This window comes from Gilliamella sp. B3783 (assembly GCF_026536125.1).
GTDB lineage: Bacteria > Pseudomonadota > Gammaproteobacteria > Enterobacterales > Orbaceae > Gilliamella.
This window is the reverse complement of the sequence record NZ_JAFNOU010000001.1, coordinates 401966-487038: the sequence shown is the minus strand read 5'-3', so window position 1 is coordinate 487038 and position 85073 is coordinate 401966. Positions and strand designations below refer to the sequence as shown.

The 85073-nt window shown below is 35.4% G+C and carries 74 protein-coding genes and 1 riboswitch (1 of these 75 cut by a window edge); of the genes, 49 read left to right on the top strand and 25 right to left on the bottom strand.

The genetic code is table 11. From position 1 onward, the window contains the following. Positions 1-1112, top strand: a 1112-nt coding sequence (locus J3U59_RS02410) for a hypothetical protein (protein WP_267332470.1), incomplete at its 5' end; no start/stop codon positions are given. A gap of 697 nt (positions 1113-1809) precedes the next feature. On the opposite strand, the gene J3U59_RS02405 is transcribed toward J3U59_RS02410, so the two are convergent. The 6 genes from J3U59_RS02405 to J3U59_RS02380 all read right to left on the bottom strand — a co-directional run bounded on the left by J3U59_RS02405 (position 1810) and on the right by J3U59_RS02380 (position 7978). After that, positions 1810-2925, bottom strand: coding sequence for an ABC transporter permease (locus J3U59_RS02405; RefSeq protein WP_267332471.1), 1116 nt, complete (start codon positions 2923-2925; stop codon positions 1810-1812). Between the two features lie 19 nt (positions 2926-2944). Next, positions 2945-4063, bottom strand: coding sequence for an ABC transporter permease (locus J3U59_RS02400; protein WP_267332472.1), 1119 nt, complete (start codon positions 4061-4063; stop codon positions 2945-2947). Continuing rightward, positions 4060-5790, bottom strand: a complete 1731-nt coding sequence (locus J3U59_RS02395; protein ID WP_267332473.1) for an ATP-binding cassette domain-containing protein — start codon at positions 5788-5790, stop codon at positions 4060-4062. Before J3U59_RS02395 ends, J3U59_RS02400 begins: the two co-directional genes overlap by 4 nt. 10 nt (positions 5791-5800) lie before the next feature. After that, positions 5801-6790 carry a secretion protein HlyD gene (hlyD, locus tag J3U59_RS02390; protein ID WP_267332474.1) on the bottom strand — a complete coding sequence of 330 codons (990 nt, stop codon included), beginning with the start codon at positions 6788-6790 and terminating at the stop codon, positions 5801-5803. Positions 6791-6808: 18 nt separating this feature from the next. Then, positions 6809-7303: a MarR family transcriptional regulator gene (locus J3U59_RS02385; RefSeq protein WP_267332475.1), complete on the bottom strand. Its 495-nt coding sequence runs from the start codon at positions 7301-7303 to the stop codon at positions 6809-6811. A gap of 147 nt (positions 7304-7450) precedes the next feature. Continuing rightward, positions 7451-7978 carry a DUF4865 family protein gene (locus tag J3U59_RS02380; RefSeq protein WP_267332476.1) on the bottom strand — a complete coding sequence of 176 codons (528 nt, stop codon included), beginning with the start codon at positions 7976-7978 and terminating at the stop codon, positions 7451-7453. 107 nt (positions 7979-8085) lie between these two features. On the opposite strand from J3U59_RS02380, the gene J3U59_RS02375 reads away from it, so the two are divergent. Next, a complete protein-coding gene (locus J3U59_RS02375; protein WP_267332477.1) occupies positions 8086-8823 on the top strand; it encodes a LysR family transcriptional regulator in 738 nt (245 codons plus the stop codon). A gap of 17 nt (positions 8824-8840) precedes the next feature. On the opposite strand, the gene J3U59_RS02370 is transcribed toward J3U59_RS02375, so the two are convergent. Continuing rightward, positions 8841-9659 (bottom strand): helix-turn-helix transcriptional regulator, encoded by an 819-nt coding sequence (locus J3U59_RS02370; RefSeq protein ID WP_267332478.1) that lies wholly within the window; start codon positions 9657-9659, stop codon positions 8841-8843. A 303-nt stretch (positions 9660-9962) separates the two neighbouring features. Here J3U59_RS02370 and fsa point away from each other — a divergent pair, with 303 nt between their 5' ends. The 3 genes from fsa to J3U59_RS02355 all read left to right on the top strand — a co-directional run bounded on the left by fsa (position 9963) and on the right by J3U59_RS02355 (position 12194). Continuing rightward, complete coding sequence (gene fsa, locus J3U59_RS02365; RefSeq protein ID WP_267332479.1) at positions 9963-10625, top strand: fructose-6-phosphate aldolase; 663 nt, start codon at positions 9963-9965, stop codon at positions 10623-10625. Between the two features lie 151 nt (positions 10626-10776). Further along, positions 10777-11565, top strand: a complete 789-nt coding sequence (locus J3U59_RS02360) for a siderophore-interacting protein (RefSeq protein WP_267332480.1) — start codon at positions 10777-10779, stop codon at positions 11563-11565. A gap of 17 nt (positions 11566-11582) precedes the next feature. Next, a complete protein-coding gene (locus J3U59_RS02355) occupies positions 11583-12194 on the top strand; it encodes an ACP phosphodiesterase (protein ID WP_267332481.1) in 612 nt (203 codons plus the stop codon). 36 nt (positions 12195-12230) lie between these two features. On the opposite strand, the gene J3U59_RS02350 is transcribed toward J3U59_RS02355, so the two are convergent. Next, positions 12231-14312 (bottom strand): 3-hydroxybutyrate oligomer hydrolase family protein, encoded by a 2082-nt coding sequence (locus J3U59_RS02350; RefSeq protein ID WP_267332482.1) that lies wholly within the window; start codon positions 14310-14312, stop codon positions 12231-12233. A gap of 113 nt (positions 14313-14425) precedes the next feature. After that, positions 14426-15331 carry an HTH-type transcriptional activator IlvY gene (gene ilvY / locus J3U59_RS02345; RefSeq protein WP_267332483.1) on the bottom strand — a complete coding sequence of 302 codons (906 nt, stop codon included), beginning with the start codon at positions 15329-15331 and terminating at the stop codon, positions 14426-14428. 188 nt (positions 15332-15519) lie between these two features. Between ilvY and prfC the strand changes: the two genes are divergently transcribed. From prfC to J3U59_RS02285, 12 genes are all read left to right on the top strand, one after another. Beyond that, positions 15520-17112, top strand: a complete 1593-nt coding sequence (prfC, locus tag J3U59_RS02340) for a peptide chain release factor 3 (protein WP_267332484.1) — start codon at positions 15520-15522, stop codon at positions 17110-17112. Positions 17113-17702: 590 nt separating this feature from the next. Next, the gene (gene ptrA, locus J3U59_RS02335) at positions 17703-20576 is read left to right on the top strand and encodes a pitrilysin (RefSeq protein ID WP_267332485.1); all 2874 of its coding nucleotides are present in this window, start codon (positions 17703-17705) and stop codon (positions 20574-20576) included. Between the two features lie 100 nt (positions 20577-20676). Continuing rightward, a complete protein-coding gene (locus J3U59_RS02330; protein WP_267332486.1) occupies positions 20677-21549 on the top strand; it encodes a helix-turn-helix domain-containing protein in 873 nt (290 codons plus the stop codon). Between the two features lie 19 nt (positions 21550-21568). Further along, the gene (aroA, locus tag J3U59_RS02325; RefSeq protein WP_416379533.1) at positions 21569-22852 is read left to right on the top strand and encodes a 3-phosphoshikimate 1-carboxyvinyltransferase; all 1284 of its coding nucleotides are present in this window, start codon (positions 21569-21571) and stop codon (positions 22850-22852) included. A 1-nt stretch (position 22853) separates the two neighbouring features. Continuing rightward, positions 22854-23534 carry a (d)CMP kinase gene (gene cmk, locus J3U59_RS02320; protein ID WP_267332488.1) on the top strand — a complete coding sequence of 227 codons (681 nt, stop codon included), beginning with the start codon at positions 22854-22856 and terminating at the stop codon, positions 23532-23534. A gap of 110 nt (positions 23535-23644) precedes the next feature. Next, the gene (gene rpsA / locus J3U59_RS02315) at positions 23645-25327 is read left to right on the top strand and encodes a 30S ribosomal protein S1 (RefSeq protein WP_065634839.1); all 1683 of its coding nucleotides are present in this window, start codon (positions 23645-23647) and stop codon (positions 25325-25327) included. 99 nt (positions 25328-25426) lie between these two features. Continuing rightward, positions 25427-25717, top strand: coding sequence for an integration host factor subunit beta (gene ihfB, locus J3U59_RS02310; protein WP_065634838.1), 291 nt, complete (start codon positions 25427-25429; stop codon positions 25715-25717). A 364-nt stretch (positions 25718-26081) separates the two neighbouring features. Then, complete coding sequence (locus tag J3U59_RS02305) at positions 26082-28325, top strand: DNA internalization-related competence protein ComEC/Rec2 (protein WP_267332489.1); 2244 nt, start codon at positions 26082-26084, stop codon at positions 28323-28325. Positions 28326-28407: 82 nt separating this feature from the next. Further along, the gene (gene lpxK / locus J3U59_RS02300; protein ID WP_416379534.1) at positions 28408-29415 is read left to right on the top strand and encodes a tetraacyldisaccharide 4'-kinase; all 1008 of its coding nucleotides are present in this window, start codon (positions 28408-28410) and stop codon (positions 29413-29415) included. 3 nt (positions 29416-29418) lie between these two features. After that, positions 29419-29604 carry a Trm112 family protein gene (locus J3U59_RS02295; RefSeq protein WP_267332491.1) on the top strand — a complete coding sequence of 62 codons (186 nt, stop codon included), beginning with the start codon at positions 29419-29421 and terminating at the stop codon, positions 29602-29604. Between the two features lie 19 nt (positions 29605-29623). Continuing rightward, complete coding sequence (gene kdsB / locus J3U59_RS02290; protein ID WP_065634835.1) at positions 29624-30391, top strand: 3-deoxy-manno-octulosonate cytidylyltransferase; 768 nt, start codon at positions 29624-29626, stop codon at positions 30389-30391. Then, the gene (locus J3U59_RS02285) at positions 30391-31083 is read left to right on the top strand and encodes a DUF2461 domain-containing protein (protein ID WP_267332492.1); all 693 of its coding nucleotides are present in this window, start codon (positions 30391-30393) and stop codon (positions 31081-31083) included. Before kdsB ends, J3U59_RS02285 begins: the two co-directional genes overlap by 1 nt. An 88-nt stretch (positions 31084-31171) precedes the next feature. On the opposite strand, the gene J3U59_RS02280 is transcribed toward J3U59_RS02285, so the two are convergent. Both J3U59_RS02280 and J3U59_RS02275 read right to left on the bottom strand, forming a co-directional pair. Then, positions 31172-31834, bottom strand: a complete 663-nt coding sequence (locus tag J3U59_RS02280; protein WP_267332493.1) for a MarC family NAAT transporter — start codon at positions 31832-31834, stop codon at positions 31172-31174. Positions 31835-31937: 103 nt separating this feature from the next. After that, on the bottom strand, positions 31938-32456 hold the full coding sequence (locus J3U59_RS02275; RefSeq protein WP_267332494.1) for a single-stranded DNA-binding protein: 519 nt from the start codon (positions 32454-32456) through the stop codon (positions 31938-31940). A gap of 212 nt (positions 32457-32668) precedes the next feature. Here J3U59_RS02275 and corA point away from each other — a divergent pair, with 212 nt between their 5' ends. The 4 genes from corA to J3U59_RS02255 all read left to right on the top strand — a co-directional run bounded on the left by corA (position 32669) and on the right by J3U59_RS02255 (position 35817). Next, the gene (gene corA, locus J3U59_RS02270) at positions 32669-33610 is read left to right on the top strand and encodes a magnesium/cobalt transporter CorA (protein WP_065634831.1); all 942 of its coding nucleotides are present in this window, start codon (positions 32669-32671) and stop codon (positions 33608-33610) included. Positions 33611-34166: 556 nt separating this feature from the next. Next, positions 34167-35138 carry a glucokinase gene (locus J3U59_RS02265; protein WP_267332495.1) on the top strand — a complete coding sequence of 324 codons (972 nt, stop codon included), beginning with the start codon at positions 34167-34169 and terminating at the stop codon, positions 35136-35138. Positions 35139-35149: 11 nt separating this feature from the next. Continuing rightward, positions 35150-35398, top strand: a complete 249-nt coding sequence (locus J3U59_RS02260) for a YcgL domain-containing protein (RefSeq protein ID WP_081297552.1) — start codon at positions 35150-35152, stop codon at positions 35396-35398. Next, the gene (locus tag J3U59_RS02255) at positions 35395-35817 is read left to right on the top strand and encodes a YcgN family cysteine cluster protein (protein ID WP_267332496.1); all 423 of its coding nucleotides are present in this window, start codon (positions 35395-35397) and stop codon (positions 35815-35817) included. The genes J3U59_RS02260 and J3U59_RS02255 overlap by 4 nt, the downstream gene beginning before the upstream one ends. A gap of 30 nt (positions 35818-35847) precedes the next feature. On the opposite strand, the gene J3U59_RS02250 is transcribed toward J3U59_RS02255, so the two are convergent. Continuing rightward, complete coding sequence (locus J3U59_RS02250; RefSeq protein WP_267332497.1) at positions 35848-36405, bottom strand: YggT family protein; 558 nt, start codon at positions 36403-36405, stop codon at positions 35848-35850. 36 nt (positions 36406-36441) lie between these two features. After that, positions 36442-37143 carry a YggS family pyridoxal phosphate-dependent enzyme gene (locus J3U59_RS02245; RefSeq protein WP_267332498.1) on the bottom strand — a complete coding sequence of 234 codons (702 nt, stop codon included), beginning with the start codon at positions 37141-37143 and terminating at the stop codon, positions 36442-36444. A gap of 35 nt (positions 37144-37178) precedes the next feature. On the opposite strand from J3U59_RS02245, the gene J3U59_RS02240 reads away from it, so the two are divergent. From J3U59_RS02240 to J3U59_RS02220, 5 genes are all read left to right on the top strand, one after another. Continuing rightward, a complete protein-coding gene (locus J3U59_RS02240) occupies positions 37179-38120 on the top strand; it encodes a type IV pilus twitching motility protein PilT (protein ID WP_267332499.1) in 942 nt (313 codons plus the stop codon). A gap of 442 nt (positions 38121-38562) precedes the next feature. Beyond that, the gene (locus tag J3U59_RS02235) at positions 38563-39972 is read left to right on the top strand and encodes a hypothetical protein (protein WP_267332500.1); all 1410 of its coding nucleotides are present in this window, start codon (positions 38563-38565) and stop codon (positions 39970-39972) included. Positions 39973-40187: 215 nt separating this feature from the next. Then, complete coding sequence (gene proC / locus J3U59_RS02230; RefSeq protein WP_267332501.1) at positions 40188-40997, top strand: pyrroline-5-carboxylate reductase; 810 nt, start codon at positions 40188-40190, stop codon at positions 40995-40997. Positions 40998-41305: 308 nt separating this feature from the next. Then, positions 41306-41515, top strand: coding sequence for a cold shock domain-containing protein (locus tag J3U59_RS02225; protein WP_267332502.1), 210 nt, complete (start codon positions 41306-41308; stop codon positions 41513-41515). A gap of 128 nt (positions 41516-41643) precedes the next feature. Then, positions 41644-41925, top strand: coding sequence for a DUF5339 domain-containing protein (locus tag J3U59_RS02220; RefSeq protein WP_267332503.1), 282 nt, complete (start codon positions 41644-41646; stop codon positions 41923-41925). 15 nt (positions 41926-41940) lie between these two features. Here J3U59_RS02220 and J3U59_RS02215 read toward each other — a convergent pair whose 3' ends face one another. The 3 genes from J3U59_RS02215 to J3U59_RS02205 form a co-directional block, all read right to left on the bottom strand. Further along, positions 41941-42426 carry a thermonuclease family protein gene (locus tag J3U59_RS02215; protein WP_267332504.1) on the bottom strand — a complete coding sequence of 162 codons (486 nt, stop codon included), beginning with the start codon at positions 42424-42426 and terminating at the stop codon, positions 41941-41943. Positions 42427-42666: 240 nt separating this feature from the next. Then, positions 42667-43188, bottom strand: a complete 522-nt coding sequence (fabA, locus tag J3U59_RS02210; RefSeq protein WP_065634819.1) for a bifunctional 3-hydroxydecanoyl-ACP dehydratase/trans-2-decenoyl-ACP isomerase — start codon at positions 43186-43188, stop codon at positions 42667-42669. Positions 43189-43334: 146 nt separating this feature from the next. Then, entirely contained in the window at positions 43335-44912 is a 1578-nt protein-coding gene (locus J3U59_RS02205; protein ID WP_416379535.1) for an AAA family ATPase, read from the bottom strand. Between the two features lie 385 nt (positions 44913-45297). Here J3U59_RS02205 and J3U59_RS02200 point away from each other — a divergent pair, with 385 nt between their 5' ends. Then, a complete protein-coding gene (locus tag J3U59_RS02200) occupies positions 45298-47070 on the top strand; it encodes a DUF3413 domain-containing protein (protein WP_267332506.1) in 1773 nt (590 codons plus the stop codon). A gap of 20 nt (positions 47071-47090) precedes the next feature. Here the strand turns inward: J3U59_RS02200 and lipA are convergent, their stop codons facing one another. Next, on the bottom strand, positions 47091-48050 hold the full coding sequence (gene lipA / locus J3U59_RS02195) for a lipoyl synthase (RefSeq protein WP_267332507.1): 960 nt from the start codon (positions 48048-48050) through the stop codon (positions 47091-47093). Between the two features lie 13 nt (positions 48051-48063). Beyond that, entirely contained in the window at positions 48064-48681 is a 618-nt protein-coding gene (gene lipB / locus J3U59_RS02190) for a lipoyl(octanoyl) transferase LipB (protein ID WP_267332508.1), read from the bottom strand. 376 nt (positions 48682-49057) lie between these two features. On the opposite strand from lipB, the gene aceE reads away from it, so the two are divergent. The 6 genes from aceE to J3U59_RS02160 all read left to right on the top strand — a co-directional run bounded on the left by aceE (position 49058) and on the right by J3U59_RS02160 (position 55897). Continuing rightward, the gene (aceE, locus tag J3U59_RS02185; RefSeq protein WP_267332509.1) at positions 49058-51724 is read left to right on the top strand and encodes a pyruvate dehydrogenase (acetyl-transferring), homodimeric type; all 2667 of its coding nucleotides are present in this window, start codon (positions 49058-49060) and stop codon (positions 51722-51724) included. A 12-nt stretch (positions 51725-51736) separates the two neighbouring features. Next, positions 51737-53326: a pyruvate dehydrogenase complex dihydrolipoyllysine-residue acetyltransferase gene (gene aceF, locus J3U59_RS02180; protein WP_416379527.1), complete on the top strand. Its 1590-nt coding sequence runs from the start codon at positions 51737-51739 to the stop codon at positions 53324-53326. Positions 53327-53342: 16 nt separating this feature from the next. After that, the gene (gene lpdA, locus J3U59_RS02175; protein ID WP_267332510.1) at positions 53343-54767 is read left to right on the top strand and encodes a dihydrolipoyl dehydrogenase; all 1425 of its coding nucleotides are present in this window, start codon (positions 53343-53345) and stop codon (positions 54765-54767) included. 187 nt (positions 54768-54954) lie between these two features. Beyond that, complete coding sequence (locus J3U59_RS02170; protein WP_267332511.1) at positions 54955-55170, top strand: ribonuclease domain-containing protein; 216 nt, start codon at positions 54955-54957, stop codon at positions 55168-55170. A gap of 95 nt (positions 55171-55265) precedes the next feature. Next, positions 55266-55643, top strand: coding sequence for a barstar family protein (locus tag J3U59_RS02165; protein ID WP_323849514.1), 378 nt, complete (start codon positions 55266-55268; stop codon positions 55641-55643). Between the two features lie 119 nt (positions 55644-55762). Further along, positions 55763-55897 (top strand): hypothetical protein, encoded by a 135-nt coding sequence (locus tag J3U59_RS02160; protein WP_267332512.1) that lies wholly within the window; start codon positions 55763-55765, stop codon positions 55895-55897. A 14-nt stretch (positions 55898-55911) separates the two neighbouring features. Here the strand turns inward: J3U59_RS02160 and manA are convergent, their stop codons facing one another. Together manA and J3U59_RS02150 are read right to left on the bottom strand one after the other, a co-directional pair. After that, positions 55912-57099 (bottom strand): mannose-6-phosphate isomerase, class I, encoded by a 1188-nt coding sequence (manA, locus tag J3U59_RS02155; protein WP_267332513.1) that lies wholly within the window; start codon positions 57097-57099, stop codon positions 55912-55914. A gap of 138 nt (positions 57100-57237) precedes the next feature. After that, positions 57238-58422, bottom strand: a complete 1185-nt coding sequence (locus J3U59_RS02150; RefSeq protein WP_267332514.1) for a carbohydrate porin — start codon at positions 58420-58422, stop codon at positions 57238-57240. Between the two features lie 337 nt (positions 58423-58759). On the opposite strand from J3U59_RS02150, the gene prfA reads away from it, so the two are divergent. From prfA to J3U59_RS02125, 5 genes are all read left to right on the top strand, one after another. Then, positions 58760-59845, top strand: coding sequence for a peptide chain release factor 1 (prfA, locus tag J3U59_RS02145; RefSeq protein ID WP_267332515.1), 1086 nt, complete (start codon positions 58760-58762; stop codon positions 59843-59845). Continuing rightward, positions 59842-60678, top strand: a complete 837-nt coding sequence (gene prmC / locus J3U59_RS02140) for a peptide chain release factor N(5)-glutamine methyltransferase (protein WP_065798068.1) — start codon at positions 59842-59844, stop codon at positions 60676-60678. Before prfA ends, prmC begins: the two co-directional genes overlap by 4 nt. Before the next feature lie 13 nt (positions 60679-60691). Next, the gene (kdsA, locus tag J3U59_RS02135) at positions 60692-61549 is read left to right on the top strand and encodes a 3-deoxy-8-phosphooctulonate synthase (RefSeq protein WP_267332516.1); all 858 of its coding nucleotides are present in this window, start codon (positions 60692-60694) and stop codon (positions 61547-61549) included. Between the two features lie 458 nt (positions 61550-62007). Continuing rightward, positions 62008-63423, top strand: a complete 1416-nt coding sequence (locus J3U59_RS02130; RefSeq protein ID WP_267332517.1) for an OprD family outer membrane porin — start codon at positions 62008-62010, stop codon at positions 63421-63423. Between the two features lie 9 nt (positions 63424-63432). After that, the gene (locus tag J3U59_RS02125) at positions 63433-66108 is read left to right on the top strand and encodes a beta-N-acetylhexosaminidase (protein ID WP_267332518.1); all 2676 of its coding nucleotides are present in this window, start codon (positions 63433-63435) and stop codon (positions 66106-66108) included. Positions 66109-66177: 69 nt separating this feature from the next. Here J3U59_RS02125 and rraB read toward each other — a convergent pair whose 3' ends face one another. Beyond that, positions 66178-66573, bottom strand: coding sequence for a ribonuclease E inhibitor RraB (gene rraB, locus J3U59_RS02120; protein ID WP_267332519.1), 396 nt, complete (start codon positions 66571-66573; stop codon positions 66178-66180). A 70-nt stretch (positions 66574-66643) separates the two neighbouring features. On the opposite strand from rraB, the gene rnm reads away from it, so the two are divergent. The 5 genes from rnm (at position 66644) to J3U59_RS02095 (ending at position 71231) form a co-directional block, all read left to right on the top strand. Next, positions 66644-67477, top strand: a complete 834-nt coding sequence (gene rnm, locus J3U59_RS02115) for an RNase RNM (RefSeq protein WP_267332520.1) — start codon at positions 66644-66646, stop codon at positions 67475-67477. 108 nt (positions 67478-67585) lie between these two features. Then, positions 67586-68206, top strand: a complete 621-nt coding sequence (locus J3U59_RS02110) for an L-threonylcarbamoyladenylate synthase (protein ID WP_267332521.1) — start codon at positions 67586-67588, stop codon at positions 68204-68206. 81 nt (positions 68207-68287) lie between these two features. Next, complete coding sequence (gene rluB / locus J3U59_RS02105; RefSeq protein ID WP_267332522.1) at positions 68288-69295, top strand: 23S rRNA pseudouridine(2605) synthase RluB; 1008 nt, start codon at positions 68288-68290, stop codon at positions 69293-69295. A gap of 176 nt (positions 69296-69471) precedes the next feature. Further along, a complete protein-coding gene (locus tag J3U59_RS02100; RefSeq protein WP_267332523.1) occupies positions 69472-69726 on the top strand; it encodes a hypothetical protein in 255 nt (84 codons plus the stop codon). 464 nt (positions 69727-70190) lie between these two features. Continuing rightward, positions 70191-71231, top strand: a complete 1041-nt coding sequence (locus J3U59_RS02095) for a hypothetical protein (RefSeq protein ID WP_267332524.1) — start codon at positions 70191-70193, stop codon at positions 71229-71231. A 100-nt stretch (positions 71232-71331) separates the two neighbouring features. Here J3U59_RS02095 and J3U59_RS02090 read toward each other — a convergent pair whose 3' ends face one another. Together J3U59_RS02090 and argS are read right to left on the bottom strand one after the other, a co-directional pair. Then, positions 71332-72348: an amidohydrolase family protein gene (locus tag J3U59_RS02090; protein WP_267332525.1), complete on the bottom strand. Its 1017-nt coding sequence runs from the start codon at positions 72346-72348 to the stop codon at positions 71332-71334. Positions 72349-72898: 550 nt separating this feature from the next. Continuing rightward, entirely contained in the window at positions 72899-74632 is a 1734-nt protein-coding gene (gene argS / locus J3U59_RS02085; RefSeq protein WP_267332526.1) for an arginine--tRNA ligase, read from the bottom strand. Positions 74633-75118: 486 nt separating this feature from the next. Here argS and J3U59_RS02080 point away from each other — a divergent pair, with 486 nt between their 5' ends. From J3U59_RS02080 to dinB, 6 genes are all read left to right on the top strand, one after another. Further along, the gene (locus tag J3U59_RS02080; RefSeq protein ID WP_267332527.1) at positions 75119-75466 is read left to right on the top strand and encodes a hypothetical protein; all 348 of its coding nucleotides are present in this window, start codon (positions 75119-75121) and stop codon (positions 75464-75466) included. 43 nt (positions 75467-75509) lie between these two features. Next, positions 75510-75618, top strand: a riboswitch (TPP riboswitch). Between the two features lie 39 nt (positions 75619-75657). Beyond that, positions 75658-76656 carry a thiamine ABC transporter substrate binding subunit gene (gene thiB, locus J3U59_RS02075; RefSeq protein ID WP_267332528.1) on the top strand — a complete coding sequence of 333 codons (999 nt, stop codon included), beginning with the start codon at positions 75658-75660 and terminating at the stop codon, positions 76654-76656. A gap of 17 nt (positions 76657-76673) precedes the next feature. Further along, positions 76674-78239 carry a thiamine/thiamine pyrophosphate ABC transporter permease gene (thiP, locus tag J3U59_RS02070; RefSeq protein WP_267332529.1) on the top strand — a complete coding sequence of 522 codons (1566 nt, stop codon included), beginning with the start codon at positions 76674-76676 and terminating at the stop codon, positions 78237-78239. Then, on the top strand, positions 78226-78930 hold the full coding sequence (gene thiQ / locus J3U59_RS02065; protein ID WP_267332530.1) for a thiamine ABC transporter ATP-binding protein ThiQ: 705 nt from the start codon (positions 78226-78228) through the stop codon (positions 78928-78930). The genes thiP and thiQ overlap by 14 nt, the downstream gene beginning before the upstream one ends. Before the next feature lie 170 nt (positions 78931-79100). Further along, the gene (gene cptA / locus J3U59_RS02060) at positions 79101-80807 is read left to right on the top strand and encodes a phosphoethanolamine transferase CptA (protein ID WP_267332531.1); all 1707 of its coding nucleotides are present in this window, start codon (positions 79101-79103) and stop codon (positions 80805-80807) included. Positions 80808-80888: 81 nt separating this feature from the next. Then, on the top strand, positions 80889-81944 hold the full coding sequence (gene dinB, locus J3U59_RS02055; protein ID WP_267332532.1) for a DNA polymerase IV: 1056 nt from the start codon (positions 80889-80891) through the stop codon (positions 81942-81944). Between the two features lie 124 nt (positions 81945-82068). Here the strand turns inward: dinB and J3U59_RS02050 are convergent, their stop codons facing one another. After that, complete coding sequence (locus J3U59_RS02050) at positions 82069-83505, bottom strand: 6-phospho-beta-glucosidase (protein ID WP_267332533.1); 1437 nt, start codon at positions 83503-83505, stop codon at positions 82069-82071. 13 nt (positions 83506-83518) lie between these two features. Beyond that, on the bottom strand, positions 83519-85073 hold the 3' portion of the coding sequence (locus J3U59_RS02045; protein WP_267332534.1) for a glucose PTS transporter subunit IIA. Its footprint extends 320 nt past the window's final position; the window shows 1555 of its 1875 coding nt (coding positions 321-1875); the start codon falls outside the window, past its right edge; the stop codon is at positions 83519-83521.

Below are 85073 nucleotides of genomic sequence, written 5' to 3'. Positions count from 1 at the left end.
AAACCTATTTACCTTTTAGTAATTATCCATCAATGCCGTTAGCTAATGTGATAGTGGCAAATAATTATTGGCGTGATGCAGATGGAGATAAACTTTTTACCATAACGGGTTCTATGAGAGTGAAATGGGAAACGTACGATGGTGAAGATGTGACCGATTATGTGAAATCGAATCCGAATAGTGAGTTAGATGCGTGTAAATCTCCCTATAAATTAACCCTTAGTGCCGATGATGGTGCTTTAGCAACCCGTTATGGTATACCGGATATAGGTCAATTTACGGGGGCAAGCCACAGTTATTATATTTTATCTAAACGCGAAGTATGTTATCTCAAACCTAACGCAACAATTGTGCTACCCGCTAAGCAATGGTTAACTAATAATCAAAAGGGCGATTTTAACTTTGATTCAGATTCAGATAATTGGTGGAATATACCAGACAGCACAAAACCTGATCCTCTTAATGGCGGTGGTTATACTTCAGATTATGTGCCTAATTTGGGTTTTAAAGCGGTGCCATCAGTATCGTCAAATAAGTTTCCTTCTACTGGCTTTCCTGGTGCACAGTTTCAGCTAATATTAACTGGTGCGCAAACAGATTATAACTATTCTGTTCCTAACAATCCTGGTGGAAAAGTCTCGATTGATAAATTAGGCAACGTATTACTTAATGATAAGCCTTCTGGACCTGTCACTGTTCGGGCAACGTTAAAAAACAATCCATTGTTGACGTATGATTATACTTTTGATCCACGAGGTATTTGGGTTGTACCTTATGAATTTGCATATAATTGGCAGAATGCGTCTAATTTTTGTAGTTTGATAACTCGTAAAGAATTAACTAATTCCCCTCGTAGTGCTGCGCCAATGAATTGGATTTATCAATACAGTGCTTATACAAGGTCTATTGGCGAAAGTATTTTGGGTGAATGGGGACATTTAGATAAAAATACCTATCCAAAATCACACTGGCTAGATCAGCTGTTTTGGACAGCAGACTATTGGGGAACATTATCGGGTGGTAACAGTGCGCACTTTCGAATAGGTTTGTACTATGGTGATGTTGGTGTGGGTGTCGATACCAATATGCATTATGTTTTATGTAAAGAATGATTTAACTACGTGCTTATTTAATGACTATCCAATTGATTTAAATAGTATAAATTAGATAAGGATTTCATGTTGCAAAAGGATTTATGATCAATATTTGTCACAAGTTGGATTATCAACAGAATTTAAATAAGGCATTTTTATTTAAAGAAGGTGCTTTTTTAAGCACATATAATCCAACTGTATTTGTCATTAACCAGCAATTAGGTTACTGTTTTAAAATTGTTTTATTTCAATTTAAAACATATCTTAATAAGTCGATTTTTGTGTGTAGCTTTTTCCGTAACTAAGCTAAGCGAACATTTGCCATAAGTGATTTCAACCGAGTTTGGCGTACAACTTGAGTGCGAGTATGGAGTGGATGGTTATAGCGATGAATACACGCGACGTTGCCATAACATTAACGAAGTAAATGTTGTGGCAAAAGCCCGCAACGAGTCGTTGTAAACGAACGAGGCGCGGGCGTCGGAGCCGCAAGCATACAATTAGATTAAAATTTAAGCAATACATCTATTTAACTCAGTAAGCAGCAGGTAAGTTATTCACGCGGTTGGTCGCCAAATCTTTTTTCTTCAGACGCTGATTTGGTTTTATAGAGCGTTAAAAATAATAAATAACAAGCTTGTCGTAGTATAAGTGGCATAAAAATAGGTCAATAATCATCATAGACATTATTCGAATCTTCGAATGTTATGAGATGTTACACATACTTTTTAAATAGAAAGTAAGCACTACCACCTAATAATATTGTGATGGCATACAGTTTCCATAAACTATGCCAGATAATAGCAAAACTGACATTTTTTAGATAAATCTGCTTTGTTAGTTCGACAAAATGGCGCACCGGATTAATTTCTGTTAGATATTGTAAAAAAATTGGCATGTTTTCGACCGGCGCAATAAATCCTGATAATAATATTGCCGGCATCATAAAGGTAATAATACCAATAAATGCTTGTTGTTGAGTTGAACAAAGTGCAGAAATAAATAAGCCAAATCCAACTAACGATAATCCATAACTAAACATACATAAATAAAAATAAATGAGTGATCCTTGAAAGGTAATGCCATAAAGAAAAATGCTGGCAATCAGTATCAGACTGCCTTGTAACATGGCGACAATAATTGCTGGTATTGCTTTACCAGTAAAAATTTGCCAAGTCATTAAAGGTGAAATGCGTAACTGGTCAAGGGTACCTTGTTCGCGTTCACGTGCTACCGAAAGTGAGGTGACAATCATAACGCCGATAGTCGTAATTAACGCAATTAAGGACGGTAAGATAAAATGTTTATAGTCTAAATTACCGTTGTAACGATGACGGACAATCAATTGACTACTATTTTGCCCTAGTTGTTCTTGCTGATATTGCATAATAATTTGTTGAATATAGCTAGCAGCAATTTGCGCACTGTTAGACTTGCGACCATCTAAAATAATTTGGATTTGTGTGGATTGCCCACTAAGTAATTTTTGCGAGAAATCACTTGGAAATTGCACCGCAACTAAGGCTTTTTGATAATTAATTGTATCACTAATGGCCTGCTGTGAATCGAGTACTAATATTTTAGAAAAAGAACTCGAATGTGCAAATCGATTAATTAACTCTGAACTCGGTTCATCTATTGTTGGTCTATACACGGCTATTGTTGCATTGGTGACATCAAGCGTAGCAGCAAAAGGAAAGATAAAAATTTGCAGTAAAACTGGCATGACTAAAATAAGACGGGTTTGTTTATCTTGCCAAAGTAGGGCGAGCTCTTTTTTTATTAGAGTCAAAGTTCGATATAGGGTTATTGTGTTAATCAATTTTATCATAGTATTTGTTCCGGTTATCTTAATCTAATTGCATACGGGTTTTTTTTAATATCACCACAAATAAAAGACAGATGCAGATGATTAAAAAAAACGCATTAATTAGCATTACCGATACAATATCGCCGGCTAAAAACAGCGTTTGTAAAATATTGACGTAGTAACGAGCTGGGATGATATAAGTAACGAGTTGGATAATGGCCGGCATACTATTGATTTCAAATACGAATCCCGAAAGCATAACGGCTGGTAAAAATGCCGCGTTTAATGCAATCATAGCTGCATTAAACTGGTTGCGGGCTAATGTTGATATCAATAAACCCAGTTGTAAAATAACCAGTAAAAATAAACTACTCACAATTAATAATAGTGTAATCGAACCGCGAAAAGGCACTTGCATGATGCCCACCGTCACAATTACACAAATAATTAACGCGAGTAGACCAATTAGATAATAGGGAATAAGCTTTGATAATAAAAACTCTAACTTAGTCATTGGCGTTGATAATAACGCTTCCATCGTGCCACGTTCCCATTCACGAGCAATCACCAAAGCAGTTAGAATTGAACCTATCACTGTCATAATGATCGTGATAGCGCCAGGCAAAATAAAGTTTTTGCTTATCGCCGCTGAGTTAAACCAAACGTGCGAGGTTATTTCAATACCTTGACGATGGTCAATCAATCGTTGTTGATTTTGCTTTTGTTGCCAAATTTGCCATATGCTCGTTAAATAACCTTGTACAAAATTAGCAGTATTGGGTTCACTGCCATCGGTGATAAGTTGAATAGTTCCTTGGTGATTTTGTACTGCTTGCGCAAAATTAACGGGTATGACAACTATCCCTCGAATTTGTCCGGCGCTTAATTTTGTTGATAATTCATAGCGGTTATTTGAAAACACAGGATCAATAAAAGGGGAACCATTCAATTCTTGTACAAAATCATGAGCCGGCTGACTTTGTTGTTCGACTAATACACCAATACGAATTTTGTTGGAATCTAAACTAATACCATAACCAAATAGGAACAATAATAACAAGGGAATAATAATGGTGATTATCCAGCTACTTGGATCACGAAGGATTTGCTTAATCTCTTTGTTACACAGTGTCAATGTACGGCTGAATGAAAACATCATAATGTTTTTCCTGATTTAGCATCAACGACCAGTTTAATAAAAGTTTGCTCCATAGTTGCATTGTCGGCGACGGATTGCTTTAATTGATTTGGTGAACCTAAAGCAATTACTTTGCCACCATTAATTAAAGCGATACGATCACAATATTCAGCCTCATCCATAAAGTGCGTTGTCACCATAACCGTTACACCTTTTTCAACCAGACTATTAATATGAACCCAAAATTCACGACGCGTTATCGGATCGACACCTGATGTCGGTTCATCTAAAAAGACAATTTCGGGTTTATGCATCAAAGCACAAGCTAAAGCTAAGCGTTGTTTGAATCCTAGTGGCAATGATTCAGGTTTTTTAGCTAACATTGGCTCTAAATCGAATGCGGTTATCATCTCGTTCATGCGTTGTTTTTGTTCATCTGCCATCAAGCCATAAATCCCCGAAAAAAAGCGCAGATTTTGATACACACTCAATTTATCATATAGCGAAAAGCGTTGCGCCATATAGCCAATTCGTTCACGTACTTGGATCGCACTTTTTTTCAGATCTAACCCCAAGACTAAGGCTTTTCCGCGACTAACAGGCAATAAGCCGCACATCATTTTAAACGTTGTTGATTTACCTGCGCCATTTGGACCTAATAAACCAAAAATTTCGCCGCGTTTAATGGTAAAATTTACCTGATCTGTGGCAATAAAGCTGCCAAAAGTTTTTGTCAAATCTTTGGCTTCGATAACAATATCATCGAGTGATCCCGATATTTTCGGCATAATTTTAGTCAATATCGATTCTTTATGAGTAATACCGCCAAGTAAATCGATAAATGCATCTTCAAAACGCCCACAAGTCGGTTTACTGGTAATATCGGGGATAGGCAGATGCTTTAATATTTGCTCAATAGATTGATCTGATTTTATAATCAAGCGAATATTATCGCCTTCAATCACACCGTCACTTACTGCGGGTAATTTTAAAACTGATTGTAATAACGTTCGATTTGATGTAGATGAAGAAAGCAAGTAAACTCGATTGGCAACGCGCTGGGTTAGCCGTTGCGGTTGTCCTTGAAAAAGTAATTCACCTTTATTAAGCAATAAAATGGATTTACATTGTTCAGCTTCGTCAAGGTAAGATGTACTCCAGATGATAAGCATCCCTTCATTGGCTAACTGATGCACCATTTGCCATAGTTCCTTGCGTGAAATCGGATCAACGCCAACACCCGGTTCATCAAGTAACAAAATTTGTGGATCGCCCAATAAAGTACAAGCTAGACCAAGTTTCTGCTTCATCCCGCCGGATAACTTACCGGCTAGTCGTTCAGTAAAGCGCGCCAAATCGGTAAATTTAAGCAGTTTATCGAAAATTTGCTGACGATCTTCGCTTTTGATATCACGTAGATCAGCAAATAAATTAAGATTTTCTAACACGGTCAAATCTTCATAAAGACCAAACTTTTGGGGCATATAGCCTACAATTGTCCGTAGTTGATCGCGGTTTTCTATCGGGTTTAATCCTGCAACAGTAATTTTGCCTTCACTTGGCGTAAGCAACCCTGCTAACATTCGTAACAAGGTAGTTTTGCCGGCGCCATCCGGACCCACCAAACCAGTCACCCCATGTGCGGAAAGGGTTATCGATAACGGCTTTATAGCAATTGTTACCGGTTGATTGTTTTGCACAAACTGTTTGGTGACCTTGTCGAGTACAATTTGCTGATGATTTTGCATAATGTCACCATTATTGTGAAAATTTAATGGTTACCGGCATACCTTGACGTAACATCTCATCTGCTTGCCCTTCACCGGTTTGGTTAATTTGAATTCGCAAACGGTAAACTAAATCAGTGCGTAATACGGGGGTTTCAACCGTTTTCGGGGTAAATTCTGCCGTAGGAGACACAAAGCCAATTTGGCCGATATAGGGTCTGTCCGGCTGAGAATCGGTATATACATAAACGGTTCGACCCGGTACGGCTTGACTTAAATTGACTTCATCGATATAAGCCCGTACCCAAACTGGCCTATCTAACGAAATCGCATAAATCGGTGTGCCTGCACTCAACATCGTACCGGGTTCAACTGCGCGAGTTAAAATGGTGCCGTCAGTAGGAGCATAAAGTTCGGTATCCGATAAATTAAGTTCAGCTTGTTCAAGCTGAGCTTTTGCCACTGCAACGGTTGCTTGTGCTGATTCAATTTCCTCTTTGCGATAACCGTTAGTGAGTTGATCTAGCTTTTGTTTTGCTGTCTGTAAATTGGCTTTGGCTTGATTTCGCAAGGTTAAGCTGTTATCCAGTTGATCTTTAGATATCGAGGCGGATTTAATCAATGTTGCCATGCGTTGATAATTGCTTTCGGCATAATCATAACTCGCTTGATACTGTAAGACTTGTGCAGCAGCTTGCGCGACTTCTTCTTTACGATAGCCGGTGGTGACTAAATCCAATTGCGCTTGCTGCATCATTAAATTGGCTTTCGCCTGATCTAAAGCAATTTGATAAGGTTTAGCATCAAGTTTAGCTAATAGATCACCTTGTTTGATATGATCGCCTTCTTCATGATTCAACTGCATTAAGCGACCTGAAACACGAAAACTACTATTCACAGTGCGAATATCGACATTACCATATAAAACCAGTGAAGCCGGGCTTTTATAAATAAACCAAACGATACAACTTATTGCCAAAATGAATAATAATATTAGAGGTATGAGCTGTTTTTTCTTCATAAATATTCTCGCTTATCGTTATTCAGTAAGGTGCTTTAAAAGTTTAGTTAAGATTGAACGTAACTGCTGCCGTTCTTCCTGCGAAATAATTTGCCAGGCAGCAACCACTTTCTGTTCGATAGGGGGTAACTCTTTTTTAAAAAATTTAGTCCCCTTATTTGTCAAAATCAGACAGTGGGAACGACGATCGTTCGCATCATCTTGACGTTCAATCAGACCATTTGCGACCAAGGTTTCGACACTACGGCTAACTTGGACACGCGAAAAATTGGTTAACTGACTGACTTGTGACGGCTTCACGCCGTCAGGTTGATGCCAATAAATCACCAGTAAAATAGCAAATAATTTGTCATCAAGCTGATACTGTTGATAAGTTTGGTTAAGATTTTCTAACAGTGTTTCGGTACTAAACTGCAATAAACGAGTCAAAAAAATCTCATCATAGTTGAATGAAAGTCCACGAGATTTAAATTTATCAATCAGTTTTTCAACGGTTGTAATAGGGATCGCCATAAAAAAGCCTTATTAAATTGGTTTCAATTGAAACTATATCAAATGAAACTAATTTTAACAATAACAATTTATAGCATTCATTAACAGGCTGTTATTTAAATGTTTTCCAATGGTAACGGCACTATTTTGCTGTTGGCTTTTAGTTGATTATTGACCGAGTGAAAGATGTAATACCTGATAGAGATTGTGATTAACTAATGTCGGTTTTTCATGAAAAAAAGTGAAAATACAATACATCCATTTATCAGGATTATAGATTACTATCTGTCCTGTTTGATTTTGATGTGTAGGGTGTTTGAAGTCGAACCCTTTTAATTGTGGCTGAGTCGCAATGACAAAGTTTTCTTCTAACATGTATTTACTTTGTACAAAACGATCACTGAGATTGATTTGCGCAACTACGCCTATATGAATATTTTGCCAACCAAATGAAGTTAGAATATTGTCATAATAACCGTCAAATATGAACGTTGTCATGCCTTCTGTACGGCGCCAAATATAGAGTGGGCAATAGCTATTGGCAATATTATCGTTATCTTTTTCTGAAATTAAGTAAGCTTTAAATAATAAATCTTTAAAACCATCCGTTTTGTGGCCATTAGTCATAATTCGTTGTTTGATTATTTTCATATCATAATCAGCCGGTAAATTTATTTTATATTGCATTGCTTGCATAATTTGTCTCCTTTCAATGTTTGATTTAGTTTAGAAAAGGAATTGAGATTTGAATAATCCTCATTTATGATTGGGGTATCAAAAAAAGTGATAGGTACTGTTTTTAAATGAATTTTAAAGGATTATTGATTTTTAAAACGGTTTATGAGGTGAATAGTCTTAATAAAGCCGCTAAAATTTTGGGTTATACTCAATCAAACTTGACGGCTCATTTAAAAAAGATAGAGCATGAGTTAGGTGCAAGCTTATTTATTCGTCGATTTGATGGTGTCATACCTACAGAAGAGGGGCAACAGTTTTATCATTTCGCTATTCAAACACTCGATAGATTTGCACAGCTTAAGACATCATTTAAATTTCGCCATCCTACGCTATTAATTTCTGAACTTCTTTTCCAATTTATTGTGATTGAACAACAAAAATATGCAATTGGCTCAACAGAGATTGTTATAAAAAGAACCAGTGAGATGAACCATGTTATTAATGAGCAATTTTTTGATAATGTCATTACGTTTAAAAAATTTAATCATGCTGATTATTGTTTAGTGGCTACAAAATATTTACCTGTTACTTTTTTAAAAAGCCATTCAAATATCACTCATCAACAACTGCCTATTTTGATTAATAATGATGTTGATTGTCCGCTAAGAGCTAAGACTTTAGCTCTATACCAACAGACGAGTAATATTATTACCGTTGATTCTTTAAGCCAATTGTTGAACCTTGTCGAAAAAGGGCAGGGAATTGCATTATTGCCGTTATTTTTGCAAAAAGATAATTTTGAAAAATTTAATGATGAACAGTATTTGATTGCATTTTATTGTTATCAACACCAATCGATTTAGTTTTTAAACCTTATTTATTATTTTTGTGATAATTTGCTGTGGTATTGACGGCGGTATTCGGTTGGTGTGCGTTCGGTTTTTTTTCTAAAAATTCGGCAAAAGTAGTTACTATCTTGAAAGCCCGATGCTTGTGCGACTTCTTTGACATTTAAATCATAATTTTTCAATAGTGATTTGGCATATTCTATACGTACATGATTTAAATATTCATTTAAGCCAATTTTGCCTTCGCGTTGAAATAGATGAGATAAATAGTTAGGCGAGATATAAAACATATTGGCTAAAAAGTCGCGGGTGATATCGTCACAAAAATGGGTATCGATATATTGTCGGATCGCTTGAAAAATGCTTGCCGTTTTCGATGCAGTTTCGACATTGACATTGAGCAGATCTAAGGTATTACTCAGTAGACTTTGTATCAAAAAATACGCGGTTTGATTATTTTCTGCTGGTTGATTATGCCAAGTTAGTTCGGCGAGTGCTTGAATAATAAAAGCGCCGACTCGTGGACCGCGCCTTAACGTATTGATTTGACCATAAGAGGTAAATTGGTTGCCATTCCAATGCCGTAAACTGAGGTTAATTTGTTGTTTGGCAAATAAAATGGTTAAAGTGGTGACAGGCTCTTCTAGAATGGGGTTATTCCAACTATGGACCACAGTATATAAGAGATCATGGGCTGATAGCGTTTTGTGAATAATATTGCCGGCATTATCAGTCAATTGAATTTGTTGTGTACCTTCCAGCACAATCTCTATCTTCGGAAAATCAAGCTGGAATGCTTGCAGTGTTGGTGCATTGCTATTATCGGCAAAGAAGATATGATTAATCTTCATTTGTCCGTTAACCAGCTTAGTTAGTGTGTTGTTGATGGATATTTTCATGCTATTTAAGTGAGTATGATATCAAGAAATACACGCTGTTTTATAGAGTATATTCCGTGAATGATGAAAGCAAAGAATAATAAAATATCTTTATAATTAAATGTATTAATTATGTGATCAAGATCTCATTTTTATATTTAGCGTACAAAAATCCAGTAAATAGCAAAATCGTCTTCTAGGCTAACAAAACAATATTTTTTACTATGCTAGTGTCTTATCACTTAGATAATTAACCTATATACCAAGGGGCATAGTATGGAATTATATTTAGATACAGCGGATATTTCAGCAATTAAACGCCTTGCTGCAATATTGCCAATTAAAGGTGTCACGACTAATCCAAGTATTGTGGCAAAATCAGAAAAGCCGATTTTTGAATTGTTAGCCGAGTTACAAGATCTGTTAGGTTCGGATAAAGTGCTTTTTGCTCAAGTATTGTCGAACCAGGCTAAAGAGATGATAAAAGAAGCTGAGCAACTAAGAAAAGCCGTGCCAACTATTGTAACTAAAATACCTGTTAATGCCGAAGGTTTAATTGCCATAAAGGAATTGAGCAAACAAGGAATACCAACTTTAGGCACGGCGGTATATGGAGCGGGACAAGGTTTTTTAGGCGCGCTTGCTGGGGCAAAATATATTGCGCCTTATGTTAATCGTATTGATGCGCAAGGCGGCAATAGTAAAGAGACAATTCAAGAGTTACAGACATTATTAGATTTACATTGTCCTGAATCTATGGTGTTAGCGGCCAGTTTTAGAACACCACGACAAGCCTTGGATTGTTTATTAGCAGGATGTCAATCAATTACGTTACCTGTGGATGTGGCTGAACAATTTATTTCTGATCCAGCTGTGGATGCAGCAATAGTAAAGTTTGAGCAAGATTGGTGCCGTGCTTTTGGTTCCCTAACTTACTAAGTCAAACTGTCAATACTATTGCGTGCATTGCTTGTAAAGCTAAGGTTTAATTGCGGTATTGAACGCAAAACGGTTAAATAAAAAGTTGGCTATATTTTGGTTATTTTATTGTATGATAATGCTAATAACATGGAATGAAAGGATCTTAAATATGACAGAACAACATAAAAGAGTGATTGTTAATGCAATATTGACAGTGGTTAAAATTGAAAAAATATCCCATAGTTTTATTCGATTACACTTTACTTGTAGTAAGCCACTCACGATTGATAAGTCTTGGGTTTGTCCACATATTAAATTACTCTTTACTGATCCTGAATCTGGTCAGATTCCTTTTCCACAGTTAGATGAAAATAATAAAATTATTGTTAATGAACGAACTCGCCAATTGGCTCGAACTTATAGTGTGCGTTATTTTGATGAAGCAACACAACAATTGGCAATTGATTTTGCTATTCACCCAGAAGGTTTGGCAACGTTATGGGCACAGCGGGCAACTGTTGGTGATCAAGTTGGTGTAGTTGGGGTTGTATCTAAATTAAACGTTGATGATCAGCAGTTAGTTTTTATGGGCGATATCGCTGCCGTGCCTACTATTAGTTACGCTATTGAGCACTTGCCTGATTATCAAAAAGTCAATGCCTTTATTGAAGTTAATCATCCAACCGATGTATTACCCTTACCCGTTCGTGACAACCAACAAATTCATTGGTTAGTCCGTGACAAAGGACAACCAAGTCAACTGATTGATAGCATACTGGCGACAGATTTTACGGATAATCCACCACTCCTTTTTTGGGGGGGAATGGAGGCATCGCTAGCACAGCAGCTGCGTCGAGCGCTAAAAGACAAATATAGTAATTTACCAGCCGACGCATTCCAAATTACCAGCTATTGGCGTGAAGGATTAGCTGAAGGGCAATTTAAACACCGTGAATAATTAATTATTCTTATTGTATGAATATTCTTGCACATTTACATTTGGCAACATTGGCAAACAGTTCCTTGATTGGGAATAGTGTTGCCGATTTTGTGAAAGGTGATCCCTATTTAGCTTATCCACAAACTATTGCAGATGGCATTATGCTTCACCGAAGAATCGATAGCCTAATCGATTCTTTACCCGAAGTGAAGCAAGCTAAACAGTTATTTAGAAAAACTCACCAGCGAGTGGCGCCTATTGCATTAGATATTGTTTGGGATCATTTTTTGTCTAAATACTGGTCAGAGTATGGTATAAAATCTTATGCTGCCGTAGCTGAATTTAACCAGTTGACTAAAGAGCAAATTGCCCCTTTTATTACTGATTATCCACCCGATTATCAATATTTTATGCAGTCAATGTGGCAAGGTAAATGGCTTGAAAATTATGCTGATATCGAATTTATTGAAAAAGTACTTAAAGGTATGGCCGCGCGAAGACCTAGACTCAGTTTATTAAAAGAGACAATTGTTGATATTAAGCTACATTATTCAGCGCTTGAATCACTTTTTTTTAAGTTATATCCCCAAATGGTAAAATTTGTTAGTTCCAATCATTTTCAAGAAAACAGGCGATTATCGAAATAAGTTTAGTTAATCAACTTACCCGATAATCTTTAGTTATTAATTTGGAATAGTAAGTTTACCGTTTTCTTTCTTAATAACATTGTTACGATTTGGTGATTGTGAAATCGGCACTAAGTTTTTAATGGTAGCATCAAGGGTAATGTCATTATTACTTGCTCGTGGTTTTGTATGAACAACTTGGCTTTCAGGCAGGGTTGCTTTATTCGTTAGATTTGCCCATAACCACTCCATTGCATCTTCACCATAATAATCTATAGGAAGTAAAATGTTTTCAAATGGCGGTTTACCATCTAAATAGCTAGTGTTTTCAACTTCTATGTAACGTAATTGTGAATTTTTACCTTCAACTTGGCTATTTAATGCGACATAAGCTCGTGATGTGTAATCCGGTAATTGTTTGACATTATTACGGCCATGTACAATATAGGTTTTAATTCCATTTAAATTAGCCGAAGCAATGATCTGACCCATACCATATTGAACGCGCGGATCGTTTATTTTTTTATATAAACATATAGCCCCTTTACTATTATAATCAATGTTTTCTTTGCTTTCAGAGCTAGAATAGAAATCCCTTCTAGGTGAAATCACATCTTCATTATTGACCAATGCTAATGCAGTTGAATCATTACCAATCCATACAGGTAAATGTCCATCAGATAATCCCCAAAGTTGCTCAAAGGCGACTTCCTTTAATGGTGCAACTTTACCGGTATAGTAAATGGGATTTTGTTGTGTGCTAGCAACTGAATAGTTGCACATTCTTTCGGTGATGTCGTAGTGTCCGTAAGCGCTAATGTATTGATAAGGTAAACTGACCGTTTCTTTAAAATAAAAATAGGGTAATTGGATATCCATTTCAGGCGTCCACCCATATTTATGCAGCTTTTCAAGCGCTTCTTCAGGTGTGCCTTCTTTTAATAGTTTTGCTTGTTTTAAGTCATTACAGCGGTTTTGTGAAAAAACATATTTATCGGCAAAAGGAATATACTTATCTTTATTGTTTTCGATAATTGCTGGCACAGCACAAGGGATATAAAGTGAAGCGTATGCGCTGTATTCTGCTATCGATTGATATTGAATTTTAACAGGTGTATTTTTACCGAATTGTACGCTAGCGGCTATTTTTTTGGAATAAGGTACAATTTGTGGGTTAACTGCAACGATTCCTTTTATAATGTTATTTTTGTCAAGCTCGCCCGCTTTGAGTGCTGCGCCGCCACCATCACTCGCTCCATAGACTAATACTAATGTATTGTCTTTGTTGTATTTGATTGTTTTATCCGGTGAATATAATGTGTTGATTTGATAAAATGCAAATTCAATGGATTGTAAAACAAATTCCCCCCAACGCTGCTCTGAATTCTGTCTTGAATGCAGTTGTTTTATGGCGTAGCGGTTGGGATAAGCTTTAACATACCTTTCTCGATTGTTAATATCTGGTTTAAAAAGAAGATTATCTGTTTGTGTTTTGCCATCAATGGCAAATCCACGCTGGTTAGTGATATCATAAATACCGTTGCCTAATCCTTTATCATTGTAAACAACTGCACAGTTGTGACGTAATCCCCATAATCCTCTAATTTGTACATCGTGGGCATTAAATAATCCATCGGAATCGGTGGCAGGCACCGCAACAATACAAGGTTTGTTTTTATCAAAATCCAAGGGGATTTGTAATAATAAACCGACAGTTTCTTCTTTATTTTTAAGGGTAGCTAAAACCTCAGTACCTGCCACTTTGCCATCAAATAATGGGGTTAAGGTTTTACGCTGATAACCAAAAAGAGTGCCTTCTCCCGTTTTAGTATCAATAAATCGGTTAAGTTTTAATTGCCTTAGTTCTTGAGTTGTTGGTTGCGTAGGGTTAGCCTGCTTAAGATTGATTTTAGTTGTTGATAGCGGTGTAAAGCCTAAACCCGCTGTGGCTAAGTCATCGCTATCACCATCATAATAGTTTGTACTTTCGATGGTTAACCATTGAGGTTTTACAATAGTATTATTCTCTTCACGGTTAATATTTAAACGTGTATTACCTTTGGCCTGTACTGTAAAAGCAATCGTAGTTGTAGTAAGCAGAATTAATGATGTTAATATTTTTATAGTTCTTGTGTTCATGAAAATATTTCCTTTTTTAACAACCAAGCTTGTCGTCAAATTATTTTTTATGTTGCTTGCAGTATTAATAATGTAACTATTTTCTAGGTAAATGATTATACACGATATTTTGTTTATTGGGATTGGTTTGGTAAATTAAGATTGCATAATCCCCAAAACGCCGCGATAATTTTTTCTGATAAACGTCTTTTTTGAACACAGATCCCAACGTCAAACGGTTCCATTAAATTGGTTGACCATTCAGTAATTCTTTCCCGAATTCTTTCAGGGCTATTTTCCATAACAACTTTAGGTAATAAGGCTACACCGCAACCTAGTGCAACCATAGAAACAATTGCCTCGTGACCTGCAACTGTTGCATAAATTTTGGGGCTCATGATTTTTTGCTGTTTAAACCACAAATCAATGCGGTGCCGGCTTGGGCCATGTTCCGGCAAAATAAAGGGTATATTATGCCAATCCGGTTTTTTTTGGTGTAATTTATCACTAAATGAGCTATTGAGCTTGGGTATGAGTAACACCATCTCTATTTCACCAAATTTTAAAAATTCGACTCCTGAAGGTAATTGTTTTGGTTTGCCTGCAATGGCTAAATCGACTTGATTGGACTGGATTTTTTCAACCGCATCTGCCGCATCGCCGGTTGAGAGTTTAATTTCTACAAGAGGATAATTAATTCGAAAGCGGTCAAGTATTTCAGGTAAATGGCTGTAAGCGGCTGTTACTGAACAAAATAGGGTTAATTCGCCAACTAATTGTTGATTGGATTGATCTAATTCTTGGCGCACTTGCTGATGCAAACTGATTACTTGCTGGGCAAAACGTTTTACCTTTTCCCCTTCTTGCGTTATTTGTACTTGGCGATTATCACGAATAAAAAGGGCATGACCAAAATGTTCTTCTAAGCGTTGTATTTGTCTGGATAACGTCGAAGGGCTTACATGCATAGCATCGGCGGTCATACCAAAATGGCATGTTTCGCATAAATGTAAGAACAATTTTAAATCACGAATATTCATAACAAAATCCAATTTATACTGAAAGCTAGGTTTTTTTGCAAACTTGCAAAACAGCACCTAATCAATACTAGTTTATGCAAACATTATGCATAGATAAACCAATAACGCAAATAACTGCAATGGTAAAAATTAACAAGTTCTGTTAAAATGCCCGATTATTTTTGTGCAGGATAATTATCGTTAATTTTATGACAGAACAAGCTTATTTAGATGAAGTAAATGCGCGTCGCACTTTTGCTATTATTTCACATCCCGATGCTGGTAAAACAACCATTACAGAAAAAGTGTTGCTATTTGGTCATGCCATTCAAACAGCTGGAACGGTAAAAGGTCGAGGTGTGAATGCCCAGTACGCTAAATCCGACTGGATGGAGATGGAAAAGCAGCGTGGTATTTCGATTACAACTTCTGTCATGCAGTTTCCTTATAATCAATGTCTAGTCAATTTACTTGATACCCCAGGGCATGAAGACTTCTCAGAAGATACTTATCGAACTTTAACGGCCGTTGATAGTTGTTTAATGGTGATTGATGCAGCAAAAGGGGTTGAAGATCGTACGCGTAAATTAATGGAAGTAACGCGTTTACGTAATACGCCGATTTTGACTTTTATGAATAAGTTAGATCGTGATATTCGTGATCCTTTAGAATTACTCGATGAAGTTGAGAACGAGCTCAATATTATGTGTGCACCGATTACTTGGCCTATTGGTTGTGGCAAGTTATTTAAAGGTGTGTACCATTTAGCCAAAGATGAAACTTATCTATATCAAACAGGTCAAGGACATACCATTCAAGAAGTCCGTGTTATTAAAGGGTTAACTAATCCTGAATTGGATAAAACTGTTGGCGATGATTTAGCCGCTCAGCTTCGTGAAGAGCTTGAATTAGTGCAAGGCGCATCGAATGAGTTCGATTTACAAGCATTTTTATCCGGTGATTTAACCCCCGTCTTTTTTGGTACTGCATTAGGTAATTTTGGTGTTGATCATATGTTAGATGGCTTAACGGCTTGGGCTCCGCCACCGCAAGCTCGTCAAACGGATAAGCGAAAAGTCGAATCTAGCGAAGAAAAATTTAGTGGTTTTGTCTTTAAGATTCAAGCCAATATGGATCCAAAACACCGAGACCGCGTGGCATTTATGCGCATTGTGTCGGGTAAATATGAAAAAGGTATGAAATTGCGTCATGTTCGTCTTGCTAAAGATGTCAATATTTCTGATGCATTAACCTTTATGGCCGGTGATCGTGAACATGTAGAAGAGGCTTATGCGGGTGATATTATCGGATTACATAATCATGGTACTATTCAAATTGGTGACACCTTTACCCAAGGTGAAGATCTTAAGTTTACCGGTATTCCTAACTTTGCCCCGGAACTATTTCGCCGAATTCGTTTAAAAGATCCGCTAAAACAAAAGCAATTATTAAAAGGATTAGTGCAATTGTCTGAAGAGGGTGCTGTGCAGGTATTTCGACCATTAGCCAACAATGACTTAATTGTCGGGGCAGTTGGTGTACTTCAGTTTGATGTGGTCGTTGCTCGATTAAAATCTGAATATAATGTTGAAGCCATTTATGAACCGGTAAATGTGACCACCGCACGCTGGGTAGAATGTAGTGACGCGAAGAAATTCGAAGAGTTTAAACGCAAATGTGAGCAAAATTTAGCGTTAGATGGGGGGGATAATTTATCCTATATTGCGCCAAGTATGGTTAACTTAAATCTAACTCAAGAACGTTATCCAGATGTCGAATTTAGAAAAACACGGGAACATTAATTGTTATTATTTCTCCATTGTTGTTTAAAAAAATAAAGAGCTGGGTTTTCCCAGCTTTTTTATATTGTAGAGAAATTGAAACAATATAAAATAAAAGCGACTGTCAGTTCTAGTATTGGTACTTTGATGACTCAATTTATTGCAATAACATGGCTGACCAGTTGACTGTCAACATTTACGACAAGATTTAAAGTGCCTGATTTTTAGATAAATAGTCGACCAAGAAAATCAAGATCGATTACGTTGTAATTGACTCGTTTTTCTATCTCAATCCAATATTGTTATTGAACGCAACTTTTGACTTAGTTGATGACTTACATTTAACCAAACCTTTTTTAATCTAGTCATGTCGTCAAAAATGTGGTGAGTAAATTGCCCTAATAGATTAGTGATACATTGTGCTTTCATATTATGAATTACTAGATTATCTTTTAGTTAAGATAGATAATAGAAAACTTACACCTCAATTTTTAATCAGATAAATTTATAGGATTAAATTTTTGAAAAAATTACTAGAAACTGCTGTCAGTTTTCTTTTTTAGTAATTTATTAAATTCATCATAGAATATGACATTTTAGGCGGAGAATATATGCATAAGATAAAAATAACGCTCTTAATTGTGCTAGCTTTTTTTTACTTCAATTCCTCTTTTGCGATTGAAAACAAACTTTCACATCCCGTTTTATTAGAAAAGGTTCAACAAAGTGATCGCGATAATCGCCAATACGAAGTCATCGAACTAGCCAATAAAATGCGTGTATTATTAGTATCCGATCCTAAAGCTGTGAAATCATTAGCCTCGCTCGCCTTACCTGTTGGCTCTTTACAAGATCCTGCCGATCAACAAGGTTTAGCTCACTATACCGAACATATGGTCTTGATGGGGTCTAAAAAGTATCCTGAACCCGCTAGTTTTTCTCAATTCTTAAATCGCCATGCGGGTAGTTATAATGCGAGTACTGCTTCATATAGAACTGCATTTTATTTTGAGGTGGAAAATGGCGCATTTAATCATGCGTTAGATTATTTAGCTCAAGCGATTGCTAATCCTGTTTTAGATCCAAAATTTGCAGATAAAGAGCGAAATGCCGTTAATGCTGAACTGACAATGGCCAGATCGAATGATGGTTTTCGTATTGGACAAGTTGATTCTGAAACAATTAATCAAAAGCACCCTGCGTCACAATTTTCAGGGGGAAATTTAGAAACGCTAAGTGATAAATCAACGAGTAAATTACACGATGCGTTAGTTAATTTTCATAATAATTATTACTCAGCTAACATTATGGTCGGGGTTGTTTATAGCAATCAATCTATTAATAAATTGGCAAAACTTGCTGAAACTACTTTTGGTCAAATTCCTAATAAAAATATTCAAGCCCCAAAAGTTGATCAAACCGCTATGCCAAGTGACGTATTAGCTAAACAAATTACTATGTTACCCGCTCAGCCTAAAAAATTGATGCTTTTACAATTTCCAATTGAAAATAATTTAGTTAAATTTGCCGATAAAAGTGATGAATATATTGCTTATTTAATTAGCAATCGTAGTCAAAACACATTGTCAGAACAATTACAAAAGCAAGGATTGATTGAAAACATTAGTGCATCAAGCGATCCTATTCGTTATGGTAATAGTGGTGTTTTGAGCATTAATGTAAGTTTGACTGATGACGGCCTTGCTCAAAAAGATAAAGTGATAGCAGCTATTTTCAATTACTTACAATTAATACAAAAAGATGGGGTAAAGGATACTTATTACGAAGAACTTAAAAAAGTATTAGCACTTGAATTTAAATACCAAGATATTGAACGAGATATGTCTTATGTTGAATGGCTATCAGATCAGATGTTGCTTTATCCAATCCAAAATATTTTAAACGCTGACTTTATTGCATCGCATTTTGATAAAGATGCGATAGTAAACCGTTTAAAGAGCCTAACGCCAGATAATGCTAGAATTTGGACCATTGCACCAAATCAACCTACCGATAAAGTTGCCTATTTTGTTGAAGCACCTTATAAAATTGATGCTATAACTAGTGAACAAAAATCAAATTGGTCGAATTTAGCAAAAAGCTTTTCGTTTACTTTACCTGAACTCAATCCTTATATTCCAGATGATTTTACGATTGTTAACCCAAATAGCAATCAATCTGAGCCTTTAGAATTTAATAAGCGCGGTAATCATATCCATTTTGTTAGCCAATATTTTGGTCAAGAACCTAAAGCCGCAATTGTCGTTTCATTACGTAATGATCAAGCTTTTAGTGATGCTAAATCTCAAGTTGCGTTTGATTTGCTCGATTATCTTGTTAGTCGTAATCTAGCACAACTTCAATTCCAAGCTAATGTGGCTGGTATTGAATTGTCGACTAGCCGTGATAATGGTTTGATGGTGACAGCTGATGGTTTTAATCAGCACCTTCCCGAAATGGTATTAGCGGTACTTAATCGGTATCAGCAAATAATTGTTGATGAACAAAGTTTAGCCTTAGCTAAATCGTGGTATATCCAAAAATTAGATGCAATTGAGCATGCGAATAGTTATCAGTTAGCCGCCAATCCTGTCAATGCATTGTCTGTATTACCTCACTATTATGAACGTAATTTAAGAAGACAAATCACAGCAGATATCAGTGTTAACGATATTGTAGCTTATCGTGATGCGCTAATGACGCATTCAGTTCCTTATATGCTAAGTTTAGGTAATTTATCGAATCAACGCTCGTTAGATCTTTATCATAAAATTCAAGAAAAATTTGTGTCTAACGCTCAATTTACACCAATTGATAACCTTAAAATAAATGCACCATTAACAGCACGCATTACTCAAACGGCGAAAGCAACTGATAATGCTTTAATGATGAGCTATATTCCGACTAATTATGATCGAAATTCGAGCCGCATCTTGAGTTATACGCTTTCGAAGATTATATCGCCTTGGTTTTTCGATCAATTACGATCTAATGAACAGTTAGGTTATGCCGTTTTTGCTGTATCAATGTCAGTAGGCGATTCTTCAGGTATTAGCTTTATTATACAAAGTAATCAATACGACCCAGCCTATTTGCTAGGACGTTATCAGCATTTTTATCCAATTATGCTGCAAAAATTACAAGCATTATCCAAAAATGATATAGAGCAATATAAAAAGGCGGTGCTTGAGGAATTGACAATGCCACCTCAAACGTTAAATGAAGAATTAGAACGCTATCTGGCTGATTATCGTTTATCGAATTTTTCGTTTGATTCACGCGATAAGAAAATAGCCGAAGTGAAAAAAATTGATAAGCAAGACTTAATTGATTTTTATAATAACGCTATTGTTAAACAAAAAGGTTTGGTGTTTGCTTCGCAAGTATTAGGGCAAGCGTCACAAGCTTCGAAAAAACCAGAAGCGATTACTGAATATACTGAATTTGCAGATGCATCAAACTTACAAGATGTTTTGCTAAAATAGTTGACTAAAATGTGGATGTTACCTTAAACATTTTTAGCGAAAATTGGCATTGTTATCACCTTGTGATACACTGCCAAGATTCGAAAATTTTGAGTCAATTATGATTAGTGAAGCAATTGATTATTTGGCAATAGGGCAGCGATTACGCGCTTATCGTATTGCCGCCTCACTTAAAGCCGAAGATGTAGCTGAGAGTTTAAGAATTTCAAGAGCTGCAGTTTATCGCTTAGAAAAAGGTGAAATCGTTAAAATTGAAACATTAGAGCGATTAGCACTATTGTTAGACACTTCTTTAGCGAGCCTACTTGGTATTGATACGGAATATTATTCAAGTGGCGAAGGGTTTTTTGAACGTATGCGTCAGTTGGAAGAACAATCAACCCATATTTATTCACACTTTGATCCCTTCTCTTTTTTGCTAACTTCACCACACTATTTATCGCATTTGGCCATGATGCTTGAGGAGTCTGGTGAAGCGATTGATTCAGATAAATATGCGGTGAGTTTATCAATTTTGAAACATCGTAAAACGCAATTTTATCAGTCTGTTCCTAAAGTGATTAATTTAATTAGTTTACGCAATGTTGAGCGTTTTTTGCATATTGGTTTAGTCGGTAATTTAACCATTTCGCCGGGGAAAAAATCGGAAAGAATGTTATTAGCACGTCAAGAAGTTTATCATTTAATTGAACTTTTAGAACACCAATCTTATGCGCCAACAATTGCTATTACTGAGCAGGCTATTCCGTCAATAGCTTTTCAAATCTTTTATCAAGATCAAAATCCGATCTCTTTAGCGATGAGTCCATTTCGTTTGGGGGAATTACCCAATGTGACAACGGGTATTGCTTCAATTACTTCATCATTTGATGCAATCAAGCGATATCGTTCTTTATTTGATAAATTATGGCAAAATAGTGCTAAAGATAAGCAAGCTATAGATTTGTTAAAAGCGACGCTAGAAAAATTTTAAAAAATATTTATAGAGAGTGATTATGTTATCTATAACATTACAACCGATAAAAAAAATTAATGGGACAATCAATTTACCTGGGTCAAAAAGTGTCTCTAATCGAGCATTACTATTATCCGCACTGAGTAAAGGTAATACTCGTTTGACCAATTTGCTTGATAGTGATGATGTCCGTTACATGCTTGATGCTTTAAAGGCTTTAGGTATTAAATATCAACTATCTGATGATCGTACTATTTGTGATATTCAGGGCATCGGTCGTCACTTGCAAGTGACTTACCCTTTGGAATTGTTTCTGGGAAATGCTGGCACAGCGATGCGTCCATTAACAGCGGCATTATGTTTGGGTAACAATAATATTATATTAACAGGCGAACCTCGTATGAAAGAGCGCCCAATAGGGCATTTAGTGGATGCTTTACGTCAAGGTGGTGCTAAAATTGACTATCTTGAAAACGAAGGTTACCCGCCACTGCATATTCATGGTGGTTTTAGCGGGGGTAATATCAACGTTGATGGAACGGTTTCAAGTCAGTTTTTAACCGCTTTATTAATGACTGCACCGCTAGCGGATAAAGATACCGAAATTACCATTATTGGTGATTTAGTTTCGAAACCTTATATTGATATTACAATCAAAATGATGGCAATTTTTGGTGTCACAGTTACCAATCATGATTATCAAAAATTTACCATTAAAGCCAAACAATGTTATCAATCTCCTGGCAATTATTTAGTCGAAGGTGATGCTTCGTCCGCTTCTTATTTTTTAGCCGCAGCGGCAATTAAAGGCGGTACAGTGCGTGTTACCGGTATAGGTAAAAAAAGTTTACAAGGCGACACCCAATTTGCACATGTACTTGAAAAAATGGGTGCTAAAGTGATTTGGGCAGATGATTATATTGAATGTACTCGGGGGGAATTAAACGGTATTGATATGGACATGAACCATATTCCCGATGCAGCAATGACTATTGCCACGACTGCTTTATTTGCCAAAGGATCGACGACAATTCGTAATATTTACAATTGGCGAGTGAAAGAAACCGATCGCTTATATGCGATGGCAACTGAACTGCGGAAGGTTGGAGCTACGGTTGAAGAGGGACCTGATTATATTACTATCGTTCCGCCTGCAAAATTAACGCATGCTAAAATCGAAACCTATAACGATCATCGCATTGCAATGTGTTTTTCGTTAGTTGCACTATCCGATACGCCGGTGACCATATTAGATCCTAAATGCACTATGAAAACTTTTCCAGACTACTTTGAACAATTTGAACGATTAAGCGAATATTAATATGATTAAAACTGTTCCCGTCATTGCCATTGATGGACCTAGTGGCGTAGGTAAAGGCACATTATGCCAAGCATTAGCTAATCATTTTAATTGGCACCTTTTAGATTCGGGGGCTATTTATCGAGTATTGGCATTTTCAGCCTTGCAACAAAACATCGCACTTGATGATGAAAGTCAGCTTGTTAAATTGGCGTTAAATCTGCCTTTAACCTTCGATTCTACGGGGGCTGAAGTAAAAGTTTTATTACAGAATAACGATGTCACTAACGCTATCCGTACTGAACAAACAGGCGGAGCCGCATCAAAAGTCGCTTCGTTAAGTCAAGTGAGAGTTGCATTATTACAACGACAACGAGATTTTAAACAGGCTCCGGGCTTGATTGCTGATGGTCGCGATATGGGAACTGTCGTATTCCCAGATGCACCAGTCAAAATCTTTCTCGATGCCAGTGCGCAATCTCGAGCAGAAAGAAGAATGAAACAGTTGCAAGATAAGCAAAATCATGCTAAATTCGCCGAAATTTTGCAGGAAATAACAGCGCGTGATGAGCGTGATCGCAATCGAGCCGTTGCGCCGTTAAAACCTGCTGTTGATGCACTTATAATTGATACCACATCACTTTCTATTCAAGATGTTTTTAATCAATCTATTAAGTATATAAACCAAAAACTCGGGCAATAAATTTATTTATTGCTTGAACCAAGCTCCACAAAAGGATAGGTGGAGTTCCGTAAACAACCCCACAAGACATGATGTAATGTGGACGTTAATATTAATTTAAGTATATAAATATGACTGAATCTTTTGCTCAACTCTTTGAAGAGTCTTTAAATCAACTAGACACTCGTTCTGGTAATATGATCCGTGGTACTGTCGTTGCAATCGACAAAGATGTCGTTTTAGTTGATGCTGGTTTAAAATCTGAATCAGCAATTCCAGTAGAGCAGTTTAAAAATGCCCAAGGCGAATTAGAAGTTCAAGTCGGTGACGTTGTTGACGTTGTGCTTGACTCAATTGAAGATGGCTTTGGTGAAACAATCTTATCTCGTGAAAAAGCTAAACGTCATGAAGCGTGGCTGACACTAGAAAAAGCAGTTGAAGATGCTGCAACAGTTTTAGGTGTTATCAATGGTAAAGTTAAAGGTGGCTTTACGGTTGATCTTAATGGCGTGCGTGCGTTCCTTCCTGGTTCACTTGTTGACGTTCGCCCATTACGCGATACTTCACATATTGAAAATCGCGAAATTGAATTAAAAGTTATTAAATTAGATCAAAAACGTAACAACGTTGTTGTTTCACGTCGTGCCGTTATCGAATCTGAAAATAGCGCAGAAAGAGAACAACTTCTTGAAAATCTACAAGAAGGTTCAGAAGTTAAAGGTATCATTAAAAATCTTACTGATTACGGTGCATTCGTTGATCTTGGTGGGGTTGATGGTTTACTTCACATCACTGATATGGCTTGGAAACGTGTTAAACATCCAAGTGAAGTGGTTGAAGTGGGTCAAGAATTACTTGTTAAAGTGCTTAAATTCGATAAAGATCGTTCACGTGTTTCTCTTGGCTTAAAACAATTAGGCGAAGATCCATGGGTTTCAATCGCTAAACGTTACCCAGAAGGAACAAAAGTAACAGGTAAAGTAACTAACTTAACTGATTACGGTTGTTTTGTTGAAATTGAAACAGGTGTTGAAGGTTTAGTACACGTTTCTGAAATGGATTGGACAAACAAAAACATTCACCCATCTAAAGTGGTTAGCTTAGGTGATGTGGTTGAAGTTGTTGTTCTTGAAATTGATGAAGAACGTCGTCGTATCTCTTTAGGTCTTAAACAATGTAAACCAAACCCATGGTTACAATTTGCTGAATCACACAATAAAGGTGATAAAGTTAGCGGTAAGATCAAATCAATCACTGACTTTGGTATCTTCATTGGTTTAGATGGCGGTATTGATGGTTTAGTTCATCTTTCAGATATCTCTTGGAATATGCCTGGCGAAGAAGCGGTTAAAGCTTATAAGAAAGGTGACGATATCGAAGCGGTTGTGTTACAAGTTGACGCAGAGCGCGAACGTATTTCTTTAGGTATTAAACAATTAGAAGATGATCCTTTCAATAATTTTGCTGCAAACTATAAAAAAGGCACTATTGTTAAAGGTAAAGTAACTGCTGTCGATGCTAAAGGTGCAACTATCGAAATTGCTGATGGTATTGAAGGTTACTTAAAAGCTCAAGATATTGCTCGTGAACGTATTGAAGATGCAACTACTGCACTGAAAGTTGGTGACGAAGTTGAAGCTAAGATTGTTAATATCGATCGTAAGTCTCGTGCGATTTCATTATCAGTACGCGCTAAAGATGAAGCTGATGAAAAAGAAGCACTTGCTGCTGTAAATAATACTGCAACTCAAGAAGAAGCATCATTTACTAATGCAATGGCTGAAGCTTTCAAAGCTGCTTCAAAAACTGAGTAAAAATTGTTTATGTAAAGAGTAAAGAGGGCTTGCCCTCTTTTTCTTTTGTGGTATAAAATAAATCAGTTATTTACCACACAAAATAAATTAGGAGTGACCATGAACAGATCAGATTTAGCCGAAAAGATAGTTAACTGGCGGACACACCTTCCTGTACAACTAGTTGATGATGCTGTAAGAGATATTATCGAACAGATCGCTTTAGCTATGGAAAGTAATGATCGTGTTGAAATTCGAGGTTTTGGTAGTTTTAGTTTGAACTATCGCGCCCCACGTAAAGCGAGAAATCCTAGAACAGGTGGTAATGTTGAAGTTAAACATAAATATATCCCTCATTTCAAACCGGGTAAAGAATTACGTGAACGAGTTAATAATGCTGCCAAAGCATAAGTTTGCATAATATTACAAAAAAACCTTTGACTAAAATCAAAGGTTTTTTTATTTATAACAATTCGGGTATTTATCAATCAATGCTTGCAGCACCATTCTAGATTACCGACACCTCCTCTTTAGCTGTGATTCGTATTAACGTAAAAAATAAGTTTAGCTGAAAATCAGTTTAGTTTTGTAAAAGTTTTTCAACTAATTAATAAAATGGAAGCAATCTCTAGAAATTAGTAAATGGAATATTTTGAGAAAACAGTTATGTGATAGTTTGATAGCCAATCAAAATTAACCCTATCCAAAATCAATGCGGCAACTTTTTTCACTGGATCTATTAGCAATAATTTTTTCTTTAGGTTGTTTGCCACTTATGTTTTTACCTTCATTACCTTCTTATGAACAGTGGTATATGCTGACTATTGTTCTTATTACTTTTATTTTGATTGTTCCATCAACGTTTTATCGCTTTACAATAATGATTGCGGTATTAATCCTTAGCTTTTTATGGTCTACTGCTTATAGTCATCAATATTTATCAAATGTTGAACCTTATATCGATAAGACCTTGGTTGTGCAAGCTAAAGTCGAAACAATTGATGTTCAAGCCGACAATATAACAGAACCGTATTACATAAAATTTGCCCTAATCAATTCTGACCAGCATTATTTGTCTTTTAATCCGACTATTTCAGTCTATTGGGATCAGCCAATTATTCCTAAGGCCGGTCAAATTTGGCAACTTACGTTGAAAACCAAAGTTAGCCAAGGTTATTTGAATGAAGGAGGTTTTGATAGTCAACGCTTTGCAATTGCCAATAGGCGCCTGTTATCAGCAAAATTAAAACAAGCTAAATTACTTGATGATAAGCGTAATGTTAGACAAGTTATAGCAGATTACGCTTTACCCTATATTAATCTATGTGTTTACCGAGGAATCCTGATTGCGCTTGCTTTTGGCGAACGCACACAAATAAGTGGTGAAGATCGCCTAATAATGATGCAAACCGGTATAGCTCATTTAATGGCAATATCCGGTATGCATATTCTTTTAGTTTTTTATTTTTGCTGCTTTATTGTTAAAACAAGTCTGTTTTTAGTTCCAAATCGTTATATACATTATTTTGTACCAATCATAGTTGGTTGGCTAAGTGCATTATTTTATGCTTGGTTAACAGGATTTAATCCGCCAACACTGCGTGCGATATTCGCACTATCAATATGGATATACTTACGCTATCAAAGTTATCATTTAAGTGCTTGGCAAAAAATAAACCGAATTATTGCAATATTACTTTTATTTGATCCGTTGATGATTTTATCAGAAAGTTTTTGGTTATCTTGCTACGCGGTTATCAGTTTACTCTTTCTATCCCAATGGATGCCTTTACCAAACCGTTTTAAACAAAAAAAACGTTGGTATTTAATACGGTTATTGCATCTACAATTTGGCTTAACGTTATTATTATTACCTATACAATTTTTTATTTTTCACGGGATAAGTACTGTTGCATTATTCACGAATTTAATAGCAATTCCACTTATCACACTATGTACCTTTCCTGCTATTTTATTGGCACTATTATTTAGTTTGGTACATTGTTTTTATTTATCCTTGTGGTTTTGCTTTGTTGCAGATAGTTCTCTTAAAGGATTATTTTTATGTTTAAAAGCAATGAATGTATTGTGGTTGACATTACCGGCTAATTTTTATCTACTAAGTTTAATTGGTTGGTTGATGATTATTGTTATTCATACTGAACTTTGGCGTCATTTTTTCGTGACTATATTGTCTATTTTATGCTTAATGATTTCACCTTTTTTTGTCGTTCTTGATTATGTTTGGCGAGTAGACATGTTAGATGTTGGTCATGGACTGGCTATTGTGATTCATAATGGAAAGTCAGCTATTTTGTATGATACGGGTGCTAAATGGGATAAAAATTCAGTAGCAGAGCAGGTCATTATACCGTTTTTATTGCAGCATAATTTAACAGTTGAAGGCATTATCATTAGTCACCAACATAATGATCATATTGGTGGGCTGAATATTTTAAAGCGTACCTATCCAAATGCGTGGTTGATGAGTTCATCATCATCATTGAATAATGATTATTTATGTTTAGCGGGAAATCACATTAGTTGGAACCAGCTTTCATTTAATATTTTATGGCCTAAAAAGCTGGTTAATTATGCGCAAAATAAAGACTCATGTGTGATACAAATAACGGATGGTCGATTCTCGGTATTGTTAACAGGGGATTTAGAACGAACGCAAGAGTATCAGTTAATTGAACAATATGGAGTTAAATTATCTTCAACATTTTTACAAGTTCCCCATCATGGTAGTATGAGCTCATCAAGCTATGCCTTTATAAATCGGGTAAAACCGAAAAGTGCATTGGTGTCGACTTCGCGCTATAATGCTTGGAACTTACCCGCAGATAAGATTACTTTACGTTATCATGAACTTAACTTAGATTATCATGTTACTGCAAGGACAGGTCAAATTAGTCTATTTTTTAATAAATTAACGTGGAATATCAAAACAATGCGGGAACAAGTTCGTCCTAGGTGGTATCATGATTGGCTTGGGTGTTTACCTATTTATGAGTAAAATAATAGCCAATATCGCAATATTTATATTACGTCAAATATAGCAGTAATGGTAACAAAACATAATCAAGTGATAATAAATGATGATTGAAAAATTATGGTATGGTAAAAATAGATTATATTGGTTACTTATTCCTTTTTCTTTGTTGTATGGTTTGATTGTTTTTATTCGTCGCCAGTTATATCGATTCGGTCTTTTAAAATCATGGCATTCACCTGTTCCGATTGTTGTTGTTGGCAATTTATCCGTCGGCGGTAATGGTAAAACCCCTTTCACGATTGGTTTGATTCAAGCTTTACAAGCTAAAGGGTTCCATGTTGGTGTCGTTTCACGGGGATATGGCGGTAACGCTGATTCTTATCCCTTAATTTTAGATAACAATACAACAACAGCCCAAGCGGGTGATGAACCGGTTCTGATTTATCAACGCACTCAGGCGCCTGTTGCGGTAGCACCGAAACGAGTTGATGCGGTCAAAGCTTTATTAAAACACTATCAGTTAGATGTTATTTTGACTGATGATGGCTTACAACATTATGCGCTAGCTCGTAACATAGAAGTTGTTGTAGTCGATGGTAAACGTCAATTTGGCAATGGGTGGTGGATTCCTGCTGGTCCAATGCGAGAGCGACAAAACCGTTTAAGATCAGTCGATGTGATCATCATTAATGGTGATAGCGATAGTCTGTTACCCGAGAAATATCCCAATAAAACTTATACTATGCAATTGGCTCCCAACTGTGCCATTAATTTGCTTACTCAGGAAAAAAAGCCATTATCTTCGTTACAAAATATCTGTGCTATTGCTGGAATTAGCAATCCTAAACGTTTTTTTGATATGTTAACAATGATGAATGCGGATTTAATTAAAACGGTATCCTTTGCTGATCATCAACAATTTACTTTGCCATTGTTAGCAGATATTGCAACTGATCAACAAATCATTTTAATGACAGAAAAAGATGCAGTAAAATGTCAGCAATTTGCATTACCAAATTGGTGGTATCTACCTGTAGATGCCATTATACCTATGCCAGCAATTAACCATATCTGTTCATTATTAGCGGATATAACATCACATAGAGAATAAAATATGAAAGCGCTTCTTCTTAATGCTATTGCATGCCCTAAATGTCACGGCAAATTGCAATATGATAAAGAACATAATCAGCTGATTTGTCAAACTGATAAATTAGTTTTTCCTGTAAAGGATGGTATTCCCGTATTACTTGAAACCGAGGCGATGGCACTGACTCAAGTAAAATTTAATCAAGAATAGAACATTACAAGGATTAGTTATGAATTTTTCTGTTATTATTCCTGCAAGATATGCATCAAGCCGTTTACCTGCAAAACCTTTAGCAGATATACACGGTAAACCGATGATCGTACGAGTGATGGAACAAGCAAAAAAGTCATCGGCAAATCGAGTCATTGTTGCAACCGATCATCAGCAAGTTTTCGAGGTGGTAAAAAAGCATGGTGGAGAAGTGATTCTAACCAGTGATAAACATAACTCGGGGACTGAGCGTCTGGCCGAAGTCATTAATACCTTTCAATTTGCCGATGATGAAGTGATTGTTAATGTTCAAGGTGATGAGCCACTGATTCCCCCTATTATTATTGATCAAGTCGCTGAAAATTTAGTCAAATATAAAACAGGTATGGCTACTTTAGCTGTACCTATTGAGTCGGTTGAAGAAGCGTTTAATACTGGCGCTGTTAAAGTTGTGATGGATAAAGATGGTTATGCGCTCTATTTTTCTCGAGCGACTATTCCTTGGGAGCGAGATCGCTTCGCGAAAGCTAGCAATTTATTCAATCAATCCAGTATTGGTGATTTTTACCTTCGCCACATTGGTATTTATGCTTATCGAGCAGGTTTTATTCGTCAGTATATCAACTGGGCACCTTCTTCACTTGAGCAAATTGAAATGCTTGAACAGCTTAGAGTTCTTTGGTATGGTGAAAAAATTCATGTTGCAGTCGCTAAAGAGTCACCCGCCATTGGTGTTGATACGCAACAAGATTTAGAAAAAGTCAGAGAGTTATTTAAGGAGCAATAATGGCCATATTTAACGGCTTTTCTCAAGCGGGGCTAAATTTTTTACAAGATGCTTGGATTAATAATAGTAAAACCTGGTTTGATGAACATCGTTCTATTTATGATAACGATTTAGTTAAACCATTTAAGTTATTGGTTGAACAATTAACCCCAGAAATGTTAAAAATCGATGAGTGGTTTGAAACCAAGCCAGCGATAGGTAAAACCATATCACGCATTCATCGTGATACTCGATTTTCCAAAGATAAGACATTATATCGAAGTCGATTGTGGCTAACATTTAAACGACCAAACAAGGACTGGAAAGAAGCGCCAGCTTATTTTTTTGAAATTAGTCCGGATAGTTATCAATATGGTTTAGGTTATTATTGTGCATCAAAACAAACTATGGATATTTTTCGAGAAGAGATTGCTAATGATACTGCTAAGTTTTTAGAGATGATTCGTTGCGTCAAAAAACCTTTTGAATTGGTTGGTGAAAGTTATAAACGACCGCTGGTTAAAGATCAAGATGAAAAGATAGCAACATGGTATAACCGTAAAAGCTTAGCTGTTATGGTAACCAATAATCATATAGCTGATGTATTAGATAGTGATCTGCCAAATAAATTGATAAAAGGATTTAAAAAAATCGTCCCTCTATATGATTATTTAATGCGGGTTGAAATGATCAAAAATATACCTAAACTTTAATTGATGTCAGAACAGTAGGGCATCAACGTGCCCTATGTCTCATTATTCGTCAGTGCTTGGGTTAACTATCTGTATATTATTTAATCAGTTAAATGTTGGGGAAATTTAATACCAGCTCTTTTACGCCGTTAATGATAAATTGGGTACCGACACAAACTAATAAAAATCCCATAATTCTAGAAGTTGCTTCAATACCACTTTTCCCCATAAATCGCATGATACTGCCAGCACTACGCATACAAAACCATAAAATAATACACAATAATAATGGCACCATTATTGAAGTGGTATAAACAACCCAAGTCGATACGTTGTAACCACCACCTTTAACCGTTGAAGCCATACTAATAATCATCGCAATCGTACCCGGACCAGCAGTACTGGGCATTGCTAATGGGACAAACGCGATATTATTTGACGTTTCTCGTTTTTTTGCATCGGCTTCTAACGTTTTATGAGATGGTTGCTGGGGGAATAGCATTCTAAAACCGATAATACCGACTATCATTCCACCCGCAATACGTAATCCAGGAATTGATATACCAAAAGTATTCATCACTAATTGCCCACCATAAAACGAGACAACCATGATAATAAACACGTAAATACAAGTCATTTTAGACTGATAGTTACGCTCTTCATTGGTCATATCACCGGATAAACCTAATAGTAATACAACAGTCGTTAATGGATTAGTTAATGGTATGAAAAGAATTAGACCAAAGCCAATAGTTTGTATAAGTTCCAGCATATCAATTTCAAGACTTAATAAAAAACATTAAGATAAGTATAATTGAAATTGATAAGATATGATACATGGGCGTAATAAAACGCCCAAAAAATCATTTGGTTGATTAGAAAGGAATATCGTCATCAAAATCCATTGGTGGTTCAGGGGCTTTAGGTTGTGGTGCTGGCGCACTTTGAGCTGCTTGTCGGGTCGACGCTGGCGCTGACGAAAAATTATTTGCGCTTTGTCCCCAATTTTGTGAGCCATCATCAAAGCCTTCGTTACTCGCGCCACGCGATCCCAAAATTTGTAAGGTACCCCCCATAGTATTGATAACTACCTCAGTGGTATACCGATCTGTTCCCGATTGATCTTGCCATTTTCGAGTTTGCAATTGTCCTTCAAGATAAACTTGCGTTCCTTTTCTAATGTATTCGCCAGCAATTTCAGCTAATTTACCAAACACGACAACTCGATGCCATTCAGTGCGATCACGGTTTTCACCGGTTTGTTTATCCTTCCATGATTCTGATGTTGCAACACTAAAATTAGCGACAGCATTACCATTTGGCATGTAACGGACTTCAGGATCTTGTCCTAAATTACCAACTAAAATGACTTTGTTTATTCCTCGATTTGCCATTATAAACTCCTAAAAATTGCATAAAGATTTAATTTAGATATTGTAGCATGAGACAGAAGTAACATCACCGTATTTAATTCAATTATGCGAGCTATTATCCATTTTTAAACATTGAGAAAGATTTGTCTCACCATAGGAATTTCTTATTATAACAGGTATAATGCCACACATTTGTTGTGTAGTGTTCTAAACATATTTTTACTGGAGGCCTTATGATTAATGCGTTTGGACTAAAAAACAAACAGTTAGTGAAAATTAATGAAGGCGATATAAATAATGCGACTTGGGTTGATTTAATTGAGCCAGAAGAAGCCGATCGTGATTTTGTTTTAACCCATTTAGGACAAAACTTAGCAACGAGTATAGAGTTAGATGATATTGAGGCGTCAGCCCGTTTTTTTGAAGATAACGAAGGATTACATGTGCACTCGTTCTTTTTTTATGAAGATGCAGAAGATCGAGCAGGTAATTCTACTGTTGCATTTACAGTCCATAATGGACGTCTTTTTACCTTAAGAGAACGTGATCTTCCTGCGTTTCGTTTATATCGAATGCGGTCACGATATCAGAGCATGATAGACGGTAACCCTTGGGAAGTATTACTCGATCTATTTGAAGTTAAAGTTGAGCAGTTAGCCGATCAGATTGAAAATATCTATAGTGAATTAGAGGAGTTGAGTCTAATTATTATGGATCGCTCTTCACAAGAACATTATGATGAAGCGATTACCTCTTTAGCTGAGTTAGAAGATACCGCATGGAAGGTAAGACTTTGCTTAATGGATAGCCAAAGAGCGGTGAACTACTTAGTTCGACGAGCAAAAATGCCAGTTGATCAGTTAGAACAAGCACGTGAAGTTATTCGTGATATTGAGTCGCTTGTTCCACATAATGAATCCTTGTTCCAAAAAGTAAACTTTTTAATGCAAGCTGCAACTAGCTTTATTAATATAGAACAAAGCCGGATTATCAAGATTTTCTCAGTTGTATCTGTTGTATTTTTACCGCCAACGGTAGTTGCTTCGGCTTACGGAATGAACTTTGAAAACATGCCTGAATTAAAATGGGAATATGGTTATCCATTCTCATTAATATTAATGTTACTTGCTGGCGTTGCACCTTATATCTATTTTAAATTAAAAAAATGGTTATAGATAAAGCATATTGGATATAGTTGGTAATTATTAACTATATTGATTTATTCTCGAATTATCGCCTTGATGTTAATCAAGGAGAACTAGTTATGCATATACTGATAGTAGAAAGTGTTCATTTTGATGCTTATTATCTATCATTACTGTTCAAACTGTTGGTATGCTTTGACTAAGTTTATGAGTAAAGATTATCAATTAATTTGAAATCAAATAGAGTAAAGGATCACAATTAGTTTATTAGTACTACTTGATAAATAGTATGACCAGTGTTAAACAAGAACGGTCATTTGTACAATGGCTACATTTGAATAACGCCGAATAAAGCGAAATTCAAACAGTTCTTGCTTACTTTTTTAGGCGTACAATAAAATTGCATCGGTAAGAAGCAGCGCATCTTAAAATAACGTTATGTTTCACGCCAAAAATCATTGTTAGCGGTGAGATTTTTAACTTATTTGACTTGCCTTGTAACGAGTAGCTCAAAAATGTTTTAAATACCGATGATTTTGTACGCAGCAATAGGATTTAAACACAATTTGTAATAGAAGGGAATAACATGAGTCAATATGCTTTAGTCACTGATATTGGTGGAACCAATGCCCGTTTTGCGTTGTACGATTTAACCACTAACAAATTATCTGCTATCACAAAAATTCTGATTTCAAAAGATGATGATCTATTAGTTTTGATTAAAAACTATCTTGCTAATCAATCAATCAGTGTCGATATGGCCTGTATTGCAATTGCTTGCCCTATTGATGATACAGATATGGTGAATATGACCAATAATAATTTGTCGTTTTCACGTTCAGCGTTGATTAAAGCATTAAACTTAAAACAACTTGAAGTAATTAATGATTTTACGGCTGTATCGACTTCTATTCCACAATTAACCGATAAAGATTTAGTAAAAATCGGCGGGGATGACGCCGATTTAAATTACCCAATTGCGATTTATGGTGCTGGAACTGGTCTTGGTGTGTCGCATTTAATAAAAGTTAATCAACATTGGATCAGCTTGTCTGGAGAAGGTGGGCATACTGAATTACCAATGACCAATGAGAAAGAAGATCGTCTTTTAGCTGAGTTACGCAAAAAGTTTGGACGCGTATCGTCTGAGCGTTTTTTATCTGGAAATGGTATTGTAAATATATACCAAGCATTATTAAACATTAATAATCAACCTATAGAAGAGATTACGCCAGATGTAATTGTCAAAAAAGCGTTGTCCAATAGTTGTCCACTTTGTTTAGAAACGCTAACCTATTTTTGTACTTTTATGGGACGATTTGGTGGCAATTTAGCATTAACACTGAACACACAAGGTGGCGTTTACATTGCTGGTGGCATCGTACCACGTTTTATCGAGTTTTTTAAATCTTCACCTTTTCGGCATGCTTTTGAAAACAAAGGACGAATGTCGTACTTGGTTAAAAAAATCCCTGTTTATGTCATTACTCATGAAGATCCCGGTCTATTAGGTGCAGGTGTTTATTTACAAAATAGTCTTAATAAAATGAAGGAGTAGGTTCATCAGTTATGATGTGGTGTTATATTTATCGAAGTCCAAAAAAAGAAAATTGTTATTTATATCTGGAAAAGGAGAATGATTTTTCTACTATTCCTGAAAAAGTAATGTCAATTTTTGGTTCACCTGTATTGGTGATGAAAGTATTATTAGACGGTAAACGCCGTTTTGTTGTTGGTACTTCGGATGAAATAGAAGAAAAAATAAAAGCAGATGGTTTTTTCTTACAAATGTTAAAAGAAGATGATTTTAAAGTATGACAGAGCGATTTTGGGAATCTAAAACGTTAGATCAATTAACTGATGCACAATGGGAACAGTTGTGTGACGGCTGTGGTCAGTGCTGTCTTAATAAGTTGATGGATGAGGACACCGAAGAAATCTTGTACACCAATGTTGCTTGTAACTTGCTTGATTCTAATACGTGTCGTTGTAAGCATTATCACAATCGTTTCAAATATGAGCCTGATTGTATTAAGTTAACGCGTGAAAATCTTCTTACGATTGAATGGTTACCGTTAACTTGTTCTTATCGTTACTTTTTACAAACAGGGCAGCTACCCGAATGGCATCCACTCATTACCGGTGATAAAAAGCTTATGCATAAGCTGAAAATATCAGTTAGAAAACGTATTGTGTATGAAAAAGATGTAATTTGTTGGGAAGATCATATTCTATAAAAGGGAGTATACTCCCTTTTTTAAAAGCTTTTATAATATTAGCCAAATACTCCCGACCATATCGATGGCAAATAAATTCAAGAACATTAGAATAAAAATAAAAATCATAAATGAAATATCAATCATGCCAATAGGGGGAACAATGCGTCGAATGGGTGCGATAAAGGGTTCAGTCAACTCTGCCAGTAGTTCATCAGCGACCGATTGTCCACGGCTAACCCAACTTAGGATAGCTCTAAATAACAGTAACCAAAATAATAAATGACCAAAGGCGTGTATCATAGCAGCAACGGCATATGCTAAATACTCAGGGCTCCAAACTGGCGCATTAATCATGGCAAAATGTAAAATAAAAATAATTTTAACTAGCGCGACCAGATAGAAAATTAACCAGGTTGCACTATCAACTCTTCCTATTGACGGAATTACTTTACGTAATGGTCCAATAATGGGTTGAGAAATGCGAACTATAAATTGAGTAAATGGATTATGAAAATTAACTCTTACACTCTGCATCCATAGACGTAAAATGATCACATACAGACAAACAGTTAAAACAGCTCTTCCCAAGAAGATCAGTGATATCATTTAACACTCCTAAAAATTTTATAAGTTTGCAATATATCATAAATACTGCCTTGCGCCAAAGATCGCCGAGCCAATTCTAACCATAGTACTGCCTGCAACGATTGCTGCTTGCATATCAGCAGACATGCCCATAGATAATGTATCAAGAAATGGATAATCTATTTGTAGTGATTTTAAAAGTTGTTGCATCTGCTTAAATACATCTAATTGCTTGTTAAAATCATTCTCGATTTCAGGGATAGCCATCAAACCACGTAAATTCAAATTGGGTAATGCTATAACTTGCTTAACTAAGTCAGCGACTTGATTGGGTGCAATACCAGACTTGCTCGCTTCTTGACTTATATTTACTTGAATTAATACATTAAGTTTTTTCATATTGGCTGGCCTTTGCTCATTTAATCGCTGAGCGATTTTAAAACGATCAATTGTGTGCATCCAATCAAAATTTTCTGCCACTAATTTTGTTTTGTTTGATTGTAATGGGCCAATAAAATGCCAAATTAAAGGGGCATTGGGCATATTTTGTTTAAAAAATTGAATTTTTTCGACGCCTTCTTGAACATAGTTTTCGCCAAAGGCAAACTGACCTGCGCTAATAGCTTGTTCGATTAATGTCACAGGTTTTGTTTTACTGACGGCAATTAGTTCAATGCTATTGGGATCTCTTTCGCATTCTAACGCAATATTTTTAATTTTGTTTTTAATGGTGAGTATATTGTCATGTACTGTATTCATGTGAATCCCGAATCAAAGTTAGTTGGAATAATTGAATGTTAAATTCATTTTTGGCTCTTAGTGTAACGCAAAATGCCTCTGATTTGCACCTTTCAAGTGGTGAAGCTGCCTGTATTCGAATCAATGGGCAATTACAATTTTTATCAGAACACAGGTTATTACCAATAAGTTTAGAGACTGAACTATTATCATTATTAACTGGCGATCAAAAACAACAATTATATCAAAATAAACAAATTGACTTCGCTTATCAGGTAAAGGACTTAGGCAGATTTAGAGTGAATATTTTTTATCAATATCGGGGAATCTCAGCCGTTTTTCGTATAATTAAACAACACATTCCGACCCTTGCCGAGATAAAGGCGCCTGAAATTTTTAAACAACTTATCAATTATGAAAGTGGCATTATTTTAATTACCGGTTCAACAGGGAGTGGTAAGTCAACCACACTAGCATCTTTAATTAATCACATTAATTTTAATCAATCAAAGCACATATTAACCTTAGAAGATCCGATTGAATTTATTTATCATAATCAAAAATCATTAATCCAACAAAGAGAGTTAACAAATTTGGATCAGACTGTTGATAGCCTTTTAAGGCAAGATCCTGACATAATATTGCTTGGGGAATTACGTAACAAAAAAGCTATCCAAACCGCATTAACAGTAGCTGAAACAGGACATTTAGTTTTTGCTACGTTGCATACAAATTCTGCTATTGAGACTATTAATCGTATTATTGATGTATTTGAAGACAGTTCACGAGATTTTATTCGTACTCAATTATCACATAGTTTAAAGGCAATAATAAGTCAGAAACTAGTCACCACCGAAAATGGACGTAAAGCTTTATTTGAAGTACTGATTAACAACCCTGCTGTCAGTAATTTAATCAAAGAAGGCAAAGTTAAACACATTTATTCTTTAATGCAAACTGGACAACAATATGGCATGCAAGTAGCGCCTACATATTAGCTATTATAATACGGTTAAATTCCATAAAATGATTTTGAGTAAACCACCTTATGAGTTTTTAGAGGATGATTTTTACTCTAAAATATAAATAACTCGGTGTTTTCCTATAGGTATCTTTATTCTTAACTAATCTTTACAAAAAATCCATTAAAAAACTATCTAACTATTTTTTAAACAGCTATAATTTTTCACCTATAGAAATAGGCTTATAAAATAAGCAAACAATCATAAAAAACAAAATAAAACAATATATTACTTGACGGGCGGAACACAATGCTGTATCATTTTAGACACCAGACACCAGACACCAGACTGGCAAACCAATGTATTAAATTCATCAACTAACTCCATTCGACTATTTTTATATCTATTTTCGTTTATATTCTCGAAATTATCTACGAAGTTTTTTTCAAAGAAACAATTAGTATTGGCGTCGTCGTTGTTGTCGTACTCATTAGCACCACAGGCATTATCGGCTATTGCTGCCAATGCAATTCAAGGCACTGCTCCTTATTTAACATTCGATGGCGGAGCAACCCATGCGAACTCAGTTATTCCCTTATTATCAATAACATTACCAGGAAACAAAATTGTTAATGCATTAAATGATAGCTCTAGCATGGAAACACCAATCGTGTTAGATAAACTTTCTGCCACTTTTGCAGATATCAATACGTTAGTACCTTATGGGGATTATCCTGAGACATTGACAGATAAAGTTATTGATGATAACGATTATTGGAAGGATGATGATGGAGATATGTTCAATCGTGCCAATTCTAGTAAATTAAAAATTAAATGGAAAAATTTATATGGTCAAGATATTACTAATTATGTCAAGGACAACTTTGATAAAGCATTAGATGGGTGTGATGCACCTTATCAGTTGACTTTAGAAGTTGAAGATGTAAGCATTAAGACAAAATATGGTATTCCCTCTGAAAGTGATAGATTTATAGGAGACAGGCATACTTTCTACCTTTATCCTAAAATAGATAAACCACAATTTTGTTACTCTATTCCTGATTTAGAGTTTGATTTTTATTCAAATAATATGCCTTATGATGGGGCTATTTCATCTTTTAACGATTCGAATGGTGATTGGAATAAGTATAGAGGATTTTATACTTACAATCCTGCAAATCCTGGGGCAAACTTTCCAACAACAGGCTCTAATAATTTGTTTTTTTATTTGAGCATTGCAGGGATGAAAGCACAAGATATTGTAAATGCTAATGGTCGTACAATTTCGGCAGGAGGGGTAACATTAACGTTAAGTGCTGAAAATACGTTACCTACTGGATTAGTAAAAATCAACTTAACAGGTCCTAAAGAGAGTGCACCTAGTTCTTTTTGGCCTTCAACTTTTTATTTTCGCGATATGAACAATGATCCATTTTATAGCTTTAGGTTAGAGCGTTGGTATGTGGCTAAAAAAGGTGGAGCAGGAGGTTATCAGAATGCAGTAACGTTTTGTAATAATTTTAATGGTGGTGGATATCGTATAGGAAAAGTGCACGATTTTACAAATTCAAGAAATAGTAACGTCAATTGGCTAAATGGTATATCTGAATCATTTTATCTTAGAAAAATTAGTTATAAAACAGATGGTTATTGGATGGGAGGACTTTTTAGTGAATGGGGCCGTGTGACTCAAATTTACTATAAAGATAGTGATTGGGAATATTTTCGTGTTGGTGACCCTGCTTGGGGAGATTCGAGAGCAATTTATTGGACTTCAGATGATCAGTCACATTGGGGATATAATTATGTTGTAGAGGCTAATACTGGTGGTGTTGGTGATAGAGATCATTTAGATCAGGACTATAGAGTTGCTTGTGTTGCACCCTAGTTTATTCCATCCTTTAAAACGTATTCATAACTATTTAAACAAAAATATTTAGTATTTTGTTTAAATAGTTGATTGAATTCTTCAGCTATAAAGTATTTAATTAACCATCGAAGTTTATGCCTATTTTTTATATATGTTATATTACTAAAAAGGTTTTTATACAAAAAATGTTCTATACTTGTGAGCTAGTATAGATACTAAAAGGTGATTAATAAATGGAACAAAAAATTGGATTTATCGGTTTAGGAAATATGGGGAATGCCATTTTACAAGGGATTTTATTAAGTAATATTGTTCCTGGATCTCAGCTTTATGTTTATGACCATCATCCAGAAAAAGGGCAACTCCTTAATCAAGAATATGCTGTTAATAATCTTAATTCTGAGCGTGAAGTTGCGCGTGAATCAGATATTGTTATTATTGCGGTTAAACCTAATGTCATTGTAGATGTATTGAACGATATTCAAAAAGAGTTAAAAAAGAATACAATTGTTATCTCAATTGCAGCCGGTGTAACTATTAAAACTATTGCTAAAAGCGTTGGTTATGAGCAAAAAATTATTCGAGTGATGCCAAATACGCCGGCACTAGTAAATGCGGCAATGTGCTCAATTACCCCTAACACTGAAGTGACAGACGATGAGTTAGCAATCGTGCAGTCGTTATTGAATTGTATTGGTGAAACCGAAGTTGTGCCTGAATATTTAATTGATGCGGTTGTTGGCGCTAGTGGATCTTCACCTGCATTTGTATTTATGTTTATTGAAGCGATTGCTGATGGCGCTGTTAAAGGTGGTTTGTCGAGAAAACAAGCTTATAAATTTGCAGCACAGACGGTGTTAGGATCGGCAAAACTGTTACTTAAAACCGGTAAACACCCAGGTGAATTAAAAGATATGGTTTGCTCGCCTGCTGGAACAACTATCGAAGGCGTACAAGTTCTTGAAGAAAAAGGATTTCGAGCGGCAGTAATCGATGCCGTAGAAGCAACAATCAAAAAATCGAAAGATCTGTCCGAAAAATAAATTGTTAAGTGTGACATATTACTCTAATAGAAATTCATTTTGTATTCCTTCCTGTTAGAGTAATGAAATGTTAAAAGTAAAACATTTCTTGCATTCAATCGGAATTTATGCGTTAATAGTTACCAGCATATAACATGCAGATTTATTTTGTAACATTTAGATATTCGCAGTTTGTAGTTTACTTTATATCAGGGATTCGTATTAGTTTTCTTCAGTCTCCTCTTCTTAGTGTTAATAAGTAGTCTAGGTTTTATGTTTTAAAGATGGCCGTCATCGGCTAAGATTAATTTATTTATAGGAAGATTGTTATGTCTAAGAAAACTGGTCAAGTTAAATGGTTTAATGAAAGTAAAGGTTTTGGTTTTATTTCGCCTGCAGATGGCAGCAAAGATGTATTTGTACACTTTTCAGCGATTTCTGGTGATGGCTTTAAAACGCTAGCTGAAGGTCAACAAGTAGAATTTTCTATCCAAGATAGTCCTCGTGGTCCAGCTGCTGCTGACGTTATTCTAATTTAAATACCTCCCATCATATCCTATCTTATCAGCAACTATTTGCTGGTAAGATTACAAGCAAAATAATTCTACATATACACTTTTAAAAAAAATCTTATAACATATCAATAGTAAAATAATATGAGGAAAAAATGAAAAAATTACTACTTACAATCTCATTACTGGGAATATCTGCTTTTGCCATGGCAGACCTATCAGCGTCTTGTAAAACTTATTTTGATAAAGTGGATAATTTAATCAAAGCCATTCCAGATAATGCAGCGACTAAACAACAAACGGATATGTTGAAACAAAATCTAGAATTGGGTAAAAAGCAAGTTATTGCAATGTCTCAAGCTGATCAAGAAAATGCTTGTAAGAAAGGATTAGAGGCATTAAAACAAGCAGAAGCAGCATTATCTTCTAAAAAATAATGCGCTAAAGTTGATTTATCGTTTATTACGATGTCGAAAATCCCAAGGGGCTATAGGATTTTTATCTTTCCAAAGCCCTTTTTTGTTTTGTTTGGCTTGCGTTTCTAATCTTACCATTTCTTGATTATTTGCTATCCCTTTATAACGGTAAGCCCAAGCATAGCCACTTTCAACCATCTTAGCATTGATATTTATCTTATTGGAAAATACAGTACCTAACGTTCGTTGATAGATATCTTTTTTACTCTCTTTTATAAAAACAGCTTTACCCGCAACAAGTGACGCTAAATATTTTCTCGACACATTGCCATAAGCTTGTTTTTTTTCGGGCGCATCGATATCTAACAATCTAACTCTAATTTTTTGTTTAGTGTTGGTTAATACATCAATTGTATCGCCATCAATCACTTTGACTACTTTGCCTGCAAAATCAGCATAAACAAAAGAACTGAATAAAAAAGAAAAAACAATAATAATAAAAAAACGTTTTAACAAAATCATATTTAAAAACTTAAAAAATAAACTTATTATGGCGATGACCAACAAATGATGAACTAGTTTATATTGTTATAAGGAATGTCATTTGATCATAGGCACAATAGATAACTAGGTTGAGCTGCAATGACAAATAGCAAAAACATGTTGTTATTAATGATACTCAATCAACCACTGTTGTCTAATAAATCGTTATTTTAGCCTTACAACTAGTGCGTTATAAGGCTAAGTAACCTTTATTATGAATTAAAATTCGCTGGTATCTTTAAATAATCCAACTTTTAAATCAGTTGCTTCATAAATTAATTTACCATCAACATAAACTTCGCCATCTCCAATTCCCATAATTAATTTACGGTTAATGACGCGTTTAAAATGAATTTTATAAGTCACTTTTTTATTTTTTGGCAGGATCTGACCTTTTAATTTTAATTCGCCAACACCCAGTGCGCGTCCTTTACCTTTACCACCAATCCAACCAAGATAAAAGCCGACTAATTGCCATAATGCATCTAAGCCTAAACAACCAGGCATCACAGGATCGTTTTTAAAGTGACATTTAAAGAACCATAAATCAGGATTGATATCGAATTCTGCTTCAACATAACCTTTACTATAGTTACCGCCATCTTCATTCATTTCAATCACACGATCCATCATTAACATTAGATCAGAAGGTAAAGGAGGACCATCATGACCAAATAATTCACTATTGCCTGATTTAATCAAATCTGCTTTATCATACGAAGACTTACGTTCAAATGTCATAAAAAAACCTTTTATTTGTTGTTATTACTTCATGGTCAAAATAACGGTATTATTCATATCCATGTTATAAAAATAGATAGTGTTTAAACAGTATCAGTTTAACTCATTAATTAATGAGATTTTGCTTTAAAGTGTATTGGTTATTATTATTTTTTGCAATATTTTTGCCATCTACTCAACCAACTGTCGTGTTTTTTATCTTGCACTAACAGTGACTGCATGCGTGCCTGAATCAATTTGTATAAGCTAATACCATGCTCATCTTTATAGGGAATACCCGTTAGTAAATACAAGGCATCGGCAATATGCTCAACTGCCCAAATTGAAAATTTATTTTCTATCACTGCATTAATCACTTCATCGCTTAAACTCAAATGGCGTTGGTTACTGGCGGGAATAATGACTCCTTGTTGGCCAGTTAAGCCTTGATGCTGACAAACGGCAAAAAAACCTTCTATTTTTTCATTTACCCCACCAATTGACTGTACATGACCAAACTGATCAACCGAACCGGTAACAGCTAATTGTTGATCGATAGGTTGATTGGATAATGCACTAATGAGTGCACAAAATCCAGCCAATGAAGCACTATCACCATCGATTTCACTATAAGATTGTTCAAACACTAAAGATGTTGAAAAAGGTAATTGATGATTTATCGCAAATTCTGACATCATAAATGCTTGCATTATCATCATTCCTTTAGAATGAATGTTGCCTGCAAGGTCAGTTTTACGTTCAATATCAATCAATTCACCATCACCAAAATGAATAATGCAGCTTAAACGAGAGGGTTCTCCTATGGCTCTTGGATAACCCGGATATTCAATGACAGATAACCCATTTATTTGCCCAACAACCTGATCTTTGGTATTAATCATTATCTGGTTGGTAAATATTTCATCATAAAACCGCTCAGTTAAATAACTTTCGCGCCAAAGTTTTTGCTTGATTGACTTGATTATAGCTGACTCATCAATGACACTATTTTCCATATAATGGGCTGCATTAACTAATAGGGTGTAAACCCAATCAACTGCCATAGGAAGATAAAATTGATCACCGGTATAACGTGTTGCTTCTTTATATAACTTAGTGAATGCTGATTTATCAATATGTGGTAAGTTTTGATTCTCAGCTATAAATTCTAAGTAACTAAACCACTGTTCTATCTGTAAAGAGGCGTTAACGGCTAATTCGTTTTCAAACTCACTATATATTGAAGTGGAGTAAAACTCGGGATCGAGATCTTGTAATTCGGTTAAGCTTAATCTATCACCGACTAAAATAATGCGTAAATCAAGAGGCATTTTTGGAATAGCAATAGGCAATGGGTGTAATTCATCGGCAGAAAACCATTCAAACTCTTGTTTTATCACCATCTGTTTTAATTTAAACCACATAGATGGTTGGGCAAGTAACGAGCGGAGTCCTAAAATCAAAAAACCACCATTGGCTTGATGAACTAAACCTGCTTGTAATTTGATAGGATCATTTTCCGGTTGTCGAACGCAGCCTAATAGCATTTCACTATCGAAAGATAGGGCTGTTAAACACGTATCTTGAACAGCAAAGTTATCTTGTTTACTTTTGGCTTTTGTTAGCGTGATTTTGTTATCATTGATATAGTAACTAAAGCCTAAAATAGAGGTTGAAATACTAGGTTTAATTGCTTGTTTAAATAGACGAAAAAACAGTTCGCTTTCTGTTCCTTTTAGGAGCATAAACCGAGGGGTATAAGCTTGCTTTTGCTTTGGGCACAATAGTGAAAAGGCATCGGCAATTCGTGGTTGCCATGTTAATAAATTATTTACCTCTTTAGTGGCTAAATCAGTAGGTATCTTTTTATTATTAACGATGATTTCGATTTGTTTTAAATCTGGTTGAAGCTGTTGTGCTTCGAGTTGTTTGATTGCCAAAATGAGTATCTTTTTTGTTAGCCAAATAAATCTATAAATTATAGCAAGTATCGATTGTAACGCCAACAAATTACCGAGATCTTTATGCTAACAAATAAAAAATTTACAGAAAGATTTTTCAAAATCAGGTAAACTATCCCGTAAATTAATAGTTACTAATCATTGTTATCATCATTGCCAACAATTAAATATGCTCAAACTTAAAAATAATCATTTTAAAGATGAACAAGTTTCACAAATTGTGAGCTGGGGACACTGGTTTACATTATTTAATATTTTTGTCGTAATTATTCTTGGTAGTCAATACTTGATGATTGCGGATTGGCCTCGCACATTTATGGGAAGATTTTATGCTATTATTAGTGCGATTGGGCATTTTAGTTTTTTGACTTTTATTGCTTACTTGATTTTACTTTTTCCATTAAGCTTTTTTATTTATTCATCAAGGTGGCAACGCATCATTGCAACAATTACAGCTACCTTAGGTATTACCTTACTTTTAATTGATATTGACGTTTTTTCGCATTTTCGAATGCATCTTAATTTATCGATTTGGCAATTGCTAACTACGCAAAAGGCTTCTTTTTTAAGTACTGCATTTATTCTTATTCCGTTTATCCTCTTTATTGAGATTTTATTTGCAATCTGGAGCTGGAAAAAGTTACGTAGCCTTACTAAACGTAAACGATTTGCAAAGCCAGTTGTCCTTATATTTATTCTTTGCTTTATTTCTTCCCATCTTATTCATATTTGGGCTGATGCTAATTTTTATCGACCAATAACCATGCAGCGTTCAAGCTTGCCGCTGTCTTATCCGCTTACCGCGAGGCATTTTCTTGAGCGTTATGGTTTTATTGAGCAAAATGATTATCGTAATCGGGTTATTCAAGAAGGTAATCCATTCGCACTTGCAATTGAGTATCCACTTGGGCGTATCACATTTGATACCGAACAACAGATGAAAAATGTGGTAATGATTGCTATAGATGGATGGAATTATGATTTGCTTGATGACACTATGCCTGCGTTAAATAAATTTGCGCATAACAGCCTCTTTTTTACTAATCATTATGGTGCAAGCAATCAGTCATATTTAAATGATTTTTCACTGTTTTATGGGTTAGATCCCAATTATTACAACAGTATTTTAGCCAGTCACAAAACTTCGGCTTTAATTGATGCAGTAATAAAACAACATTATAATTTAGGTTTATTTTCGGCCGATGGTTTTGCCGAACCTCTTTATCGTTATGCATTACTCTCTAATTTTACCTTACCTGAACCTAAAAAACAGACTAATCGACAAGTCACTGATAACTGGATGGCATGGCATGACAAACAAAACGAATTGGACAACCATGCACCTTTATTTTCTGTCATTCAATATTCACTGGGTTCTAAAAATAAAAACGTACCGATAACTGAATTAAAAACTGAGGCAAAAAAATTAGATCAGTATTTAGAATCGATAATTAGTTACTTAAAATTATCAAATTCATTTGATAATACGATTATTGTTATCACCGGATCGAATGACATTAAGATTAATGAAAATTTGAAAATTGCATTACGTGATAATACAAAGAGTTTTAGTCGGGAATCACTAAAAGTACCATTAATCATTTCTTGGCCAAATAAAGAGGCCAAACAAATAAGTGATGTAACTACGCAAACTGATATTTTAAGTACATTAATGCAAGAAGCATTCAATGTTACCACACCACCTCAACAATATAGTCAAGGTAAAAACTTATTTGATCAAAAATCTAGACAATGGATCATTGCTGGCAATGAAAGCGAAATAGCTGCGCTTTATAGTGATAAAACCGTTGTTCTTGATGAATTTGGGCGCTCAAAAATTTATGATTTAAACGATAAATTAGAAAAAGATCAGAAGATAAGCTTACCAATATTCTTACAAATTGTAACCGAGAATCGCCGGTTTATGGTTTTTGATGATTAAGAGTAAAAAAAGGGTGAAGATTACTTCACCTCTTTCCCCATTGCTTGTAAATCGGCATGATAAGATGAACGAACGAATGGACCACACGCCGCATGGGTAAATCCCATATTTAATGCGATTTGTTTTAACTCATCAAATTCTTCCGGTGGCACATAACGCTCAACCGGTAGATGATATTTGCTTGGTTGTAGATATTGACCTAACGTTAGCATAGTTACGCCATGGGTACGAAGGTCTTTTAATACTTGAATCAGTTCTTCATTAGTTTCACCAAGTCCTACCATTAAACCAGATTTTGTGGGTATTTCAGGATGTCTTTCTTTAAAAGCGGCTAATAATTTTAGTGAACCTTGATAACTGGCACCAGGACGAATTTTTTTATAAAGGCGTGGAATATTTTCTAAATTATGATTAAACACATCTGGTGGATTTTCACTTAACACCTTAACCGCTTCATCAATGCAACCACGAAAATCTGGGGTCAAAGTTTCAACTTTAATATTAGGGCTTAATGCTCTAATTTCTTTGGTACACGAAGCAAAATGGCTCGCGCCGCCATCTTTAAGATCATCACGATCTACCGAGGTAATTACTACATAACGCAGTCTCATTTCTTGTATAGTTTTAGCTAATTTTATGGGTTCTTCACGATCTGGCGGTAAAGGTCGTCCGTGTGCAACGTCGCAAAATGGGCAACGACGAGTACAAATATCGCCTAAAATCATAAAAGTCGCCGTTCCATGATTAAAGCACTCAGCTAAGTTAGGACAAGAAGCCTCTTCACAAACTGAATGTAAACCGTGTTTGCGCATGGTATTTTTAATATGCGAAATGTTATCAGAATGAACTGGTAATTTGATTTTCATCCATTCCGGTTTTTTTAGTGGCGCAGCGTCTTGTATTGTAATAGTTGGGATTAATCGTGTTTTATCAGCATCACGATATTTTGAGCTTCTGATTATTGTTTCATTATTTTGCATAATTTATATCTTATTAGTTTGTTAACTGCTTGATGAAATTATTGGTTAACAATTGTTTTATTTTTTTACGATCAATTGGCGAGACATATTCTTTTAATTGTGTCATTTGTAATCCGGCATAACCACAAGGATTGATATTTTTAAACGGTCCAAGGTCCATATCAATATTTAATGCAAGCCCATGTAATGTGCAACCTCTTTTAATATGTAACCCGAGTGAACAGATTTTCTTGTTATTGATATACACGCCCGGCGCATCGGCTTTAGCGTAAGCTATAATACCATAGTGTTGCAAAGTATCGATGACACTCTTTTCCAAATAACTGACAATATCACGAATGCCGATCTTACGTCGTTTCAAATCAAATAATATATACATAATCTGCTGACCAGGTGCGTGATAGGTAATTTGTCCGCCGCGATCAGTTTGTACAATCGGAATATCTGTTTTGCATAACAAATGTTCTGGCTTACCAACTTTTCCTTGTGTAAAAACAGGGTAGTGCTCAACTAACCAAATTTCATCCAATGTTTGTTCATTGCGATTAAGCGTAAATTCATGCATGGCTTGATAAGTTTGCAGGTAGGGCTGTATATCTAAATCCTGAATAATAATATCTTCTGCTTTCATCTTCACTGTAGCGTTTATCTGCCATTTTTATCAAAATCTTACATCTATATATCAGATTTTACTATAACTTGACAATACATAGCTAATCACGGTATAACCAATCCCATTAATTCAGATAAATTAATTTTTATTAAATTTGATTTATATCAATTGATTATGGGTTTATTTAAATTAATAATTGAAATGGTTGATTAATTTGATAGGAATTAACATTCTTTTCTAAACTATGGTTTGCTTTACTTTTTCTTTGAAAATGGCAGACTTATACTAAATAAGCTCCGTAATGCAGAGTAGAAGGTTATAAGTTAGTTATGGCTTAAGTTATAGCTAAGGATAGCAAAAGCTGCATTTTTTTTAACAAAAAAGAGGTTTTTATATGTCGGACATGCAAGTGAATGATATCGATCCTATTGAAACACAAGATTGGCTAAAAAGTCTTGATTCAATTATTCGTGAAGAAGGCATCGAACGTGCACAATATATTATTGAACAAATAGTCAATAAAGCCAAAGATGGTGGTGTTCCTTTACTTTTTGGTTCTTCAACCAGTAATTATATCAATACCATCCCTGTAGAAGAGGAGCCAGCATATCCGGGGGATTGGGAAATTGAAAGACGCATTCGTTCAATTGTTCGTTGGAATGCTATTATGATGGTACTTAGAGCATCTAAAAAGGATTTAGAGCTTGGCGGTCATATGGCATCATTTCAGTCTGCTGCTACATTTTATGAAGTTTGTTTTAACCACTTTTTCCGTGCCAGAAATGAGAAAGATGGTGGTGACTTAATTTATTTCCAAGGTCATATCTCACCGGGAATTTATTCACGTGCATTTATTGAAGGTCGTTTGACTGAAGAACAATTAGATAATTTCCGTCAAGAAGTTCATGGTAAAGGTCTATCATCTTATCCTCATCCAAAATTAATGCCTGAATTCTGGCAATTCCCAACTGTTTCTATGGGATTAGGTCCGGTTAGTGCGATTTTCCAAGCTCGATTCTTAAAATACCTAAACCATCGTGGGCTTAAAGATACCTCAGAACAAACTGTCTATGCATTTTTAGGTGATGGTGAAATGGATGAGCCAGAATCAAAAGGGGCAATCACAGTTGCAACCCGTGAAAAACTAGACAATTTAGTTTTTGTTATCAACTGTAATTTACAACGCTTAGATGGCCCTGTTACTGGTAATGGTAAAATTATCAATGAACTCGAAGGTGTATTTGCTGGTGCGGGTTGGAATGTTATTAAAGTGCTTTGGGGTGATCGTTGGGATAAATTATTACAAAAAGATAAATCAGGTAAATTAATCCGTCTAATGAACGAAACACTTGATGGTGATTACCAAACATTAAAATCTAAAGATGGTGCTTATGTTCGTGAACACTTCTTTGGTAAATACCCTGAAACCGCAGCCTTAGTTAAAGATATGTCTGATGAAGAGATCTTTAGATTAAATCGAGGTGGTCAAGATCCATCTAAAATGTTTGCTGCATTTATGCGAGCAAAACAGACTAAAGATCGACCAACTGTAATTTTAGCTCATACTATTAAAGGTTATGGTATGGGTGAAGCGGCTGAAGCGAAAAATATTGCTCACCAAGTTAAAAAAATGAATATGGATGGTGTTCGTCATGTTCGTGATTTCTTTAATATTCCTGTGACTGACGATGCACTTGAAAAATTACCTTATATTAAATTTGAAGAACATACACCTGAATACAAATATATCCATGAACGTCGTAATGCGCTGCATGGCTATGTTCCGTCAAGATTAACTAAGTTCTCTGGAACAGTTTCTATTCCACCATTAAGTGAGTTTGCGCCATTACTTGAAGCACAAACTAAAGAAATTTCAACAACAATTGCGTTTGTTCGTGCTCTTAACATCATGCTTAAGGACAAAGAGTTAGCACCACGTTTAGTGCCAATTCTCGCTGATGAAGCACGTACTTTTGGTATGGAAGGCTTATTCCGTCAAATTGGTATCTATAATCCACATGGACAACAATATACCCCACAAGATAGAGAACAAGTCGCTTACTATCGTGAAGATGAAAAAGGTCAGATTTTACAAGAAGGAATCAATGAATGTGGTGCGACAGCTTCTTGGATTGCTGCTGCAACTTCATATAGTACTAATGATTTCCCAATGATTCCATTCTATATTTATTACTCAATGTTTGGTTTCCAACGCATTGGTGATTTAATGTGGGCAGCTGGCGATCAACAAGCTCGCGGATTTATGATCGGTGGTACATCTGGACGCACAACCCTAAATGGGGAAGGCTTACAACACCAAGATGGTCATAGCCATATTCAAGCTTTAACTATCCCGAATTGTATCTCTTATGATCCTGCATATGCTTATGAAGTCGCTGTTATAATGCAAGATGGCTTACGTCGTATGTATGGCGAACAAGAAAATGTTTACTACTACATCACAACTCTTAACGAAAATTATGCGCAACCAGCGATGCCAGAAGGTGCAGAAGAGGGGATCCGTCGAGGTATTTATAAACTTGATACCGTTGCAGGTCAAGCAGGTAAACCAACTGTTCAGTTATTAGGTTCAGGCTCTATATTACGCCATGTTCGTGATGCTGCTGCTATCCTAGCGAAAGATTATGGGGTTAACTCAGAAGTTTACAGTGTAACATCTTTTACCGAGCTTGCTCGTGATGGACAAGATTGTGAACGTTACAATATGTTACATCCAAGTGAAACACCAAAAGTGCCTTATGTTGCACAGGTGATGAATAATAATCCAGCGGTTGTGTCAACTGACTATATGAAACTGTTTGCTGAACAAATCCGCGGTTTTGTTCCTGCCGAAAGCTACCGAGTATTAGGTACTGATGGCTTTGGTCGCAGTGATAGTCGAGAAAACTTGCGCCATCATTTTGAGGTAGATGCATCTTATGTTGTTGTTGCTGCATTGGGTGAACTTGCTAAACGTGGTGATATTCAAGCTAGTGTGGTTGAAGAAGCCATCAAAAAATTTGAAATCAACCCAGATAAACTCAACCCACGTATTGCATAAGAGGTAAAAAGAATGAGTATAGAAATAAAATTACCCGACATTGGTGGTGATGAAGTTGAAGTAACCGAAATTTTGGTCAAAGTCGGTGATAAAGTTGCTGTTGACGATAATATTATGACTGTTGAAGGTGATAAAGCGTCAATGGAAATTCCTGCACCACAAGCAGGCGTTGTAAAATCTATCATTGTGAAAGTTGGTGACAAAGTAAAAACTGGCGTTGCAATTATGGAATTTGATGAAGATGGTGCAAGTGCACCAGCTACCAAAGAAGAGCCAAAATCAGCGCCAGCTGCACCTGCTGCTCCAGCCGCAAGTCAAATTGTTGATGTCAATGTACCTGATATTGGTGGTGATGAAGTTGAAGTCACTGAAATTTCGGTTAAAGTTGGTGATAGCGTAGCAATCGACGATAACATCATTACTGTTGAAGGCGATAAAGCATCAATGGAAGTGCCTGCAACCGTTGCTGGTGTTGTTAAAAACATTGTTGTTAAAGTTGGCGATAAAGTTAAAACTGGTTCTAAAATAATGGAATTTGAAACGGCAGCATCGACTGCACCAGCGAAAGCTGAAAGTTCAGCGCCAGTATCAACACCAGCTCAAGTAGCTCCGGCGCCTGCAACAGTAGCTGAGCCGGCTAAGGCATCAGCTCCAGCAACCACGGGCAATGATTTTGTTGAAAATGATGCTTATGCACATGCAACACCATCGGTTCGTCGTTTAGCTCGCGAATTTGGCGTTAATCTTGCTAAAGTGACACCAACAGGTCCTAAACATCGTATTTTACGTGAAGATATTCAAGCTTATGTTAAAAATGCGGTTAAACAAGTTGAAAGTGGCAATGCAGGTGGTGCATTACCTGGCTTACTACCATGGCCAAAAGTTGATTTCAGTAAATTTGGTGAAGTAGAATCATTACCATTAACTAAGATTCAAAAAGTATCAGGTGCTAATTTACATCGCAACTGGGTCATGATTCCGCATGTTACTGAATTTGATGAAACAGATATTACTGATCTAGAAGCATTTCGTAAGCAACAAAATGCTGAAGCTGATAAGAAAAAACTTGATCTTAAGATCACACCACTTGTATTTATTATGAAGGCGGTAGCAAGTGCGTTAACGGCTTACCCACGCTTTAACAGTTCATTATCTGAAGATGCACAAACCTTAATCATTAAAAAATACATTAATATTGGGGTAGCGGTTGATACGCCAAATGGTTTAGTAGTGCCGGTATTTAAAGATGTGAATAAAAAAGGTATTGTTGAACTTTCACGTGAACTGGCTGAAATTTCTAAAAAAGCGCGTGACGGTAAATTAACAGGTTCAGACATGCAAGGTGGTTGTTTTACTATTTCTAGCCTAGGTGGAATTGGTACCACTTCATTTACTCCAATTGTAAATGCGCCTGAAGTCGGAATTTTAGGGGTATCACGCTCTACTATGAAACCTGTTTGGAATGGTAAAGAGTTTATACCACGCTTAATGTTACCATTGTCATTATCATTTGATCACCGTGTGATTGATGGTGCTGACGGTGCACGCTTCTTAAGCCATATTGTTAACGTATTATCCGACTTACGTCGTTTAGTGATGTAGTGGAGGAAAATAGATTATGAGTCAAGAAGTTAAAACACAACTTGTAGTTTTAGGTGCAGGGCCAGCGGGATATTCCGCTGCGTTCCGCGCAGCCGATCTTGGTTTAGATGTCACCTTAGTTGAACGTTACTCAACGCTAGGTGGGGTGTGTCTGAACGTCGGTTGTATTCCTTCCAAAGCATTACTGCATGTTGCTAAAGTAATGGATGAAGCCAAATCATTAACTGAGCATGGTATTCATTTTGGTACCCCAAAACTTGAATTAGATAAAGTACGCGGTTGGAAAGAGAAAGTTATTAATCAGCTCACTAATGGATTAGCGGGTATGGCTAAAATGCGTAAAGTGAACGTAATTCAAGGTGAAGCGCAATTTACTGGCAGTCATACTATGGATGTGACATCGTCAAAAGGCATTACCAAAATTACCTTTGATAATGCGATTATTGCTGCTGGTTCTCGTCCAATTACATTACCATTCATTCCTCATGAAGATCCGCGTATTTGGGATTCAACCGATGCATTAGCATTAACCACCATTCCTAAAAAATTATTATTAATGGGTGGGGGAATTATTGGACTTGAAATGGGTACTGTTTATCATGCCCTAGGTTCAGAAGTGGATGTAGTTGAAATGTTTGACCAAGTGATTCCTGCGGCTGATAAGGATGTGGTTAAAGTCTTCACTAAACAAATCCAGAAGAAGTTTACCCTAAGACTGGAAACTAAAGTCACTACCGTTGAAGCAAAACATGATGCCATTTATGTCACCATGGAGAAAAAAGACGGAACGACCGAAACGCATACCTATGATGCTGTGTTAGTCGCAATTGGACGTACACCAAATGGTAAACTAATTGGCGCTGAAAAAGCTGGCGTAAATGTTACCGATCGTGGCTTTATCGAAGTTGACAAACAAATGCGCACTAATGTACCGCATATTTATGCGATAGGTGACGTAGTGGGTCAACCAATGCTTGCGCATAAAGGTGTGCATGAAGGGCATGTTGCTGCTGAAGTAATTGCCGGTAAAAAACACTTCTTCGATCCAAAAACTATTCCTTCAATTGCATACACTGAACCTGAAGTAGCTTGGGTTGGTTTAACTGAAAAAGAAGCAAAAGCTAAAGGTATTGATTACGAAGTAGCAATCTTCCCATGGTCAGCATCAGGACGCGCGATTGCTTCTGATTGTTCAGAGGGTATGACAAAACTGATCTTTAATAAAGCTGATAATCGCTTACTTGGTGGAGCAGTTGTCGGTGTGAATGGTGGAGAGTTGCTAGGTGAAATCACTTTAGCTGTTGAAATGGGATGTGATGCAGAAGATATTGCATTAACTATTCATGCTCATCCGACATTACATGAATCGATCGGTTTAGCGTCCGAAATTTATGAAGGATCGGTAACTGATCTACCGAATGTAAAAGCGAAGAAAAAATAGTTAAAACAGATTTTTTAACTGTATATAAAATGCCATTAGCATTAAAAATGCTAATGGCATTTTTATTTTTGAACAATCTATTGTTGGAAAAAATTCAATAAATTAGTCCAACTTTAGCTGATTCGTGGGCAAATAAAAACTTCGGACAGAGAGTATTTAAAACATATAATTTATATTTGGTATGATATTGTCAAATCCGCTGCAAGCAAATCAAATTATAGCACCCGATTCTAGTAGAGCATTCAAAAATAGTGATAATCAATTACCTGTAGTTGATAGTAAGGGTAACCCAATTACTTATAGAGAATTTGATGTCAATAATAAAATAGTAGGTCAAGCTAGAGATGCTGAGTGTTTCATTAGAGGAAGTAATGGCTCGGTTTATTATACAAACAATCATTAACAAACATTCATTAAATTGACTAAATAGAGAACAACTAATATGAATAACCAAACTATTTGTATTGCTAAAGGACAAGAAGAACAATTTATTAAAAAATACAATTCAAAAATTATTATTTTGCTAAACTGGATGGTTCAAATATTTATACACTTAATGACTATATGAATGCAATAATTGTAGCTTTCCAGTTCCCAAAAAATATGTTTATAAACACTAATAGTATTGATGCATACAATGACTGGATGAGAGATCTAACATGGATAGATCAATATGATGGATATATATTAATTATTGAAAAATTTGAACAAATGATGAGTTCTTATCCAAAAGAAAAAGGTATTATAATGGATGAGTTTCGGGAGACTATTTATCCTTTTTGGGAAGATGAAGTTTTACATACTGTTGTTGATGGAAAAGCAAAAGGTTTTTTTGTATTACTTGTGATTAATATTTTTATTAGTTTTATACAGTGATTTCCAGTTCTACGTTTTATATCGCAGAATTGAACTAACAATTTATCAACAATACGATCAATCTTACAAACTCGACAATTAACTTACCTTTTTTAGTTGTAATAGTGACGAATTGTCTTATGGTAAATCCGAGTTCATTTAGCCAATTTTTGTCTGGAGTTGGGCTAGGTGCCTCAGCGGTATACCAAAACATTAAAAAAGGCTCAATCACCAAATTAGCAATGGATAAAGATAAATTGATTATCTGTAATTAGGGCAAATTTTTATACTAATTAGAAACTGTAGCTAAAATCCCTTCTCCTGTATAACAATACGCTTTAGCTTGATAAGCAATAAAAGCGGATTCTCCTTTGCTAAGGACTACTGATTCAAATTCTGTTGTCAAGCAAATCTTTCCTTCAAGGCATAATACTATTTGTGCGCTAGTTACCTTTTGTTCTTGTTGTTGATCATTACTGTATATAATTTCGAAATTAAAATCGTCAACTGGAACCGGAAAAGAGGTTCTATTAGCTTTGATTATTGGTTTTATTAGTAAATTATTTAAACTTAAGCTATCAAAACTTGTATTGTTTACTAACTGCTGTATATCAATGTGTTTGTGCGTTAAGCCTGCTCTAAGCACATTATCTGAGTTTGCCATTACTTCAAGTCCTGTTCCTTTGATATAAGCATGAGGCGTTTGCGCATCTAAAAACATAGCTTGCCCGGGTTGTAGTTCAATAACATTTAAAATTAATGGCATAAATATACCGATATCATTTGGATATTCTTGAGCAAGCATCTTGATTGTTGAAAAAGGCTCAATTTCTATATCGTTTATGCTATTTAGTAATTGATTAATTAATTGTAATTTTTCTTTTTCCGAAAGATTCAATAACGCTGTAAAAAACAGTTTCAATTGCTGAGGTGTACGATTATTTTTCAATTTTACGATTTCATTTTCAAGTATCGAAACGTTAATTTTTGCAAACAGCATAAGTATTTCATCGATAGGTCGAAATGATCGCATCGCTTTAAAGGGGGTTAAGGCGTAAATTAATTCTGGTTTATGATTAGGATCTTTATAATTTCGCTTTGGATCATTAAGGGCAATGCCTAATTGATTTTCTTTTTCAAAACCACATTTAGCCGCGGTTTTTGTTGGATGAACCTGTATTGATAAGGCTTTATTCGCGGAAAGTATTTTAAAAAGATAAGGTAAACCAGCAAATTTTTTGTATGTATCTTCACCTAAAATAGCTTGCGGGTTATCATTGATCAATTTATCAAGTTTGACTTTGTGATTGTCAATTTCAATGGCTGTTGAACAGCCGATTGGATGCGCTCCCATCCAAATTTCCGCCATTGGTTTTTGACTGGGATTACTGATCCCCAAAATTTTTGTTATTTGATCCATACTACCCCAATCAAAGTGTTTAATTGGGTTTTCGAGTTTCCATATTGTTTGTTTCATCGTTTTTACCATTAACAATAAAAAATTGGTGTTGAAATCACTAAGTAATTGTAGGTAACTATACCCTTGATAAAAAAACTTGCAAACTAATAAATATAAGCCAGCAAATTAAATAACTAAACTGGCTTTTATTACTAATTAATAGAAATATTTAAACCTTACACGTGCACCATAGCGATCATCGGTATTATCACCATGAGATTTACTTCTATCCAATAGTGAATAATAGGTACCTAAATAAATATTAAAATTGTCCATATCTAATACGTTATTAATTAAGTAAGAAGCATTAACTGTATGGATTTTATATTTTCCTTTATTATTGATATGACCGTCTTTGATACGATTTTCTAGGTTAAATTTTTTAATATCATTATTGGCAAAAATGTACCCAAATCCAATTTGTTCCCAAACTAGGTTGGTACCTATAGTCATATCTTTTTCATCTTTGGCATTCATATATGCAAAGCTAGTATTGATTTTAAGTCCTTTATTCGATGCGTTCCAGTCACCTTCGCTATTCCATGAGAATGTTGCGCCATAGCCTGTTCGTTTAGATTGATCTCGAAATTTTTCATCATTGTCATAGTAACCATAAGCATTTTTAACAACATTGGTTTCGGCTGCAATTGCTGTTGATATACTATCATTTTTCCAAGATAAAACAGGGCGAACATACGCAACATTTTTCTTTTTGTCGATGTTATAGCCATGATAAGTCGACTTATTAAACATCTTCTCACCATTGTTAATTAATCCATTTAATTCGAAATTAAAATTAGTTAAAAAGGGTTTATTTAATTGAATACTCCCGCCATTTTTGCTCCTACCTCGACCTTCTTTCATCATATAAATATATCCAAAACCGTCTTCATAAAGATCATTGGCGGTATTGCCTGAATATTCGATAAACGTATCTTGACCCAGTGGAAACATGTCATAAGCTTCGTAACGACCAATTTTAATATTCCACTCCTTTTTTTGCCCAAAGTAAAAAGCTGCATCATCAAGGTTCATATCACCACTTAAATCAGCAAGAGGTTGTACTGTAAAACCAGCATAATTAGAATGGTTGATTTCTCGATAACCATCTAAACCAATCAAAATTCGCCCATTGATATCCCAGCGATCTTTGTCGGCAGGTTGATTTTTTTTATCAGCGGTTTGTTTTAATGAACTTAGTTGTTGTTTGCTGCTTGCTGCATCGGTATTGAATTCAACATCACCATATAATTTTAATTGCCCTTGTTGTGTATCCCATTGAATTGCAGCATTGGCAATAGAACTTAATCCCAATAAACTTAATACAAAAAATTTTTTCATGATTGCGACTCCTTAAATAGTTTAAAATTAGTTTATGTATACGATAACATCCAATTTTTATATGATTTATTTGTTATTATTTTTTATATTATGCAAAATAAATGATAACGTTTACATTTGTATGTTATGAGGTGATTCAATTTTTTAAAACTTGAAAAAGCGATTTATGTGACATGTGCAACATTTTTAGTAGATTGATTTTTTATGGATTAATTTTTGCCGATTTTTATCAAGGTTATTTAACTAAGCAGACAACAAGCTGAAACTGTATTTTGCATACAATAAAGTATATAATGCCCAGCAAATTTAATTATTTATCGTTAAAATTATACTTTTTATGAAATCTTCTATTATCAGCAAGTTAGAAACCCTGCAAGAGCGCTATGAAGAAGTTCAAGCATTATTATCTGATGCTTCGGTTATTGCCGATCAAAATCGTTTTCGTACGCTTTCTAAAGAATACTCTCAATTATCTGGCGTGGTTAAATGTTTTACGAGTTGGAAGCAAACACAAGAAAACATTGAAACCGCTAAAATGATGTTGTCAGATCCTGAAATGAGTGAAATGGCTCAAGAAGAACTCGATGAAGCATTAGGTCAAGTTGAAGAACAAGAAAGACAATTACAAGTTCTATTATTACCTAAAGACCCTAATGATGATTACAACTGCTTTGTTGAAGTTAGAGCAGGGACTGGAGGTGATGAAGCGGCCATTTTTGCTGGGGATTTGGCAAGAATGTATACTCGCTATGCTGAATCAAAAAATTGGCGAGTTGAAATCATGAGCTCAAATGATGGTGAACATGGCGGTTATAAAGAAGTGATTATGCTGGTTAGTGGTGATGGTGTATACGGTAACTTGAAATTTGAATCAGGAGGCCATCGTGTTCAACGTGTACCAGAAACCGAATCGCAAGGTCGAATTCATACTTCAGCGTGTACAGTTGCAGTATTACCTGAAATTCCCGAAGCGGAAATGCCAGAAATTAACCCAGCAGACTTAAAAATTGATACTTATCGTTCCTCAGGGGCGGGTGGTCAGCACGTTAATACCACTGATTCAGCTATTCGTATTACCCATATTCCAACCGGTATTGTCGTTGAGTGTCAAGATGAGCGTTCACAACATAAAAATAAAGCTAAGGCGATGTCTGTATTAGCTGCACGTATTCAAGATGCAGAAACGCGAAAACGACAACAAGAAGAAGCTTCAACCAGACGTAATTTATTAGGTTCAGGTGATCGTTCAGATAGAATTAGAACGTACAATTACCCACAGGGTCGAGTTACTGATCACCGTATTAACCTGACTATTTATCGCCTAGATGAAGTGATGGAAGGTAAATTAGAAATGTTAATTGATCCAATCGTTCAAGAGTATCAAGCAGATCAACTCGCGGCATTATCGGAACAGGATGAATGACTTATTTAGAATGGCTAAAATCAGCATCACAAACGCTCACTGAAAGTGAGAGCCCTAAACGTGATGCTGAAATTTTATTGAGCTTTGTTACGCATAAAACACGCACATTTTTGATGGCTTTTAGTGAAACATTACTTAATGATGATGAGCTAATTGCCTTAGATGGATATCTTAAAAGACGTCAAGCTGGCGAACCGATTGCCTATATCACGGGTGAAAAGGAATTTTGGTCTTTAAAGTTTCATGTCTCAAATGCCACATTGATTCCAAGACCCGACACTGAAAAATTAGTTGAATTAGGTTTGGAATATTTATCTAAAATACCTTGCGAAGTCCTAGACTTGGGAACAGGGACAGGTGCTATTGCTATTGCAATGGCAACAGAGCGCCCAGATTGTTTATTTACCGCAGTAGAAAAAAATAAAGATGCATTAATTTTAGCTCAAGAAAATGCTAATCAAATTGGGGTTAATAACGTTTATTTTTTACAAGGTGATTGGTATAAGCCGATTAAGAATCGTAAATTTTCAATGATTACCAGTAATCCGCCATACATCGAACCAACCGATATACATCTATCGCATGGTGATGTGCGATATGAACCAAGAACAGCACTGGTTTCGGAAGATGAGGGGCTGGCAGATATTAAATTAATTGTACAGGGTGCAACTAAACACCTTCATCAATATGGTTGGTTGCTAATTGAACACGGCTGGAAACAAGGTTTGGCCGTTCAAACAATTTTCAAACAACATGGATTTCAATTAGTCGAAACCGTCGCTGACTATAGTGGTAATGATAGGGTTACGCTTGGTCGATGGTTTAAACCTTAACTAGGAATATTTTATGAAGCAACAAAAAAGAGTTAAAGTTGGCGATATTACTGTCGCTAATGATTTACCATTTGTGTTATTTGGTGGTATGAATGTTCTTGAATCACGTGATTTAGCCATGAAAATCTGTGAACATTATGTTACCGTGACAAATAAATTGAATATCCCTTATATTTTCAAAGCCTCTTTTGATAAGGCAAATCGTTCTTCAGTACACTCTTATCGTGGACCAGGTTTGGAAGAAGGCTTGAAAATTTTTGAAGAACTAAAAAAGCAATTTGGTATAAAAGTGATTACCGATGTGCATACCGAAGCGCAATGCCAGCCAGTTGCAGATGTAGTTGATGTAATTCAGTTGCCTGCATTTTTAGCAAGACAAACAGATCTGGTTGTTGCAATGGCTAAAACTGGTGCGGTGATAAATGTTAAAAAACCACAATTTGTAAGCCCAGGCCAAATGGGAAATATTGTCGAAAAGTTTGAAGAAGCCGGTAACGATCAAATTATTCTTTGTGATCGTGGTAGCTGTTTTGGTTATGATAATTTAGTCGTTGATATGCTGGGTTTTAATATTATGAAAAAAGCCAGTCATGGTTCACCTGTTATTTTTGATGTCACCCATGCTTTACAATGTCGAGATCCAATGGGCGCAGCGTCTGGCGGTCGACGGGGGCAAGTGACTGAGCTTGCTCGTTCAGGTATGGCTGTAGGTATTGCTGGGTTATTTTTAGAATCTCATCCAGATCCTAGTCATGCAAAATGTGATGGTCCATCAGCGTTACCATTAGCAAAACTAGAACCATTCTTAAAACAGATGAAAGCAATTGATGAGTTAGTAAAAAGTTTTGACGAAATCGATACGGAAAACTAGTACTAATAAAGTCTGTTATTAACGGCAAATCAAATAAAGAGAAATGTGAATCGTTTCTCTTTTTTTTGTTCGATACTTTCTAAATATTGCTCATATTGATAATAATTCAATATATTCAATTTATTACTTTACCTATCACATTACTGTTTATTTTTTAAAGATCGCTTAAATAATTATTTTTTTATCTGAAAAAAGTCGGCTTTTATTTAATAAAAATAGTATTAATTTCTATTTTTTGGTGATTTTGATCACGATTTAAGATCATTTAATTTGCGAACTAAAATATGTTTATGCATTATAAAAATACTTATTTATCTGTTATCTGATGTAAATCGCTTGCCAAAATAGGCGTTAATTGTCATTTACATGAAAATAAGTTAGTGATTTAACTTTGCAAAAAATTTTTAAAGTGAGGCTGTGACTTGTTGTATAAATAAAATAATTTTAGGGAAACAAACATGAATCTAAATACGCTTGCTGTTGTACCATCCCGTTTTCATTTTCTAACAAAATATATTTTATTCTTCTCTTTTTTTTATAGTATTAATCCTGTATATGCCGTTTATGAAAATAATTTTGTTGATGATTCATCGCTCACGGGAAATGTATTTTTCTGGAATCGTGATCGAGAAAGAAAAAATATTGAAGAACATAAATATGAAAAAAACCTCAGGCACTCATCATTTAACACAAATTTAGATTTCAAATCGGGTTATATGGCTGATCGCGTTGCAATTGAGTTAGGTGGTTATGGTGCTTGGGAAGTCAGTAACGGTGGCAATGGACACCCTAATGAAATCGGTTTTAGTGGTGCCAATACTCGATGGGATGAGGATTGGAAGAAAGATGTCAGTGGGCTGAGTTTTTATAAAGCGCTAGTAAATTTTAAACTCGACGACAAATTTTGGCTTAGAGCAGGGTATATTCAACCTTCCGGTCAAACATTACTGGCGCCACACTTAAGTTTATTACCCGGTACTTATCGAGGTGTGGAGTTTGGTAGTTTGCTTGATTTCGATGATGCCGGCGCTTTATCCATGTCTTATATGTGGACCGATAAATACAAAGCGCCTTGGTATAAACGACTTTATGAATTTAAACAATGGGGCAAAGGAAAAAAAATTGATTACCTCCATTCTGCTGGTTTGAAATATGACTTTAAAAATGATTTAGTGTTAGAAACCGCCTTTGGTCAAGCGCAAAATTATATGAACCAATTTTTTGGTAAAGCCTCATATAAAACCGATATTTTCAATAATCCACTTACCATGAGTTATCAATTTTATGGGGCTAAAGATCAGTCTCATAAAGGAAAAAATGTTTATGATGGTTTGGCGTGGTTGCAAGCAGCTACTTTAGGTTATCAAATGGGACCGGTTGGTCTACGACTTGAAGGTGTGGTTGTTAAAGCTGAAGGCGAACAGGGCTACTTTCTACAGCGCATGACGCCGGATTATGCTTCTTCAAATGGTCGATTAGATGTGTGGTGGAATTCACGTTCTGACTTTAATGCCAATGGTGAGAAGGCGATATTTACTGAAGTCACTTATGATTTAGGCGATCTATCAAATTACTTAAACGGTTGGAAAGCAGGTATGTCTTATGCTTATGGTTGGGATGCAAAACCGAGCACAAACAAACAGTTTAACCAAAAGAAACGTTTAATTGAGTCAGCTTATAATTTTGATTTAGGTTATACCGTACAAAATGGTTGGATAAAAGATACGTCTTTACAACTTCATTATACCAAATACAACAATCACACCAATATCCCAAGCTGGGAGGGCGGATATGGCAATATCTTCCAAGATGAACACGATATCAAATTTATTGTTACTGTTCCTTTCACCATTTTCAATGCTAAACAAAAATAGGTAATTGTCATGATAAAATTTAAATCAGCTATTATAGCTACATCGATAGCATCATTATTCAGTATGGGCACTGCACAATCAGTGAATGCTTCACAAAAAATTGTGGATACCATGAGTTCACAATTACGCCTAAATTATCATATAGTTGATAATAATGCTATAAATCATGGTGTAGATTGTGCTGCATTGGGGGCAGATTGGGCATCTTGTAGCAAAGTGACGTTAACGCTTAAAAACACGGGGCCTGCGATAACTGACAAAGATTGGGCAATCTATTTTCATAATATTCGGATGATTTTAGCCGTCAATAATGATCAATTTAAAATCACCCATGTGACAGGTGATTTGCACAAGCTTGAACCGACTAACAAATTCAAAGGCATTCCCGAGAAAGCTATTGTGAACATCCCCATCATTGGTGAATATTGGCAAATTAGTGAAAGTGATGTGATGCCTAGATGGTATGTTACCTCGTCAAATGCTGAACCTAAAGTGATTGTTAATACGGATACTGATTCTGATAATCTATCGGCATTTGTTGAACCTTTAGGCGAACAATGGAAAATATCTCCCAATGATCATAATATTTTAATGACGCCTGAACATCGTTATCATCATAACAATGATATACAACTTATTAATGCCGAGTTGTTAAGAGGACAGATTTTGCCGACACCATCGAAACTTACTGTTGGTAAGGAAATGGTCATCCTCAATGAAAATGGTGTTAATTTAGTCCTTAATGGCTTAGCAAAAGAGAGCGAATCGGTATTAAATGAACATTTTAAAGTATTGAATATCCCTGTTAGCGGTAAAGGCTTTAACATTAAAGCCTCAATTGATAAAAGTGCATTTGAGAAAGGGGTAAAAGGGAGTTATAAGTTAGATATCACTCCTGAAGGGGCAACCATTTTAGCTTTTGATCAAAGTGGCATTTTTTATGGTGTAGAATCGATATTATCTGTATTACATGCCAATAATCCTCAAATTATTCCTGTACTTTCAGCTGAGGATGCCCCGCGATTCGAATATCGTGGAATGATGTTAGATACCGGTCGAAATTTCAAAAGTAAAGAAGCGGTATTTCAGTTACTTGATACGATGTCAAAATATAAAATGAATAAATTTCATTTCCATTTGAGTGATGATGAGGGGTGGCGAATTGAAATTCCAGGTTTACCTGAACTGACCAATTTTGGTAGTAAACGTTGTCATGATTTGAGTGAGAAAAAATGCTTATTACCACAACTCGGATCAGGTCCAAATAGCAATAATAGCGGCAGTGGATACTTTACTCGAGATGATTATATTGAAATCGTAAAATACGCCAATGCTCGTTTTATTGAAGTCATCCCAGAAATCGATATGCCTGCTCATGCTAGAGCCGCTATTAGGTCGATGGAAGTGAGATATCAACGCCTAATGGAACAAGGACAAGAACAACAAGCGAATGAATATCGATTGGTTGATCCAAGCGATACATCCAATACAACAACGGTACAATTTTATAATCGACAAAGTTATCTCAATCCATGTTTGGAGTCTTCGAAAAAATTTGTTAATAAAGTCATTAGTGAAATCGCTAAAATGCATGTTGAAGCTAACCAGCCCATTACAACTTGGCATTTTGGTGGTGATGAAGCAAAAAACATTCATTTCGGTAATGGCTACCAAGATATCCATGCCACTCAAAAAGAGGCTGGTAAAGGTTTAATCGATCAAAGTGTTGAAGATCATCCATGGGCAAAATCACAAGCCTGCCAAACCTTTGTCAATACTGGTATAGTTGAGAATTTTGAACATTTACCAAGTTATTTTGCCGTCGAAGTAAGTAAAATCATTAAAGACAATGGGATTAATCGCATGCAAGTTTGGCAAGATGGTGTAAAATTTGCTACTGATGCCAACGCTTTTGCCACCGATGAAGTGATTGTCAATTTCTGGGATAACTTGTATTGGGGCGGGTATGATTCAGTGAATGAATTTGCCAATAAGGGCTATAAAGTTATTGTATCTAATCCTGATTATGTCTATTTAGATATGCCTTACGAAGTTAATCCAAAAGAAAGCGGGTATTATTGGGCTGCTCGGTTTAATGACGAACGCAAAATCTTCAGTTTTGCGCCAGATAACTTGCCACAAAATGCTGAAACTTCTTTTGATCGTAACGGTGATGCCTTTGCAGCTAAGGGTACAATGGATTGGCCAGGTGCATATGGTTTATCAGCACAAATTTGGACTGAAAATATTCGCACAGATGAGAAAATGGCTTATATGACCTATCCTCGATTACTCAGTGTTGCCGAACGCGCATGGCATAAAGCCGATTGGGAAACAAATTATCAAAAAGATCGCCAATTCAAAATAGGTGAAACCCATTATGTTGATCAGCAAAAACTTTTTAATGATTGGAACCAATTTGCCAATTTATTAGGGCAACGAGAATTAGCTAAATTGGATGCAACTTTAGTTGATTATCGTCTACCTGTCCCTGGAGCAAAAATTGAAAATGGTAAATTGATAGCAAATATTGTTTTCCCTGGTTTAAGTATTGAATATTCAATTGATAAAGGGCAGCAGTGGCAGCGTTATCAAGGTCCAGTTTCGCTGAATCATCACGACAAAATTTTGGTGCGTAGTGTTTCGCCAAATCAGAAAAGAAAGAGTCGTATCGAAGAATTATAATACGTTAAGCAATAAATATTCTTATCCGTTAAATATGCGGATAAGAATGCCGTTTATTATTTTTTATGATTAGTGGAGGGTTTCAGCAGATTCGTCTTCAATAAAATCATCATCACTACCATCTTCATAATAAGTACCCCATCCGTCGTAATTGACGTTAAATTGATTGGCCAGCGTGATTATTTCAGCAATTTGTGCGTTGATAAGTTCGGCATTAAGAGGGCTTTCTGCAATAATATCAAAGCCAATAACTAAATTACCCGCATCATCTACATCTTCATCGGGATCGGTTGCTTCATAGCCTAATTTGTAAGCTTCTACTGCAACCTTTTCTAAATTATCAAAATTTTGTGATGAAATATGATGTTCAATCAAATAAAGTGCATGAGGATCGCTACCATCATCTAAAAGTTCCTCAATAATAGCTAATGTATCTTGCTGAGCAAGCATAATTTGATCTTTCATAATATACCTTTTAGTGGTCATACAAATTGTGTGGTATATTACACGTTTAAAAATAATTATCGAGAAAAAAATGATCGTTGACTTACATTCGCACACTACTGCATCGGATGGAATTTTAAAGCCAACAGATTTAGTCAAAAGGGCCGTTGAAAATCAACTTCAAATGTTGGCTATTACCGATCATGATACAGTAAAAGGATTGCCAGAAGCCATATACACTATTGAAAAAGACAAATTACCTATAAAATTAATTTGTGGCGTTGAAATATCAACAGCCTGGAAAAATAATGAAATACACATTGTTGGCTTAAATATTGATATTGAAGATCCCCAATTAACTGCTTTGTTATTACGGCAAGAGCAAGGTCGCATAGATAGAGCAAAGGCTATTAGTAATAAATTAGCAAAAGTAAGTATTGAAAATGCTTATGAACAAGCTCAAGAATATGCTAAAGGTGATATTGTCTCACGTGCTCATTTTGCACGTTTTTTAGTGGCTAAAGGGTATGTAAAAGATGTGAATCGAGCCTTCAAAAAATATTTAGGCAAAAGTGGTTATGCTTACGTACCTTCGCAATGTTGCACGATTGAACACGCGGTAAATGCGATACATAATGCGGGAGGGCAAGCAGTACTTGCACATCCCAGTCGTTATGATTTAACGTTAACTAAGTTAAAACTTTTGCTTAGTGATTTTAAACAATTTGGCGGTGATGCAATGGAAGTTTCGCAAAGTCGACAAACACCAACTGATCTACAATTATTAGCTAAACTCGCAAATGAATTTGGATTACTGGCATCACAAGGATCGGATTTTCATGATTTGGTTAATTATCTTGATTTAGGTAAAACAGCACCACTACCAAGCAGTGTTACACCAATCTGGCATAATTGGGTGTTATAAATGAAGATTGATATTAAGATACGTCAGATTGATATTGTTGAAAATTATTAATTGTGATCATTTAAACTAAAATGATATGTTAAATATAAAATTGGATTGAACAACATTATGAGCCAAACTTTTTATATTCATCCTGATAATCCACAAACTCGATTATTAGAGCAAGTGGTAAAAATATTGAATGATGGTGGCGTAATAGCTTTTCCGACTGATTCTGGCTATTCACTTGGTTGTTTGTTAGATAATAAATATGGCGTAGATCGTATTTGTCAAATCCGTCAGTTAGATAAACATCACAATTTTACGCTAATGTGCCGTGATCTTTCAGAACTTTCATCCTATGCTTTTGTGGATAATACCACTTTTCGGCTCTTAAAAAATAATACACCAGGTCGGTATGTTTTTATTTTGTCCGCGAGTAAAGAAGTTCCACGACGATTAATGAATGAAAAACGTAAAACGATTGGATTACGTATTCCTGATAACAAAATAGATCTGACTTTATTGGAATTATTAGGTCAACCTTTGATGACAACTACATTAATTTTACCCAATGATACTCAGGCCCAATCCGATCCCGATGAGATAGAAGATAAAATTGGCCATCAACTTGATGCAATTGTACATGGTGGCTATATTAGCGAACAACCAACAACCGTTATAGACTTGACCCATGACTACCCTGATATTATTCGTCAAGGTAGTGGTGATACTACACCATTTGAATAGCCGTTTTTTTATACGTTATTTTAATATTGATAATGTTTTGAATAGATAAATGATACCTGAGAAGGTAACAGTGAGGACAATATGAAACATAGCACAACAGCAGTTTCAAAATATGAAAACACAGCAGATACAAGAAAAATAAAAAGCAATAAATCAACAGACAAACCGGTAAAGCTGCAAAAATCATTTTCGACAAAGCGGGCACCGTCTGTACACGATAACAGCGAAAAATTACAGAAAGTCTTAGCCAACTTGGGTAATGGTTCTCGCCGTGAAATTGAAGCAATGATCGCCGCAGGTCAAATTAGTGTTGATGGTAAAATTGCAACATTAGGTGATCGCGTTGATATTAATACTAATCCTAAAATTCGTATTAACGGTCATCTAGTACAACTTCGGAGTAAAGAAAAAGAAATCTGTCGTGTACTTGCCTACTATAAACCAGAAGGTGAGATTTGTTCCCGTAACGATCCTCAAGGTCGAGCAACCGTGTTTGAACGTTTGCCTCGTTTGAAAAATGCTAGATGGGTGAATATCGGTCGGCTTGATATTAATACTTCGGGATTGCTACTATTTACTACAGATGGTGAACTTGCCAATCGGTTAATGCATCCCAGACATGAAATTGAGCGAGAATATGCGGTTCGGGTTTTTGGTAATGTGACCGATCAACAAATTAGTCAACTGCGCAAAGGTATACAACTTGAAGATGGTCCTGCATCATTTAAATCGATCAAAGCGCAAGGTGGTGATGGTCTTAATCAATGGTTCAATGTGGTCATTACCGAAGGCCGTAATCGAGAAGTTCGTAGAATGTGGGAAGCCATAGATGTACAAGTAAGTCGATTGTTGCGTATTCGTTATGGTAACATCACGCTACCTAAAGGTTTATCACGTGGTACATGGATGGAGTTAAGCCTTGATTCAGTCAATTATTTACGGGAAATTGTTGGTTTACCTGCCGAAATTAAAAGTTTTACTGTAAATTCTACTTCGGGTAAGTCTAATGTTCGGCCTAAGCGAGTCAAACTGAATAACTTATCTCGATCATCGCGCCAAGCGACAGCAAAAAAGCCGACTCGTAAATAGAATCTGTCCTCCTAATGAATTCGATATTATTGGGAGGATACTTTCAACAACGCTATCTCATCTTTTCAAAATTAAATTTAATTTAGATTTTTGCTCATGACTATAGCAAAAAAAGTTAATAAATCGCCAAAAATTTTTTATAAACTTTGTTACGCTGATTAATACTGAGTTAATTAGTGATAAAAAAAACAAACGATTGTCATCTGCAATGGACTGATAATTTAACTAAAATTTTTGAAAGGAAATATGATGCGGTTAACTATAGCAATTTTTTAATTTTTCTTTTAACAGCCTGTTATACTCGTACTGGTGACGATGCATATAAAGAAGGAAAATATTTAGAAAGTATTAGTTTATTAGCCACCGGTATTGAAGAGAAAGGTGAACGTAAATTTGATAAAGATAGTGCTAAAAAAAACTACATTCTTTAGTTAGTAATATTACAGCACATTATGAAACAAGTTTAGCTAATACCGCAACCACAGATTATCAGACTTGCATTGATATCTATCAAAGCTTGCTCAGAATCATGTTAAACGATTGTTTCTTTAGTCAAACAGTAACTTCCTTTGATGATAAATACACTATTGAGCAGTTAGAACAAACCATTGCTAAATAATATTATGAATATGGTAAATCAATTACCGGTACCGACAGCCAAAGTTATGTAATGAAACTAAAGAAACATTAGAAATGAGATCGGATTTAGCTAATAAAATAATAGATCAGGCGCTATCGCAACGAGTAACAATTAAATCCCTACAAATATGAATTGAGGCAGGGATTTTAAATTCAAAATAAATGGATATTTTTTTTAGTTTTAACTATATAATTTTTTATGTAACTAATTAGAATAATGTAAATTATTTTCAATGATTAAAGATAGGTTTAACAAATGGAAGTAAAAATTATGAGGAATTTAATTGTTGTTTTGTTAATGTTTTGGTTAGCGAGTTGTAGCCATACACGCACTTATGAAGAAGCATATAATGAAGGATACTATCTTCAAAGTATTAATATATTAGCACTCAATATTGAACAAAAAGGTATAGCTAAATTCAAGCAAGAAGATGCTGAGCATTTGCGCAATTTGGTTAATCGCGTGATGGTTAAATATGAAGCAGACTTAGCTGATAGCGCGGCTAACGATTACGAAGATAAAATTTCCACTTATAATAAATTAATGGAAATGCATGATCGCTTAAGTAATCAATTTTATAGTAATGAATTAACGTTTTTTTTTAATGCATATAGTCGTTTGGACATAAATGAAAATTTATTTAAATGCTATGTTATCAAGGCTAATTCAATAGTAGCGACAGATATTGAAGGATATAAGGCTAAAGTCGATTTATATCATAATGCGCTTGAATTAAAACCTTCCAGAGATATCCAAAAATTATATGATATTAATAATAATAAATACACTATGTTAGTGATAGAAAATCTTTATCAAAAAGCTAAAGAGTATGCTGATCATCTTAATTATGAAGATGCAAGAAAAACATTAGAACAAGCCAAAAAGCTTTATTATTCCGTAAAAATAAAAAAATATAAAGATATCGATAAATTAATAGATGATTATTGGGATAAAGAGCAAGCCTTGTTTGAGCAACAACTAATTCGTGAAAAACAAGAAAAAGAACAAAAGAGAATAGCAAATAGATATAAAACAAAGGTATACTGTGCAGATACACAATGTGAAAATGCTGTAAATTATGCGACACATTATAGTTCAGATATTGTATTTGTTCGTAATGAAAGTGAAGCCGATGCTAAAGTGTCCTTTCAAAAGCAAACTGATGGTACATTAAATGTATATTGTGATACAGATAGATGTAAAGAGAAGGTAAAAAGAGAAGTTAGAAATAATAATGTTAATTTTGTCAGATATGAAAATGAAGCTGATGTCACTATAAAAGATAAAAAATATTAAGTTTGATTAATCGATAGTTGTAGCTATATAACGATCCCACAATAGATTAAAAACTGTGGGATTTTTTATTGGTCAAATTTTATTGTGTTTCATTCAATTATTATTCAAGTCCTAATACCATTCGTCCGTTTTTGGTAGCGACATTTACCACATTGTCTAAATCGGTATACCGGCATCCTGTAACGAGTAGTTTAAGCTCTTCCCACATGTTGCCTGTTGAAAATGGTAACATATAATCACTGACATTATCGGTACCAATCGCAACAGGAATACCTGCAGCGGCAAGTTCATCAACAGGAGTAAGAGAATTACGAGTAGGACCTTGTTCTTCACGGCGAGGGCTATCGATCCATGCGAATGGGCAAGCGATGACCATCATTTTCGCTTCTTTCATTTTTTTATAGAGTTTTTGACGATATTCCAAACTATGCGCAGTAATTGAAATACTATGAATTGCTACTACGCGTCCGTGCATGCCATGTTCCAAAGTTTTATCGGTGAGTTGTTCGGTTTCAATCTCGTCTGAGGAGTTAAATTGATCAACATGAACATGGACCATTTTGCCTAATGATTTTCCTGTTTGCATCAATACATCAAGATGTTTTAGCCCCATTCCTTCACCATGATCACGTTCATCACGACGTGGTAATCCACCAATGATATCAACTAAATCTGCACCTTTATCAAACCAGTAACGTGCTTCTTTATCAATAACACCTTTAAGGGTTTGATTGACTAATTTTATGATAATGTCATTTTTATAAGTTTCACGGGCTCTTAGTGCACCTTTGATTGCTCGCTCTTCTGCAATTGGATCGATATCGACAAATGATCCCATGGCACTGACCCCTTGTTCGATCATTCGCTCAACCGCCATGCTGAAATGGCGGTAATAATCGTCTTCACTCATCGATGCTTTGACTTTATCTAACGTATCCCATTTTTCAATTAAAGTCTGCTTTTGATAAACATCAAAACTGTCAACAGTGATCGTAAAAGCACGATCGGCATGCATATGTGAATTAACCCAACCGCCATTTTGTTTAATTTTATTCATTAAATATGCTTTTAAACTTTGATCTCGACTGGTTAATAACATCTTTTTATTATCGGTCATAATGTGCCTCTACGATTCAATTGAGCTAAATTAGATAAAATAATAGATAAAAAAAATCCCCCTAAGATGGAGGATTAACAATAAATCAACAATGTTGTTTAGGACTGTTGATTTATATTTTGTCATGGTCAACTACTCTTGGTTGCTTAAATAATTTGAAAGAATTCTAACTAAACTATTTTTAATATCAAGTGCCGTTCTTATAAAAATATGTAAATAAATGAAATGGTTAAAGTATTATTTTTTAGATTTTTATCCCAAATTCAAGCTTTTATATAAAATTTAATTTTGGTATTACAGGATTTTTAATCAATAACTACCTATTTTATATCAATAATCTATTGTCCAAAAATCGAGACCAACAAAAGCATTATGCGATTTATTGTCAATCTCAAAAAGTGTAGTATTGCTTTGTTTAACACTAAAGAGTATATGGATGAATTGGATTTTTAGCGTTCTTTAATATATCAGCGTGTAAAAATTTTAAAAGAATTTATGTGTTTTAATGAAAAAACCACCGATGATGAATTTTATCGGTGGTATGCTAATGTTACATTTTTTCGATAGTTTTGATTCCTAACATATCAAGACCGATTTTAAGGGTTTTAGCGGTTAACGAAGCCAATTTTAAGCGGCTTTGTTTCAAGTTTTCGTTTTCCGCCGTTAAAATAGGGCAATTTTCATAGAAACTAGAAAATAGGGTAGCGATATCGTATAAATAGGCGCAAAGTACATGTGGTGTGCCTTCTGCGGCAACGTTTGATACAGTTTCATCAAATTGTATTAATCGAATCGCTAATGCTCGCTCTTTATCCGTACCTAAATTAATAGTGCCGCTTAAGCTGTCTTCGCTGATATTTGATTTTCTAAATACAGAAAGCACGCGCGTATAAGCATATTGTAAATAAGGGGCCGTATTTCCCTCAAATGACAACATATTATCCCAATCAAACACATAATCGGTGGTACGATTTTTGGAAAGATCAGCATATTTGACCGCACCTATTGCTACAGCGTCAACCACTTGGGCAAGCTCAGTATCGGTTAAGTCTGGATTTTTATTTCGAATTAAAGTAGTCGCTCGTTCTGTCGCTTCATCAAGTAGATCATTTAATTTAACAGTGTCACCAGAACGCGTCTTAAACGGCTTGCCATCTTTACCTAACATCATACCAAACATGTGATGCTCAAGTTTTAAGGATTCTGGTACATATTTCGCTTTATGCACGATATCCCAAACTTGTTCTAAATGTTGATGTTGACGTGAATCGGTATAATATAAAATACGTTCAGCATGAAGTGTTTCATAACGATATTTAACACAGGCAATGTCGGTTGTTGCATAAAGATAGCCACCATCACGTTTTTGGATGATAACGCCCATGGGTTCGCCTTCTTTATTTTTATATTCATCTAAAAATACAACGATTGCACCGTTACTTTCAACCGCTAATTTTTTCTGTTTTAGATCGGCAACAATGCCTGGTAGCATGCTGTTATAGATGCTTTCGCCCATTGTATCTTCAATCGATAATGTGACATTAAGGCGTTTATATGTGGCAATATTTTGCGTCATGGTGATATCAACCAATTTTCGCCACATTTCACGGCAATATTTGTCACCACCTTGAAGTTTTACTACATAATTACGGGCTTTTTCGGCAAAGGCTTCGTCTTCATCGTAATGTTTTTTAGCTGCGCGATAGAACGATTCTAAATCTGAAAGCTCCATGTCGTTGGCATGTTCATTTTCCATTTTTTCAAGATAGGCAATTAACATCCCAAATTGGGTTCCCCAATCTCCAACATGGTTGGCACGGATAACATTATGACCAAGAAAGCTTAATACTCGTACACTGGCATCACCAATAATGGTTGAGCGTAGATGACCGACGTGCATCTCTTTAGCAACATTGGGTGCGGAGTAATCAACCACAATAGTTTGAGGTTTGGCGGGTAAAGTAATATTGAGTTTATCACTACTTAGCGCGACTTCGTTTTGTTCAGCAATCCAACTATTTTTTAAGAAGATATTAATAAAACCCGGCCCAGCGATTTCCACTTTATCGGCAATATCATCAATATCAAGATGTTGTAAAACTTTTTCAGCTAATGCGCGTGGTGGCATTCCCAATTTTTTAGCGGTAGACATGATACCATTTGCTTGATAATCACCAAATTGAACTTTAGCGGATTGCTTGATTAAAGCGTCACAGTTTTTATCAGCACCGGCCATAATCATTGCTTGGGAAACACGTTGTGTTAATAGTTGTTGAATATTCACACTGAACCTAATCAATTAAAATAAAATGCCCAATATAATACTGATAAATTGATAAATTGTCACTGTGGGATTAGTTAAGGACAAGTAAATAGCTAATTTTTTTATAAACAAAAATTTTTTAATTTAAGGGTGATAGATTAACTTAACTATAAAATAGAAAAAAATAAAAAGAAAACATGTGCCAAAATTTATTTAACTAACTGATTGTCAATGCTTTTTTTCTTTTCAACTTTGGCATTTGCCCAAGACCATAACAATCTGCAAGAGCTCAAACTACCGATAACCTCCTCACAATTGATAAAATACTATAAATCAAATAATCATGGTGAAAATGTCCTTTTAGATAAGTATGCAAAACTCACTCGCCCTTTAAATGAGCAAGAGATTGATTTCCCGATCCAAAATACGTCCTATGAATTTATTCTCTTTCATGAAGGAATTCGTTATTACGAAGTAGGTGGTTTTATGCGGAATAATTGTCTTTAAGTGATTATTTATAATTGGTATGGGATATCTGATACCCCATTACTCAATATTCAACTAACTAGTTATGATGAACAAGGTAAATTGCTTGATGCGGTGCTTTTGGATAGTCTATATTCTTATGAGGATGTGAGTTGTTTTATTGAATTTTCGGTTAATAAGGATTTAACGATAAACCTAAAACATTATGTGACTGACTATTATGATGATGAACATGAATATGGTGATGAAGCTGGACTAATAAAAGATCCTAAACCGGAATTTTGTAAAGGAGAGCAGTATAAGATCAACACTGGTAAGTTTAAGTTAATTTATTCTAAAATGGCAAAGAAGTTTGAATGGCAACAGTGAGTAACAACTATTTACAATTAAGCCTTCACCGACTACACTAATGCTGTTCTCAACGGGGTGCCCTAATGGGCTGAGAGTGTTAGTTGTGTTAACATAACCCGTCGAACCTGAACTGGATCATGCCAGCGGAGGGATTTGAGTTATTATATCTGCTCAAACCTTTTGTCTTTTTCTTGCTATTTGGAGGCAAAATGTTTCGTCAATTGTTGTTATCAACTGTTCTATTTATATCATTGTTTTGGTCGCATTTTTCTGGCGCACAGCAACCGACTTTAACAATATATAGCTATAATTCGTTTATGTCGGAGTGGGGGCCTGGAGAAGCTATCAAACAGGGTTTTGAAGCTCAATGTCATTGTCAGCTAGAAGTAATTACGTTAGGTGATGGTGTTTCAATTTTAAATCGTATTCAGCTTGAAGGTGATAAAACCAATGCTGATGTTGTTTTAGGTTTGGATAATAATCTACTTGAGCAAGCAAAATTAACGAATATTTTTATTCCACATCAGATCGACAAACCCGATAATCTCTATACTGACTGGTGGGATAATGAGTTTATGCCATATGACTTCGGTTATTTTGCCTTTATTTATAATAAACAGAAGATAAAAAATCCACCGCGATCTATGCAACAATTAGTTGACAATAAAGATCATTGGAAAATCATTTATCAAGATCCTAGAACTAGCACGCCTGGATTAGGTTTGCTGCTGTGGGTTAAAAAAGTTTATGGTGATGATGCTGCGCAAGCATGGCAAAAAATAGCTAAAAATACCGTAACAGTAACAAAAGGTTGGAGCGAATCTTACGGCATGTTTTTGAAAAATGAAGCAGATTTAGTATTAAGTTACAGCACTTCCCCTGTTGCACATATAATTTCTGATAACGATCATCGTTTTGCTGCCGCCATTTTTGATGAGGGGCATTATCGTCAAGTTGAAGTGGCTGCCATTGTAAAATATACACAACAACCAGAGTTAGCTCGCCAATTTTTACATTATTTATTAACACCCGAGATTCAACGTCAATTTGCTGAAAAAAATGTCATGTATCCAATCATAAAAACCGATTTGCCAGCAGCTTATCAACAGATTGATACAGTGAAAAAAGCCCTTGAATTTGATGCAAAGCAAGTTGAATTAAATCAGAAATCGTGGGTGCGTGAATGGCAAGTTGCTGTCAGTAAATAATGTCATCGGAACGAATATTGAAATTTCAATCCTTAATTCCAGGTATCAGTGCTGTTGGTTTGATTTTGCTCATATTAGGCACGGCACTTATTGCGCTTTGGGGATTTGCAATTCGAACCGATAATATAAGCATCTATTTTGATCATTATTTACTGCATATTATTTGGGTAACAGTTTTGCAAGCTGGTTTATCAACTTGTTTAGCCATCATATTGGCAGTATTGATGGCGAAAGCATTAGCTATGGTAGACTTTCCATGTCAAGGATTACTCATCAAAATAATGCCGGTTACCTTTATTTTACCGACTTTAGTTGTGGTTACTGGTTTGCTTTCAGTGTATGGTCAGCATGGTATCGTTTCGTTAATTTTTCAATTTTTGAACCTACCAATTGAATTATCAATTTATGGTTTGAAAGGTATATTATTAGCCCATGTGTTTTTAAATTTTCCTTATGCTTGTTGTTTGTTTTATCAATCCTTAAAAAGTGTTCCTATCGAACAAAAACAGTTAGCTGCTCAGTTAAATTTTTCTGCTTTTACTTTTTTTAAGTTAGTTGAATGGCCATTATTGCGTCGACAAATCTTACCAATGGCAGCACTGATTTTTATGTTATGTTTTTCAAGTTTTGCAATCGTGTTAGCTCTTGGTGGCGGGCCAAAATATACCACTATTGAGGTAGCAATATATCAGTCGATCCGTGATTTTGATCTTATACAAGCCGTGTTACTTTCTTTTTTGCAACTAATTTGTTGTATTGGTTTTCTTATCATCATGCAAAGAATAAATCGAATCAAAAAAATGCATATTCGATTTGTTCATCAAACTTATCAAGTTCCGATTCCTTACTATTTATCATTGATCAGTTATGTCATCATTTTGATTGGGAGTTTATTTATTTTATTACCGTTGGTTACAATATTGATTGAAGGTATTTATTTTTTCAAATTTGCGTTATTAACAGCGGCACTTTTAAAAGCACTGCTTACCTCAATTATCATTGCAGTAGGTTCTGCTTTTATTGCAATGTTTCTTGCATTATTGTTACTTTGGACCAATAGCCGATTATTGATTAATCAACAAATTAAATGGAGCAATCGTTTAATGTTAATTGGTTCATTAATTTTGGCCATTCCAAGTATGGTTTTAGCTTCAGGGCTTTTCTTATTATTATTTCAATATGCCAACAATATAATTATTATTTCAATATTAGTGATGTTGTGTAACGCACTGATGGCGTTACCTTTTTTACTAAAAAATCTTTCAATCCCCATGTATGAAGTGAGTTTACGTTATTGGCAACTTTGCCAATCGCTTAATATTCAAGGTTTAACACATTTTTACTTGATTGAATTTAAGGCATTAAAAAAGTTAATGGTAATGAGTTTTGCTTTTGCTGTTATTTTGTCATTCGGTGATTTTGGTGTTATTGCTTTGTTTGGTGGGCAAGCTTTAACCACCTTACCTTATTATTTATATGAGCAAATATCACACTATCATTATCAAGAAGGTACTGTGACGGCTGCAATTTTATTGATGTTATCTTTTAGCTTAATGGTTGTGATGGATTATGATCGAACTTAATCAAGTAAATTATCATTACGATAATTTTAATATGCATTTTGAAATTAATATTGCAGCAAAAGAGCACGTCGTGATTGTTGGACCAAGTGGTGCAGGTAAAAGTACTTTATTGAGTTTAATCGCTGGGTTTATTTTTCCAAATTCAGGCACAATTAAACTTAATCATCAAAATATGACAAAAATTGCGCCGGGCAAACGTCCTGTGTCGATGTTATTTCAACACAATAATTTATTTAGTCACTTAACAGTTCAACAAAACATCGCTTTAGGAATTAAACCATCATTAAAACTTACACAAGCTGAGCAAAATACAATCGCTAATATTCTTGAACAAGTCGGATTGGCTGGATTTTCAGAGCGTTATCCAGAACAATTATCAGGGGGGCAACGTCAACGAGTAGCGCTGGCTCGTTGTTTGATACAACATCGTCCAATTTTATTGTTGGATGAGCCTTTTTCAGCCCTTGATCAAGCTTTACGTCAAGAAATGTTATCGTTAGTTAATCAAATTTGTCATCAGTATGATTTAACGCTAATGATGGTATCGCATTATCTAGATGAATCATTGAACTATTTCTCGCGTTGTTTAGTGGTAGAAGATGGACAGATTATTTTTAATGAACGGCCTGCGCAATTAATGCAACCACAGTATAGTGCTGTTGCAAAATTGTTAGGTATAAAAATTGACTAATATGATAATAATGTTAATTTAGTGATAACTTGATCAATTATATATTAAGTTTTTTTATTTTAGTAACTAGGGTTGTTATTAATTATTAACTTTAATAAATACCTTAAGGTTTTATTAATCTCGAAAAGATAACTTATAAAACTTAATTATTCCTTGTTGAAAAAAAAGTTATGCAAAAATTTAACCAGTCTGCAAAATTTAGTTGGTCAAATCTTATTTTTATCATTCTATTTTTTTGCTATTTTTCTTGTGCTTTACAACTTTATATAGCGTTATCTGGACACTCCAACTTTATTGGTTTGCGCGATGCAATAATTTATAGTTTGATTTGGCTTATTCCTGTTTTATTTTTTCCTAATTATACCCGTAAAATCACCGCTGTTTATGGAATAATTGTTGGTGGCCTGTCTTTGATTTCAATTGGATATTTTGTCATTTACCGACAAGAATTTTCACAGAGTGTATTTTTTGTGATGGCGGAATCAAACTTCAATGAATCACATGAATTTATTCAACAATATTTAAGTTGGAAATTGGTGGTTATCCTTGTTGTTTATATTTTAATTGCAATTTATTTGTGGAAAAAAGTCAAACCTGTTTATGTTAAAAGTAGTACCAAGTGGATAGTATCTATGCTAATTGCTATTTACGCGATAATGCCGGTAGTAATTAGTGTCACTGTGAAAAAAACAACCTTTGAAAAGGCGTATAAACATTTATTAACACGTATGGAAACCACAGTGCCTTGGCAATTAATCAATAGTTATTTAGCTTATCGTTCGCAATTATCTAACATGGAAGATATCTTAAATCACTTGCAAACCATACCAAAGTTAGAAAATTTAACCGATGCTAATGGTAATACGCCAAGAACGTTAGTGCTAGTGATTGGTGAGTCAACTACTCGTAATCGCATGGGGATTTATGGTTATGGACGCGATACGACGCCTCAAATTGAACAATTTAAAAAGGATAATCCAGATTTATTAGTATTCAATGATGTTGTATCTTCAAGGCCATATACTATTGAAATTCTCCAACAAGCATTAACCTTTGCAGATGAGCAGCATCCCGAATTGTATTTAACCACCCCTTCATTAATACATTTGATGAAACAAGCGGGTTATAAAACGTTTTGGATTACTAATCAACAGACAATGACAGAACGTAATACTATGTTAACTATGTTTTCAAAACAGGCTGATGAGCAGTTTTATATGAATAATGATCGCAATCAAAGTTCAAGGCAGTATGATGAGTCAGTTTTTCCGCCTTTTAAAGCTGTGTTAGCGGATCCAGCAGAAAAGAAATTCATTGTTATTCATCTACTTGGTACACATATGAAATATGAGTTTCGCTATCCAAAAGATGGCGAACATGACCGTTTTCGCGATAAAACTGGCATTGCTCATACTTTAGATGACGATAAGTTAGATGTTTATAATAGTTATGATAATGCGGTCAGTTATAATGATTATGTCACAACAACATTGTTTAAAATGTTTAAACAAAGCCACGAAAATGGTTTTATCTTGTATTTTTCTGATCATGGTGAAGATGTATACCAAACTCCACCTTATGATGTATTAGGTCGTAATGAAAAAGCACCAACGAAAACCATGTACACCGTACCATTTATGCTTTGGCAATCACCGCAGTGGCGGGCAACGCATCCTAATAATTATCAAAATTATGTTGATCGTAAATACAGTACCCAAGATTTGATTCATACTTGGTCTGATTTAGCTGGACTGAGTTATAACTTATATGAACCGCAAAAAAGTATTGTTAATCCTAACTTTCATCAATCAACTCGGTGGATAGGCGATCCTTATGATAAAAATGGATTGATCGATTTTGATAAATTATCACACTAATTTATTGTCCGTTTGCACGAGTACTTAAGGTATGATATTGTATATTTATACAGTTATATCTTAAGTACAATTAAACCCATTATGCGAAAAATTATTCATATTGATATGGATTGTTTTTATGCTGCAGTTGAAATGCGAGATAATCCTCGTTATCGTCATTTACCTATTGCAGTAGGCGGCGATCCGCGCAAACGAGGTGTTGTTGCAACAGCTAATTATTTAGCACGTCAATTTGGTGTACATAGTGCGATGTCAACAGCACAAGCGATAAAACTATGTCCTAATCTTAAAGTAATTCCTGGTAGACATGCAGTTTATAAAGAGGTATCAAATCAGATTCACCAAATATTTGCGCGTTATACTTCTGCAATTGAAACACTTTCGCTTGATGAAGCTTATTTAGATGTAACAGAGTGTAAACTTTGTCATGGTTCAGCAACGCTTATTGCCCAAGATATACGCCAAGCTATTTTTAATGAACTAGAATTAACAGCTTCAGCCGGTGTTGCACCTTTAAAATTTCTCGCAAAAATTGCATCAGATATGAATAAACCTAATGGTCAGTATGTCATTAGACCCGAACAAGTGAACAATTTTATTGCACAGTTACCACTTAATAAAATTCCCGGTGTAGGTAAAGTGACCGAAAAAAAACTGACTGAATTGGGCTTATTTACTTGTAACGATGTTGTTAATTACGATCTTACCAAGCTGCTTAATCAGTTTGGTAAATTTGGTCGAGTGTTATTTGAACGATGCCAAGGTATTGATGAACGCGAGGTCTGTAATGATCGACAACGTAAATCGGTAGGGGTTGAACGCACGTTAATCGATGATATTTATCAATGGGAAGCATGTTTAGACCAACTTGATCCCCTGTATGATGAATTAGAGAAAAGGTTAAGTAAAGTTAGAACAGATCTATCGATTGCAAGACAAGGCGTCAAATTCAAATTCGATGATTTTCAATTAACCACTCAAGAACACGTCTGGCCAAAATTAGATAAACAAGATTTAATTGCTCAAGCTTATAAAGTATGGCAAGAAAGGCGTAATAATCGAGGTGTCAGGTTAATTGGTTTTCATGTTACATTAATTGACCCACAATTGGATAAACAGTTAATTTTTAATTTTTGATGATTCTGAAAATGTTTGTTAGTCAATCATTGTGTTAGCTGACGGTTAACAATATAACGTGCCTATGAGGATTTTACCTATAGTAATAAAATCCTCATTGTGTCTAATCAAGCAATAAACGGCACTATTTTAAATCAGCGCCGTTGGTGGCTATGACGTGTTTATACCATTGAAATGAATCTTTTTTATAGCGTTTCATTGTGCCGTTACCTTCATTATCACGATCAACATAAATCACGCCATAACGTTTTTTCATTTCACCCGTAGTGAAAGAAACCACATCAATAATTCCCCATGCGGTATAGCCCATCACGTCAACGCCATCATAGTCAATAGCTTTTAACATTGCTTTAATATGTGCGCCCAGATATTCAACGCGAGGTTTATCATGAATTTGATTATCATGTTCTAATTCATCAATTGCACCAAAACCATTTTCCACAATAAATAAAGGTAACTGATAGCGATCATATAAACGGTTAAGTGTATAGCGCAAACCTTCAGGATCTATTGGCCAGCCCCAGTCACTGCTTTTTATATAAGGGTTTTCAACTGCATTAGGTAGTGCTCCATTGACAATATTATCACGGTTATCATTTTTAACATCAGCTTTTACGACAGTTGACATGTAGTAGCTAAAGCCGATGTAATCAACAGTACCTTGTTTTAAAAAAGCTAAATCTTCTTCAGTAATATCAAGTTTGTAGCCTTCGCGTTCAAACTCTTTTAATGCGTATGCTGGATAATAGCCACGAACATGTACATCAGGGAAAAAGAAGCGCTGATGCATTGCGATTTCTGAGGCCATCATATCTTCAGGATTACAAGAAAACGGATAAATAGGTACATGAGATACCATGCAACCAATTTGAAAATCTGGGTTAATTTTTTTTCCAGCAATCACAGCTTTAGCACTCGCTAACAGTTCATAGTGCGCAACTTGATAAAGCACTTCTTGAGGATTTTCGCCCGGTTTAACTTGAACACCTGAATTAGTCCAGAAAAAGATTGGATTACTGGTATCCATTTGGTTATTAATCTCGTTAAACGTCATCCAGTATTTGACTTTGTGTTTATAACGTTCAAAACAGGTAATAGCAAAACGCTCAAAAAACTCTACGGTTTTACGATTACGGAATCCACCATAGTGACGGGCAATATGCAGTGGCATCTCGAAATGCGATAGGGTGATAACGGGTTCAATGCCATGGGCAATTAATTCATCGAATACCGCATCGTAGAATTTTAGTCCTTCTTCATTAGGCTCAAGTTCATCCCCTTTAGGATAAATTCTCGTCCATGCAATGGAAGTACGCAGACATTTTAGACCTAACTCTGCAAATAGCTTAATATCTTCTTTATAGTGATGATAAAAATCAATAGCAGTATGATTCGGATAAAATTTATCCGCTTCTATACCTTCAGTTATTTGTCTTGGAACACCATGGGCACCCGCTGTCATTACATCGACAACACTTGGGCCTTTGCCTCCTTCATTCCAACCGCCTTCAAATTGATGGGCAGCTAACGCTCCACCCCATAAAAATGTTTTTTGCTTCATAACTTTTTCCCTATTATTGCTTAATTTTAAATATGATATTTTTAGGTGTAACTTCTGTATTTTCCGTTAAAATAATTTGTTGATATTGATCGGTATTGACAATAATAATTGGTGTAATTAGTGGATATCCTGCTTGCTTGATCGCTTTTGGATCGAAACTAATTAACAAATCACCTTTTTTCACTTTTTGATTGAGTTCTACATGATAACTAAATTCATTATTTGTCAAATTAACGGTATCAATTCCAACATGGATCAGTAATTCAACGCCATTATTTAATGTTAAACCAATAGCATGTTTAGAACTTGCAAACACAGCGGTAACCTGTGCATCATCAGGCGCATATACATGATTATCAGTTGGCTCAATGGCAATACCTTCCCCCATAAGTTTTTGAGCAAAAGCAGGATCAGGGACTTCACTCAGTGGTAATGCTTTACCTGACATTGGACTTGTTATTTCTAGATCGCCCAATACTAATTTGGGGGTATCATTTTCAATCTCATTTGACTGTGCTTGTTTCGCTTCACCCGTTCCTAAAATTTGGATTATCAACACAGGACCGAATAATGCAATTGCTGATCCAATTAAAACACCAATAAATGATCCAGGATGTTCAGGATTAATCGCATTGACAATAGTTAATGGTCCAGGTAATGCGGCATAAGTATAGTAATAGGGTGAAAACAAACCTGCAACAATCCCGCCAAGTGCTCCACATAAGCAACCATAAATAAAAGGTTTTTTAAAGCGTAAATTAACGCCATAAATGGCTGGTTCGGTAATACCAAATAGTCCTGTCACGAAAGCGGATAATGATACCCCTTTCATTTCTTGCGTGCGAGTTTTCAAATAAAAACCTAATGCAGCACCAACTTGACCAATAACGGCGATAGTTTGGAAAGCTTGGAATGAGTCTTGACCATACTGGTTAATATTTTCAATGATAACAGGAGTAATGCCCCAATGTACGCCAAATATGACAAAGACTTGCCATACAGCGCCAATTATTCCACCTGCAACAGATGGTGCAAGGTTAACTATCCAGTTATAGCCATGAGCAATATAGTGAGCGGCACCTGCTGTTACTGGTCCAATAGCTAGTAAGGTTAGTGGCACCATAATCACTAAACAGATAAGAGGCATTAACAGTGGTTTAATAATGCTGTGTAAACGTGGTTCTAAAAATCGTTCAAGGTAAGATAGCAACCATACTAAAAATAGGGGTGGTAATACGGTTGAAGTGTAAGTGGTTTCAGATAAAGCGATACCAAATAGATCAATTTCTTGCCCCGATTTTATTAAAGCCGCAAGTTCTGCCCATGTTGGCGATAATAAAGCTGCACAACAAGCAACCGCAATATAAATATTACAACGAAAGTGTTGTGAGGCAGTAATTGCAATAAAAATAGGTAAAAAAGCAAAAGGTGCCCATGAAATAAAATTGAATATTTGACAGGTACCGGTTGTTGCAAACTGAGGGAAAGCTAATTTAATTAAAATTAAGATCCCTTGTAGAATCCCTGATGCAGCTAGAACATAAACAAATGGGGCAAAAACAGCTGAC

Bases quoted from the DNA above. Each gene is read 5' to 3' on its own strand.
- J3U59_RS02405 (WP_267332471.1), bottom strand. From the start codon at position 2,925: ATGATAAAATTGATTAACACAATAACCCTATATCGAACTTTGACTCTA.
- J3U59_RS02400 (WP_267332472.1), bottom strand. From the start codon at position 4,063: ATGATGTTTTCATTCAGCCGTACATTGACACTGTGTAACAAAGAGATT.
- J3U59_RS02395 (WP_267332473.1), bottom strand. From the start codon at position 5,790: ATGCAAAATCATCAGCAAATTGTACTCGACAAGGTCACCAAACAGTTT.
- hlyD (WP_267332474.1), bottom strand. From the start codon at position 6,790: ATGAAGAAAAAACAGCTCATACCTCTAATATTATTATTCATTTTGGCA.
- J3U59_RS02385 (WP_267332475.1), bottom strand. From the start codon at position 7,303: ATGGCGATCCCTATTACAACCGTTGAAAAACTGATTGATAAATTTAAA.
- J3U59_RS02380 (WP_267332476.1), bottom strand. From the start codon at position 7,978: ATGCAAGCAATGCAATATAAAATAAATTTACCGGCTGATTATGATATG.
- J3U59_RS02375 (WP_267332477.1), top strand. From the start codon at position 8,086: ATGAATTTTAAAGGATTATTGATTTTTAAAACGGTTTATGAGGTGAAT.
- J3U59_RS02370 (WP_267332478.1), bottom strand. From the start codon at position 9,659: ATGAAGATTAATCATATCTTCTTTGCCGATAATAGCAATGCACCAACA.
- fsa (WP_267332479.1), top strand. From the start codon at position 9,963: ATGGAATTATATTTAGATACAGCGGATATTTCAGCAATTAAACGCCTT.
- J3U59_RS02360 (WP_267332480.1), top strand. From the start codon at position 10,777: ATGACAGAACAACATAAAAGAGTGATTGTTAATGCAATATTGACAGTG.
- J3U59_RS02355 (WP_267332481.1), top strand. From the start codon at position 11,583: ATGAATATTCTTGCACATTTACATTTGGCAACATTGGCAAACAGTTCC.
- J3U59_RS02350 (WP_267332482.1), bottom strand. From the start codon at position 14,312: ATGAACACAAGAACTATAAAAATATTAACATCATTAATTCTGCTTACT.
- ilvY (WP_267332483.1), bottom strand. From the start codon at position 15,331: ATGAATATTCGTGATTTAAAATTGTTCTTACATTTATGCGAAACATGC.
- prfC (WP_267332484.1), top strand. From the start codon at position 15,520: ATGACAGAACAAGCTTATTTAGATGAAGTAAATGCGCGTCGCACTTTT.
- ptrA (WP_267332485.1), top strand. From the start codon at position 17,703: ATGCATAAGATAAAAATAACGCTCTTAATTGTGCTAGCTTTTTTTTAC.
- J3U59_RS02330 (WP_267332486.1), top strand. From the start codon at position 20,677: ATGATTAGTGAAGCAATTGATTATTTGGCAATAGGGCAGCGATTACGC.
- cmk (WP_267332488.1), top strand. From the start codon at position 22,854: ATGATTAAAACTGTTCCCGTCATTGCCATTGATGGACCTAGTGGCGTA.
- rpsA (WP_065634839.1), top strand. From the start codon at position 23,645: ATGACTGAATCTTTTGCTCAACTCTTTGAAGAGTCTTTAAATCAACTA.
- ihfB (WP_065634838.1), top strand. From the start codon at position 25,427: ATGAACAGATCAGATTTAGCCGAAAAGATAGTTAACTGGCGGACACAC.
- J3U59_RS02305 (WP_267332489.1), top strand. From the start codon at position 26,082: ATGTTTTTACCTTCATTACCTTCTTATGAACAGTGGTATATGCTGACT.
- lpxK (WP_416379534.1), top strand. From the start codon at position 28,408: ATGATTGAAAAATTATGGTATGGTAAAAATAGATTATATTGGTTACTT.
- J3U59_RS02295 (WP_267332491.1), top strand. From the start codon at position 29,419: ATGAAAGCGCTTCTTCTTAATGCTATTGCATGCCCTAAATGTCACGGC.
- kdsB (WP_065634835.1), top strand. From the start codon at position 29,624: ATGAATTTTTCTGTTATTATTCCTGCAAGATATGCATCAAGCCGTTTA.
- J3U59_RS02285 (WP_267332492.1), top strand. From the start codon at position 30,391: ATGGCCATATTTAACGGCTTTTCTCAAGCGGGGCTAAATTTTTTACAA.
- J3U59_RS02280 (WP_267332493.1), bottom strand. From the start codon at position 31,834: ATGCTGGAACTTATACAAACTATTGGCTTTGGTCTAATTCTTTTCATA.
- J3U59_RS02275 (WP_267332494.1), bottom strand. From the start codon at position 32,456: ATGGCAAATCGAGGAATAAACAAAGTCATTTTAGTTGGTAATTTAGGA.
- corA (WP_065634831.1), top strand. From the start codon at position 32,669: ATGATTAATGCGTTTGGACTAAAAAACAAACAGTTAGTGAAAATTAAT.
- J3U59_RS02265 (WP_267332495.1), top strand. From the start codon at position 34,167: ATGAGTCAATATGCTTTAGTCACTGATATTGGTGGAACCAATGCCCGT.
- J3U59_RS02260 (WP_081297552.1), top strand. From the start codon at position 35,150: ATGATGTGGTGTTATATTTATCGAAGTCCAAAAAAAGAAAATTGTTAT.
- J3U59_RS02255 (WP_267332496.1), top strand. From the start codon at position 35,395: ATGACAGAGCGATTTTGGGAATCTAAAACGTTAGATCAATTAACTGAT.
- J3U59_RS02250 (WP_267332497.1), bottom strand. From the start codon at position 36,405: ATGATATCACTGATCTTCTTGGGAAGAGCTGTTTTAACTGTTTGTCTG.
- J3U59_RS02245 (WP_267332498.1), bottom strand. From the start codon at position 37,143: ATGAATACAGTACATGACAATATACTCACCATTAAAAACAAAATTAAA.
- J3U59_RS02240 (WP_267332499.1), top strand. From the start codon at position 37,179: ATGTTAAATTCATTTTTGGCTCTTAGTGTAACGCAAAATGCCTCTGAT.
- proC (WP_267332501.1), top strand. From the start codon at position 40,188: ATGGAACAAAAAATTGGATTTATCGGTTTAGGAAATATGGGGAATGCC.
- J3U59_RS02225 (WP_267332502.1), top strand. From the start codon at position 41,306: ATGTCTAAGAAAACTGGTCAAGTTAAATGGTTTAATGAAAGTAAAGGT.
- J3U59_RS02220 (WP_267332503.1), top strand. From the start codon at position 41,644: ATGAAAAAATTACTACTTACAATCTCATTACTGGGAATATCTGCTTTT.
- J3U59_RS02215 (WP_267332504.1), bottom strand. From the start codon at position 42,426: ATGATTTTGTTAAAACGTTTTTTTATTATTATTGTTTTTTCTTTTTTA.
- fabA (WP_065634819.1), bottom strand. From the start codon at position 43,188: ATGACATTTGAACGTAAGTCTTCGTATGATAAAGCAGATTTGATTAAA.
- J3U59_RS02205 (WP_416379535.1), bottom strand. From the start codon at position 44,912: ATGCTCCTAAAAGGAACAGAAAGCGAACTGTTTTTTCGTCTATTTAAA.
- J3U59_RS02200 (WP_267332506.1), top strand. From the start codon at position 45,298: ATGCTCAAACTTAAAAATAATCATTTTAAAGATGAACAAGTTTCACAA.
- lipA (WP_267332507.1), bottom strand. From the start codon at position 48,050: ATGCAAAATAATGAAACAATAATCAGAAGCTCAAAATATCGTGATGCT.
- lipB (WP_267332508.1), bottom strand. From the start codon at position 48,681: ATGAAAGCAGAAGATATTATTATTCAGGATTTAGATATACAGCCCTAC.
- aceE (WP_267332509.1), top strand. From the start codon at position 49,058: ATGTCGGACATGCAAGTGAATGATATCGATCCTATTGAAACACAAGAT.
- aceF (WP_416379527.1), top strand. From the start codon at position 51,737: ATGAGTATAGAAATAAAATTACCCGACATTGGTGGTGATGAAGTTGAA.
- lpdA (WP_267332510.1), top strand. From the start codon at position 53,343: ATGAGTCAAGAAGTTAAAACACAACTTGTAGTTTTAGGTGCAGGGCCA.
- J3U59_RS02160 (WP_267332512.1), top strand. From the start codon at position 55,763: ATGGTAAATCCGAGTTCATTTAGCCAATTTTTGTCTGGAGTTGGGCTA.
- manA (WP_267332513.1), bottom strand. From the start codon at position 57,099: ATGAAACAAACAATATGGAAACTCGAAAACCCAATTAAACACTTTGAT.
- J3U59_RS02150 (WP_267332514.1), bottom strand. From the start codon at position 58,422: ATGAAAAAATTTTTTGTATTAAGTTTATTGGGATTAAGTTCTATTGCC.
- prfA (WP_267332515.1), top strand. From the start codon at position 58,760: ATGAAATCTTCTATTATCAGCAAGTTAGAAACCCTGCAAGAGCGCTAT.
- prmC (WP_065798068.1), top strand. From the start codon at position 59,842: ATGACTTATTTAGAATGGCTAAAATCAGCATCACAAACGCTCACTGAA.
- kdsA (WP_267332516.1), top strand. From the start codon at position 60,692: ATGAAGCAACAAAAAAGAGTTAAAGTTGGCGATATTACTGTCGCTAAT.
- J3U59_RS02130 (WP_267332517.1), top strand. From the start codon at position 62,008: ATGAATCTAAATACGCTTGCTGTTGTACCATCCCGTTTTCATTTTCTA.
- J3U59_RS02125 (WP_267332518.1), top strand. From the start codon at position 63,433: ATGATAAAATTTAAATCAGCTATTATAGCTACATCGATAGCATCATTA.
- rraB (WP_267332519.1), bottom strand. From the start codon at position 66,573: ATGAAAGATCAAATTATGCTTGCTCAGCAAGATACATTAGCTATTATT.
- rnm (WP_267332520.1), top strand. From the start codon at position 66,644: ATGATCGTTGACTTACATTCGCACACTACTGCATCGGATGGAATTTTA.
- J3U59_RS02110 (WP_267332521.1), top strand. From the start codon at position 67,586: ATGAGCCAAACTTTTTATATTCATCCTGATAATCCACAAACTCGATTA.
- rluB (WP_267332522.1), top strand. From the start codon at position 68,288: ATGAAACATAGCACAACAGCAGTTTCAAAATATGAAAACACAGCAGAT.
- J3U59_RS02095 (WP_267332524.1), top strand. From the start codon at position 70,191: ATGGAAGTAAAAATTATGAGGAATTTAATTGTTGTTTTGTTAATGTTT.
- J3U59_RS02090 (WP_267332525.1), bottom strand. From the start codon at position 72,348: ATGACCGATAATAAAAAGATGTTATTAACCAGTCGAGATCAAAGTTTA.
- thiB (WP_267332528.1), top strand. From the start codon at position 75,658: ATGTTTCGTCAATTGTTGTTATCAACTGTTCTATTTATATCATTGTTT.
- thiQ (WP_267332530.1), top strand. From the start codon at position 78,226: ATGATCGAACTTAATCAAGTAAATTATCATTACGATAATTTTAATATG.
- cptA (WP_267332531.1), top strand. From the start codon at position 79,101: ATGCAAAAATTTAACCAGTCTGCAAAATTTAGTTGGTCAAATCTTATT.
- dinB (WP_267332532.1), top strand. From the start codon at position 80,889: ATGCGAAAAATTATTCATATTGATATGGATTGTTTTTATGCTGCAGTT.
- J3U59_RS02050 (WP_267332533.1), bottom strand. From the start codon at position 83,505: ATGAAGCAAAAAACATTTTTATGGGGTGGAGCGTTAGCTGCCCATCAA.